Source organism: Vibrio sp. TRT 1302, assembly GCF_050113875.1.
Lineage (GTDB): Bacteria > Pseudomonadota > Gammaproteobacteria > Enterobacterales > Vibrionaceae > Vibrio.
In genome coordinates this window covers 344,362-440,040 of sequence record NZ_JBNJOF010000003.1, presented here as the reverse complement: position 1 = coordinate 440,040, position 95,679 = coordinate 344,362, and the positions used below count along the sequence as shown (strand labels likewise).

Genomic DNA, 95,679 nt, shown 5'->3' with positions numbered 1-95,679 from the left:
ATAACGACCATTTCACTCAGATTAAAAACAGCCACAACCTCACCGTTGAGGGCGAAAGCCGTACTCTAGTCAAACAAAACACCACCTCGATTGTGGAGGGGAGCTTCCACCAAAAAGTCGGAGACCGCGTTGCTTTTGAACTAGGTAATGAGATTCATATCAAGGTTGGCAATAAAGTGGTGATAGACGCTGGCTCTGAAACAACTCTCAAAGCCGGCGGCAGCTTTGTAAAACTAGACGCGTCTGGCGTTAGCCTAGCTGGGCCAAAAATCAATCTAAATTCGGGCGGTAGCCCAAGCAGTGGCAGTGGTTATGGTGGAGAGATAAGCAAGCTGCCAAATGGTTTAGAAACTCAAACGCCCCCAAAACCGATAACGTTACCAGCACAAGCCTCTGTGAACGCTAACACCTCATTGCTCAAACCCTGTGAGCAAGGAAAGATAAAATGAATCAGTTGAATATTGCCCAGTGGTTATATGAGCAAGACGAGCTAAACAGAGCAGTCTACGCAATTGTCGATCCCCACTCCCCCCAGCAACCTCACGTCGCTTTCTACCAGTGCGGTGGCGAAGATGGTGGGCCACTAATGAGCTTAGATACGCTGACCAATCCAGAAGATGGCCCTTGGTTACTGCCTGTTAACGCACAGTTTATAGAATGGTGGCAGCAAGATGACCATGCACAAAGCGGTATTATGGTAAGTACCGACTCAGTTCAAAAAGAGCTTCGCGCCCATTTTGCGAGCCTATTTCAATCAATCTTACTCGGTGAACGCGTCTTTTTTTCTTTCTATAACCCCGGTTATATTGGTGAAATGCTACCGCGTTTGCTGGTAGAAGAAGTCAGTCAGTTACTCAGGAATCACCGCGTATTAATCCGCTACAATCAGCAATGGCAAAGCTGGCAATCAGACACCATCACCCAGCAAACTTTGGCTAAAGATCAAAATACGCCTTGGTGGATAATTAAAGAGCATCACATTGATAACACACCTAATGTACCATTGCTGAGTCGTAATGTAGAAAGCTGGCTATGGCAGAATCAGCCTCAACTGATGGAAACAAGAATTGACCACAACATGCCGAACTTTGATACTGCCTTCCAAGCACATTTTACGGCAATGGAATTAGGACCAGATAGTCAAAAGCAGACCCTACAAGAGAAAACACTAACGGCAAGTTTTATCACTACGCATCAACAGACCTTATCGAATCCGTTTTCAATTCAAGAAACCATCACTGGGTTACGAGATGACGAACTGCTATTCGGCCTAAAAACCCTGTATCACCAATTGCAAGGAGAAGCGTAATGGCAATGGAAATGTACAATCACTGCGTATTGTGTAACCCCACAGTCAATTGGTTAGAAGTTGAATTTCGTAGCGAAAACGATGAGCCGATAAATGACTTAAAGGTGACCATTACCAATCCCAGCACGCTAGAAACTCATCAACAGACCAGTCGCCAAGGGAACTGTATGTTTGCCAATCTGGCCGCTGGTGAGTGGGTGATCAGCGTCGAAACAGAAAACCTGTTAGCCACGGTAGAACAATATAAGAGTCGCAAGGAACAGACCCCGTCGCCAGTTGAATCAAGAGCAGAGTCTGAGCTGGGTGCGGCTCATCAAAATCGTAAAAAATACGCCTTCGTGAGCGTGGGTGATTTGTGGTCAACCCCACCTCAAGATACGTTCTTGACTGAGCACCATAGCGCACTCAAAGCCAATGCACGTGAAGATATTAAAGGGGTTCGTGCCTCACACAACACCACCCATGTGCTAGAGATCAAAGCCCTACGCAGCTATATGCCAATGATTGTTGATACCGATAGGTTCAACTTGGTGAATAGTTACACTTTTGCTTTGTTGTCACAATTGGCTTATGCCAACAGCGACTATGGCGACCCAAGAAATGAAAAGGTGCCACAAGGTGGACATGATGAAATTTTAAAATCATTTCAAGCTAAGCTACGTCCGACTTATTCAGCAGACCGTGAAGTTAATTGGTTACTCGACGAAATACCCTACTCTCAAGCATTGAAAGGGACATTTTACCACGATGATACCATCGGCGCTGAAGGGTATATCTTGAGTAACGATACTATCGCGATCATTGGTGTCAGAGGAACAGAAACGTACTTCTATAATAAGGATGCGGTTTTAATGGCAGACGTAAGCTCTAGACTGCCGATATTAAAAGTGACTGAAGTAGCCGATGGGGTGATCGCAGCTATTGGTTCCCCTGGTTATCAAGATGTACTCACTGATATTGATGCATCTCAGATTTCACCTCCAGAGTTTGCAGGTGTTTATGTCCATCAAGGGTTTTATCAATATGCCATAGGCCTGTTGAGCGATATAGATAAAGATCTAGAACATCACAAAAATAAGAAAATTTACGTTTGTGGTCATAGTCTCGGTGGAGCAGGGGCATTGCTGCTGAGCAGCCTTATTCAAGATACCTACTCACCATCCACATTGCGTCTCTACACTTACGGTATGCCACGCACGGGGACACATAGCTTTGTTCGCCAATATAGCTCAATTGTTCACTATCGACATGTGAATAACCATGACGTTGTCCCTCAAGTCCCGATGCGTTGGATGAACACCAACCCTGACAACAAATGCGATTCATCGCTGTTATGGAAATATCTGTCGCCAACCTTACTCTACCTGTGGGACTCTCTTAAAGAACGCACCACCGATTGTGATGAGGATAACTATCAGCACCATGGCAACCTAATTCAATTGCTCACTTATAGCCAAGCAAAGCATCAGCCTGATGATGTTAAGCAAGTTATGCTAACGGAAAAGCAGACACACGTAACCAGCTTGACACTGGCATCCAACAAAACCGAAGACTCTTATCGGTTAGCCAAAACATTAAGCAATGACCATATCGACATCAATGGCTATGTTAATACCATCACGAACTCCGGATTGGATCATCGGCTTGGTGAATACATACCTAACCTTAAGCAACAGCTCACGTTGATGCTAAACAATACCGCGGTTGAGAACTATCAATCGGCTCATCAAATAATCCACCAGACAGAAGCAAAGTTACTGGAAACTTACCGTGCACTCAAACAGGATGAAATCAACGCCTTAGCCATGCACGCAATTTCAAGAAAGGACCCGGCAGCCTATGCACAGCGCGAGCATGAACGCACACAAACCTTATTTTCGGTCAGACAAGAGCTGAAGTTGACCGAGAAAATTACACTTAACGTGCAGAGAATCAGAAAAGAACTCGATGCCTTAGTCAAAACTCCAGAAATACTGCCTAATAAAGAGTTACTATTTGGTGACCAAACGATAGAGATAGAAACAGTGAAGGAGCAATTACAATGAGCAACAAACAGCGAATATTATCGATTGTGCTTATTGCCATCACTGCAATAACAGTGCTCCAATATTTGACTCCAACGGAGAAAATATGGGGCGAGGGCGAAGAGCCTTATATGGTGATTGCAGGCAAAAAACCATCGGATGCCAAGATCAGTGTTCGCGTAAACTACTTTGGCCGCGGAGAAAGCTGCTCCGGATGGTCATGGAATGCAGGCAGTGGAAAAGTAAATACAGGAATTTACAACGAGAGTTTTAAGTTTGAACACAACTTCTCATCAGATGATAATTTCTATGAACTGAGGATCCCTTACCAGCCAAGACAACCAGAGAGAGGCTGCATCACTTACCTATCTAATATGGAAGTGGAATTAACGAATGCCTTCGATACGGTAGGCTTTGCAAACTTACGTATCAAAAAAGCTGGCAAGGATTACTACAACAAACCCATAGCATTAACGTCTAAAATAGAGGCTAAAGATTGCAACAGTGAAGTGTATAAAAGTTTAAGAAAAGTTTGGGCTGGAGCAACCGGATGTGACTTTTATTTCAATCAAAAAAGGATATCAAAAGAATCAGAATTTAACGCAGAAAGCGTCTACTTTGATTTCTCTCAGTTTAATAGTGATACGGTAATTCACTACGATATTTTAGCCGGCGAAAAATATCGTAGTGCCCCGTTAGACCCTCAAACAGGTAAGTAACTGGGCATGAGCAACAAACGGCGAATATTATCGATTGTGCTTATTGCCATCACTGCTATAACAGTGGTCCCATATTTTTTGACTCCAACGGAGAAAATATGGGGCGCGGGCGAAGAGCCTTATATGGTGATTGCGGGCAAAAAACCATCGGATGCCAAGATCAGTATTCGCGTAAACTACTTTGGCCGCGGAGAAAGTTGCTCCGGATGGTCATGGAATGAAGGCAGTGGAAAAGTAAATACAGGAATTTACAACGAGAGTTTTAAGTTTGAACACAACTTCTCATCAGATGATAATTTCTATGAACTGAGGATCCCTTACCAGCCAAGACAACCAGAGAGAGGCTGCATCACTTACCTATCTAATATGGAAGTGGAATTAACGAATGCCTTCGATACGGTAGGCTTTGCAAACTTACGTATCAAAAAAGCGGGCAAGGATTACTACAACAAACCCTTAGCATTAACGTCTAAAATAGAGGCTAAAGATTGTAACAGCCGTTTATACCAATGGTCTAAGGATGTTTGGAAAGGTATTACCGGATGCTACTACTTTGTCAATAAAAAGAAAATATCTGAAACGTCAGAAACAAATGCAGAAAGTGTCTACTTTGATTTCTCTCAGTTTAATAGCGATACCGTGATTCACTACGATATTTTAGCCGGTGAAGAATATCGTAGTACCCCGTTAGACCCTCAAACAGGTAAGTAACTGGGTATGAGCAATAAACTGCGAATATTGTCGATGGTGGTTCACAGACAGCTCCATCACCAAGTGTAAGAGACCTTTAGCCGATTTAACTCGCGAGGACAAACCATGCTCGCCCATCCCTACGGCAATAAAATTATGCTGATCGTGGTAAGGGAAAGGTTAGAGGGATTCTTGCAACGCATGATTAAATGCCAGCTTCGATACATTGAAGTGCTTGGCATTTTATTGACTAAAAATCGCTGCTGAACAAGGCTACGCTGAAGCGGCTGGAGTCTTTTATTTGGTCTATTCACAAGGTGAAAAGGACAGTAATGGCAACATAATCATTCAGCGTGATGTAAAAAATCCAAAGGGTTTGGTCCGTATGACAAAGCCTACCGACTAAACCTCATACTTGGATTTATCACCAATGTCATAGTGCCTTGGCATACGCCATTTATAGAGACTCGTGATAAGGAAAAGAAGCGCTGATATTGCAGATAGCGCTTTTGCTGCAACACCGATATCGAACACTAAGCAGAACCACAGAGCGACCAATATAAGAGGCTGCAAACGCAACCCTGGCACTTTGAAGCAATAGTGCTCTTTAAAACACAGTCCACCCAAGGTAATAAACGCTCCTCCTATACCTAAATACGGGTACCCCAACACAAAACACAGTAAGCCGATCCAAGTAGCAAATTGCAGCAGTAACCGAAACGATTTCATGTAGATGTGCAGAGAGGAAGCACACATGGCAGCACAAAGCATCACGAAATTTTCAACCGGAAAGTGACTCAGCCAAGGTAGTAACGCAATCACGGGGCAAGCTAAGGTAAAACCTAAACGGTAGATGATCACTGTCATGTGGTCATAGATATCCATCGGAGATTGAATATGTGGGTCAGCCATTCTAATTCCTTATCTAAGCGGAACTCAGTTCTCTTCCGTGTTGTAAAAAAGATAACGCTTCAGACCTGTCACTATCCTAAAGACGATTAGCGGCCACCAGCGAGTTCAATAAAGGTACCTGTAACATAAGAGGCTTCCTCCGATAGCAACCAAGCAATCGCTTGTGCTACTTCCTGAGGCGTCCCACCACGCTTAAGAGGCAGGCTTGAAGCGAGACGGTCAACACGATCTGGCTCTCCACCATCTGCGTGCATTTCCGTGTAAATGCAGCCTGGCCTAACACCATTTACACGAATCCCTTCCTCTGCTAACTCAAGTGACAATCCTTTGGTTAATGAATCCATTGCACCTTTGGAGGCCGCATAATCAATATACTCAAATGGAGCGCCCAAACGTGAGGCAGCCGATGAAACGTTCACAATCGCCTTTTTATTCCCCGCTTGATTGATAAACGCCTTACAGCAAAGGAAGCAACTGATTACGTTGGTTTGCATAACCTTTTGAAAACGCTCTAATTCGATATCGCAAAGTTTAGACTGCGTAAACAAAATACCGGCATTGTTTACTAGGTGAGTCACCAATCCATAACGTTGACGGGTTGCCTCAAACATCGCGGATACTTGCTCTGAACTGGAAACATCGGCCTGATAAGAAAACGCTTCTCCCCCAGCCAGAAGGATTTGGTCGACGACCTGTTTAGCCCGCAAATCATTACTCAGATAATTGACGCATACCGCATAGCCTTGGCTTGCCAACAATATTGCCGTTTCAGCGCCTATTCCCCGTCCTGCTCCTGTAACGATGACTACCTTATCCATTGTCTCTCCAATTGTTCCTTAATTATGGAAGGCGACTTTACACTGTAAAGCCTAAGAATAGTGCCAAGATATCACATTCGATGAACAAGATGAGTTTCATCATTTTAAGCCATTAACTTGGAGTGCTGCACAACATAAAAAAAAAGACCTTAGGTGCAAACCTAAGGCCTTAAAGTGGCAGCGTATTACTACCTGAAAACCCCCTAGCTGGGTATGGAGTCTCTTGGCTGGAGACAAGTTAATAATGAGTTAGAAAGAGCCATTAGTTTGAGTCTGAGTGCTGGTATCGACACTATTGTTGCTGCCTGACTGCCATTCAATCAAAGCGCCAGTATCGCTTTCAGAGCGTTTAAGACATTTCCACTCTAATGACTGACCGTTAGGAACTTGAATCGTGCCTTGCCATGTTGGGTAAACCGATGGCGAAAGTTTCACAGCCTGAGCCGGTGCCCAGTTACCAAGTTCACTCACACCGCCTACCGCATAGACACTTTGTCCCCATTGGGTGTGGCCATTGTTGCAAGTAAAAGTCACGCTAGTGAGGTCACCACTCGCCACCCTTGTCTTTCCGTGCAGTACGATCGCTTCGTTCTGCTCAAGATTGAGAGTCGCAGCAGACTGAGAAATAGCAACAACGTCGTTACCAACTAGGCTGGTGTAGGCGTTGTCCGCCAATGACAGAGCAGAGACGTTAATCGTCGTTGCCGCGCCTCGGTTAAGTGCGACTAACACAACATCATCTTCAAACCTACGTTCATAAACTAGAATGTCATCGTTGACCCATTTCTGGGTGTAGCTACCTTTCTGAATTGCAGGACTGTTTTTTCGTAGCGCTGTAAGTGACTGAATAATCTTAAATGCATCACTATCCTGAGCAAAACTTGGCATCACTTCGCGGTTGTATGGGTCGCTACCCACTTGGCCAAACGCATTGGTGGTAAAGTTTGCGCTGTAGTGCTCTGTTCCGTAGTAGATAGCCGGAATACCACGTACTGTCATGGTCGCAACCAGACCTAGATCGACACGTTTTTGAGCAAATGCTTCAGACTGACCGCCCCCAGCTTCGTTGTTACCTGGGCCGAAAGTGGTCGCGGTTGAACGCAGTGCCGTTGAGATTCGGGCCATATCATGGTTATCCATAAATACGACTTGCCAGTCATCGCTGGTGAACACATTGCCGCGCGTTTCAAGATAGCTATTGAGAGTCTGCATGCTATTACCACTACGGCCAACCAGTACTCGCTCTAATGTGTCACGGAAACCAAAATCAAGTAACGCGGAGCCTGAGTTGTTGGCATAGTCAATGGCGTAGCCATCAATACCTGTCGTTGTTGTCGCACTGGCACCAAACCATTCACCGAAGAAGTAAAAACCGTCACGGCCGATAGTCGAAGCGTAATTGTAGATATCGCCAGTCCACTGTTGGATAAACTCTTTATCCATGTGTTTGATGGCATCGATACGAATTGCATCTACCCCTGCATCAATCCAGAACTTCGCACCGTCTAATAAATAGTTGTAGACCACAGGATTTGATTGATTGAAATCAGACAGGTTAAACAGATTGTGATTACGAACCTGATACCAGTCATTCCAATTGGTTACGCCACCATTGTGGTGATACCAGTTGCTTCCAGCAGCGACATCAGTATTGTAATTGGTGATGTAAGCACCATCGCGGTACAGAGCACCATACTCATTTTCATCATTACCATTGGAGTGGTTTGGTGCGTAATCCAGAACCAACTTCATGTTGTATTCAGGGCTGTGCATCAACTGGCTTAACTCTTTAAAGTCATCCATCGTGCCTAGATGTTCATCCACTCTGAAGAAGTCTTTACCCCAGTATCCGTGGTAGCCCGCACCACCATTCACATCGAGATTATCGGCATTATCCACTGGCGGAGTAATCCAAATCGCTGTGATGCCTAAGGATTTGAGATAAGGCAGTTTGTTGATTAAACCTCTAATGTCACCACCGACGTACTTCTTAAGGTTACTCGGATCATAAGTAAGTGGATTGTTGCCACTGTTGTTGCTCGCATCGCCATCACTAAATCGATCTAGGAAGACGAAGTAAATCGTCTCTTGTCTAAAATCGAAAGTGCTGCTTGCCGTGGTTGCGGCTTGCGCACCTATAGCGGGAGCCGAAAGGCCGCCGCCTATCGCCAATGTCGCAAGCAGTGCGCTGCAAATCAGTGTCCGTTTATTCATTAGAGGTTCCCCGTTGTTATTAACTAAGCCGAGTAGGGTCGGCTGTGAATTAGATTGTTTTCATTATAAAAATCAAAAATATGACAAAACGCGGTGTTGAGGTTGAAACGGAATGTGCGACCAATGTCCGCCGTGGTGATTGACTGATCTTGAACACGTGCAATCAGCTCTTTACCACCCACTGTGAAGTAGAGGTACTTTTCGTTGCCGAGGTTTTCAACCACAGATAGCTGGCCTTCAAAGGTGTTCAGTGTTTCTCCCTCTTGTGCCAGTGAGATATGTTCCGGACGAATGCCGAAGCAGACTGGGTTGTCTACGTATTGTTCCAGCGCCTCTTGCATTGCTTTAGGGATGAGGATGCGAGCAGATGGCGCAATCTCAACCATCAAGTTTTCGCCATTTCGTCTCAGTACGGTATCCACCAAATTCATTGCCGGTGAACCAATAAAGCTGGCGACAAAGCGGTTCGCTGGATAGTTGTATAAGTTTGCAGGAGTATCAACCTGCATAATTTTGCCCTGATTCAGGACACAGATTCTGTCACCAAGCGTGAGGGCTTCCGTTTGGTCATGAGTCACGTAAATCATGGTTGCAGGATTGCCTTCATCTTTGAGTGATTGATGAAGCTGAGCAATTTTCACTCGCATTGAAACACGAAGTTTGGCATCCAGATTCGATAGTGGCTCGTCGAATAAAAAGACATCAGGTTTGCGAACGATAGCTCGACCTACCGCAACACGCTGACGCTGACCACCAGACATCTCCTTAGGTTTTCGATAAAGAAGATCCGTGATCTCTAGCTTTTCCGCCGCTTCTTCAACTCTTTTCTTGATCTCTTCTTTCGACTTTTTAGCCATCTTGAGACCAAAGGCCATATTGTCGAAAACCGTTTTATGCGGATAAAGAGCGTAGTTTTGAAACACCATCGCGATACCACGATCTTTAGGTGGCAAATCGTTCACGACTCGATCCCCAATACGAATATCACCAGATGAAATCGATTCAAGCCCTGCGATCATTCTCAATGTGGTCGATTTGGCGCAACCTGATGGCCCGACAAACACCATAAATTCGCCTTCATTGATTTCAAGGTCGATTCCGTGTACCGCTTTAAAGCCGTTTTCGTACTGTTTTTCTACTTGTTTTAGGCTAACTGTTGCCATGGGTACTCCAAATAAAGCGCTATAAACTCATAACTTACGGCACATCACTATGTGCATTAAGCTATAAACTTAACGCCGTCAGAGAGTCTCTGACGGCTCAGTGTTACTGACAAGTGGCGATCATCGCGCGCACTGGATTCTTATTTTCATCAATTTGAATTGACCAAACATATTTACCATCAGCAGGGATCTCGACACGGGTATTTTTGGCAAAACCACCACGCTTCAACTCGATCTCCTGATTGATGCCCATTTTGCGCCCAGAGACGGTGTACTGTGGATTCCAGTTCATGGTCGCGAACTGAACGTTGACCACACCAGCCTTCTCTTGATGGACAACCTGATAAATACCATCACCTTTATGGCTCATTTCACGATCTTCAAGATGGATCCACTGACCTTCATCAAAAGTCCCCACAACAAACAAGGTCGGGCGAATTGGTCCACGATCTTCAACTGTCGGTAAGTCGCATTTCGCCAGTAGACTATCAGCATTGGTCGGTGCGACTTGGCTAGTCGTGTCACTGGTGCTGGAACAACCCGCAGCCAACGCACTAAGTAACAGAGGTAGAATGATTTTTTTCATCATAAGTCCTTAATTTTATTTAGGTTTAACGACCAGAAAATAAGCGTTTCAACCAGTGAGAAGGTGGATCAATTGGTTTGCTATTGTCGGATTGCTTAGCGAGGTCAAACTGACGGGTCAATTTATTGAGAACCGCCAAGTTCTTGTAGTAAGCACGCGCATCTTTGGCCGGATAGCCAAATAAATCACTGCGCGCAGGAAACGACTGACTGACACCAGATTTGGCTTTAATCACAGAGTGATCACCGATAGAAATATGACCAGCGGTTCCGACCTGACCGTGAACGATGACATGGTTTCCGAGCGTGGTGTGTCCCGCTAATCCAACTTGAGAAACAATTAAACAGTGCTGACCCACTTTGCAGTCGTGACCAATCTGGACAAGATTGTCTATCTTGGTGCCCTTGCCTATCACGGTGTCACCGAGCGTTCCACGATCGATCGCGTTGTTGCAGCCAATTTCGACATCGTCTTCGATAACAACACGGCCAACGCTTTCTACGCGCTCAAACTGGCCGTGACGGCCATTCATGTATTCGAAACTAAAGTTACCGATAGAGTTATTGGAATCGATAGTGACGTTATTGCCGATAACCGTGCCCTCTTTAATCACGGTGTTGGCATGAATGGCAACATTGTCACCGATGGTCACGCCATTCATGATTTTAACGCCAGGCATAAAGTGACAGTTGTTACCTATCTTGCAATGTTTACCAATATAAACATCGGCAATTTCAGATGTATTACCTTGTTCAAATAATTGATATTTATGTACTTTGTAAAAGCGTAACAGGGTATTGAGTGTTTCAGCTTTAAGCGATTCAATCACTATTTTGGCTTTCGCTTGGCTAGATAGGATGCACGAAGGTCCTATGATCACGTCGGCCATTGATTGCTCTATATGCTTGAGTTCAGCTTTAGAAAATACGATGGCCAGTCCCCCTTCTTCAGGGTGATTGAGCGGGACAATCGTACTCACAGACAAGCCTGGGTCGCCATCTATTTGGCCACCAATCAATTGAGCAATTTCCGAAACCGTGATCATAGGATTTCCTTAAGCAAATAAACGTGTTTTACAGACGATAAATAGCCTGAAGCAAGAAGGTGTTTTGCTCGACAACCTTTTCTTCTCCAGCGAGTTTGGTAAAGGTCTCAGTGTCTTTAGCCCACTCATACTCACCTTTAAGTAGCCAGTTATCGCCAACAGACTGCTCGTAGCCCATCGTCGCTTTACGAATATCTTTGAAGTACTGCTCTCCCGCAGCCCAACCTTCCGTATGCTTAGTCTCGTTTTCACCGTAGCGAGCGCGTACATATAAGGTGCCCGCATCTTCAAAGCTGTATTGAACAATAGGTTCAATGTATTTTTCAGTGAAATCGCTCACTTCATTGATCGAACCATCGCTGTTACGAGCCTCGTTGTCTTTAACCTGGTAGTAGAACTCAACGCCAAGCTCCCAGTTACCAAAACGTTTGTATGGCTTAACAAGGACTGAGTAACCCTCTTCAACACGACTCCCCCAAGCAGACTTGTCTTCATCGTTGTAGAGATACTCAAGGTTAGATTGGAAGCCCGCGTCATACTCATTACTGTAAAAGTTGAAGTAAGGGCGAACACTGTGCTCAGCGTTCTTTGTACGTAGATTGCTAACGCCTGCCGTCGTCGCGACCGTACCCAAGGTGTACTCTAGGTCATAGATAACCCCTGTTTCAAAGCCGTTCGGCAACGGGAATTTCTTGTCGATCGAAATGAGATGCTTATAGCCATCTTCAGTCTCAGTGTACGAGCGATTCTGATTGCGCTTAACACGATCAGTCAATTTAAAAGCGTATAAAGAAGAGAAGTTCCAGTGAGCGTTTTTATAAAACAGCCCAAGTACTTCATGGGTAGTCGTGCGTTCATTTTCAGTCTGTCCGCCCCACGTCTTGTAATTGGTGATGTCTTTATCTTCGATTTCAATCGATGTCCCAACATGTCCGCCAAAATCAAGAGCCTGAGTCAGTATATTACCGCCCATTTCGTGGGGAGCGGGTCCATTCTCAGCAGCAAAAACGGTAGGTGCAGTGCTCAGAGCGCAAGCGATACTGAGCGAAAGTACAGTCCTGTTCACAGTATGTCCTTAACCTCATAGAGGTGGATTCTATAAATATTAATCGGGTTTTATTTAGTAGTTCAGCCTGAACGCCTAACCATTGTTCTGCATCTGAATATTATTTGCTCGGTGAATGAGATTCAAATGAGACACTGGTCACTAGATGGCGAGTAATAATTTGACTCACATCACTAAAAATTAGCTTTCACGGCCTTTAATGACCATTAGTGACAAGAACAACAATAAGGTCAGGAGTGCTATACAACCTCTTGCAATCCTTTGCAATACAAGCACTTTAGTAGATTCAGATCACATTTAGACGTTATTTTGAGCAGTTTTCAATTGACTAAAATCTCTATCAAGCTCAATTTAGTAGTATATCGTGAACTACTAAAATTGGATGCCACAATGAAAACCAAGTTATTGACCAGTCAAATACTGCTCACCACTCTTGTTAGCGCCTCTGCCTTGGCACAGCCTATCGAACCAGAGCCAGGTGCAAATCTGTTGGTTTGGACGGACCACACTACCGTCGATTACATGAAATACGCCGCGAATCAGTTCAATCAAGATCTTGGCTACAAGGTGACGTTTGATTTTCGTGGTCTAGCTCCGATTGATGCTGCGTCTAGGCTCATTCAAGATGGAGGCTCAGCACGTGTCGCAGATGTGGCTGAAATTGAACATGATTTGCTTGGTCGCTTAGTTGTCGCTGGTGGAGCGATGGAAAATCTGGTCTCTGCGGAACATATCAACACCCACTTCCTGCAAAGCGCCGTCAGTGCAGCGCGTTCTGAGGGCAAAACCTACGGATTTCCGGTCAGCTTCGCCACAACCGCTCTGTTCTACAATAAAGATCTGCTACCTCAAGCCCCTGAATCTTTTGAGCAACTGATCGAGTTCTCCAAATCATTTAACGACAATAAAGAACACAAATATGCCTTGCTGTGGGATATACAAAATTACTACGAATCTCGTATGTTCTTGACTCTCTATGGCGCTTACGAATTTGGCGACAATGGCACCAATGCCAAGGATATCGGTATTGCCTCTGAACAGGCTCAGCAAGGTCTGCAAGCAATGAAGAAACTTCAGGTTGCCAACAGTGCTAACCCGATGGATATACGCAACCCTCAGGTTAGACGAGGCTTGTTCAGTGAAGGAAAGGTGGCAGCAATTATTGATGGTCCTTGGGCTATTCAAGGCTACCAAGCGTCTGGCGTAAACTTTGGCGTGGTCCCTATCCCGACGCTGGATGGTAAGCAACCAAGAACATTTTCGACAGTTCGTTTAGCCGTGGTGTCCTCTTTTACAAACTATCCGAAAGCGGCTCAGTTATTTGCCAATTACCTCAGCAGCGACAAGATGCTTAAAAAACGCTATGAGATGACAAAATCTATCCCTCCTGTTCAAGAGGTGATGGAAGAGATCATTGTCGATGCAGATGAAGCAACCTACGCGATCATCGGGCAGGGTTACTTTGCCGATGCGATGCCATCAATACCTGAGATGGGATACTTGTGGTCACCAATGGCCAGTGCGATGACCTCTCTATGGGTGAATGACAAATCACCAGAAAAAGTATTGAAGCGCGCAGAATCAGTCATCAAAGAACAGATCAGTTTACAGGAGTAAGGGATGTTGTTGTCTCAAACTCGAATACCTTCTGTATTCAACGCTTCCACTGTCATCATGGGCCTGACGCAAATGCGTCAGGGCCATTGGGTTAAAGGGCTGGTTTGGCTAATTATTCAAGTGCTTTTTGTCGTCAGTATTCCAGAGCTTAGCTTGGCGTTAAAACAGCTAGTGACTTTGGGAGATGTCGCCCAAACTCGTGAAGGCTTTACCATTATTCAAGGTGATCACTCGGTATTTTTGCTGGTGGAAGGTGTCATCGCACTGATCGCTGTGTTTATCTTCCTGTGCCTGTATGCACTGAATATCAATGACGCTAACTCATGCCAGCCGTGCCAGCTTTCTGCGACTGAACAGATCAAGGCCATTTACGATCGGCAGTTTGCCTTGCTGGTGCTTTCACCTGCGATGTTGACCAGTATCGCATTTATCATTATGCCCATTGTTATTACGGTATTGGTTTCGTTCACTAACTATTCGGCACCACACCATATCCCACCACGAAATCTCGTCGATTGGGTTGGACTAAAAAACTTTATCTCTCTGTTTGAACTGAAGATTTGGTCAAACACCTTTCTTGGCGTGGCTACTTGGACGGTGATGTGGGCGATTTTAGCGACCATCTGTACTTGCGGTTTTGGCTTTTTACTCGCCCTGGCGTTATCCAACAAAAACATAAGAGCGAAGAAGGCTTGGCGTTTTGTCTTTATTTTGCCTTATGCCATCCCTGCATTTGTTACTTTGCTGATGTTCCGCCTGCTCTTGAACGGAGTTGGGCCCGTAAACGCGACACTCAATAGCTGGGGTTTTGACTCGGTGGCATTCCTATCCGACCCATGGATGGCAAAAGTAACCGTGATTGCGGTCAGCGTCTGGGTGGGAGCTCCCTACTTCATGCTTCTTATTTCCGGTGCGCTAACCAATATCCCGCAAGATCTTTATGAAGCCAGTGAAGTGGATGGTGCGAATAAGTTCCAGCAGTTCAAGGAAATCACCTTGCCTATGGTTTTGCACCAAGTAGCGCCTTCCTTAGTGATGACTTTTGCCCATAACTTCAATAACTTTGGTGCAATCTTCCTCTTGACCGAAGGTGGCCCGATCAACCCAGAATATCGATTTGCAGGACACACCGACATTTTGATCACTTGGATTTACAAGTTAACTCTCGACTTCCAGCAATACCAAATCGCCTCTGTGATCTCGATAATTATTTTCTTGTTCTTGTCAGTCATCGCGATCTGGCAGTTCAGACGGATGTCATCGTTTAGCGATGATGTGGGGATGAAGTAATGAAGTTTCTTTTGCAAAAATTGGCCACTGGCGTGGTCTATCTGTTCCTACTTATCAACGCTTTATTGGTGTTGGGGCCGGTAATTTGGACGGTATTGGCGTCATTTAAACCTGGCAGCAATATGTTCAGTTCCTCATTTTCAGGTTGGAGCTTCTCACTAGAGCATTATGTGGCGCTGTTTCAGGACACCCCATATCTACAGTGGTATCTCAACACCTTTGCACTGGCTACTGCCAACATGCTGATATCGCTGGTCGTTGTGACTATGACCGCATACGTATTCTCACGCTATCGCTTCAAAGGTAAACGCAATGTGCTGATGGGGGTTTTGGTCTTACAGATGTTCCCTGCCTTTTTGTCAATGACAGCAATTTACATCTTGCTATCAAAACTCAACCTGATCGACACCTACGCAGGGTTGCTGTTTGTTTATGTCGCGGGCTCGTTGCCATTCATGACTTGGTTGGTCAAAGGCTACTTTGATGCGATTCCTACCTCACTCGACGAGGCAGCAAAGATTGACGGCGCAGGTCATATGACCATTTTCATCGAAATCATCTTGCCACTGGCGAGACCCATTCTGGTGTTTGTAGCACTGGTGTCCTTTACCGGGCCATGGATGGATTTCATTCTGCCGACACTCATTTTACGCAGTGAAGAGAAGATGACTTTGGCGATCGGTATCTTCAGTTGGATCACCTCTAATTCTGCGGAAAATTTCACTCTATTTGCGGCGGGTTCACTGCTTGTTGCGGTGCCAATCACTCTACTTTTTGTCGCAACTCAAAAACACATCACCACAGGCTTAGTGAGTGGTGCAGTAAAAGAATAATAACAGGACCAATAATTATGATTACTCGAAGCTCACTCACTCATACCGTCAAAAGTGCTGATAGCTATGCCTACGACGAGCAGACTTTGCATCTCAGGCTCAAATGCGCCAAAGGTGAAGTGGAGCGCGTTTGCTTATGGATAGGCGACCCGTATCGATGGGCAGAAGGCGGGTTAGATGGTGGCAACCTAGGAGGGAGCGATGCCCACGGCTGGGTTGGTGGTAACGAAGTGCCTATGCAGCTCGAAGGGGTGACAGAACACCATGACCACTGGTTTGCAGAATTCACGCCACCAAAACGTCGTAGCCGCTATGGATTCATACTCTATGGCAAAGATGGGGAAAAAATACTGTTTGGAGAGAAGCGTACTGTTGACCTAGACAGCAAATCGGCGGAGGAACGAGAGCTCAGTAATTTGAGCAATTTCTTCTGCTTTCCTTACATCAATCCTAAAGACGTTTTGGTCACGCCGGACTGGATTAAATCCACTGTCTGGTATCAAATTTTTCCTGAACGATTCGCCAATGGCAGACCTGAAATCAGCCCTAAAAATGCAGAGCCTTGGGGCAGCGTACCGACCTCCCGCAATTTTATGGGCGGCGATCTTTGGGGCGTGATAGAGCATCTCGACTATCTTCAAGAATTAGGGATTAACGGACTCTACTTGTGCCCAATTTTCACTGCCACCACTAGCCACAAATACGATACCGTGGATTATTTCAATGTCGACCCACATTTTGGCGGCAATGATGCCTTTAGAACTCTGGTTCAGGAAGCGCATAATCGAGGCATGAAAGTGATGCTCGATGCCGTTTTCAATCACATCGGTGATCAACATCCATTTTGGCTCGATGTGGTCAAAAATGGTGAGAACTCTCAGTATGCAGAGTGGTTCTGGATCAACAGGTTCCCAGTGTATCCCGACACCGATAAGTCACAATGGGATTGCTGGAACTTTAATTACGAAACGTTCGGCAATGTACTTGAGATGCCAAAACTCAACACAGAGCATCAACCCTGCCGCGAGTACTTACTCAATGTGGCTCGCTACTGGGTAGAAGAGTTTGATATTGATGGCTGGCGACTCGATGTCGCAAATGAGGTCGATCATCAGTTTTGGCGAGAGTTTCGCAATGTCGTCAAAGAAGTCAAACCCGATTGCTACATTCTCGGTGAGATTTGGCATGAAGGGATGCCTTGGCTGCGCGGTGATCAGTACGATTCACTGATGAACTACCCAATGACTCAGGCGGTTACCGACTATTTCGCGCTTGATGTTCATAGCAAGCAGCAATTTATGGAAACCGTAACGGGGGCTTATCTTGCCTACCCGCGGAATGTCAACGAAGCAATGTTCAACTTGCTTGAAAGCCATGACACCACTCGCCTCGTTAGCCTTTGTGGTAACGATCTGCGTCGAGCGAAACTGGCCTACCTGTTTATGTTCACGCAAGCCGGCGCACCATGCATTTACTATGGTGGTGAAGTGGCTATGGAAGGGCGCAAAGGCATGGGGCTTGAAGACAATCGTCGCTGTATGAACTGGTCTCCAGATCAAACTGAGCTCGATTTCCGATCGTTCATTCAGCACTTGATTGAACTGAGACAAAGTGATGACAACTTTAATCTGCCATATATTCACTGGCTCGACATAGACCATCCTTCCGTCGTCGGTTATCACCGAGGCTCAAGACGCTTCTTACTTAACAATAGCGATACTGAAGTAACCGTAGCACTTGATGGTACCAGCATCAATCTACCTGCTTACGGATATTGGCACGATTAAGCGAGGACTGAGCATGTATCTAGGGATCTCGATAGACAGAACTCAACTCAAAGCAACGGTGCTCGATGGGCAACTGAATACCTTGTATTCCAGTCAACAAAACCTCATTCAGACCGCGCAAGAATTGAAACAGCAGGTGTTTCAACTGATAGATAATTTTCAATGGGCATACAGTTCATTCACTTCTATTGGTCTTGCCGTCACAGATGAGATGCATTTTTGGCTTACGCAACATCATCTAGCATTAGAAACTCTGATCGAGCAAAGATATCGAATCCCTTGTACTGTCACCGACTTTGTTCAGGCAGGGCTGCAATGCTCACCTGAAGTATTAACGAAAATTAAACTGGGTGAAGTGCTGTGTGCCATCGTTGATAACGAGTGTGAACTGTATTGTGCAACCAGAACTCGCAGAGGCATTTCCAAACGCACGCTTCGCCCTATCCCATGGGCGCATATGCCGCTACCAGAATATGACTTTGTTTTAGATGGTCTTGTCACTGCCTGTCGATGCTCAAGTGAGGCCTGTATCGAACAGTTTTTATCGGTATCTGGCTTAGAGCGCCAATACGAACAAATTCTGCTCAAGCGTGCGGGAGTCAAAGATATCCTCGGTGCTTTAGAACAGGGCGATCCTATCGCGGCGCGAACATATCGACGCTACATTGATCAGTTAGCACGCGCTCTCAATCCCCATATTGAGAGCCATCTACCAAGAACCTTGCTATTGCTTGGTAGTGTCTCCCGTTACTCTTCAATCTCTAGTGACCTCAAAGTCGCTTTGAGTCGCTATTGTGGCATTTCGCCACTCCCTACAATTCTGGCGCTGCCCTATGAGGATTTTTTTATTGCTCGTGGAGCAGTTCAAACAAAACAGCAACTCATTGCACGTCAAGTTAGGCTCCGAGCTTAACCAATGATAATCTAGCCAAAATGGAACACAATATTGAATAATTTTAGAGGGCAAACCGTGTCAGACTTGGTTGATAAGTTGATGAATTTTGGTTTTACAAAAACGGACTCCTTGGTTTATATCAACCTACTCAAAAACGGTTGTGCCAGTGGTTACAAGATCGCAAAAGATATCTCTTTATCTCGCTCTTCCGTCTACTCATCCATCGATAACCTATACAAAAATGGGTACATTTTTATGTCGGATGGAGACACCAAAGAGTATGAAGCTAAATCGCCAGAACTGATCTTCAACCAAATCGAGAAAAACACGGTAGAAAATATCCATATTCTCAAAAAAGAGCTGTCTCGCATGATGCTCACTGAGGAAAAGGAGTTTGTTTACAACGTCACAGGTATCGACAATTTGGTTCAAAAAGCCAAAGAAGTGATAGAAATGGCACAGGTAGAAATATACCTAAATACGGATTTCCAGCTCGATCCTAGATTCTCAGCGGAATTAATCGAAGCCGCCGAACGTGGTGTGCGTATTATCGCTTTTTCGTTCAACCGCATTGCGATCCCCCACCCTAGCATTGAGCTCTACGCTCGCTCTAACAATGAAGAAACTGAGTATCCTTCACACCGCTTTATGATCGTGGCAGATATGAAGCAAGGTTTGATGTTCTCTCATCGCGAAGAAACAGTAGGTTTGTACACCAATAATCGCCTATTAGTAAAAATGATTGCTGAGCACATCCATAGTGATATTTACCTCACTGAATACGAAAAGCTCGCACCAGAGAAACGAGTTCGTATCGGAACGATTCATGAGCTGGATAACGCCATGGTTCACGACGATATGAAGCGTCAAACACAATAAACCGGAATAAACACTTCTCGATTGCGAGAGGTTTTCGACGATGTGGGGGTGAATGTTCACCCCCTACTTTTATCTTTCGGACGGCATCTTTCTGAATTGAATGCCGAATTTCCTATCTTCTGCATCGCACGCTTTACACTGTAAAACGTTCAGGGTGCTGCATTTTCTCCCCCCCACTCATTAACCGTTCGACCAACAGAGTCAATGCCTTGGGCTGATAGCGTCGCTGTTTATAGACTAAGTACGCTTGCCTAGCACTGCGCTGGTATTGAGGCAACACTCGCACCATATTCATCCCCTCGTGAACATGTCGAAACGGCAGCGAGGCAACACCTAACCCTTTTTCCACTGCACCGCATACCGCGAGTATGTCATTTACGATCAGCTTGGGCTTGATGTGTAGAACATCGACCAAACTCTGCTGCTGGTAGACTGATATATCCACGACATGATCAACACTGACCCAATTCAGTTGGTTTAGCTGACTGAGGCTTTCCACTCGTCCTACTTTCGCCAAATATTCTGGACTAGCGAAAAAGCCATGATGAGCCGTAAACAAAGGCCTAGCGATCATGTCATCCATATCCGCTAAATCGAAAGTGATGAGGAGATCGCGATCCGTTTGGGGGACGGCCTGCTCCTGACTGAGCACCAGATCTAACATCACCTTAGGGTAATCAACCAAAAACTGTTCGACGACTTCGCCAACAAAAGCACGATAGAAATTGTGCGGAATGGCCAGTTTAATCGTTCCAGAGACTTCTTGAGTTTCACTCAGCATCTGGCTAAAGCCACTTTCGATCGACTCCATACCGCTACGAAGCAACTCAAAGGCTTCTAAGCCACTTTGTGTCGCAACCAGCTCCCTGCCCTTCTTCTCTAGTAAACGCATCCCTAATCGCTGTTCAAGCGCTGATAAACGGCGTGACATGGTCGAGACGGGGATATGTAAAGTCTTGGAAGCACCGAGCAACGAGCCTTGCTCAACCACACTGCAAAACAGATAGAGATCATCAATATTTCCAAATATGGAATTCATACTTCTAAACCTGCTTATATTTTTCACTATTGGATAGTTATATCCTTATTTACAGCAAAACAACAAGCACAGGAGCATAAATTATGAATCGCAAACAATTTTGGGTTTCGGCGCTATTATCGTCGCTGACAATGGCGGTCATTATGTCAGGACTACTTTCTGGGTATAAACTCGGATTCAATCACCAATGGCCTGCGATATGGCTCGATAGTTTTATTATTGCGTGGCCAGTGGCGTTAACGCTCAACCTGACTGTCTTACCACAAATACGTAGACTTTCTAGTTGGCTCACGGGTCAAACATCCGCCTCTCAGGCATAAAAAAACCGAGCACTAAGGCTCGGTTTTTTCAACAGTAAAGATTACAGTTCAGCGTTGTGGTAAACCTGCTGAACATCATCACAATCGTCTAGAAGGTCAAGGAACTTCTGGAATTTCTCAGCATCTTCACCCGCTACTGGAGTGTGAGTTTGAGGAACGAAAGTGATCTCTTCGACATCAATTGTTAGATCAGGGAATGCACTGTTAAGCGCCGTCTTAGTCTTAAAGAACTCTGTATGAGGAGCGAATACCGTGATTACACCGTCTTCAAGCTCAACGTCAGTCACGTCTACGTCTTCCATCATTAGCGTTTCAAGAATAACTTCATCGTCATCGCCTTTGAACTGGAATACAGCTTGGTGATCAAACATGTGAGAAACAGAACCTTCAACGCCGATCTTAGCACCTGTTTTAACGAAACATTGGCGAACATCTTGGAAAGTACGGTTGCCGTTGTCTGTCAGACAGTCAACGATTACGCTAGTGCCGCCAGGGCCAAAGCCTTCGTAACGAGCTGGAGCGTAATCTTCACCGCCACCACCATTCGCTTTGTCGATCGCTTTATCGATAACGTGTGCAGGAACTTGGTCTTTCTTCGCTTTTGCGATTAGGTGTTTCAGAGACAAGTTCATGTCTGGATCTCCGCCACCGTTTTTCGCGCACATGTAAATTTCTTTACCGTATTTGGAATAAACTTTAATTTTTGCGCCTGCAGTTTTTGCCATTGAGGCTTTGCGCACTTCAAAACTTCTTCCCATCGGGATGTTCTCTCTAGTTCAATTTATTGCGAAGGATTTTAGCAAAACGTGTGAGCTTTTCAATTTCTGACACTTGCTGAGGGAATGAGTGGATTATGCCACACCCATTACTCGTTTATATTTGGCTACAGACTCTAAAAATGAGGCTTGTTCTTCGTCATCAGTGATCTTTGCTGCTGTCTGGTCGATTTCATCTGGACCAGCTTTAGCTTCACGGAGTTTCCAAACCAAAAACGATGCTTGCTTATCAAGCTCTATCTTGTTTTTTTCGCTAGCCGAGAGGTTAGACAGGTTGATCGACATACTAAAGCTCAAATCTGTAAAAATATGGAGTGGGAATATACCACACCAACAGCGAATGTAGAGAGGGAATCGCACTATCGCGAGAGGAATCGCTCAAAAATTAGTGAAAAAATAAAGGGTGGCTTTCCTACGCCCCCCTTAAGTATTCGTGATAGTGTTTCTGACTAGTGCAAGATGCCAAGCTCTTTAGCTTCTTCGATTGTTAAACCGCTTTCTCGAATCTCTCTTAATGCTTCAATACGACGACGAGCTTCTGCGGATTTAACGCCCTTCACAGGCTTCTGTGACTCAACTTCTTCCGTGAAGTCCCACTTGTCAGCAATTTTACTCATTTCATCATGGTCAATAGAATTAATGGACATAATAACCTCCGAACAAACCATGCAAGGGACAGCTAATCTGTAGCAAAACCTCTCACCCCTTGTTAAGAATTTTAGCTTCAGAATGTGATTATGCTAATAGTTCCTAAATTCTTACTGTTAATTCGATAAATAGTTTTTGCTCCACCAAAAGTCTCACAGTACATTTAAAGGATTACCCCTAAAGAAAGTTGGGCGATCTCGGTCTCATTTTTTACTGCCCATGCACCCAACCTTCGCCTCCGACTGCTTACAAAAACCGCACTCCAAATCTTTTGCACTCGACACCGCTCAATGACTGCTCTCCATCTATTGGTATTGGGACGTTGACGTCTGTTTTCGCATCGAGTGTACCTCGGTGGTGATTTGCCAAATAACCTCATCATGAACCAAACTAATCACACCAAGAGATTTCACGGCAAATGATTAGGTGAAAACGCGATGAACCCATTGGAGAACTGGCTGACGCAGATCGAATACTGGTATCAAAATCGAAAGCATGATCAAGGTAACCAGCTAGAATCCCTGATCCTATCTCCACCCGATCAAATCTGGGGACCGTTCATTTCCGTGCAGCAAAGTAAAGCCATCGCGTGCTGGCTCGACGGATGCTTACGCCTTTTCCAACAAGAACGAGATCGTTCACCCGATAAAGCCTATCAGTACCTACAATTTGCTTACAGTAAGTTTCAGCAAGTCGTCGTCCACTATCAAAGTGAACTTGAGCTTAAAGACTGGTGTATGAAAAGAATGCAAAATCTGGTCGTGGTCAGTCTTGAGTTCTGTGCACACCAGGTAAGTCCACGCTGGCAAATAGAATCACACCAGTTGATCGAAAACCATGTTCGCTTTATGGCACAGCAGCAATGGAATGAAGATCGGAACTATGATCAAGGTAAATCATCGTTTCATTAGGATTGAGGAAAAAAACTCGGATCAATGATCAAGGAGAATCATGATCATTGATCCGTAACTCAAGGTGCCGCAGTGGAAATTCAGGCAAAAAAAAAGCGAGTCCAGAGAACTCGCAAAATATTCAGAATGAATGTAACAATATGAGCCAATCTATCAGGGATAATCCTATCCCTCATTCATCAGAAAGGACAAAAGGTTGTCTATTCGGGATAAATATTATCCAACTCGAAGAGCGACATTGTCAGTGCTCTGTCAGAGGAATGTAGTAGCTTTGTCTTAATATTAGTAGAGTGTAACAAGGTGTTTTTGATGGTAAGAAAACACGAAAAAGCCAGCAGAAATCTGCTGGCTTGATCGTTTTCATTGATGGTCGTCGGTTCAAACGGCGACTTCATCCAAGGCTCTAAATACGGTTTCATCTAGATGACCTTCGAAGACTTGCTTACACACTTTTCTGCGCACAGCCAATCCAGCAATTAATCGCTCTATCGATAAATGCTTGTTCTCGCTCTGGCTGTTGTAGAGCTCGACCATCTTACTCAATGTTTCGTATGGAACGGCTTGTTCACCTACGCGTAAGAAATCAAGCTTGTCAATCAGCTCCAGACACTCTTCTTGGATTGAGCTATGGGAATGCCCTGTCATCGCCGCTAAAGCGGTTATAGAGCGTTCTAGGGCCTCTGATGAGGTGTATTTAGATAGAGTAATGGTAATTTCATCAGCATTGATCTCTACCAAGTGCTTGCGTTGCTTCACGCGACGACCAAGTTTTCCTCGTGGTGCACGCTCTTTACGCTGGATAGGCTCGAACTCACCATCAATAATCTGCGACATCTCTTCGAGCTGCTGTTTAGACACCATCTCATTGCGCAGAGGGTTCGGCAGCGTTGGCGCCATATTCCGTTTGCCAGCATTCGTCGTGCGAGCACGAGAGTAGCGGAGCACTTCTTCAGCATCACATTTAATATCGAACTGATAATCTTTGACTTTGTCGTTGTCGATCATCGCCGAGATCGTCAGATGATAACCCCAAAGGTTGACGACAAATAGCTCGTCACTGCCCTTCTCTTTTGACAGTTTTTTAAGTTCGCGGATCAGATCCATTGAGAAGCGACGCCACTCAATGTTACGCGCCAGTTTTTGATTTAACTCGCTCAATAGCATCACGTCAGAATGACGACGTGACATACGGCTTCGGAAATAGCTGTACAACTGGAAAACCAGCGTGTGCTGCTTAAGAATCTCAGGCGGGAACAAGAAAAAATAATCGCGAGTAAGTAGCTCTTCGTAGAACGACGGTTCCCAAACAAGAATGTATAGGTTCGGTTTAATGCGTATTTCGCCGTCAGCGCCCTCTGTAGGCGCTTCTTCCGATGCAGTGATGGTACGGGCCAAAAATCTGAAACGATCGCTCTTAAAGCCTTCTGGCATGTTCTCGCTTAGCCATCGACCTGTAAGCTCATGTAGCTGAAAGTCGGTAAACTCGATACGATCAATACTATCGCGAATTGAGTCGCGTGCCGGTCCGCTATCTTTCTTGCCACGTAATGAGAGAATATCGGTGATGTACAACGGCGTTTTATTCGGTACATGAGTGCCATCTAGCTGGTATTGATGTTGATGGTGCTCATGGTATTGCACGGTTAACGTGAAAAGTGCAAACAAAGTCATCAGATCATCAACTGTCATGATGCTCTTAGAAGATCGTGTTTCGATCACAGCACGTGTACCAGAGATCGACACCATGCTCTTTTGGTAACTTTTTCGCGTGCGTGGTGGCGCTAGCGCCTGGTCAATAATGCCAGCCCAGTTAGTAGGAGAAACAACGAACTGATCCGCTTCATCTTTCATTGCTGGTGGCGTATTCAAACCATGCTCATTGAGCAAGCGTTTGTTGACTTGCGTTTGAGCCAATGCTTTTGATCTTTTCTGCTTTTCGCTCAGCTTAACGGATTCAGTCACTAGACTTGTGGCGCCAAGTACGGAGATCAATTGGTTTGGATTAACAAAGCGGTGCAGCATCGTTTTACCAGCTAGTCCTTCTTCGAACCGAACTGGAACTTGTTGGAATAAGCCGATATTGACTGCTGCACGGAGGCGTTGCTGAATTGCGGCGCGCGTGACTTGTCCGTCTGTGGCATCGATAAGCTCAGTAGTCGAGACTAAACCATCTTTACTGCTAAAGCCTCGTAAAGAGATTAAGTTAAGAAGTTCAACGATACTTTTCGTAACGCCTTTAAAGTGTTGGTATTGTTCAATCCAGTTAACCGCGACTTCTGACACTTCAAATAGGTGCCCATCTTTGTGGCTTCTTGGCGCTTTGATCAGTAGTTTTTCTTCTGAGCTCATTATTAGATCCGTGTCACACTAGCCGTAATATCGCTATAGTTCCGAAAGAATAAAGAAAAAAAGATCATAAATAAAGAAAAACTTGTTGCTCTTAAATAACTGATCTTTTTGATTAATATGATCTTAATTGATTATATGATCTATTGATCTGGGCGAGAATTTGCTTGTAAGTGACTGTGTTATAAGAACTATTTTTTTTGTCGGCTGAAAGCATGATCATGTAAATAACGAAAGCATGATCATTAAGTATTTGAAAGCATGATCAAAAATGCTTAGAACGATGATCATCACAGCATCGAATAAATGATCAATGCATTGATGAAAGCATGATCATCATAATTGCACACCTTATCCACAAGCTGAAGTAAACAAAGACATTTGCCTTTACTCATCGAGTGCTAATAATTGTCCAATTTAGCGAAACGATGATCAAGGGAACAATCTTAAAATCGTTAAATTGAACACTTTAACGCCAATATTGAAAGTCGAGCTACATGTTTACTATCTTATCCACATTGGATTATGAGTAAATAGGGTTCCGAAAGCATGATCATGAAATGAAGGCGAGTTCGTCCAATTATCGAGTTGTCGGTCAATATTCCAATTTTCACCTCGTTATATAAGCCCAAGTCTTAGTCCATCTGCATTTGCCCGTAAATTGGTGACAAATTTACATGCTTCCGAAGGCTCCTACTACTTGATCATTGTTCCGATCTTAGATCAATCGTTTATCAAAAATGTCGATCATGCTTTTAGCAACTCTACGCCTTGATCATGGTTCCTAGATAGGGAAATTATCCTGAAAGCATGATCACCAGATACTCCTTGATCATTGTTCCGAAACGGAACTCGTCTAGCGAATTGTTTGCTCCTTATATCTGCCGCCCACTCCCTAATGAAAGTTTCTCGTTTGTTATCACTTTGAAAGTCAAAATTGCACCTACCGTAAATTAGACAGCGATCTTAATCGTTCCGAGTGAATTTCATCTGTGTTTTAGTGCCTACATTTTTACATTGTAAATAAGTGATGCTGTAACACTTTAAATCTGCATTGGTTTGTGATGTCGTATAGAGACAAAAATTGACAACAAATTGACCTATTTTTGCTGATTGGCATTAAATAGAATGTCATATTTCTATTTAATGTGATTAATATCCATAATTGCACGTTCACCTTTTTATTGTTTATTGCTCTAAATGCTGTACAATAATTTTCAGTCACTAATAACGGAATTTGGCAAATGAAACGAGAACATACGATTGAGAATCTCATACAGCTAGCTGAGAAAACCGCTCAGGTTCAAGCTGATCGTATAGAAATTGTGTTGGAAGAGCGTAGCGATGAGCATTTCCCACCAATGTCAAAAGCATTGATGGAAACTCGCTCGGGTTTAACTCGCCGCAAGCTTGATGATGCTATCAGCAAGTTGGAAGAGTCTGGTCACCAATTCACAAAGAACAACGCCAACCATTACTCTATTTCTTTGCAAGAAGCTCATATGTTGATGGATGCGGCTGGGATTCCGAAGTTTCATGAACGTAAGAAAAACAACGAAAATAAACCGTGGATCATTAATGTTCAGAACCAGAAGGGTGGTACCGGTAAGTCAATGACTGCGGTTCATCTAGCCGCTTGTTTGGCGCTTAACTTAGACAAGCGCTACCGTATTTGTCTTATCGATTTAGATCCACAGGGTTCACTGCGTCTGTTTTTAAATCCACAGATTAGCCTGACTGATCATGACAACATTTACTCAGCGGTCGATATCATGCTTGATAACGTGCCTGAGGGGGTAGAAGTCGACAATGAGTTCTTACACAAAAACGTGTTGTTACCGACTCAGTATCCTAACTTAAAAACGGTTTCGGCGTTCCCTGAAGATGCAATGTTTAACGCGGAAGCGTGGCAGCACCTATCACAAAATCAATCACTGGATATTGTTAAGCTTTTGAAAGAAAAGTTGATTGATAAAATTGCCGACGATTTTGATGTGATCATGATTGATACAGGGCCACATGTTGATCCATTAGTATGGAATGCGATGTACGCGTCGAATGCTCTATTGATCCCATGTGCTGCAAAACGACTAGACTGGGCATCAACCGTTAACTTTTTCCAGCATTTGCCGACCGTTTATGAAATGTTCCCAGAAGATTGGCAGGGGCTAGAATTTGTTCGTCTGATGCCGACCATGTTCGAAGATGACAACAAGAAGCAAGTCGCAGTTCTTACCGAGATGAACTATTTGCTTGGTGATCAGGTGATGATGGCAACGATTCCACGTAGCCGCGCATTTGAAACGTGTGCTGATACCTACAGCACAGTGTTCGATCTCACAACCAGTGATTTTGAAGGCGGTAAGAAGACACTAGCGACTGCGCAAGATGCGGTTCAGAAGAGTGCATTAGAACTGGAGCGTGTGCTTCATGGTCATTGGTCATCACTAAATCAGGGGTAAGTAGAAAATGGCAATTAAGACTTCAGATTTAAACGCGAGATTATTTGGTAAAGCGAATAAGCGCCATGTGACGACTCCACAAGAAGCGCAGCAAGCGGCGAAAGAGAAAGCTCAAATCATTGAGTTGTCGGTTGCGGGCGAAGAGAAGGTCGAGTTTGAGTTAGTTCGTATCCCCGCAGAGCAGGTGAGCGAGAAGACCGTTGTTTTCGCAGAAAACGCGCGTGAGCAAGCGTTCTTAAATGAACACGCGCTATCAGATGTATTAGTCACACTTAAAGAGCGTGGTCAGCAATATCCTGCTGTTGGACGTAAACGCGAAGACGGAAAAATCGAAGTGCTCGATGGTAGTCGTCGTCGTATGTCTTGTATCTTAGCTGGGCAAGAGTTCCTGATTTACGTTGGCGAAAACATCAGTACCGAACATGCTAAGTTCCTGTCTGACGTTGCGAACGCGCACAAGCCACTTTCCTTGTATGAAAAAGGCAAGGAGATGCTCGCTAAACTGGAAAAAGGGGAAGCAGACGATCAGAAAGCACTGGCAAAAATGTTCCAGTGCAGTGAAGCGTTAGTCAGTGGTGCTCTTAAGGCCGCCGATTTACCGTTAGAACTGCTGCAAGCATACCCGAATGTCGCGGAACTAGGTCGTCCAACTATCGTGAAACTGCACAAACAATTTAATGGTTTGGAGCAGAGTCAACAAAGTAAGCTGTTAGACAAGTGTCGTTCTAAGGACGGATTTGTATGGCAGAGAAGTCAGTCTCAAGGTGTGGCTCGTATTACCAAAGAGGTGACTGAAACCATTGAAGCTTGGATTGAAGAGCTTGCGCCAAGTAAGAAATCGACGGTAAGTAAAACCGATCTCGTAAAAGGTCGTGCAAGTTACAGTCGTAAAGGCAGCAACTTAACGCTCAACTTAAAGAAAGTTGATGACGCGTTGATGAAAGAGATCTTGGATCTTGTTGCAAGCAAACTGAATTGATGACAATGTTTGGTCAAATAAAGCCGCCTCTGGGCGGCTTTTTTTATGTCATAATGTCGGCAGATAAACACGATTGAATCAGTATCTATTTCATGAAAATCATACACGACTACTTTTCTCAGCTTCTCGCTATCGCCACTCAGCGTAATCACCGTTTTGGTGTCGTTGTTCGTGGAGGCGATGAGTGGCAACAGCAATGTCTCGTCGAGGTTGCTAGCCAAGTCGACCCATCGGCTATCTATCAATTGGGTGGCGATGCTTTAGTCGAAGTCAGTCGGTTAGCTAAGTTCAATAAGGGTCAGCAGTTGTTGGGGCAAGAGTGCCAACTGTTGATTTGTGATTTTCGTGCTGGCTTTGATGCCAACAGTTTTACCGCCGCAACAGGTTGTGTTCGAGGAGGCGGTCTAATTGTTATCGTCACCGATAAAGAAGACACAGAGTGTCTTGAGCAAATGTGGTTGGCGAATGCATTGGATGGACTGATTCAGCTGCATCAAGATCAATCGTTGCCCGAACTACCTAGCTCTAAGGTCAGTGATTTCGCGCCTTATCAAGACCAACAACAAGCGATAGAAAAAATTATCAAAGTGGTGGAAGGTCACCGAAAGAGACCATTAGTGATGACCGCTGATCGTGGGCGTGGAAAAAGTAGTGCCCTTGGCATTGCTGCCGCTCAACTGATGCAATCTCGCACTCTACGCATCGTTGTTACCGCGCCGAGTATTGCAACTGTTCAACCTGTTTTTGAGCATGCCAGTCGTTTATTGAATGGCGCCAAGATGGACAACAACCAGCTGTGCTTTCAGCAGTCGATTCTTGAGTTTGTCGCGCCGGATGAGTTACTACGCAACCAAACTGAGCTTGATTGTCTATTGGTTGATGAAGCCTCGGCGATTCCAATTCCTATGCTACAAAGTATGGTAGAACGATACCATCGAGCCGTCTTTTCAACGACGATTCATGGCTATGAAGGTTGTGGTCGTGGCTTTAGTTTAAAGTTTCAAACTTGGCTTAAACAGCAACGCCCAGGTACGTCCTTTTATCATCTGGAACAGCCTATAAGATGGGCGACTCATGATCCGTTAGAAAAGTGGTTGTTCGATAGTTTTCTTCTCAATAGTGAGTTGATGGATCTTTCCAGCCAAGCTCAAGACCCTATCTTGGAGCGGGTAGACAAGCGTCAACTGATCTCTTCTCCTGAGATTCTTAACAACTGTTTCGCTTTGTTGGTCAATGCTCACTACCAAACTTCACCTAATGACCTGATGTTGTTACTCGCTGACGATGCCATTCATCTTTATACCGCCTTCGATGGTGATATCTGCCTTGGATGTATTCTAGCGATTGAAGAGGGTAAGTTGACGAGTGATCTGCTTGAGCAGATTTGTATGGGTAAACGTCGACCTAAAGGGCATTTGGTTGCGACGACGTTGGCAAACCAGCTTGGCATCACTGAATCGGCGCAACAATCGAGCTTACGTATCATGCGGATTGCTGTTCATCCTCAAGGTCAAAGAAAAGGGATTGGACAGGAATTGATTCGTCAGTTGATACACAATAGCGACTATGATTTTTACTCCACCAGCTTTGGGGCGACGAGTGAATTGGTTCAATTTTGGCATCGCTGCGGTTTTGCGTCAGTTCGGTTGGGCAGCCAACGTGATCAAGCGAGTGGAACGCACTCTCTTGTGATGGTGAAAGGGAACGTCGACTGGCTTGATTGTGCGAGAACGCAGTTTTTCCACTCCTTTGACTATTCATTGAGTACTCTGTTTGCCCAACTTGAGATTGAACTCGTCCGTAGTTTAATCGCAAATAAAGATGCTTCCGTTGATAAACCTAGCTTCAACCCACTGATCGAGCGTTATTGCTTAGGCGGGGCAAGTTACGAAAGCGTCGCTCCCCATCTCTATTCTTGGTGGCAAGATACCCCCTCATTGGCAGGCAAAGTCAGCGACTTTTTCATACGCCTCGTGGTACAACGAAACACTTGGTCATCTTGTATAGCTGAATTTGGCTTTGCTGGCAGAAAGCAGGCAGAGCAAGTTTTTCGTCAGCAGTTAGGTGAGTTACTCACTTAACTCTCTCTACCCGCACTAAATCTACAAAATTTACACTGTAAAAGCGGTTTAGGATGGAGACATTTACAGTGTAAACCGCGTTGGTGTTTACACTGTAAATCGAAAACGTTTCAGAGTTTTGCATGTCGTTTTTCAAACGGCAGTGAATAAAATTGTGAAAATTTATCCAACTGTGCAAACTTATGTAATTGATTAATTCTTAAAGATAAAAGTTCTTATATCGTCTCTCTGCATCAAACTCTCACCCAAACTATCTAGTTTTACTTGCTTGCGCATTAATTATTCCTTCCTACACTCATCTTAAGCAACATGGTTAATATCGGCTAGGAATAATAATAAAGTGAAGGTTGAAAACATGGACTGTTTATTACCTGCGTCATTGGACATCTCGACAGTGCTCGATAGCGCCAATGACTATAAGGCTTGGCTTGCTCAAGATACCAATCAACTTCATATCGATGCTTCACACGTCAATCGCGTTGATGCTGCGGGGTTACAGGCATTGACCGCGTTATTCTTATCCGCTAAATCCCATCAGATCGATATTCGACTAGTAAAACCTACTCCATTACTAATCGAGGGTATTAATACATTAGGACTGCACGATCAGTTTGATATCAATAGTGAAGTTGGAGAACCGCAACATGACTAAAATACTAGCTGTGGATGATTCTGTGTCTATTCGCCAAATGGTCAGTCACACATTACGTGATGCTGGTTATGACGTAGAGACTGCAAACGATGGGCGAGACGCTCTAAGCAAAGTGACTTCAGCGAAATTTGATGTGGTCATTTCGGATGTCAATATGCCAAATATGGGTGGATTTGAGCTGGTTAAAGCGTTACGCGAAAAACCGCAATACAAGTTTATTCCGATTTTAATGCTGACCACGGAAACCAGTGCCGACAAGAAACAAGAAGGTAAGTCGGCTGGAGCGACAGGTTGGTTAGTAAAACCGTTTAATCCAGACACACTCCTAAAAACATTAAAACGTGTGATTTAAACGACGCTTCTCTCACATAGCAACGTCAATTGGTGAGGTTATTATGGCTTTAGACATGGAACAGTTACGCAAGATGTTTTACGAGGAATGTCGTGAAAATCTTGAAGTGCTTGAAGATGTGTTGCTCAATTTGGATCCTACCCATGTAGAAGATGAGTCTATCAATACGATTTTTCGTGCTGCTCACTCAATCAAAGGGGGAGCAGGAACGTTTAATCTGCTCGACATTAGCGAGTTTACGCATAGCGTCGAAGCTTATCTCGATCTCGTCCGCAATCATCAACGTAGTCTCAGTGCCGAAACGATCGACCTATTGCTGAAGAGCGGTGATTGTATCCACAGCATGCTTGAAGGTCATGAACAGGGGAGTGAAGTGAATGATGAGCTCAAGCAAGAAGTAAGTCTAAAGTTAGTTGCCTTATTGGATGAGAACTCAATAGAACCTCAGTCATCAAATGCTGAGCTAACCGAAACGGAAAGCTCACCTGCTAACGAAAGTAACCAGCCTTGGCGAATCGTGTTCACCCCGCATCAGGAGATGTTCTTTAGTGGTAACGATCCATTAAGGATTCTCCGTGAGTTGACTGAACTGGACTCGTCTTGTGTGATAGATGTCGACACATCAAAACTTCCTGATATTGAAGCCTTGGAGTCTGAACTTTGCTATCTCTCTTGGCATGCCACTATCAGCGGATTGGTTGAAGAGGATTTAATTCGAGAGATTTTCGAGTGGGTCGAGGATGAGTGTGACTTAACCGTTGAACGCATGGGTAGCAATGAATCGAGTGATGCTAGTGACGCGTTGTCTGACGTTGTCCAAACTGCACCTCAAGTTGAGGCTGCCGAAAAGAAAACAGAAACTGAAGCGAAATCGACAAAGGCGGCAAAATCAGATTCCAGCGTGAGTTCTATCCGTGTAGACATAGACAAAGTTGACAGCCTGATTAACTTGGTTGGTGAGTTGGTGATTACCCAGTCCATGCTCACTGAAATTGGCAATGACTTTACGATTGAGAAATTAGAGAAGCTCAAAACAGGCCTAGATCAACTGCTGCAAAACAGCAAAGACTTGCAAGAAAACGTACTCAATATTCGTATGTTACCCATGAGTTTTGCATTCAGCCGTTTCCCGCGTTTGGTGCGGGATCTGTCGAGTCGTCTTGAGAAGCAGGTGGATCTACAAATAAAAGGTGAACAAACCGAACTCGATAAAACCGTACTTGAGCGCATTGTCGATCCATTAGTCCACCTTGTTCGAAATGGTATTGATCATGGAATCGAACAACCATCCACTCGACTTGCCAGCGGAAAGCCTGAGGTCGGTGTCATTGAGCTGAATGCCTACCATCAGGGTGGCTCAATAGTGATTGAAATTAAAGATGATGGTGCAGGGCTGAACTGTGACAAGTTATGGGATAAAGCACTAGAAAAGGGTGTATTGGCCGCGGATTCTCGCCGCGACGAATATTCCGATAAACAGCTAATGAATCTGATTTTTGCGCCGGGTTTTTCAACCGCAGAACAAGTTTCCGATATTTCTGGCCGAGGAGTCGGAATGGATGTTGTTCGCCGCAACATTGAGGAGCTTGGCGGACATATCGAGGTTGAATCTAAGCTTGGTGAAGGAAGTTGTTTCACCATTAGTTTACCTCTCACATTAGCCATTCTTGATGGCCAGTTAGTCAAAGTGGCGGGAGAGGTGTATGTCATACCCTTGTTGACGATTGTCGAATCTATTCAAATCGATCCCGCCTGCATCAAGATTGCTTCTGGTGGTATTGAACTCTATCGATTACGCGAAGAAAACATTCCTATTTTACGTCTCCAAGATGAGTTGGAGATGGGGGAGAGTGGAGCTCTAGAACAACGCATTCTCTGCTTTGTCGAGGCTGCTGGAAATCGAGTGGGTTTGTTGCTTGACGAATTGCATGACCAACAGCAAGTGGTGATCAAGAGCCTCGAATCTAACTACAGCAAGGTAGCAGGGATTTCAGGTGCAACGATTTTAGGAGATGGCTCGGTCTCTTTGATTCTCGATATCCAAGGGTTAATCACGAACTTCCTCAATCGTTCTTCCGAAGTCACTCACAACGGTATTGCGGCGTAAGGAGAGGATATGGATCCAGTAATTACAGACATGGACAGTTCCGTCGGAATGAATGATGTCGCGAAAAAAAATATTGCTGAACAAGCAGAAGCGCTACTCGACAGCATGGGTGATGAAGTGAGTGAAAGCGCGGATTTTTTGAGTTTCGAACTGGCGCATGAATTGTATGGCGTTGAAATCAAAGATGTTGAAGAGATCCGTGTTTGGGAAAGACCAACGCCTATCCCCAGAGCGCCCAAGTTTGTTCTTGGTGTGATCAACCTACGTGGAATGATTGTTCCTGTTATCGATTTACGCTCTCGCTTCTCGGTTGGCAAATGTGAATATCTACCAACCACAGTCGTGATTGTACTTCGTTACAGTGACAGTGAAAGAGATCGTTTGATGGGGTTGGTTGTTGATGCCGTGAGCGATGTCGTCAGTCGCGGACACAATGAACTCTATCCGGCAGTCGGTGAGTCAATGGTCACGCCCTACCTACAAGGTTTAATCAATGTTGGCGAGCAGGTGATGTCACTGCTCAACACGGAAGAGTTACTCAATATTGAACGCATACTGAGGGCCGAATCATGATCGCGACGCAAGAGTTTCTTAGTTTTGTACTTGAAGGTGAGGAGTACGGCGTACCGATTTTGGATGTGCGAGAAGTTCGCGGTTGGAGCACCGTCAGAGAGGTGCCAAATTCTCCGGCGTACATGAAAGGTGTTCTTGAGATCCGAGGAGAGTACGTGCCGATTGTTGATTTACGAATGCGCTTTGGTTTAACGCCCGCAACAATAGGTGTGACAACCGTAGTGATTGTTCTGAATGATACCCACAAACACCCACTTGGCATTATTGTCGACGGTGTTTCAGAAGTGTACCCGTTGACTGAAGAACAGATAAAACCATCACCACACGTATCCTCGGATGTTGATCATAGCTATGTCCGTGGCATCGCCTCGGTGAGCAATGGTCATTTAGTCCTTATTAATTTAGACGCTTTGTTCGATGCGGCAGAGCTAGCAGTACCCAACCAAGCGGAAGAGAGTTGGGCTTAATGCCAATCTGAATGCGGTTTATTCGTTTTGGTAATACACGTCAGAAGAAGCAACCAGTGAGAGGTAACTCATGGCATTTTGGAATAAACAACCAGGGCCTGCTGCTCAATTCGTAGCACCAACGCAGGACACGCTAACCGACGAGTTCCAGCCTGAAGAAGAGCAAGGAATATCGAAGGAGCAACTACTCTCGGCACTCAACACAGCTCAAACCGCTCTGATGATGATTGACCGTGATTTCAATATCACATATCTCAATCAGAAGTCCGTTGATCTGCTCAAGATGCATGAGGCTCTGTTTCAATCGATTTGGCCAAACTTTAAAGCAACTGAAGAGTTCTTACTGGGTTATTGCATAGACTTGTTTCACACCAATCCGAGTCATCAACGGCAGATGCTATCCAATCCATCTAACTTACCTTACACCACAACCATCACGGTTAAAGACGTTAAGATTGAACTGAATGTAGGGGCGATCATAGATGCAAGCGGTACGTATGTAGGTAACACATTAGAATGGTCTGACGTAACGGAAGCGCTTAAGCAGAAGAATGATATTGCCCGCTTACAAGCCGCAGTTAATCAGGCACAAACCGCGATGGTCATGATCGACAGAGACCTGTTAATCACTTACGCCAACCAAGAAACCATTAATCTGTTTAGAAAGCATGAAGCAACCATGCGTTCAGTATGGGCTGGATTTACCGCCAGTGAAGAGTGGTTAATGGGGCGATGTATTGACGAATTCCATCGCAATCCTGCTCACCAAAGACAACTGCTGGCTGATCCGAATAACTTGCCGTACAGCACTGACATTAGCATCAAAGATCTAAAGATTGAGTTAAATGTTGCTGCGATTAATGACGCTCAGGGCAACTATATTGGGAATACGCTTGAGTGGCGTGATGTGACTGAAGAGCGAGCAAAAGAGGAAGAGATTGGTCGATTGGCCTCTGCGGTTGCTGGCATGACAACCAATATCATGATGGCCAACAAAGAGGGCATCATTACGTATCTCAATCCTGCATTACATAATTTACTGCGCAGTCGAGAAAGTGATCTTCAGAAAGTTCTACCGGGATTTGATGCCAGTAATCTGGTTGGAAAGAACATCGACATCTTCCACAAGAATCCAGGCCACCAGCGCAATATCATTACCAATCCTGATCGCCTCCCTTTCTCCTCCAATATTGCGGTCGGCGGATTGGAATTTAACCTCACCTGTATTGCGATGCGAGATGGGCAGGGCAACTACATAGGGCCAGCTTTGCAATGGGTTGATATTACCGAGCAGCAAGATGGTCAGCGTCAGGTCGAATCCTTGATTCAAAAAGCGATCGCTGGTGACTTGAGTGAACGTATTGATACCAGCGTTTATAACGGCTTTATGAAAGAGTTGGGTGATGGCATCAACAACTTACTCGATACCATGGTTGTTCCGTTAGGCCAGTGTATCGATGTCATGAGTCAGGTGGCCGAAGGTAATCTCAACACCACTATGCCCGAAGACAACACGGGTGAGTTTGCTCGTCTGTCCAATGCCGTGAACACCTCCATTCTTAACCTACGCAATATGGTTGACAAAATTACTCAGTCATCGGCTCGCGTTGCGACTGCCTCTACGGAGATTGCAGAAGGCAACAATGACTTGAGTCAGCGCGTCGAAGCTCAAGCCTCTAACTTAGAAGAGACTGCGGCGAGTATGGAGCAAATGACAGCAACAGTGCGCCAAAATGCGGATAACGCAAAAGGAGCCAACGAGCTATCGGATGATGCGGCTAAAAAAGCCAGTAAAGGTGGTGAAGTGGTTGGTCAGGCGGTGTCTGCAATGGCCGAGATCAATACCGCGAGTAAGAAAATTGCCGACATCATTGGCGTGATAGATGAGATTGCTTTCCAAACGAACTTATTGGCACTCAATGCCGCCGTGGAAGCCGCTCGTGCTGGTGAACAGGGTCGTGGTTTTGCTGTTGTTGCTGGTGAAGTCCGTAATCTCGCACAGCGCAGTGCGGCGGCGGCGAAAGAGATCAAAGGCCTAATCAAAGACAGTGTTGAAAAAGTCGACGAAGGTTCACGTCTGGTTGATGAGTCCGGAGAAACGCTCAATGAGATTGTAGAAGCCGTAGAGAAGGTGACAGAGCTGATTGCACAGATTGCCTCTTCAAGTCAGGAGCAGTCTACGGGCATTGATGAAATCAATCGAGCGATAGCAACAATGGATGAGATGACACAGCAGAATGCGTCATTGGTTGAAGAAACCTCCGCGGCGAGTCAATCACTCAAAGATGAAGGCAAGCAACTGCTACATCTGATGAACTTCTTTGCGACGGACAACAATGTGACCACCTTTGAATCTAAGTCGTTGGACAAAGTGAGAGACAACAATGTTCGCGAAATTAGAACACCAAAGGTTGCCAATTCTAGCTTCAAGCTTGAAGAGGATGGAGACGAATGGGAAGAGTTCTAGTTCAGGCTGAAAACTCGGTGGCTGATAAGAGTGAGTTTGAACTGACTGATAAAGACTTCAAGTTTATTCAGTGGTTCATGCATAAAAACGTCGGCATCTTCTTTTCAGATCGAAAAAGAACCATGGTTTATGGCCGAATTAGTCGCCAGCTACGGCGACTAGGCCTACGTCGTTTTCGCGACTACCGACCCATGATTGAGCAGGACCCGTCGGAGCAAGCCAACTTTATTAATTGCCTGACAACCAATAAAACTCAGTTCTTTCGCGAGTATCACCACTTTGAGTTTCTTGAAAAGGTACTCATTAAAGAGTGGCGAGAACAAGGACTGAGTAAACTCAGAATTTGGTCCGCTGGTTGTTCAACCGGAGAGGAACCGTACAGCTTTGTGGCTTCTCTCCATTGGGCACAGGCGTTCGACCAGTTTGAAGATATCAGACTGACTGCGACGGATTTGGATACCAAAGTATTGCAACATGCGCAGCGTGGAATCTATAGCGATGACGCGATTAAAACGATACCGAGTAAGTATCTTAAACCGAGTTTTGTCCGTGGTACTGGGGCACAGCAGGGCAACATTAAGTGTCGCATTGGATTGCAAAAATACATTCAGTTTCGTCAGTTGAACTTACTGGAGAATTGGGATTTTTCAGAGCCCTTTGATCTGATCTCATGTCGGAATGTGATGATCTATTTCGACAGACAGACCCAAGCAAAATTGATCAAACGTTTTTATCAACAACTCAAACCAAATGGCGTGCTCTTTATTGGTCATTCAGAGAGTGTCCCAGCGAACCTTGATCTGTTTCACCATATTGGGCACACCATTTACGTAAAAAAATAGGCAATAACAATGATCAGTTCGAGGCTAGTAACACCAAAATATGAAAACAGTCACTTCAACCGCTTTTACCATCCAACCCAAGAAAAGCACATAGTGAAGCTGTTACCAGGAGGGATATATAGCACAAAAGCGGAAGACGAGTTGATCGCGACAGGGCTAGGGTCGTGTGTCGCGGCTTGTATGTGGGATGCCAAGGAAGGCATTGGTGGAATGAATCACTTTTTGTTGCCATTTGACAGCAAGTCTCAGCTCAAATCATGGAATCCAGAGGAGGTCGTCTCTACTGCTTCTCGTTATGGGAGCTATGCGATGGAAATGTTGCTTAATGCCATGCTCGCTAGAGGCGCTAAGCGATCTTCGTTGCAAGTGAAGGTCTTCGGAGGGGCGCAAATGCTAGGGCGCAACTCGATGATCGGGGAAAAGAATGTCGCATTTATTCTTAATTACATTCAACAAGAAGGAATGAATGTGACAGCACAAGATCTAGGAGGTCTTGAACCTCGGAAAGTCATTTTTGACCCGATAAGCGGTAGGGCGTGGTTAAAGAGAATTCCGTTTACAGAAGTACACCTCCTACAGCACCAAGAAGAAAAATATGCCAGTCAGTTGGATAGGGAAAGTCATCGCCCACATGACGATGACGTGGAGCTGTTTTAATGAGAAAAATTAAAGTACTTATTGTTGATGATTCGCCAGTATTCAGGGCTTTGCTACAACAACTTATCAACTCAGATCCTGACTTAGAAGTGGTCGCCATGGCAGAAGATCCCTTTCAAGCCCGAGAGTTGATCAAGCAACATAATCCCGATGTGCTGACACTTGACATCGAAATGCCAAAAATGAACGGTGTCCAGTTCTTAAAAAACTTAATGCGTCTAAGGCCGATGCCTGTGGTGATGATTTCCACTCTCACTCAACATGGAGCAGGACCGACACTGGCGGCTTTAGAGCTTGGCGCGGTAGATTACTTCCCTAAACCAGCGGTAGAAAGTACGGCTGATATGGTGAACTATAAAGCGCTGGTTAACGAAAAAATCAAGATGGCGGCGGGAGCGAATGTTGCAACGTCGTCAGCACCCAATTCGGTCGTTAAGCTCGCGGCCCCTAAGCATAATCACAAAGTAGAAGTGATCGCTATCGGCGCATCAACCGGTGGAACTGAAGCGGTAAAACAAGTGTTATCTACTCTGCCGTCTGGGCTACCCCCCATCATCATTACCCAACATATTAGTGCTATGTTCTCCTCTTCTTTTGCTGAACGTCTCAATGAACATAGTGATATCGAGGTTAAGGAGCTCACCGCTAATCGAGCCCCATTGACCAATGGCTGCGCCTATCTTGCTCCGGGTGACAAACATATCGTTGTTGTTCGACGTGGCACTCACCTCTACTGTCAGCTCGATGATCGTCCCGCCGTCAACCGACATAAGCCTTCCGTTGATGTCATGTTTGATGCGGTGGCAGAAACGGTAGGCAAAAAAGCCATTGGTGTGATCCTAACAGGGATGGGACAAGATGGAGCCAGAGGCATGCTTCGGATGAAAGAGCAGGGAGCGAAAACCATCGCTCAGGACCAAGCCTCTTCCGTCGTTTGGGGAATGCCTCGCGTAGCGGTAGAAATGGATGCAGCAATGTCAGTGGTTGACCTCAACAGCGTTGCTGAGCAGATATGCCACTACTTATCTAGCGATTCATAGTTTGGGCTTACAACATCAAGGAAGAACGATGAAAACAAAAATAAGCAAAATTAAAACCCGCTACTTCATCGCTGTTGGCTTACAAGTATTGCTCTTGTCGATTGCTGTGAGTATGTCCTCCTCTATCGCCCATGTTGCTTTGATGGTGTTGGCTGCGGCAATCCCATGGCTGGTGATGCCAAAACAAATGAATAACAGTGAATCGAGCGCTCAAACGGTGGCAACGCCAAGCCAAGTGAATACCACGCCTAAGGAAGTCTATCCGTTACTTACGGTGCTTTCTCAGCAACTAAGAGAGCCTTTAGACCATCAGAGAAGTGTGGTGGATGAGTCAGTGGAGACGCTCAACGAAAGCTACTTTGAACTACAAAAACTAGCGGAGGGGCAAAATCAGATCACCGCTGAATTGGTCGACAATCTGCTTGGCAGCCGTGATAGCGATAGCGACATTAGTCAGGTACTGCCTAAAACAGAGGCCATCATTCGTCAGTTTGTCGATACTCTTGTGGATGTCTCCGAGAAAAGTATCTCTGCGGTACATAGCATTCATGATATGTCGGATAAATTGGACGCCGTGTTCCGCTTGCTGGAGCAAGTGAGAGGTCTGTCTGAGCAGACAAATTTATTGGCGTTAAACGCAGCAATAGAAGCAGCGCGGGCTGGTGACGCTGGACGCGGATTCGCTGTTGTGGCTCAGGAGGTACGTAACTTATCGGTGAAAGCTGAGGAATTAAATACCCAGATTGAAGCTGAGATCAGTGTGGCTCAACAAACGGTTAAAGAGGCGAACAAAACCGTTGGTGAAATGGCCTCTATTGATATGACCGAGGCCATTGAGTCGAAGGAAAAAGTCGATGACATGTTGCGAGGCGTACAGCAGGTAAATATCTCTGTAGAGCAGGAGGTACAGAAAATCCGTTCCAGTGGCGAGTTGTTGCACGCCCAAGTTGATAACGGAATTCGTGCTTTGCAGTTTGCCGATATCATTGTCCAGCAAGGTGATTACGCCAAACAAACCGTGGGCTATCTACAGCAGTTTGCCGAGCTCTGCCAACTATGGACAACAAATGGTATCGATCTCAATGATTTCACATTGGCGTTGGTAGAATTACAGGAGCAAGTTGACAATCGTGGTGCTCCAGCGGCTTCTCAAGAAAGCATTGACGAAGGAGAGGTTGAACTGTTCTGAACTCTTGAGTCGTCTAACTATTTCACAAGGAGATAAACATGTCAGTTGAAGCACAGGTAGACGCTGCGGCGAAACATATAACAATACTGATTGAGGGCGCTTTTGGGTTCAATTTGGTGCAGGACTTTAGGCGCTGTTATAACGACCGACAAGAGTTTCGTTTTACGATAGATCTAAGAAAAGTTGATTACATCGATAGTGCAGGATTAGGCATGTTGCTCAATATGCATAATTACTTAGGCCAAGACGATGGCATGATCAAAATAACCAACACGTTGCCACAAGTTAGAAAGATTTTGACTATTTCTCGATTCGACAAGAAGTTTGTCATTGAATGAAAAGCTGAGGAGGTCGTATGCATGTAATGATTGTCGATGATCATGCTACGAACAGAGAGCTATGCCGCTTTATGCTTAGCGATCTCTCTGACGTTGTGAGCACATTTGAAAATGGCGAAGGCGTGGTTCAGGCGATGTCGGAAATGGATGACTTGCCTGATGTCATCTTGCTTGATGTGATGATGCCTGTCAAAGATGGCATCACGACTGCACGCGAGATCAGGCAGGCTTTTCCTGATGTCCATATACCGATCATTTTCCTCACAGTATTAGACGATCATGCATCTTTTGAACGTTGCCTGAAATATGGCGATGATTTTATTCTCAAGCCAGTCGAACGGAGTGTTTTGCTGGCAAAAGTTCAAGCGCACTATCGCATTGTTAAGATGCATAATGAAGTAATGGAACAGCGCGATGAGCTCAGCCAGTTTCATGAACAGGTTCGATATGATTACGCCATCGCTGAGTCCATTTTCTCTAATCTTATGATAGAGATGAGCTCTCAGGTAAAAAGTATCTTTGGCATAAATTACCTCTCAACCCCATCTACTGTTTTTAACGGCGACTTAATCGTTGTGGCAAATCGTCCTCATGGTGGTGTTTATGTCATGATCGCTGATGCGACCGGTCATGGCTTGCCTGCCGCAATCTCCGCCATACCAGCTACGCGTGCGTTCTTTTCCATGGCATCGAAGGGGCTTTCTTTAGGAGAGATTGCTCGGGAGATAAATGAAGTTTTAGTCCGTTTCTTACCTATGGGCATGATGTTGGCGGCAAGTATCTTTGAGGTCCGTGCGAATGGGTTTGAAGTCTCTTGGTGGGGCGGAGGGCTTCCTGATGGTTACTTGATTGAGCGAGATGGCTCAATAGTTCGTCGATTGACTTCCACTCACATGCCATTGGGGGTTTTACAACCTCATGAGTTTGAATCGGACTTGGTTCATTTCAAATTGGAACCAGACCAACAGATCATCTGCTATACCGACGGTGTTATCGAGGCGATGAATGAGGAAGGTGAACAATTTGGTCAGCAGCGTTTAGAGAAGGCATTTTTGTCAAATCGAGCCATTATCCCAACCTTGTATGATTCCGTTCGTCAGTTTGCGAACAAGCCTGTTGGGGATGACTTATCCATTCTTGCCATGCGGTTTCCTATCTCTAACGGCAATGTTCAGGAACCGCCACCAAATAGCACGATGATCAATCTGATTCCCAGCCAATCTAAGCTACGCTTAGATGGAGAAGTATTGCGCAATGTATCCGTGATGATTGAAGTGCGTAAGTTCGTGGCTGGCATACTGCATGGTGGAGTGCATTTGGACTTGGTATGTTCTGTGCTCTCAGAGCTGTTTGCCAACGCGATTGAGCACGGGCTGTTAAGACTCGATTCTGCGATAAAAGAAGAGCCGGATGGTTTTTTCTTGTTCTATCAACTGCGAGAGGAAAAGCTAAAAGAGTTGGAAGACAGTGCTTGGACAGAACTCAGTATCAACTTTTTACCTAAAGAAGAAAAGTTGATCATGGAGCTCGAGCATAATGGAGAAGGGTTTGATTATCAGAAAAATTATGGTTCAAGTCAGGAAAAACAGCAGCTCACTCACGGACGCGGTATTGTTCTTGCTTCGGAATTGTGTGATTCACTAGAGTATTCAAAACAGGGGCGCAGTGTCACCGCAGTATATTCGTTAAAAGCGGCTCATCACTTTCCGAGCTCTAGCTAACGTTATTTACAGTGTAAAAGCATCATGTAGTGATATATGCCTGAAATTGTCACTATTTTGATACAGTGATGAGGATTAATTTTATACACTCGGCCTAGAAGGAACTTAAAGGCAGAATGGCATGTGGGATAAGTTTGTTGCTTTTTCTGATGATAACAAACAAGTTATCGCGAAGTTGTCACCCGATATCACGGTTGATAAGAATTTTGACAATCGCGGTTTGAGTGAAGCGTTGTCAGCAATTGGCGCTGGAGACTTGTTTGTACTTGAAGACGAAGTCACTCGTTTTATTCATTGTGCAAAAGAGATGAAAAGCGAAGCCTATGTTGGCATCACGGTTGCTGAGGTACGCAATGCTTCTGTCGAAGTCGTTCTTTCTGATCATGACATGCTTGCTAGTATGGTTGTCACGGGTGCATACCGTGGGCTACCACTAAGAGGCCCACAAATCGTTCACGCTTTGGCTCAAATGCATGTGACTAAAGGGATCAACAAGCTCGCCTTGAAAAAAGTACTGGTCGTGAGCCATCAGTTGAAACCTGGAGAGACGTTCACTCAAGCAGTCGCACAAGGCAAGCAACCTAAACAGGGTGTAGACGCCAAATTTGTTCCTTTAGTTAAAGATCCCACCAAACAAGTTCTCGCGCCTAAAGAGTCGTCCGCTGATGGTAAAGTCGACATGCTTAACTTAGGCGAGACAATCAATGTTTCACAAAATGACCCTTTAATGAAACGGGTTCCTGCTACTAAGGGTTTGCCTGGGATGACGGTACTTGGCAAAGTCATTCCACCCAAGCCGGGTAAAGATGCGGTGTTTAAGGTCGGCAAGGGCACTATGATCTCCCCCGATAATCCCAATCTGTTAATTGCCGCTGTCTCGGGTATGCCAATTCTCAAAGAGCGTGGTGTTGAGGTTGAAGATGCACTATGTCTCCCTACAATTGGTGTGGCGACGGGGCATGTTAAGTTTAAGGGCAATGTTGTCGTCCTCGGCAATATCGAGTCAGATATGGTCGTGAGGGCGACGGGGAATCTCACGGTTGGCGGCTTTATTGAATCAGCCGATATCCAAGTTCAAGGTGATATCGAAGTGGCTAAAGGGATCATTGGCCATAACGTTTCTGAAGGTGAGAAGAAAAGCTGTATCGTAAAATCGGGTGGTTCTATTACCGCTAACTATGCACAGTTCGCCGAACTACAGGCTGCAAATGATATTCACCTTAGCGTCCACTGTATGGGTAATGAAGTTCGTTGTGGACACAATCTCGTGGTTTGTGACGCCAACGAAAAGCAGGGCACTTTAAGTGGTGGCTCCGCTAAAGTGGGTGGCAAGGTGACGTGCGTAAATCTCGGTGTCGAAGGCGATACCGCTACCCACGTGCATGTGTTTGCTCGCTTTCAAATGTATAAAGAGCGTCAGGCTAAGCTCAAAGAACAATATACTCAAGCCCAAGAAGGCACTATGGGTATTATCCGCAAAGAGCTGGAATTCAAAAAAACACCCAAGTCAGAGCGTACTCCCGAGCAGGAACAGAAGCTAGAGGCAGACAAGCAGGGAGCCAATGCTTATCTCGAGAAGGTGAAACATGCTCGAGACACTAATGAACAAGAGTTAGAAGTTGCGTTGGCTGAGTGTATCTTAGAGGCTAAGAACAAAGTGTTTACTCACGTAACGGTTCAGTTTGGTGATGAAAAGGTGATCACTAAACGCGTACGAGGCGCGAGTATTTTTAGTTTCAATCAATATGAAATCAAACGTTCGTCGATGTTTGAGGAAGGAGACCTAGATCAAGACGATTAATTCTTCATTCTAGCGTTAGCCGCTGTTTAGCGGCGCTGGCAAGAGGTGCAACCGCGACAGGCAGAGCGGCTGTGCTTGTCGAGCAGATTACGTTGAACTTTACAGTAGGCGTTCTTCAACGCACGTCTACCGGCAAACCAATCCTCAGGCTTTTCCAAAATCAAGTATCCGTTAAATCGTTTAACGAGCTCAATGCGGTTCTGTTCGATAAATTTACTGTCGTAGCTAATCTCAAAATAATCAAGAGCTTGCTCTATGCAGGTAAAGCTTTCTAGTGTTTGCTGAAACGTCAATTGATTCATGAACCTTAGCCGCGTTGTTGCTCGAGCAGCTTGGCAATCGCACCTTTTTGGGTTTTGCTAATTCGCTGCATCAGGCTAAATGAAGGGTTTGAAATCCCGCGTTGTTGTATATCTTCAAGCATGAGTAACCACAATTTAGCAGTCATCTGTGAGTCGGCTAATGCTCGGTGAAACACGCCATCATTGTCTATCTGTTTGTAACGCACCAAATCTCCTAATTTATGGCTTGGTGCATCTTGATTGAGACGACGGGATACCAGCAGTGAGCAAGCGAAGTCTCCGGTATAGTCACGGCCAATTCGTTCAAATTCAGCATCCAGAAAGCGCTTATCAAATGAGGCGTTGTGTGCGACCAAATTATCATCTGCGATAAATGCATGGAACTCTGTCATCACTTCTGCGCAGCTTGGAGCGTCTGCTAACATCCTGTTGGTGATGCCCGTGTAACCCTCTATAAATGAGCTGACTTTAAAGCCCGGATTCATGAGTTGTTGGAAAGTCTCGACGACTTCGCCATCTACCAGTTTCACGGCACCGATTTCGATCGCTCTATCGCCCATATTGGGTGATAAACCTGTGGTTTCGAAGTCGAGAACAATAACAGTATTCGCGGTTGGCATGGGAAGTCCTAATTTGGTAAGTCGAGCTATTGGCGTGAATTAAACACCTGTTGGTTCAGATCATCAAGATTTACTGTCTATCGAGGGTGAAGTGGATAGATGCTTGTCGGTTCTGTGATGGTACCAATACCTGAAGCAGTGCCGTTGGTCTGATTCAGTATTTATTGCCTCTGATCTTGATAGACAACTTGGTTGCGGCCACTATTTTTTGCTCGATAGAGTTGCTCATCTGCTTGTGCCAGCGCTTTGGAAAAATTATCGTCCTGCCAAGTGCTCACCCCGATACTGACGGTAATTGCGGTTGGCGCGCCATATTGAAGAAGTACATCTCCAAGATTCAGTTCAACCGACAGCCTAATACGTTCGGCGATACGGAGCCCAGTCTCTAGACTGGTTTCAGGTAGAACCACGGTGAACTCCTCGCCACCCATACGCCCAAAAATATCGCTGTTACGGATTTCATTTTTGACCAAATCAGTGATTTTTCTAAGAACGTCATCGCCACAGGCGTGGCCATATTGGTCATTAATAGCTTTGAAGTTGTCTAGGTCGAGCATAAGAATTGTTGATGACTGGCTCTGGCGTGTTGCTACGATATCAACGGCTTCTAACAAAGCCCGTCGATTATAGATGTTGGTGAGCGGATCGTATTGCGCCAATTTAATCAACTGTCGCTCTTTGGCTCGCAGAGTAATGGTCATATCTTCAAAGGCATTCAGCAACTGGCCAATTTCATCGTTGCGTTTTGTTCGCTGTGAATCAGGATAAAAGCCAGCCCCGAGAGCCTTGACTTGTTTCTGCAAATTGACGATGGGTCTAGTGACTATTCGGGTCAGAAAAATCAGCAGTACAATATATAAAATAATCGTGATAGCGATGTAAGTCCCCACTTCTCTTATGATCCCTTGTATCCTTTGATCGATTTCTTTTGATTCGATAAATAGCGCCACACTGATCCCCGCTCTTTTGTGGTCAGCATTTGAGTGATAAAACTGAAAGGATGGGTCATGTTCAGCGCTGTACACCACGTTTTGGTTGGTAAGCATTCCACCCAAGTCGTCACGTAATGTGGGGTCTTCACTGTCATTCAGTTTGTACTTTTTGAGGCGGTCACTATCTAAGTAGAGTGAAGAGGAGATGATCTGCTGATCTCGGTTGCGGACGATGGCGATATCAACAGACTCGATCTCTTGTTCGAGAAAGCTTTGCTTCAGTTTTAGCAACTGTTGTTCGAGCAGGGTTCTGTCTAAGACCACGGTGTAAAACCCGGCTAAGTTTTGCTGGCAATCAACCAGTGGCCTTGAGAAAAAATAGGTTGAGTTGTGATAAATCAGCCCTAATTTAGCGATACTTGACTCATCCGCGAGCGTTGCAACGGTTTTGGGTAGATGTTTACTTCGGCGGATTCTGACTAGATTTTGAGTCAGTTCACGGCTCGAGTAGGAGTTCTCTTCCCCCCGATTGGTCAGTACCGCAAGGTTGTCCAGTAACTTTTGTTGTTGGATTTCACGTTCGGGTCCTTCGATTTGCCAGCGAGTGAATGATTGCCTCAACTGCTGTTGGGTTTGGTTGCTGAGAATGTTCTTTCCTTTGATATCCCTGCGTAGAACATAGCGATTACTTGGGTTGGCTGAAAGAACAAATTGAGAAGCTCGACCGTCAAGATCAGAGAGAAACAGGGCCGAGAACGCAGAAGAATAACTCAACGCGTTAGCGAGTCTTTTGCCCAGATCGCTGTCGCGATTTTGCACACACTGTTGCAGGTGACTACTGATTTCATCAAATTCCGTCAAGCTTCGCTCTGAAGAAAACCTTATATAATCAGCACTTTGTGCAGTCGCGATTTTGCTTGCCTGGGCAATGTGCTCAAGCATCAGGTTTTTTCTTGCCAGATAATAGCCGTACCCAAAGAGAAAGATGCAGATGATCAATGGCAGAAACAACAAGAAAACTCTGTAGCTTAACCGTTTCATTGCTCTCCTGATCTTTGGTCATGTGGACTAATCACCCCAAACTCTTTGACAACGGTGAGTGTTCCCTGAGTAAACTGACCTAAGTACATCGGCAGATCAAAATGATGATCTTCACGTAGATAAATACGTTCGTCACCTGAGTACATTGATAAGCCGTGCAGATTGTTCATGATCTGTTGAGGTGTGATTGGATTTGCCTTTTCTATCGCCGCCTTGAGTAAATAGATCAGATCGTAATGTGATTTCGATGAATAGGTGACGATCGCGTCCTCTCCGTGCAGTTGGCGATAGTCATTGAGGAACTGTTTTACAGATTCAGATTGGCGCTGACTGACAAAATGCAGAGCAGAGTAGATGCCTTCTAGCTGCTCTGGCTCCAGTGCGGCTAGATAGGTTTCATCGGCAGCAAACGCAACAATATCGATATGACGACTGAAGTTAAACTGGCGGAACTGACGAATAAACTGAAATCCATCTTGCCCTGGTAAGATTAACATCAGTACATCACTGCCAGATGCCTCAATACGCTCCAGTGTTTTGCGATAATCTTGGACACCAAAAGCAGTAAATTCGATCCCATTCATTGTTCCTTGGTTTTTTTCTACCGATTCCTGTATCCGTTTGGCCATTCTGTGCGGCCAAATGTAGTCGTAGCCGAAAACATAGAAGCTCTTTTTACCTGCATCAGCAAAGAAGGGAATAACCGGGTCCACATAGTGTTCAGGGATGGTGCTATAGCAGATCAAAAACTCGCTGTGATGACGTCCTTCGTAATCAATTCCGTACATCATCGGAATTCTAAACTGGGTTGCAATTTCACTCATTGCGTAGCGTGAAGAAGAGCTGACTGGCCCCATTAACGCCAGCACATGATTTCGTTCAATCAGTTCACGTGAATATAAAACCGTCTTAGCAGGGTCTGTATTGTTATCACGGACGATAAGCTCTATTTGGCGATTCTCAATACCACCTTGCTGGTTAATCTGTTCTACAGCTAGCTGTGCTCCCTTGAGAGCTTGCTCCCCGTAAACGCTAAATGTTCCGGTTAGAGGCAGTACAGCACCGATCCGAATGGGTTCTTTGTGCTCAGAACAACTGAGCAAAAACAGCGCAAATAACACGCTTAACCATTTTGGTTTAAACATGGTTGCCTTTCCTTAGGGTGATTGATTGCTAAAAGTTATGCGTCCCCCACTAATAAGAGTAATACAGTTAATAGTGGAGAAAAGGTAAAAGCAGAGAGAATCGCTAAACTGTGCGTTGTGCATTAAAGTTTTGATTGGAATGTCATTAATAAGTACAGAGACGGATGACGGTGATTCATTCTTTAGACTTAGACGCTATCAATCATAATCAATGGTGCTATCGCCCCTATGGTTTGCCGATATACTTTAGTTGGACTTAAATGGGATGACACATGTCTAATTCAATCAATCTGATTTTGGCTTTGATCGCTTTTGCTGCGAACTCGTTTTTTTGTCGTTTTGCTCTGGCTGAAGAGACGATAGATCCGGGGTCTTTTACCTTCATCCGATTGCTCTCTGGTGCGATTACTTTAGCGGTGATTCTGGTGATACGCCGCGAACTCAAGAGCCGGTTTTTGACCAGTAAGGCCAGTTGGGCGGGGGGAATTGCACTGTTCGGCTACGCGGTCAGTTTTTCATTTGCCTATACGCAGCTTAGTACCGGAACTGGGGCATTGATTCTGTTCGGTATGGTTCAGCTCGCGTTAGTGGTGTTTCATGTGCTTTCCGGATATCGCTTGAACCGAATCGAAATTTTAGGCATTGCCGTGGCGATTGGGGGCTTTGTTACTTTGATGCTGCCCTCTGCCCAAACGCCTAGTTTGTCGGCCGCGATCTTGATGATGTTGTCCGGTATTTGTTGGGCTGCTTTTACGTTATTGGGACGTACGGCGGCGGCACCTTCACTCTCAATTACGCATGGTTTTGTATTGGCGAGCGTCATTGCTTTAGTCCTGAGTCCATGGCTTGTTCATATCGAAAACCTCACGCTAAGCGGAGTGGGGTGGGCACTGCTGTCGGGAATTTTCGCGTCTGGATTTGGTTATATTCTTTGGTATCGAGTAGTGAAACAGATATCGATGTTGCAGGCCTCTGTCGCTCAACTTAGTGTGCCCGTTATTGCGTTTGCAGCGGGTAGTATTGGACTTGGCGAGACAATTACAACGAGTTCCGTAATGGCAGCGTTACTTGTGTTAAGTGGTATTGCGGTGATTTTTGTTGCAAAAGAGAAACTCTGACCCAGATTGAGATGATCTGGGTCAGCAGCCTTTGTTTAAACGCGATAATGTTCGATTTCATGGTGAAGCAGTTCGGTGAGCTCGGCTAACTCTAGTGTCGCCGCACTGCTTTGTTCCGCTCCCACCGCTGTTTGATTGGAAATTTCGCTGATACTCGATATGTTACTGTTTATCTCTTCAGTCACTAGACTTTGCTGTTCCGCGGCAGTCGCAATTTGGACATTCATCGCCGTGATCTGATCGACGCTCGACTTAATCAACTGGAGTGCATCGCCTGCTTCACGAGCTTTTTCAACCGTAGACAACGCATTTTGTGCGCCGATTTCTAAGCGTTGAGTCGATTCACGGCTGCCATTTTGCAAGCGCTGAATGGTCTGGAGTATCTCTTGCGTTGACTGTTGAGTTCGACTGGCTAGTGTTCGTACTTCGTCAGCCACCACCGCAAAACCTCGTCCCTGTTCACCTGCCCGCGCCGCTTCGATAGCGGCGTTGAGTGCCAGCAAGTTAGTCTGTTCTGAAATACCCTGAATCACATCGACCACACTGCCGATCTCTTCTGAGTGCTTCGCCAACTGGTGCATCGCGTTGACAGAGTCTTGCATTTCTCTCGATAGTTTTTCAATCAAATCGATACTTTCCGTCACCACTTTCTGACCGCTTTCAGCGGCTTGATCCGCCTGTTCAGAAGCCTGTGCCGCTAATGAGGCGCTTTGCGCGACTTCATGAACCGTAGCCGTAAACTCATTGATGGCTGTTGCGATTTGCTCGGTTTGCGCTTGCTGCGTCAGGATATTTTGTTTGGTCTGTACTGCGACGGCTGAGCTCTCTTCGGCAGAGCGTGCCAATTGACTGATGGAATCACGGTTGGTCTGCACAACATGCTGAAAACTGGTCACGATATTGTTGACGGAGTCAGCAATATGAGCAAATTCATCGTTTCCACTCAGAGATAAACGCTGGGTCAGATCCCCTTGGGCAATTCGTCCTGAAGAGGTCTCTAGCTGGGTCACGGCAGCGTTAATGCGTTTTACTACTACGGTGGAAAGGCCGATGATCACGACAAGAGAAATCAGTGTGATACCGCTTACCACAACGATAAAGTGACGGGTGTTTTCATTGGCCTGATTAAAACTGTTTTTACCTTCGTCTACCTGCATTGTGAAAAAGGTTTCTGCGAATTTGTAAGCCTCTTTAAATAACGGATTTATCTTACTCAGAAGGATGAGGTTGGAGCCGTTAAAATCACCAGAATTCAATTTGGCAATGGCTGGTTCAAAGCCTTGGTTGGTAATATCGTCAATGACTTTTGCCAGATTAGTGACAACGGTTTTTTCTTCTGCGCCAAGCTCTGACTTTAAAAGTTCGTTATCAATAATATGATGCAAGGTTTTCAGTGAGGTCTGAATCTGATCAATATGGAACTGCAAAGGATGGTCATGCATTGCTGCTGTGTTCGATGAAGGATCATGTTGAAATGAGAGCAGCAATGAGCTTCGGGCATTACTTAGTTCATCAATGACTCGACTGGTTCTTATAGTATGTTGCATCCCTTGGCTATACAGTTCTTCAATAAAACTGGCGGATGTCTGCATACCGGATATGCCTTTATAGCCTAAGACCAAGAAGGCAATGAAGGTCAGTAAGATCGCCAATTTTAGTTTGGTACTTACTTTAGCGAACAGCGTGGAGAAACCTTCGCGGTTGAGTTGTGTGTTCTCCGGACTCTGCTCTAGCGAAACTGATGTCATGACGTATCCTCAATTAGTATATTTATTTTTCCTAATATTAGATAAGTTGCATGAATTAATCCTCTCTTCAAATTGACCCAGATCATCAAATTAATTTGCTTATTATGAACTAGCCCTAAAGTGTTAGGTTGCGCATATTTTTAGAGTCCAAGATGAAACAGTCTCAGCGTGATGAGTGGAAACAAAAAGGCTTCCTTAAAGGAAGCCTTGTGATTTTGTGTGGCTCACTGGATGTGAGTCATGCGGTTTAGTGTGAAGCTCTCGACAGCACCTTCTACCGCCGCAGAGTAGTGCTTGATATGCTCACTGGCTAAATGGTTGTCCAATGCTTGCGCTGACTCCCAGTTCTCGTAGAACACAAAGTGAGCGGGATTATCGTTATCTTGATGAAGATCGTAGTTGATACAACCTTCTTCAATGCGTGTTTTGTCGATTAGCTTAACCAGCTCAGCCTTTACCTGTTCAATACACTGCGGTTTAGCAATGATATTGGCAACGATCGTGAGTTTCGCCATAGTATCCGCTCCGTTGCTTTAAAGTGTGGTGATAACGTCTTCAATAGGCAAACGAGCTTTTGGCAGACCGTGGTTATAGTCTTCACCTTCTTTGTGGTAGCCCATTGCAAGTGCAAAATCACATACGTATCCGTCTAGCTCTTCTTTGAATACGTCACCGATTAGCTCGGCATCAACCCCTTCCATTGGTGTCGAAGCAATGCCCAAGCGTGCCAGTGTGTGTAAGGTATTACCTAGGGCAATGTAAGTTTGAGCTTTCGTCCAATTTCCGTTGTAGCCAGCCTCATCGGTGTTCAGTTCAGCAAAACCGAACGCACCGTTTAGCATGTCGTTGTATCGCTCTGCTGGTAAATGACCTGATGTCACCTCTGCATCGACAACTTTTTTGTACTGCTCTTTGGTATAACGTGGGTTATGGGCAAACAAAATCGTATGTGATGCTTCTTTCGCGTGTGGTTGATTAAACGCAAACTTATTGGCAAACGTGTCGTGAAATCTTTGTTTTGCTTCATCACTCTCTAGCACGATAAATTTCCATGGTTGCGAGTTGATTGATGAAGCAGATAGGTGGATCGCTTGCTTGATGGTTTCAATATCCTGCGCTGAAATGCGCTTGGTCGCGTCATATTTTTTAGCGGTGTAGCGAGTTTCTAAATCTTTGATAATTGGATGAGTCATATGGGCTCCTAACTTTCTCTATAATTGGCGCCAATTGCCGTCAGCGTCTCTTGATGAGGGTAATTTACGTCATGATAAATAACGGAAAAATAGCGATATTTGCCAATCACTATGGAACTTTTTGTCCATAATGCAGCGTGGTCAGGCGTCGGTTAGAAGCGCATAAAAATGAAAAACGGGTCTCGCTATGAGACCCGTTATCAACGTTGAGCGGAGCAACAATGGGCTAGATAGGTACCACAAGGATATCAACGGGAGATGCATCGACTAAATGTTTGGAGTAAGAGACAATTTTGCTCCAAAAATCGTGGTGGTGACCACAGAGCAAGAGATCGACGTTATTATTTTCAATCGTATTCGCTAACTTATCGGCTAGGTCCCCTGTGCCAAGCAAGATGTGCTTAATAGGGAATGAGCTGTACGATTCAAATGAGCGGATTTGTTCAATGGTGTGCTCACCAAACGGCGGATGATTCGTCTCGGTTTGAAGGTCGACAACTTCTGGGTAAATCTCCCCGTGAGAGCCGTCAATATGGATAAATGAAACCTCGGCATTAGTAAGTTTTGCCAAGTAGACCGCTTTATCGACTAACACTTTACTTTCTTCAGTAAGCTCAAGAGCAACAAGAATATGTTTGTAGTTCATAAACATGACCTTCTAGTGAATATCCTAATCTAAGCATAAACCTTGAGGTTGGATAAAGGTGCCGTCAAGATCTCGAAAATGCCAAAAGCTTACATAAAAAGGCCAACAAAATAGGAAATATAAAGCAATTATCCCGACCTCATTTGTTTGGCTAGGCTAGGTCTACAATGGTGGGCAGATAAACGACTGACTAGGAACTGAACATGACCACATTCCCGACCAATTTTCTTTGGGGCGGCGCGATCGCTGCCAATCAGGTAGAAGGCGCTTTTGACTTGGATAACAAGGGGTTATCAACTTCTGATATGTTGCCAAATGGCATATTAAGCCCGCATCAAAGTCGTGAACAACGTGGTGAAGGAATCAAGGATGTTGCGATCGATTTCTACCATCGTTATCCGCAGGATATTGAGCTATTCGATGAGATGGGATTCAACTGCTTACGACTTTCTATTGCGTGGACACGAATCTATCCAAATGGCGATGAACTAGAGCCAAATGAGCAGGGGTTGGCTTACTACGACAAGATTTTTGATGAACTGGCTAAGCATAATATTCAGCCGTTTGTGACCCTATCTCATTATGAGATGCCCTATGCGTTAGTCGAAAATTATGGCGGTTGGGCTAGCCGCGAATTGATTACCTTTTTTGAGCGTTATGCGCACACGGTATTTGAACGTTACAAAGACAAAGTCAAACTTTGGTTGACGTTCAACGAGATTAACATGTCGCTTCACGCGCCATTTACTGGCGTTGGCTTGGCCGAAGAGGCCAGTGAACAGCAGATTTACCAAGCCATACACCACCAACTACTGGCTAACGCGAAAGCCGTTAATCTGTGCCACAAGGTGATTCCAGATGGCAAGATAGGCAATATGCTGCTTGGCGCGATTAACTACCCATACACCTGTCATCCTGATGATGTGATTGCAGCGATGCATGAGAACAACAAGTGGTTATTCTTTGGTGATGTCCAGACGCGGGGTAAGTACCCAGGTTATATGTTGAGATATTTCCGTGAACAAGGCATCGAGATTGAGATGCAACCTGGAGATCTTGAGTTGTTAGCCAGTGCGAGTGTCGATTTTATCTCATTTAGTTATTACGCCAGCGGCTGCGCGAGTGCGGATCCTAAGCAAAAAGAGGTGGGTAATATCGTTGACAGCGTTCCGAATCCTTACCTTGAGAAAAGTCAGTGGGGGTGGCTCATTGACCCTAAAGGGCTACGTATACTGCTTAACTTTTTGTACGACCGCTACCAAAAGCCATTATTTGTGGTGGAGAATGGTCTTGGAGCTCGTGATGAAATCGATGACAACGGCCAAATCAATGACGATTATCGAATCGCTTATCTCAATGATCATTTGGTTCAGGCTCATGAAGCGATGTTAGATGGCGTTGAGCTGATGGGATTCACCAGTTGGGGACCCATTGATTTGGTGGCCAACTCAACCGCCGAGATGAGCAAGCGATACGGATTTATCTATGTTGATAGGCATGATGATGGACGCGGTACTTTAGAACGAAAACGCAAAAAGAGTTTTTTCTGGTACCAACAGGTGATTGCCACTCATGGTGCTAGCCTTACGCAGAAATAGCCAAATATTATTCCGTACAAGTAAAAGGAGCCGTTATGAGGCTCCTTTTTATTCACACCTAAGTTAGACAAATGCACTGAGAAAATGATCGCCTTTAGTTTGTTTCATTCTCACATAGTAAGAAATGTAGCATTATTTTGTTTATAAATTCCTACCAAGTAAGAATACAATTTGATCACTATCAATCGAAAACGCTACAACAATAGCGTGAACTCTATGAAACAGAATAGCGGACAGGTTAACGAAAAAGTTCTTCAACTATTAATGCAGGTGGCGGTCAATGATGAGCCGATCACAGCCAAACAGTTGAGTGAACAATTAGGCACACCGATCAGTAGTCTTTACCGTCATTTGAAGTTGCTAAAAGAGTGGAACCTGATCGAGGAAAGTCCAAATGACAAAACCTTGATCATCGGTCCAGCAGCACTGCTATTGATGCGCAGTTATGAAACGAGTCAACACGACTTAGATGTCGTTGACGCAGTGTTGAACCGCTTACAGAAACAGACGGGTGAGATGGCGGCTTATATGGTGCCTGTTGGTTACAGAGCATTGTGTGTGAGTCGCAAAGAGAGCATGCAGGCGCTTCGTTGCAGCTACGTCCAGGGTCAAAGTCAACCCCTGTTACGAGGCGCCTCATCCAAAGTTATGTTGGCTTACATGCCAGCAACGCGATGTGAAAAAATCTTGCGTTATTTTGGGGAACAAGAACGCCACGAACAGTGGAAGTTGGAACTGGAGCAAATCCGCAATCAGGGTTATGCCGTCAGTACCTCAGAAATTGACTCTGGTGTTTCTGGTATCAGCGCGCCAGTAATGAAAGGCTCCAAACTGATCGGTGCGATTTCAGTAATGGCTCCTGCTCATCGAGTTCAATTAAATCAACAGAGGATCATTCTTCACGTACTTCAAGCAGCGAGGGCATTGCCCCCAGAAAGGTAATTCATATGTTTGGCCTATTTCGACGCAACAAAGATCAAAATCTCACAGGGATGTTGTCTCATCGCTTAGCTCTTCTCACCGTTAGTGAAAAGCTCAAGCCGATGAAGCTGGTGGATTTCGAAATGGCCGATCAAAGCTTGGAGGAGATTTATCAGTGGATTGAAGAGCTGGATGGTTTTAGCTGGTTAAATGGTGGGCACTACAACCTTACTGCTCAGCCAGTGACTAAATACCAGCATCAGTTGAGCCGTTACCTTGGTACTGAGACGTTGCCAGTTGTGTTTACGAATAACAGTGAAACCATACTCCACTCGCTGCCTCTATTGCATTCCTCCAGACAAGAGCTTGGCATTGTACATATTGGTCGAGACTTTGAACTCAAGGCGTCACTAGAGCCAGTTCAAGGTAGTGCATACCATTTTGCGCTTGCTCGCTACAATGAGTGTCGTCTGTTCTGCCTAGGGGTGGATATTAACCAGCATCCAGAGCGCTTGTTAGAATACGCTGAAGACTTAGGTTGTGATTGGATGACGGGTGAAGAATGCAGCTTCAGTCATCGTTTTCAGGTTAAGAATCAGTTGGCGAGCTTTTTAGCACACTGTCATGATGTGGTGGTTAACATCGACTTATCTTGCCTCTACCCAGTCTCGAGATTGGAGCAAGGAACGGCATTGGATGTGCAGATGGTCAATCGTATGATTCGTCAGTTACTGATTTCTGGAAAGGTGCGTCAGGTACAATTGGTGGGTTATAAAGATAAACATCTTTACTCAAAACAGACGCAAAGCATCATGCATGAGTTAGCTCAACTGTTTCCCTTAAGCCACAGAGCTGCCTAATTTTCACAGCGATAAAAACACAAAAGCTGGCGGTTAAGCCAGCTTAGTACGGTGGGTTAGCACATTAAGATGATTTGTTCGCGTCTTTGTTCGACTCTTTCCAGTATTGAATGCGTACGCGATGCAATTGTGCTTTTCTCATTTTCTTCATGATAATCCCTCACTTAAAAAACAAACATGCTCCTCAATGAGCTTATGTGAATGTAGTTCCTCATGAACAATCAACAATGTAGCCACCAAATCTGAAAAGATCTAGGTTTTTGATCACATTTTTTTGTACGTATTACACTATTTATCAGTCAAAAGTGAACCATAGCGCACTTTAATGAAGTTGAAATGTAAATTCACTCTTTCTGTCTATTTTTATTAATCAATACGAAACAATAGCTTAACTTGTTTGTCATGCTTGCTGTCTACCATCTGCGCCAAAGAGATAAAAACTACTCAAGCAAGGAGTCAGCAATGTGGGATCGTGACAGTCAGGATTCTCAATTCAGCCAAATGATCGAAGCGCGTTTATCACGTCGTCGTTTTTTAGCTGGTACCGCAGCCGTTAGTGCAAGTGCATTTCTTTCACTAAACCCAATTACTAAGGCTTTTGCCGCTAACAACGACAGTCCACTGCTCAACTTCGAAGCAGTTCCTGCTTCGACGGCCGATGCGTTTATTGTACCTAAAGGCTACAAAGCAACGCCGCTGCTGTCGTGGGGAGACCCGATTTTCCCAGATGCCCCTGAGTTTGACCCGAGTGGTAAGCAAGATTCTATGGCTCAATTGCGTCAGTTTGGGGATAACACGGATGGGATGAGCCTATTTCCTATCAGCGAAGACCGAGCGGTCATCGCGGTAAATAATGAATACACCAATTACGACCTACTGTTTGATCATGGCGGTAAAGCCATGACTGCCGACGATGTGTTAAAAGCTCAGGCTGCTCACGGTGTTACGGTATTTGAAATCATTCGAAAAGGCGGTGAGTGGAAGCTGGATAAAAATGGCATGCGAAACCGTAGAATTTCAGCCAACACTGAAATGAAGCTAACCGGGCCTGCGGCTGGTCATGATTTAATGAAAACTGAGCTGGATCCTTCGGGAATGAAGCCTCTGGGTACGTTTAACAACTGCGCGAACGGTCAAACGCCTTGGGGAACATACCTAACTTGTGAAGAGAACTTCAATGGCTACTTTGGTACTAGAGCGAGTGCCGATCTTACCGCTGACCATAAACGCTACGGCGTAAAAGCCGCACCAAGCAAGTATCAATGGCACGATAGTGATGAGCGTTTTGATGTTTCCAAGCACCCAAATGAACCTCACCGTTTTGGTTGGGTAGTAGAAATTGACCCGAATGACCCCACATCAACCCCACTTAAGCGCACGGCTTTAGGCCGATTTAAACATGAAAATGCCGCATTATTAGTGGATGACAGCGGTCATGTTGTGGTGTACCTAGGCGATGATGAGCGTGGTGAGCACCTGTACAAATTTGTCTCTAAGAACACATACCAGCCGGGTAATGACCAAGCGAATCGCAACCTACTTGAAGAAGGCACATTGTATGTGGCGAAATTCGAGATGGATGATAAAGAGCTGCGCGGTAAAGGTCAGTGGATCGAGCTTACGCATGGTAAAAATGGGCTAACAAAGCAGAATGGCTTTATGGATCAGGCTGAAGTGTTGATCTTTGCTCGTCGTGCGGCAACTCAAGTGGGCGCAACAACCATGGATCGTCCTGAGTGGGTCGCGGTTCACCCAGATAACAAGCATGTATTCTGCACCTTAACCAACAACAAAAACCGTGGTGTTAAAGAGGGACAGCCTGTAGGTGGTCCTAACCCGCGTAAAGAAAACCACTATGGTCAGATTGTGCGTTGGATGCCAAAGAACGGTTCTCACATCAGTGACAATTTTGAATGGGATCTCTACCTGATTGCGGGTAATCCACAAGTGCATCAGGGTAGCCTGTATGCAGGCAGTGACAACATTAATGCGGATAACATGTTCAACAGTCCTGATGGTATTGGTTTTGATAGCGCGGGTCGTTTGTGGATCCAAACTGACGGTAATTACTCGAACAAAGGAAACTTTGCTGGCCAAGGTAACAACCAAATGTTGTGTGGTGATCCTATGACGGGCGAAGTGCGTCGTTTCCTTACCGGCCCTGTCGCTTGTGAGATTACCGGCCTTACTTTTTCAGCAGACTATAAAACCATGTTTGTTGGTGTTCAGCACCCAGGTGAAGACGGAGCACCTTCGCACTTCCCTGGCGGGGGTAGCACTAAACCGCGTTCAACCATCATGGCGATTACCCGAGAAGATGGTGGCGTGATTGGCGCATAAACACTCATAAACTGGGTTTTGAAACGGGGCTTTGTGCCCCGTTTTTGTGTTGCTACAGGCGAGTTTGCGATAATTATGCGTGTGTAGGCATAAAATTTGTGATCTTCTATTCATTCACCACTAAATATAGTTGCTTCACGTGTACGGTATCACTATATTGAAAAGGTATCTCAGTAACTTAAAGGTGTAGAGAATCGAGTAAACTCCCAAAGTAAATACGAATAAACTGAACCCAAATCGACACACAGGGCTTAACGAACCCGTCGTTAAGAGTGAATCGACAAACGTAATAGAACTAAGTATTTCCGTAGGCCTTTTGCTTTATCTTTCTCAAAAAGTCACATCTTCAAGTTATCGATACTTTCTTGATAACCACGGAGGAGGTTTGGCTATGCTATCACTTGGTCTTGTCGCTTTAGGCGTATTCGTATTCTTCTGCAGTTGGATAGTTCAACATGGTGTCCCTGTGTTGGGAATGAAACTCGATGAAGACGATTTGTTGCTGATCTCCGAGATGTCTGGTGAAGATGTTCTCGAAGCATAAATGATGAAAAGTACAAAACACGTGAAAAAGGAGCCTGTGGCTCCTTTTTGCGTTTTATCTCTCCCAACTAATTCAACTGATTTTTCATGACTTGCCTAATGGTGTCAAAGCGTGCCGGAATTTGTCGGTGTCGTTTAGTCAGCAGATAGAGAGTTTCAATCACTTCACTTTTAGGCTGATAGACAGCGATTTGGTCTTTGAGTGGGAAAGCCTCTAGAGCGCTTTTAGGCAAGATAGTAAACCCATGCCCATGCGCGACAGGCAATAAAATCTGACTCAGCTGATTGATGTATCCCGTCGTTGGGATGTGATTGATATTGATCGCGGCAAGCTGACTTTCCCCGCAGCGTGAAAAATAGAGCGACAAGTAGTGTTCGGCATCAGGGTGTCTGATCAGTCCGAGCTCTTTAAGCGTTTTTTCATCGAGTTTTTTGGCGCTCTTTTTTTTAGGTAGCATCAGGCATAGCGGCTCAGAACCAAACTTGTGTGAATCAATACGTGGATCAGTCGGTTCGTTTGCCACAATCCCCATGTCGACCTCACCCTTGATGACGTCAGCAAGGATTTTGTGGTGAGGAGCCGCTTCCAGCAGGGGAATAAGCTCAGGGTGTTTACATTGTAAATTGAGCAGATGAGGGTAGAGCAGTAACGCCAGTGAACCCGAACAAGAGACAGACACCATACCACTGTACGGATCGTCTTGGCTGAGTGAGCTCAACATCTTTTTTTGTTCAGATTCTAGTTGGTTGGCGTAGTCATAGACCGTCCTTCCCGCTTCGGTGATGACGAATGTTTTGTTGTGTCTTTCGATTAACGCGTGTCCGCAGACGTGCTCTAGTTTTTTGATATGCTGACTGACACCGGGTTGCGTCATAAACAGCTTTTCTGCGGTTTTGGTGAAGTGTCCAGTATCAACCAAAGTGACAAATGTCTTTAGCCAAGAAGGGTTTAGCATTAATACGGCCCATAACAAAAAATTATCTAACCTAGTGTAGGTGATAACACATTGTTTTGGTAGGGGAAGGCGAGCCTAGGCTCGCTGTACGATTTACGCTGCGTTGAGCTCTATCGCTAACGCTTTTCCATTGCCGCGAAATTGATCTATGGTCGAGGCAAATGATGTGGAGATATTCAGCAAGCGCGAGTCGGGATGCTCGGCCAGATATCGGCTCTTTCCCTCATCACTTTCTAACTTGTCCCAATCGCGATGAATCGAACGGGCAAAGTGTAAGGTGGTGGCCATTTTAGGTGAAATTTCTGCGTCGCGTGGTTGGTCAAAATTGGCGATGGCGTCAATCATGACATCTGGGAAGTGCCAGCTCTTGGCTAACTTAGCTCCTAATGTTGGCGCAGTGATATCAAGAATTTCTTCCTGAACGGCGATGGCATTTTCTCCGGCTTCTGCCCGAGCAGTGATGATTTTGGCCTGTTCTGGAACCAGTGCATGGATCATCAACTCACCGATATTGTGTAAGATACCTGTGGTAAAAGCTTCGTCTCCATCCATATCGGTCACGCTGGCGATCTTGCTGGCAATAATGGATACCTCAAACGTCTCTTCCCAGTATTTACTGATATCTAAGGTTGGTAGCTTAGGAAATACCCCTGACAGCACTGAAACCACAACTAACGTCCTCACCGGTGCAGTACCAACGCGAACCAGAGCCTCGTTAACTGAGGAGATCGTTTTGTTACCGCCAAAATGTGCAGAGTTGGCTAATCTGAGTAAGCGCGCGCTCAAGACCTGATCGGTGGCAATTTTATTGGCAAGAAGTCTGAAGTCGACGTCGTCTTTGGTCACCATGTCTAGCAGTTCTTGAAGAACTTTTTGAATCCTTGGCAGCTCGTTCAAACGAGATAGTAGTGCCTCCTGGCTCATAATTCTCTCCTTATTCCCGTGAGCTAAATTACTATAGTTCACAATGGAAGCCCCCTCCATCTGACGGATAAATAATTGATGTAATCGGTGAAAGTTTATTGTTATGATTTGTGACCAATAGTCGGGGAGCCTGCCCAATAGGATTAAGGCTGAGATCGCGAAGCGAGACCCGTTGAACCTGATTCAGTTAGCACTGGCGTAGGGAACTATATGTATATCGACCGTTCGGTCGTCATACTGGCATTCGATGGAGAAATCGGCTCATAGAGCTCTCTCTGCTCATCGCCATAGGTTCTTGTACGTCTTGTTGTAGGAGCCAAAATGCCACACTCTCAAGACACACCACCTATTGTACTCACTATTGCCGGCTCAGATAGCGGTGGTGGTGCTGGTATCCAAGCCGACATTAAGGCGATATCCGCGACAGGCAGTTACGCCTGTTCAGTCATTACGGCAGTCACTTCGCAAAATACACTCGGTGTTAGTGCCATTCATCCTATCCCTGTCGAACATATTGAGAGTCAACTCGACGCTGTTTTCTCCGATCTTAATGTGGTTGCTGTCAAAGTCGGAATGCTTGCGGACGCTGATATTATCGCTATGGTCGCGAGTAAAATTCGTCAGTATCAACCCAAGTATTTAGTGGTGGATCCGGTCATGGTTGCAACCAGTGGTGACCCGTTATTAGCCCAATCGGCGGTCGAAACATTGAAACAGCAGCTTCTTCCTTTAGCGGACTTGATTACCCCGAATCTGCCTGAATGTGCCGCTTTGATTGGGAGGGATGTTCCTCACAATGAAAGCCAGATGACAGAGACGATCGATGCACTCAAAGCGCTAGGCGCTAAAGCGGTATTACTTAAAGGTGGTCACTTGGATAAAACGGATAAGAGTAGCGATCTGTTGATTGAGCAAAACAGCAGCGAATTGTTGAGCGCCAAGCGAATAGAAACCAAAAATACCCATGGCACGGGGTGTACTCTCTCATCGGCGATTGCCTCTTATTTGGCTCAGGGTCATCGCCTACATAAAGCGGTGTATCTCGGCAAACAATATATCTCTCAAGCCATCTCTCACGCAGATCAGCTCAAAGTGGGGCAAGGACATGGCCCTGTAAACCATTTCTTCTGTGGTCATGTCAATGTTCGGTAGCGGCATGAGTGATAAAGTCCCAAAGCGTGATCGGATTGGTGGAGGTGAGTTAACTTTCACCAATTTGACATTGAACTGATAATTTCTGCCAGTGAAGTAAACTACTATTCCTTCTCCTCTTGTGCTGCTGTGAATCTATATCGTGAAAAATCTGTTGAAAAATAAGCGTGATGGTCTGGTGCTGCTTGTGGCATTTTTGCTGGTTATCGCGCCGATGTCGTTAATTGTGAGTCATATTGATCTACTCAGTGAAGTGAATGACTTTACTGGGATAGTTTTCACTGTATTGACTGATTCTGCGGGTTCTTCAGGTTTTTTGTTTTCACTATCGCTTTTGGTGTTCATCACTTGGCGAATAATAGGCAACCATCCAGAATTCATTAATAAAATGGTGCAACTAGCGATTATTTTGGTGATTGGTTTTGCTGCTAAAACGGGCTTAAAGCATATGACCGAAAGCCCACGCCCATACACCGAGTTGCTCGCGCATCAGTTGCTGATCCCCAAACCAGAACACTTCTACAAACTAGACTCCTTGCAAAAATCTCAAGTGATAGATGAAATTTCGCAACAAGTCACCGAGTGGAGAACCCGTCACTGGCAGGGCGAAAAAGACTACTCATTTCCATCAGGACACACGATTTTTGCGTCGATTTGCTTAGCGTTTTTTGGTGGTATCTTTGTTAGCAATAAACGCTACACACTTGCGGCTTTACTAGGTTGTTGGGCTGTGGCTGTTGCCTATAGTCGATTGTGGTTAGGTATGCATAGGCCTATCGATTTAGTCGGCTCTATTGTATTCGTTGCGGCGGTTTACGCTGTTGTTCCCCGATTTGACTGGGCAGTCAATAAGCTGCTTTCTAGGCGGATGAGTACGACTCATTAGCCAAGTTGTAGAGAATTGAATATAAATTTTCGTTATTATTTTTATAATTAATGATAATTTCAAATAATTCTCTGCGCTCCATATACTCTCCTCATCGAAACAAACAAATGAAATGTATTTGGAGCAGATTATGAAAATGAATCACGTGGGCATCATGGTTGGCGATATGGATCAAGCGGTTGAGTTCTACACTCAAGCTCTAGGTCTTAACATTGTGATGAACAATACTAAAGTTGTTGAAGAACGCGAGACGGCGATTGGTCGCATGTGTATCGCAGTATTCGGTGAAGGCTTTAAAGGTTTTAACATCGCCCACTTAGTGACAACTGATGGCATCGGCGTGGAACTATTTGAAATGAAAGAGCGTCAGGAACGTCATGAGGTTGATTTCTCGCGCTTGGGTATCTTCCACTTCTGTCTACAAACAGATGACTTCGAAGGTGTGATGGAAAAAGTTGAGAAATTTGGTGGTAAGGTACGTATGGATGTGATGCGCTACCATCCAGAAGACGACAGCAAGCCAGCAAAAATGGTCTACCTAGAAGACCCGTTTGGTAACTTGTTCGAACTTTACTCACATACTTATGAAGAGACATACGCTTCAGATTACGAGTAATCGTCGACGAATTTAGAGAGGATTGGTGCTGCACCAATCCTTTTTTCTTGCCATAAGCTCTTGACCTTTACCTAGGGGTAAGGATTAACATCCAAAGTTCATAGATAAAGGTACGCCATGACTCATCCACTTAAATCATTAATGATTGTGATTTTCAGCATTGTTGCAATGTTGATGTCGAGTTATGCCGCCAGTTCTCCGTCGATGGTTTCGATGATGTCTGCTATGGACTCCAGTACGCAGATGTCGCATCAGCAACATGCCACTGACCAGCCTGAATCTTTACAGACAAACAATACGGATTGTCACTCTTTGGTTGAGGAACTTCGAAGTTCACACTCAATCGATAAGCAACCATCAACAAATACGGTAAGTTGTTCTAGCTCAGATGATGGCCCGCATCGCTGTTGTGTTTCTGCTTGTTCGACGACCTTCTACCCTATCCAGCATACTCAGTCTCTGAGTGATATTACCTATTCGCTAGCTTTGCATTATCCGCTTACCATTGGTGACAAGATCATGCGTCCACAAAGCTTCCTGCGTCCACCTTCCGCTTAGTTCTTAAATTACAACTCTTTTCTCTTGGTACTGACTGTATTTTCAGCCTGTTCAGGAGTTTCAATTGTGTCTTCAAACAATGAGTAATTATTGTGAATTTAGAACCAAGATTCGTCGCGCTGGTAGTCAGTGCGAGTTTGGCGACTTTGCCTGCGTTTGCTTTCGCTCATCAAAATGGAAATGAAGCGGGTCAAAGAGAGGTCGCAACTAAACAACTGACGTCTCTGATTGAGGCGGCGTTATCCCAAGATGGAAACCGCACCGAGTTTTCCGCCAAGGCACAAGCAATGCGTGCAAATGGCATAGCCAGTGCCACTTTGATGGATCCCAAGTTGAAAGTCGGCGTGGGTGGCTTACCCGTTGATAGCTTTCAGTTCGATAAAGATCCTATGACCAACATCTCTGTTGGTTTGATGCAGCAGTTTGAGCGCGGGTCAACGCTAGAGCTCAAGCAAAAGCAAGCCAACCAGCAAGCGGATGGTCTGACGGCGCAAATAGAAGTCAGAGAACGTGAAGTCGCCAATCAGATGACTCAGCTATGGCTAGAATTGGGCTATTTGCAACACGCACAGCGACTACTGGATGAAAATCGTCGTCTGATGGTCGAGATGGAGCAATATCTTCAGACCAATTATTCAATTGGCAAAAGTGAAGCTCAAGACTTGCTCAATGCGCAACTTCAAGTCAATAAGCTCGATGAGAAACTACAGGCCAACCGCCAGCAACAGAGTCGAATTGTGGCTCAGCTTTCGGAGTGGCTCGGGTCTCAGTGGCTCGATAGCGCCTCTTCCCTCAAGGCAAGTAATCAACTCAACTGGGCGATGTTAGATAGCAAACTCGATCAGGCTGGTCAGTCAAACCATCTGTATCCGCTGCTCAATCAGCATCCGATGATCAAGATGGCCGAACTGAATGTGTCAGTTAATCAGACTCAGGTAGAGATGGCAGAGCAGGCTTATACGCCACAGTTTGGCGTTGAAGTGATGTACGCCTATCGACAGGCCAACGGTATGAACGGACAGCCAGCTTCGGATCTTGTCAGTGCTTACCTGACGATGGATATTCCTCTGTTTACTGGCAACCGTCAGGACAACAACCTCGCCGCGGCTCAGTATCAGGTTGGGGCGGCGTTATCTCAGAAAGATACCCTGTTAGCGCAAATGAATGCACAAGCGAATGCCTTGCTCAATGACCGTTCTAACTTAAACGAACGGATCGAACGATACCAATCCAGCTTAATTCCTCAAGCTTCTTCTCGTACTGAGGCGGTTGAACGTGGCTATCAAAATAATACCGCACAGTTCAGTGATGTTATCTCTGCGACGACCGATGAGTTGGCATTGCAGCTTGAACTAGAACGGTTAATGACAGATTGGAATAGGGTGAGCAGCCAGTTGGCCGCCTTATTGGGAGGGTTTGAATATCAGATTACGCCTCCGGCTCAGCGCATTCAAAATTAAAGGAACAGAAGATGACGACATTTAAAGTAGCCAGCGTGGCTTTAGTAGTGGGTGGCGTATTGGGCTTTGCGGCCAGCATGTATTTGCCGAGTGCAAACCATGATATGAGTGTGGCGCAAGCTTCAGAATCTGTCTCGAACAGTGAGCCTCTGTACTGGGTTGCGCCGATGGACCCAAACTACAAGCGTGATAAACCGGGTAAGTCACCGATGGGGATGGATCTTATCCCTGTTTATGCAGAAGACCAGAATGGCGGAGCAAGCCAGCCTGGTACCGTTACTATCGATCCCTCGGTGGAGAACAATCTAGGCGTGAAAACCGCACAAGTAGAACTTGCAGAACTTGCGCCTCGTATTGAAACGGTTGGTTATATCGCCTTTGATGAAAGTAACCTATGGCAGACCAACGTACGCGTGTCTGGCTGGGTTGAAAAACTCTATATCAACGCGGTCGGTGAAAAAGTTGAAAAAGGCAGTGTGCTGTTTTCTCTTTACTCTCCTGAACTGATCAAAGCACAAGAAGAGTTACTCAGTGCCCATCAGACTCAACGTAAGGGCATGATTAAAGGGGCGACCGAGCGATTAGTCACCCTTGGGGTCGATAGGGCGCAAATCAGTGACATCGTGCGTCGTGGTCAGGCTCAGCAGACCATCGAAATTAAAGCGCCAGCGGATGGTGTCATTGCTAGCCTGAATATTCGTGAAGGTGGCTACCTATCTCCGGCTCAAGCAGTCATTAGTGCTGGACCGCTGAAAGAGGTTTGGGTCGATGCTGAAGTGTTTGAGAGACAGGCTCACTGGATAAAGCAGGGCAGCAGTGCGTCGATGACGCTTGATGCCATCCCTGGTGGTGAGTGGCAGGGTGAGGTCGACTATGTCTATCCGATCCTTGACCCTAATACGCGAACGCTGCGCGTGCGTCTGAAGTTCCCAAATCCTCACGGGGAACTGAAACCGAATATGTTTGCCAATGTTGCTCTTAAACCCGTAAGTAGCGAAAAAGTGCTGACCATTCCTCGCTCATCGGTAATCCGCTCTGGAGGCATGGCTCGTGTGGTGCTGGCTGAAGGTGAAGGAAAATATCGCTCTGCACGTATCGAAGTCGGTCGTGAAGCTGGCGATAAAGTCGAAGTGCTTAAAGGGCTTGAACAAGGGCAAGCGATCGTCACCTCGGCTCACTTCCTGCTTGATTCTGAATCAAGTCAAAGTGCGGATCTGTCAAGAATCAATGGTGTAGAAGCGCCCGCTGAAACGGTTTGGGCGCAAGGTGAAATAACGGATGTTATGGCACAGCACCGAATGTTAACGATCAGCCATCAACCTGTTCCTGAATGGAATTGGCCGGGCATGGTGATGAACTTTGATCTTGCGGAAGGCGTTGACATGGATGCGCTGGCGCAAGGGCAGGCGTTGGAGTTTGCAATGCAAAAGACGCCCGAAGGCAAATATCAGATCGTCGACTACAAGATTGGCGATGGCCTTGTTGCGGCTGAAGTTTGGATGAGTGGTGATATATCGATGCTGATGGCCGATTTTAATATGATCACTCTAAAACATCTTCCTGTCGCCGAGTGGAGCTGGCAAGCGGGTGAAATGAATTTTTCTGTTGGAGATGAAGTGGACCTTTCTGGTTTTGAGGAAGGTGAGAAAGTTCGATTTCTAGTGGCTAAACAAGGCACCGATTATCAATTGAAGCAACTGGTTCGTGCTAAGGAGGCATTATGATTGGTGCCATTATCCGTTGGTCGATCAGTAATCGTTTACTGGTATTACTGGCGACTGCCGCACTGATCTTTGCGGGTCTTTACAGTGTAAAAAATACGCCAGTGGATGCGATTCCAGATCTCTCTGATGTGCAGGTGATCATTAAGACCAGCTATCCGGGACAGGCTCCACAAGTGGTTGAAGATCAAGTTACCTATCCCTTAACGACAGCTATGCTGGCTGTGCCGGGCGCGGAAACGGTACGCGGTTACTCATTTTTCGGTGACTCGTATGTTTACATCATCTTTAACGATGATACCGACATGTACTGGGCACGTTCGCGAGTTTTAGAGTACTTGAGTCAAGTTGCTCCTAATTTGCCTGCCAGTGCCAAGCCGACGTTAGGTCCAGATGCGACAGGGGTTGGCTGGGTCTACAGCTACGTTTTACAGGATAAAACAGGCCAGCACGATTTAGCGCAACTTCGTAGTTTGCAGGACTGGTTCCTCAAATATGAGCTGCAAACCGTAGCGGGTGTATCTGAAGTCGCTACCGTTGGCGGTATGGTCAAGCAGTATCAGGTGCAAATTGACCCTGCCAAGCTGCGTGCCTACGACCTCACCCTGCAACAAGTCAATATGGCGATTCAAAATGGTAACCAAGAGACGGGCGCATCAGTGGTTGAAGTGGCCGAAGCTGAGCATATGGTTCGCACCACAGGTTATCTATCGAGCATAGAAGATATTCAGGCACTGCCACTAAAAGTGACCAAAAAAGGTACCCCGTTGCTGCTTGGTGATATTGCCGACATCAACATCGGGCCGCAAATGCGTCGTGGTATATCTGAACTGAACGGTGAAGGTGAAGCGGTTGGTGGCGTGATCGTGATGCGCTTTGGTGAGAACGCCAGTCAGGTGATTGCGAACGTCAAAGACAAGCTTAATGAACTACAGCGAAGCTTACCGGAAGGGGTTGAGATTGTTGCGACTTATGACCGTTCAACACTGATCGATTCGGCGGTCGAAAACTTGTGGAAGAAACTGGCGGAAGAGTTCATCGTCGTGGCGATAGTTTGCGCTCTGTTTTTATTCCATATTCGTTCGTCGCTCGTCATCGCCTTGAGCTTACCGGTTGGTATCTTATCTGCATTTATCATCATGCATTGGCAAGGCATCAACGCTAACATTATGTCACTGGGGGGGATTGCGATTGCCATCGGCGCCATGGTTGATGGGGCGATCGTCATGATCGAGAACGTGCACAAACATATAGAACGCACACCGCTAACGGACAAGAATCGTTGGCAGGTGATTGGTGATGCTGCTCAGGAAGTGGGTGCGCCATTGTTCTTCTCATTGTTGATTATCACATTGAGCTTTGTGCCTGTGTTTGCACTGGAAGGTCAGGAAGGCAAGATGTTTTCGCCACTCGCCTTCACCAAAACTTACGCCATGGCTGCGGCAGCAGGTCTGGCAATTACGTTAGTGCCAGTACTGATGGGCTATTTTATTCGAGGCAAAGTGCTGCCTGAAGATAAAAACCCAATCAATAGGGGACTCATCGCGCTCTACAAACCTATGCTTAACTTCAGCCTAAAGTACCCTAAAAGTGTTTTGCTGCTGGCAATGGCATTGATGGCATCGGCTTACTATCCGACAACTAAGCTAGGCAGTGAGTTTATCCCTCCTTTGGATGAGGGAGATTTGATGTACATGCCGACCACTTACCCAGGGATCTCGATAGGTAAAGCACGTGAGCTACTGCAACAAACCAACAAGCTGATCATGACCGTTCCTGAAGTGGAAACTGCATGGGGCAAGATTGGTCGAGCGGACACTGCGACTGACCCAGCACCTCTCACCATGATTGAAACCGTGATTCAGTTGAAACCGCGCGATCAATGGCGTGAAGGGGTCACAACGGAATCGCTACGTCGGGAGTTTGATCAACTGGTTCAATTCCCTGGTTTGACTAACGCATGGGTTATGCCGATCAAAACACGTATCGACATGCTGGCGACCGGGATTAAGACTCCGATTGGTATCAAGATCTCAGGTCCACAATTGAGTGAAATTGAGAAAATTGGTGCTCAGTTAGAGCCTATCTTAAATCAGGTGACGGGGACGGCCTCTGTCTATGCTGAGCGTGTTGCTGGTGGTCGCTATGTCACCATTGATATCAAGCGCAGAGCGGCTGCCCGTTATGGCCTAAGTATCAAAGATGTACAGCAGGTGGTTTCCACAGCAGTCGGTGGCATGAATGTAGGAGAAACCATTGAAGGGTTAGAGCGCTATCCAATCAACGTTCGTTATCCTCAAGACTACCGTGATTCAGTGGTCAAATTGCAGAACCTGCCTCTGGTGACGCCGAATGGCGCTCGTATCGCACTGGCGGATGTTGCTGATATTCGTTACGAAGACGGCCCTCCGATGATCAAGACCGAAAACGCACGTCCAAATGGTTGGGTATTTGTTGATATTGATGGCCGAGATCTGGGCTCTTATGTTGCCGATGCACAACAGGCGGTGGCTGAGCAGCTTGTGCTCCCTGCGGGTTACTCGCTGGTTTGGTCGGGACAGTACGAATACATGGAACGCGCTAAAGAACGTTTGGGCGTTGTGGTTCCAATCACCATCGCCATCATCATGCTGCTGCTCTACTTCAGCTTCCGTCGTATTGGCGAAGTGCTGATCATCATGATGACTTTGCCACTTGCGATGGTCGGTGGCTTATGGCTGATGCACTACCTTGGCTACAACTTCTCGATAGCAGTAGGGGTTGGATTTATTGCCTTGGCCGGTGTCGCGGTCGAGATTGGGGTCATCATGTTGGTTTACCTCAATCAGGCATGGCATTACACCAAACTAGCCGCCTCGGATAAGCAACAGCCACTGCAAATGGAAGATCTCACTAACGCCATTCGCCAAGGTGCGGGACTCCGCGTCCGTCCTGTAATGATGACCGTACTGACCGTCATTATTGGCTTGATACCGATTATGTACGGCCAAGGAACGGGGTCAGAAGTGATGCAACGTATTGCCGCACCGATGATCGGTGGTATGGCGTCAGCACTACTGCTTACTCTGTTGGTGTTACCAGCGATTTTTAAATTGTGGAAGCAGCGAGAAGTGGCTGCTCAACCCAATAAACAATAACCCTACGACGTGATCAGCCTCTGGATGTTCTGAGGCTGAACTAAACTAGAAATTAAGGAAAGAACAATGAAAAAGACACTACTATCAATCATGTTAAGCGTTACTGCGATGGGCGCACAGGCAAATGTTGATCACGCTCATATGAATCATGGTGAGATGGGCGCTTCGAAAATGGACCACTCTATGATGATGAATATGGAAGGAATGTCGGATGTCGGCATGCCAGCAGAAGGCGCAAAACCTGACAAAGTGGTTCACGTGCTTTTAAGTGATGATATGAAAATTCGCTTTAAACAAGACGTGAAAATTGAGCCAAACGACGTGGTACAGTTTGTTGTGCTAAACACCGGCAAAATTAATCATGAGTTCACTATTGGCTCGGAACAGGAGCAACTGAAGCACCGTGAAATGATGAAAACCATGAGTGCAGGTCATATGCACGACTCAGGAAACTCAGTGACCGTTGAGCCGGGTAAAGCCAAGCAACTGCTATGGCATTTCCATGGCGATAGCAATGTAGAGCTAGCCTGTAATATCGCCGGTCACGCTGAAGCGGGCATGGTTAAAAAGATGGCGCTTTAGTTTCCATCGTTATCCTCAAAAAGGCAGCCAAGGCTGCCTTTTTTGCAAGTGATAGCTAGCCAAAGATGAAGCTATACAAGAAGCCTGCGCCAATTGCCATACCCAGAATCACAGTCAGGAAAGCGGCAATCATTTGATTTTTGAAGATAGATTTTAGCAAGATAACTTCTGTCAAACTCGCCCCAGCACTACCGATAATTAACGCCATCCCCTTTTGAACCAACGCTGCACTTAGAGGGATCACAGCCTCTGCACGAATATAGAGTGGAATGCCAATGATGGCAGCAACAGGGATCGCATACCATTGACCTGCGCCAGCGTAGTGCGCGATCAGCTCAGTAGGGATGAATCCATAGATCAATGAACCAATCGCGACCTTGGTTATACAAATGAGGGGCAATGAACGATCAATGATTGCTATTCATCAATAGTTCGATTATTTTGGAAATGTCTGTTTTTTTATTGGAGTCTTCCATGGATCTTGAAATGGCTGCGAAGGCGCTTAAAGAACTCGGTCATCCGGTGCGTCTATCCATCTATAAATGTGTTGTAAAAGCTGGCTACCAAGGCATTGCCGTGGGTGCATTGCAAGAGAAATTGGCGATACCAGGGTCGACTCTGTCTCACCATATTTCGAGTTTGGCGTCAGTAGGATTAATTAGTCAACGCCGTGAAGGACGAACACTTTACTGTGTGACAGACTACAAATGTCTCGAAGATGTCATTGGATTCCTCCAAGATGAATGCTGTGCAGACGAGCAATGCGCAACTCAATTTCAAGCTCAAGGAGAGAACTTATGATTACAGCGTTGTACGCAGCGATTCTCGCATCATTGATGATTTGGCTATCGATTCAGGTCATCAAGCAACGGCGCAAAGCACAGGTAAAGTACTCTGATGGTGGTGTTGATGCGCTCACCATTGCGCGCAGTGCCCATAGCAATGCCGTCGATTATATCCCCATTACGCTGATCATGATGGCGACGCTAGAATACAATGGTGCAAGTGTATGGCTGATTCACTTATGTGGCGTGGTATTTGTAGTAGGTCGAGTGATGCATGCCAAAGGGATATTAGCGGATAGGCTAAAAGGACGTATTGGCGGAATGAAATTGACGTTTCTGGCGATGGCAGCACTGATTGTGTTCAATATCATTCACTTACCTTTCGACAAAATGTGGTAGTGCTTTAGCCGCCGGTGCAGCAAACGAAAAGCGATGGTCATCACCATCGCTTTTTTGTTGGGGAGTTATCTGAATAAAAAACGGTAGAGAGGTGTTCTCTCCAACCCTTTTACCAATAAGAATGTCAGGACTGTTGCGCCAAATAGCAACAGCATATCTTTTGCAAACCCTGTTAATGACAGCATACCCGCGATATTCATCATCACGATGATCATCGGCAGGTGCGCAACATAGAGTGGTAACACGGAGTTTGACTGAGCAGTTAGCCAGCGTCCCGCCCCAAAGTTTGGCTTCGCTAATAGCCACATAAAGCAGCCTGTTCCCCAAACGAAGGTACCGAACAGGTAGTCATTCGCGTTAAAGGGCTGGTCAACACGAGTGAGCTGCCAAGCCTCGAAAAAATGTAACGCCATACCGGTAAATGCAAGCAGCAAAGCCTGCTTGGCTGTCATCGACAGACCGCGCTGACGTATCTCAAAGCCGATCGCAAACAACAAGGTGCTAAAAAACGGCCCATTACGAGTGAAAAAGGGAGTCGGTAGTTCAGTCACCGTTTGGTAACTGCCCGCCAGCACTCCGTAAAGGTATAAAGCGGCACCGATAGGGATAAACAGTGCCAGCTTGTTGAACTTAGCCAGTAATGCCGCAATGGCCGCAGCACAGATTAATGCTGGAATAAACCACAGGTGAACGAGGCCGCCTTCAAGCAGGGAGTTAAGAGGTGATTGTGCCAGATAGCCCCAGTACCCTTGACGCTCGGCCAGATACCCAGATTCTGCCACTGTACCTAGATTAAAAGGCATCACTAAAGTGATAACACTCCAGACAATGAATACACGCAAAAGCGGGGAGGCATAACGTTGTAATGTTTCTAGCGGTGTTGCCACTAGCTTGGGTTGGATCAAGTAACCAGATATAAGGAAAAACAGTGGCACAGCGAAACGAGTAGACTGATTAAACACATATCCTACCCAAGGGGTTTCATCGAACTGCCAATAGGTTAAAAACATCTGACAATGCATGGCGGCAATCGCCAAAATAGCGATCACCCGACCGAGTTCAATACTTTGAATTTTCTTACTTACCATAACGACAAAAAATTAGCTGAAAGTAGCGAACGTATACCAGCAAACCAGTGTTAATGACGCAACCTAAATCAAGTTGTTGTACTGTAACGGCGATATTCAGCGATGATTTGCGAGGTGGCTCAATAAGTGAAACACGGGTTCTCAATGAAAGTGAGACTTCGTGACCACCGTAAAGTAATGAGGTGGGCTAATCTTACGGTTTGATATCCTCAGCGTTTTTAGCAAAGGAGTTCTTTCATGAGCAATGGTCCAGTGATCGTATCCCCCGAAAGCAGCGTTCAGAGGCTTCAAAGAGTCGAGTTGCAGGCAACGGGTATTTATGATGAGAAGTGGTTACAGCAACTTATTTTTGCTAACGCTGACCTATTACCCTTTTATGAGATTGATGCTGACTATACCGGTGCGGTACCAGTTTGCATGGAGCTTGCCACTAAATCAGGTCGAGTCGACTGTATCTATGTAACGCCATCAGGCCGATTGGTCATCGCGGAAACCAAACTCTACCGAAATCCTCAATCTCGTAGAGAAGTGATTGGGCAGATACTCGATTATGCTAAAGACTTGATGAGTTGGAGCTACGACGAACTTGATACTAAGGTTTGTGCAGTTAATGGTGGTCTGTCGCTTTTTGAATTAGTGAAGGCGGGTGGCAATGAAGTACTAGAAGCCTCATTCATTGATACGGTTCAGAGAAACCTCTCAAAAGGCCGTTTCTTGTTATTGGTAGTGGGTGATGGTATTCGAGAGGGGGCTTTTGAGATAAAGGACTTTCTTAATACCTATGCATCAATGGAGTTTTCCTTTGCAATGGTTGAGGTGCAGATCTTCCACATGCCGGGTGAACAACTACTCGTGAATCCTCAAGTGATGCACAAAACTGAAATTACTGAGCGCCGAGTGATTTCGATTAATCAAGTCAGTAGTGAAATTACTGAGAAACTGGAATTGACCAACGAACAAAATGAGTCAGCCATCAATAGGGGCTCGGGTCAATCCTATGAGTATTGGTGTGCATTGCTTGATTATCTTGAGCTTGAAGATACGAGTGTTAGGTTACCAACTCCCTCGACTCAGGGGCACTTATGGTTCGAGTTACCACCAAGGGTACACAATAGTTGGATAACAGCTTACCGCTCTAAACCCAATGAGGTGGGTGTCTTTGTGAGATTCAGAAATGACGCACTTGGGCAATACTTGTTTGAGTACCTGTTGGATAGGCGGGAATCACTAATGCCACTCTTGCCTGAGGGCGCTGAATTTGTTCCAGATAAGTTCAAAATCTCACTACCTACAATCACTCTTAATTGGCAGAACGAAGAGTCTTGGAAAGAAGCGTTTGATTTCTACCAGTTGCGTTTAAATCAAATCTACCCAGTCGTTAAACCTTTGCTGTTGAAAGCGCTCAATGCGTATGAAAATTGACGACGTTTACAACCTTAGAAGGCTTACTTCCGTATGCAGTGGGACAAAAGTCACTCACTACGTTTATACATGCCAGTATTGAGCCTTAGTTTGCGTGCTCAACGCTAGCACGTTTACGCCCCGAAACGTGTTGTGAACCAAAAATACTTTTAGTTAACTTTGACATGCAAAAAATAGTGAGCGGCAAACGGCAGGATCTGGGCCCAGCCATTTGATTGCTTTGAGAAAAATAAACTATTTATAGCTTTTATATAACTAGATGTTACAGCTTTAAGTATGCCTACCATCCTACAATAGTATTGGAGTCTCGTTCTAGGGAATCTTACTTGCCTCTGGTGAAATCTCTCCGTTTATAACAACCTAAATCACACAAATAGATATTATTTAAAATAACCTATTTATGTATTTTTTATAGGCACTTTATTTTCTTGTGAGAACTTGAAGTAATTTGTTTATTATGTAAAAGTCTATATAAAACAACACGTTACAATGGTGTGAATTATGACAAACAAAGAGCAGTTAAAGAATAAAACCAATGCAGTTGAAAAGAAGATAGGTGGTATTGACAAAAATGTTTCAAAAATCAATAAATTAGCTCTTAAACAAGCGCTTAACCAAACGCTGAATACCTATGGATTAGAGCGTATGTTGTTTCCTCTAATGTTGCAGGATTGCAGACATCCCTTCACACAGGAGGTGATGTTACTTGCAGATGAACACGGGTTTAAACAGTCTCAGATAGCTGAACTATGTGGGGTTTCCCAACCAACTGTCTCGGGTTGGGAAAACGGGGAAGGAAGAGCATCTCATGCTCAAATTGAGAAGCTAACTCGAAAACTCTCTGCCAGAGCACCTGGTAATGAGTTTTATATTTTCGACATTGCGACTTCCGCTGAGCACGTTCTTAGTGAAGATTGGGAGGTTAAGATGCTGGCTAAACATTTGAGGGTAGACACCAGTCAATTAAAGCAACACCTATGGGAAAACATTCAACAAAAGGTTAGAGAAGAGTTTGAGCAAAGAGAGCAAGAGATAAAAGGGCAGCTCGAACGGATCAATGACTTTATATCAGAGCTAGAGACTCTAATCCCACAGGCAGAGCAAGAAGCAGAAGAAAACCAGCGCGAAGAAGAGCGATATGCGTCTGATGTTGAAACACTACTCACCAGTAAGCCTGGGTACGCTGCGCTAGATGAAGATAGTAGGCAGATTCTATTTGAACGCCAACTGGAGTCGGTGCAGCTGACGAATAGATACAACAAGCAGCTCGAGCGGTTGAGTGAACAGGTTTCATCTTTCTTTGGTCAAGAGGAAATCGAGATACCAATAGCCGACTTGAGGCTGAAAAGGGACGAAAAAACTAAAGAGCTAGAGTTATTTCAACAAGAAGCCGAACAAAAAGAAGCCGATACCCTTAAGGAAAAAAGCCCGCTAAATAAGTACCAGCATGTTGAAGATGCCCTGCTTATATCTAAAGGCGTTCTCGATTTAACTGTTGGCTCAGACGAAGTGGAAAGGCTATGTTCACTATTATTCGAACAAGAGCAGCGTTATCAGTTCTCAATACCTGTTAAAAGCTCTAATTACTGGGGCAGCGAACCTGAGACAAGAAGTGTCGATGCCAGTTTTACTGAGCTGTTTTGCCAATACGCGAAAGACCTCAAATTTAGCTACGTTGAAGAAAAGGTCCAGCTTTGCGGGAAGTTCTTATTAAATCATCAGCAAGCCCCTGATGATGAAGATTTCTACGATCTTTCTCAGGGAAAGCATCAGCCGATTTGTGCCTCTGGTGAGTATAAAGATTTTGGTTCAACGTTTGATCTCTTTCGTTTGCACTCAAACAAACTTGCTTTGGTTGAAGGGAGATTCGACCAACATAATGGAAGATGTTTCTATCAGCTAACTCAGTTTACTCACCTAGATGATCTTATTACGCATTTAGAGCCAAAAATTAACAAATCGACAGTGGATGAGTGGACCGAAGAGTTAATGAACATGGGCTACACCTTAAACACTGTGCGCATGATTTACTAAAGGATTTAGAGCATGGACAAAAATCTGAATTTCGCGATTCTCGTTGACGGAGAAAACGCACACCCTAAAAAGTACTATGAGGTGCTCAATGAAGTGAGCAGTAAAGGTAGCATTGCAATCAAATGGGTTTATGCCGATTGGACATTGCCGAATCATAAAGGCTGGAAAGAAATCATGTTGGAAACGGGTTCTGCTCCGAAGCAGCAGTTTCACATTGCCAAAGATGCGGCTGATCATGCACTGATTATGGATGCTATAGAGCTTATTTGCACCAACGACCGGATTAACGCCCTCTGTATAGTGAGTAGCGATGGGGGGTTCGGTGGGCTTGCTCAGCGAATTCGCGAGAAAGGTTTGCATGTTATGGCTATCGGTCGCTCAAATACCCCTGTTCACTTCAGAAATGCCTGCCATGATTTTATTTATGTGGAAAACCTCGCTCAGGATAACAGTGAGGAGAGTTTCAACGACGAATGTGAAGACTCGGCATTAGATGAACTGCTGCTCAAAGCTTTTTGGCAATTGTGCGGAGATGAAAGCAGTGTTTACCTTGGTGACTTGGGTACAAAGCTAAAGCAACTGGATAGCGCATTTGACACCCGAAGCTATGGCTATAGTTCGCTGAAGAAGCTCATACAAAACAAGTCTAATCATCTGGTGACACACAATGAGCAGGAAGATCGTTGTTATATTCGGCTTGTAGATTTCACAGGGGTGATCAAGCAAACACCGAAGAAAGGGAGTAATTTCGCCTTTCTGATTCAAAAAGGGCAAGAATTTTACTTCACTAAAAGTGACCTCACCAACGCAAATTGGTGGGACAAAATTACAGAAGGGACTGAAGTAACTTTTAACAGAGCCTCGCGCCAGCAAGGGAAGTCGCCGACTGTTACGAATGTTAAGGTACAATAGACATAGAGCTAGGATCGCCATTAAATTAAGAGGCTCTAAAAGCCATTAGCTCAAGCTTTAAGGCCTCATGTTGTGACCGAATCTCATCAGAGTTTCAACTTGGTGGACATAGTTCTAATGAAACTTTTCCCTACAACATTAATTTTCACTCAATCCTTTTCGATCCTTGCAAAAAAGTACGAGTGTGCTAAAAATAGTGCTAACAGCAATGAGAGAGCGGTATGAGTAAAGGCAGAATTACCCGAGAGAATATCTTAAGTAAGGCATTTGAACTGGCGAGTGAGAATGGTCTTGAGAGTCTCACTATCGGGGAGCTAGCAAAGCAATGCGGGATGTCGAAAAGTGGCTTGTTTGCCCATTTTAACTCCAAAGATAATCTGCAAATAGCGGTGTTGGAGCATGCCAATTTGATTTTTACTCAGCGTGTTATTGCACCTGCTCGGGAGAGGACGTCAATCAGCATCGAGGATAAACTGACTCAGTTACTCGATAACTGGCTAGGCTGGAATCACTCTTTTCAGGGTAGCTGTATGTTTCTTGATGCATGGAAAGAAACGGGCAGCGAAGCGTCACCCACTCAACAGGTGCTAAAAAAGACCATTGCAACTTGGATTGAATACTTAACGATTCAGGTAGCAAAAGGGGTAGAAAATGGTGAGTTTCGTCACGATTTAGACCCAAAGCAAGCAATCTATGAGCTGTATGGTTTGTATTTAAGTGCGCATCTTTTTTACTCCATACGCGGTGAGCAGGCAAGTCAACAACACTTCTGGCTGGGCGTTAAGCGTCTGATGGCGGACTGGAAGTAAAACTAAGCTAAGTGGATAACTGCTTAGCTTATTATTTAATTTAAAATAGCACGGTCGTTCGCTTTTGGAATGTAAGAGACTGGCATAACAAGGACTACAAGATGAGTGAGAAGATTTACTTTAATACTGCTAAAAAGTTTAGTGTTAAGAAAAGCTTAGTGAACTTAACCACACGCCTTCATCATACTCTGGCACCTACACACGCAAAGAGAACTGCGCGTAACCTTTTACTCACCCCTGCGCGAGCTAAGCCTAAAAATGAGTTACCAAGTGGATTGGTTACTGGGGAAGTTGCATCGAAGGAAGGGTTACTGAAAACTTACCAACTGGGTAGTGGCCCAGTTTGGGTGATGACGCACGGTTGGTCAGGTAGTGCCAATCAGTTTTTCCCGCTGATGGAGCACATCGCAAGTCAGGGATACACCGCTTTGGCTTATGATCATCCAGGGCATGGCCGCAGTGAAGGTGCTTATGGTCATATCCCAGCCTTTGTTCTTGGCTTAGAGTCGATTCTGGATAGCGTTGATGATGTCGCAGGGCTAGTGGCGCATAGTATGGGGACGGTTTCTGCTCTTGAATGCCATCATCAAAAGTTAGTGGATAAACCACTGCTGCTTATCGCTCCTTTGCTCGATTATCTGGACAATTTGTTTGGCAGTATTGCACGTTCTGGCTACTCGATGCGCCTGTTTGATGCGGTGGTCAACGAGGTGGAAGAGCAATATCGCTATCCTCTCAAGTCGATTGATCCATACAGTAAACTTAAATCTCGCTCAGCACAGACTATTATTGTTCATGATGAACAGGACAAGTTTGCCAAGTATTCTGAGTCGGCTAAAGCCGCGCAAGAAATGGCGAATGTCAGCTTGGTCACAACACAAGATCAAGGACATGGACGAGTGATGAAGTGCCAACAAGTGATGGATAGTTTCGATAAATTGGTGTCAAAATAGACGTTTTTCTGATGGGAAAATGTCCAATCTATTCATATTGTTAACAAATATTTCCATGTTGTTGATATGGTTAACAGATTTGCAATGAAAAATATTTCCGAAGCAGGTTGTGTGGGATCATTTGCTATGCCACATGGCCCTCATAAGGAAATATAATAATGAATAGAAATGATAGTGTCCCTTTGCCCACCAATACCAGAGAATGGTTGTTTAACCGCAACAGTATGATTGTCTTAGCCGATATCGCACTGTTTGCGGCTCTATACTTTACCCTACCATTTGATCCCAAAGTGGTATTGGGTATCTGTATGTTAATTTTTGTCGCCATTCTTTGGCTGACAGAAGCCCTACATGTCACTGTAACGGCCATACTCGTCCCGATCATGGCCGTGTTATTTGGTGTTTTTGATACCCAAACTGCTCTTAATAACTTTGCTAACTCCATCATTTTTCTGTTTCTTGGTGGCTTTGCTCTTGCTGCCGCTATGCACCGACAGGGGTTAGATAAGGTTATCGCTGATAAGGTTCTTGTTTTAGCCAAAGGCAAAATGAGCGTTGCAGTGTTTATGCTATTTGGTGTGACGGCGGCGCTTTCAATGTGGATCAGTAACACAGCAACGACTGCGATGATGCTGCCTCTTGTTCTTGGTGTTTTGAGCAAGGTGAACTCAGAAAGCGGCCATAAGACTTACGTATTTGTGTTGCTTGGCATCGCGTACAGCGCAAGTATTGGCGGTATCGCGACCATCGTTGGTAGCCCACCGAATGCGATTGCTGCGGCTGAAGTCGGTCTAACATTCACAGATTGGATGCGCTTTGGTATTCCAACGAGCTTGATCTTACTGCCTATCTCTATCGCGGTACTGTTTGCGGTTCTAAAACCAAATTTGAGTGGTCAGTTTGAACTGAACAATGAGCCAGTTAACTGGGATAAAGGCAAAATCGTTACTCTAAGCATCTTTGCCGCGACCGTCTGCTTGTGGATTTTCAGTAAGCCTATCAATGCAATGCTGGGCGGTTACGCGAAGTTTGATACTGTCGTTGCACTCGCTGCGATTGTTGCCGTTAACTTTGCACGTGTGGTGCACTGGAAAGACATTGAAAAAACCGCGGACTGGGGCGTATTACTGCTGTTTGGTGGTGGTATCTGTCTAAGTAATGTTCTTAAAGCGACGGGGACGAGTGTTTTCCTTGCTAATGGTTTGAGTGAGCTGATTGCTCATCTAGGCGTGTTCTTTATTATTGCTGTGATTGCCGTGTTTGTGGTGTTCTTGACGGAGTTCGCGAGTAACACAGCCAGCGCAGCATTGCTGATCCCTGTCTTTGCCAGCGTGGCGGAAGCGTTCGGTATGTCACCAGTGGTTCTGTCGGTATTGATTGCCGTAGCGGCTTCTTGTGCCTTTATGTTGCCTGTGGCAACGCCACCTAACGCGATCGTGTTTGGTTCAGGTCATATCAAGCAGAGCGAGATGATGCGTGTTGGACTCATCCTCAACTTCGCCTGTATCGCTGCGTTAACCTTTATCGCGATGACTTTCTGGGCTTAACCAGTCCTTAAGAGAAAAAAACCTGCTGTACGGCAGGTTTTTTTATATCCCAATCCTACGGAATCGTGAGCAACAGTCGGTAGGGGCGGTAGGCAGTTACTTTTTAAGTGCTACGCATTTAAGCGGTTGGTCGTTTTTGTTGGGCGATTTACGAGGCTTATTGAGGTACATATCTTTATCTGCTCGAGCCAAAGTATCCTGACAGGAGAGGTAATTTTTTGGACCAGACTGTGCCACACCAACGCTAAGCGATATATCTTCCCGCAGAGAGGCAAGGCTTTCCATCATGCGTGGAATATAGTTTTCGACGGCGGACTCTTTAGTGCAACTCGGCATCACAACAACGAATTCATCGCCTCCGACTCTAAAGCAGAGGTCAACATTGCGAGAAGCGCCTCTGAGGCAATCAGAGACAATAATCAACACGCTGTCGCCTTCTTCATGACCAAACTGGTCGTTGAAGTGTTTAAAGTTGTCGACATCGATGTAGACGATGGCGACGGGATCGTTTTGTTGTTGTGCTTCTGAAAACAACTTACTGGTAAACTCTTCAAAAGCGCGCTTGTTATAGAGATTGGTCAGTGGATCTAAACGCGCCATCTTTTCAAGGCTTCGCGTTCTTTCTTGAACAATAGACTCGAGTTCATTGACGTACTGAAAGGACTTGTTCTTCTCAATCTCGATTTCGTTCATCATGCTTTTTATATAAGTATCAAATACATAAGAAACATCAAAATCAATCAATCGATCGAGAATGTCACTCAGCATCTGAGCATAATTAGGATCATCCAAATGGTTATGAATCGTAGAGATCAGCTTCGCTTTGAGGTAGTTCACCGAAGATAGGTACATTTTGGGGTCTACACCGATGCGTTTGTGGACTAGACCGATACGAAGTCGATGTTCAACATAATCCAAATTGATATCTTTACTGAACAGATCGGTAATGTATTGCCTGAGTGCAGACATTAAGCGCTGTAATGTACCGGCATCACCAATTAACGTTTCGACATCGGGGCTGCGAGTTTGATGGGTATAGAAGTCATCAACAATGACATCTAAATGACGAGAGATGACCCCTTTCATCGTCCTTAATTCGTTGATGTCACTCGTCGTAAGCCTAAAAAGATGCAGTCTTTGTGTTAACTCGGTTTCTGATATTTTTTGTTGTTCAACGAGGGATTTGTCTGTGATTCTCATCTTAACTACCCGTAATACACCTAGCCATGAACTTATATTATAAAACAGCATGCATATTTTGCCTGAATTTGTTTGTTGCGAGATGTTATGGGGTATTTATGATGCGCTTAACGTAAAAAGCCCCGCTATCGTTAGCGGGGCTGATGGCATCGGTAAAACGAGCGGTTAGCCGATGAATAGGAAGAACAGGAATGTCGCGACAATACCAATCAGTGCATACGGGAACTGCGTGGTAGCATGTTGCATCGAAGTACAGCCAGAACCTTGAGCAGAGAGTACGGTTGAATCACTGAAGAAACACGAGTGGCTGCCTGCCGCTGATGCAGAAAGTAGTGCTGCAACAGTTAGGTGTAGAGGCACGCCAAGTTGTTCACCTAGTGGAAGAACAATCGGCATTGCTACCGCAAACGTACCCCAAGATGATGCAGTCGCAAACACAAGGCCACCAGTGATCATAAAGATGATGGCAGGGAAGTAGGACGCAGATAAGTAAGGGCTAACCGTCTCGATAACATACTGAGTCACACCCAGTGAATCGTTGACGTTTTTGAGCATGAAGCCACCAATAACGGTTGCTAGAGGCAACAGCATGACCTTGATACCGTCGTAAATCGCCTCAAACATGTCGTTCATCGAGATCAGTCGCTGTACCCCATAGAAACAAACCGTAAAGATGATTGCGACAAAGACGCCTGCTAATAGATCGATACCGTAGTACCAGCTTGCCGCGACAAGCACGACCATTGGAAGTAGGAAGTTGATGAGACCCATTGTTGGACTGGTGTGTGCTGAAATGTCTGAACCAAAATCGATGTCAGCAGCGCCGTCTGGGCGAACTTGTCCGTTTTTAGCACGTTGCTCGGCTTTTTTCATCGCACCAAGATCTGGGATCTTTTCGAGTGCAACCAGCAGAACAATCGCTAGCGTCACCCAACCGTATGCCATGTATGGGATGGCTTCAATGTAGGTCTTGATGCCTTCGCCAGTTTCGGCCACATTGTTTGCTTCCAGAAGTGAGCTAAAGAATATTGCCCACGTAGAAATCGGTACCAAAATACAAATTGGTGCTGCGGTTGAGTCAACCAGATAAGAGAGCTTTTCACGTGAAATCTGGTAGCCATCCGTCACCTTCTTCATTGAGGATGAGATAGCAATCGCGTTCAAGTAGTCGTCAATGAAGATCACGATACCCAGTACGAATGTCATCAGCATCGACTGGCGACGGCTCTTCACTTTGGTCACCAGCATATCTGAGAAACTGAGTATGCTGCCGCCTTTTTCAAGGATAGCGATCAGACCACCCATCAAGCCGCAGACCAGAATGATCCAAGCGATGGTTTCATCCATCATAACCGTCATTGAGATATCAACTATCTGCTCAACTGCTTCTGCCGGATTTAGAAGTAAAACCCCAGCAATCGCACCGCTAAATAGCGCTTCTACTGTACGGTGAGTCGTTAGGGCAAAGACGAGCACTAACGCAGTTGGGAGCAGGCTCATCCAGCCATAAGCTTGACCTTCTTCATGGTTGAGGCCAATAGAAGTAAAAAAGATAAAGGTCGCTATCACCAATAAGGTGACCACAATATGTTGGGTATTGATCTTAAATGGTGCATCCAGCACCTTTGCTTGAGTTGTCATAGCTTGTCAGTCCTTTGTTAAGCAGAGTGCAACATCCAATCGATTTCTAGGGGAGTAACGGCTCGCTCAAATTCCGCGAGTTCACTCCGTTTGCAGGCTAGGAATAAATCGATGAATTCTCTCGAGATGTATTGAGCCAACTCGCTGTGTTCCAATTGATCCAGAGCTTCAGACATTCGCACAGGTAAGTCAACAGCATTATCACTAAGAGAAGGAGGGCATTGTTCTTTGGTATAGTTTTCGCTCGCCAGCACCGCGGAGAGCACGACAGCTGCGAGAATGTAGGGATTTACATCTGCGCCAGCAATACGGTGCTCAATACGACGGTTCTTGCTGTCGCTAATTGGTACACGTAGTGCGACACCACGGTGATTTACTCCCCAGTCAGCTTGGGTAGGTACATAAGCACCAGGTACAAAGCGACGGAAAGAGTTGATATTAGGGCAAATTAACGCCATTGAATCGGAAGTTTGCGCTAGCATTGCAGCGATAGTCTGATAAAACAGCGGGCTCTCACTTCCATCAGCTAGGCTAAAGTGGTTGTTACTTTCTTCATCGACAAGGCTGATGTGGATATGCATGCCATTACCAGCTTGCTCTGCAAAAGGTTTGGCCATAAAAGTGGCATCAAAACCATGTTGGTTGGCAACCTGACGGATGACGCGTTTTGCGATGATGATTTCATCACACACTCGCAACACATCTTTTGAATGGTTGAAGTTGATTTCAAACTGCCCTGGTGCAGATTCAGATAAGGCACCCGATGTGTTCAACCCTTGCTCTTGAGCCACTTTACTTAGATCGGACAGGAAGTCTGCATAATCATCAAGACCACCAAGGTCATAAACTTCAGTATCTTTTTCACGGACGTGTTTGGTCGGGTTAATGGCGGTTTGCAATTCTCCATTCTCACCGCGTTTCTTATCAATTAGGTAGAACTCAAGTTCTAGAGCAATGCAGGGATAAAGGTTTTTTCGGTGCAGTTTTTCGACCATGCCGCCAAGAATATTGCGAATAAATAGAGAGTTTGGGTTTACTCCCGTTTCATCCATCATGCTCAACAGCAGTTGACCCACTTGAGGTTTTGCCGTTGGCATGAGTGTATCGGCGATAGGGAAGCACATATTGTCTGGTTCGCCCAAATCTTCGCCAAGCCCAGCAGACTCCACTACATTTCCTTTGGTATCCAAGGTAATGGTAGATAAAGGGAGAGCGACCCCTTTATGCAGTTTGTCGAGTCCACTCACTGGGATGCGTTTACCACGTGGAGTGGCGTTTATGTCAGTGAAGATCAGGTCGACAAACTCTATTTCTGGCCATTGCTGTCTAAAATTTTTAACTTCCTGTAAATACGATTCCATTTTTAGTTCTCCAAGTAGCCTGACGAGCGGCGAGCTAAAAATAATTGATTTAACAATTAAGTTACATCATTTAGACCAAAGTCTAAGTAATGACAATTATTTTCTTTATATACAATGATTTAACTTCGTTTGCATGAAAGCGGAGAGTTCATTGTGGGTTTGTTTTGTTAACTATTTTGTAACAGGTGATGGTCTTTTGCTCAATATATTGAGCAAAAAATGGTTTTTTTTTGACCAAAAAGGAGGGGTTGGTCACGATTTGGTCAGAATATCGAACATTGCTGTTGATAATTTTGTACATGGTTTGTAGTGTGAATGTTAAATAAATTGAACACGGAAGCATCATGGCTAAAACAAGCAAACCCGTCATTGGTGTCGTCAGCTGCGCGAAAGAGCTAGGTGGCTACAAGATTCAGTCAGTTAATGACTTTTATCTTCGTGCAGTAAAGGATTTTGGCGGTCTACCTCTGATTCTGGCTCCGGACTTACCAGAAGAAGACATGCAAACCCTTCTCGAATTGTGTGATGGATTTTTGTTTCCGGGAAGTCATTCGAACGTTGCTCCACATCGCTATAACGCAACGCATGAAGAAGCAAAGAAAGATGAGAAGCGCGATGAGCTGGCATTCTCTCTAATTCGACACGCAGTTGATAAAGACATTCCTTGTTTGGGGATCTGCCGAGGATTCCAAGAGATGAATGTGGCGCTAGGTGGTTCGTTGAATCCAGCCGTTCACGATTCTGGTTTTAGTGACCACAGAGAGAAACCGGTTGAAGATTTTGAGCAGAAATATGCACCAGCCCATGCTGTGCTCGTTCAGAAAGAGAGTTTGTTTGAGCAGTGGTTAACAGAAAACCAATGGCAGAACACCAGCTTGTTCGAAGTAAACACCCTACATAATCAAGGGGTCGACCAACTCGCACCACAGTTGCAAATAGAGGCTAAGGCCCCTGATGGTCTGATAGAAGCCTTTAGCCTGCCAGGACAAAAATTTTTCGTTGGCGTGCAGTGGCACCCAGAATGGCAAGCAAAAACCAATCATTTCTCTCAAATTTTATTCAAAGAATTTATGATGGCTGCCTCTGTATAAATCAGGAGCAGAATGAATGGACAATCAAGAGATTGGTAAAAATATTGTTCAGTTAAGAAAACAAAATGGATTGTCACAACGCGAACTCGCTGAGCGAGCGGGCATTACACACAGTGCGATTTCTTCAATTGAGAATGGCAAAGTCAGCCCGTCAGTGAGTTCGTTACAGAAAATAGTTAATGTTTTTTCTTTATCACTTTCTGAGTTTTTCATTGTTGAAAATGATCAAAGTGATGAAACGAAGGTTGTCGTGACACAGGATGAGCTGGTTGAAATGGGCAGCGAATCGGTTTCGATGAAACTTGTCACCAACGGCAGCAAAGATCAGGTAATCGGATTCCTGATTGAAGAATATGCTCCGCACGGTACCACGGGTGCGCGAGAAATCAGACACGAAGGTGAAGAGATAGGTACGGTCCTTGAGGGGGAAATTACTCTTGAGTACCGAGGAAAGTCTTATCTTATCAAGCAGGGCGAATCGTACGTTATTGATACGATGAAACCGCATAAGTTTACTAATCACACAGACAAGGCTTGTCGAATGATAAGCGCGCATACGCCGACCACATTCTAAGTGGGCCTTGCCTTGTTGTGATAAACAAGGAGGGCGTATGAAAACCCAAGAGCAATGGATTGAACTCAAAAACAATCTCGTCATTGAGAGCCGAGCTTACCTGAATGGCGAGTATTGTGAAGCACAAAGTGGTCAAACGTTAGGCGTATTCAATCCAGCAACGGATGAAAAACTGACTGATATCGCTCGTTGTCAAAGTGAAGATGTCGATCTTGCGGTTAAGTATGCCCGAGATGCTTTTAAAGCTGGCGATTGGAGCAACAGTGCTCCTGCCAAGCGTAAGGCAGTTCTGTATAAATTTGCCGATCTCATCGAGCAGCATTGTGAGCAATTAGCCCTGCTTGAAACCTTAGACACCGGCAAACCTATTTCTCATAGTGTATCAACGGACGTACCTGGTGCAGCCAATTCATTGCGCTGGTATGCAGAAGCAATTGATAAAGTTTATGGGGAAGTCGCACCAACAGAAAAAAATGTTCATGCCTTTATTTCTCATCAACCTATAGGCGTTGTTGCCGCAGTCGTTCCTTGGAACTTCCCTTTATGGATTGCTTGCTGGAAACTTGGACCCGCGCTTGCAGCAGGTAACAGTGTCATCCTTAAACCCTCTGAAAAATCATCTCTAACCGCTATCTACTTAGGTCAACTTGCCGAGCAGGCAGGTCTACCAAAAGGTGTTTTCCAAGTCGTCACCGGTTTTGGACATGAAGCTGGTGACGCTTTGGCTAAACATCATGATGTTGATTGCATTGCGTTTACTGGTTCAACCCGAATTGCGGGTCAGCTAATGATCAGTTCAGGTGAAACGAACCTGAAGCGAGTATTTGCTGAAGCTGGTGGTAAGAACGCCAACATCGTCTTTGAAGATTGTGACGACTTAGACCGCGCAGCAGCGGAAACTGCGGCGGGATGTTTCTATAACCAAGGTGAAGTATGTGTCGCTGCGACGCGTCTGTTGGTGCATGAAAGCATTAAGGATCGCTTTGTCGATAAAGTGATTTCAGCGGCACAGGCATTTATGCCTAAAGATCCTCTAGACACCTCCTCATCAATGGGGGCACTGATTGACAAGGAGCACAAAGCCAAGGTGCTTGAGTACATCCTTCTTGGTCAGTCTGAAGGCGCAACGCTTCGCTGTGGTGGCGACGTTCAGGGTCAAGGCGCTTTCGTCGAACCAACCATTCTTGACAACGTCGACAACAAAATGAAAGTGGCTCAGGAAGAGATCTTTGGTCCGGTATTGTGCGTGATTCCATTTAAGGATGAAGCGCAAGCTATCGAGATTGCCAATGACTCACAATATGGCCTTGGTGCAGCACTTTGGAGTAGCAACATCAACCGTGTTCACCGTGTAGCGAAACAGCTACAGGCGGGCTCGGTCTGGGTCAATAACTACAACGAAGGGGACATGACTGTCCCGTTTGGTGGATTCAAGATGAGTGGTAATGGCCGCGACAAATCGCTGCATGCCATCGAGAAATTCACTGAAACTAAGACGACTTGGATTCGTCTACACCCTTAAGCCTGCTGAAGATTAATAAAGGAATATCTCTATGAACAAGCATACGGATTCGTTCTACGCCCATTCTGTACCCAATATGCCTGACTACCCGCAACTGCAAGACCACATTGAGTGTGATGTTTGTGTCGTAGGTGCAGGATTCTCAGGACTCTCTTCTGCCCTGCACTTGGCCGAAAAAGGTTTCAAAGTGGTGGTGCTGGAGAGCGCAAAAGTCGGTTTTGGAGCAACGGGTCGTAACGGTGGACAAATCGTCAATAGCTACAGCCGAGATGTTGATGTACTAGAAAGCCGTTACGACCACACTCAGGCAAAAGCGCTTTGTGAAATGATTTTTGAAGGTGGCGATATCATTCGTGGCCTGATTGATAAATACAATATTGATTGTGACCATAAACAGGGTGGCCTGTTTACCTCGCTAAATAAAAAGCAGCTTAAAGGGCTGGAAGAGCATAAGAAAAACTGGGAACGCTACGGCAATGATCAGCTTACTTTGCTTGATGCTAACGAAATTGAGCAAGCGGTCGGTACCAAAGTCTACTCTGGTGGTCTGCTTGATATGCGTGGCGGACATATTCATCCACTTAAACTTGCGTTGGGTGAAGCGGCAGCATTCGTTTCTCTTGGTGGGCAAATCTTTGAACAGTCGGCAGTAACAGCGATTGAAAAAGGCGCTAATCCAGTTGCTAAAACAGCGCATGGTAGCGTGAAAGCCAAATACTTAGTGCTCGCTGGCAATGCTTACTTAGGTGGTCTAGCGCCGAACATCAGTAATAAAGCGATTCCATGTGGTACTCAGGTTGTGGCAACAGAGCCATTGTCTGAAGAGTTACTTAAACAGATCTTGCCAACCGATTATTGCGTGGAAGATTGTAACTACCTACTGGACTACTTCCGTCTCAGTGCGGATAAACGCCTGCTGTTTGGTGGTGGTGTGGTATACGGTGCGCGCGATCCAGAAAATATCGAAGCCATCATTAGACCTAAGATGGAAACCGTCTTTCCTCAGCTTAAGGGCATCAAAATTGACTACAGATGGACAGGGAACTTCTTGTTGACCTATTCACGTATGCCTCAGTTTGGCGCGTTTGCTGACAACATCTACTACCTGCAAGGCTACAGCGGCCATGGGGTTACTTGTACCCATTTGGCTGGCAAGTTACTAGCAGAAGCATTAACAGGACATGCAGAGCGTTTTGACGCATTTGCTGCCCTTAGACACTACGCTTTCCCAGGTGGTCGTCACTTCCAGATCCCGTTTACGGCTATGGGGGCGGCGTACTACAACCTGAGAGATAAATTGGCGATTTAGGAACAAAAAGATAAGGAATATCCAATGAGTAAAGTCGTGAAGTTTGCCGCTCTACAGCTAACCATCAGCTGGGATCTGGAAGATAACCTCAACAAAGCTAAAGCCGCGATCCGTGAAGCTGCGGCGAATGGCGCAAATGTGATTTTGCCTCAAGAGCTTTTTGCAGCGCCTTATTTCTGCAAAAAGCAGGAAGCAAAGTACTTTGAGTTGGCACAAGAGACCGCTCACTGTCATCTGATTAAAGAGATGAGCGAATTGGCCAAAGAACTTGGTGTGGTGATTCCAGTTAGCTACTTTGAGAAAGCAGGCAACACTTTCTTTAACTCGCTGGTAATGATCGATGCAGATGGAACCGTACTGGACAATTACCGTAAGTCTCATATTCCTGATGGCCCAGGTTACAGCGAGAAGTACTACTTCAGCCCTGGCGATACCGGATTTAAGGTTTGGCAGACTAAGTTTGGTAAGTTTGGTGCGGGTATTTGCTGGGATCAATGGTTTCCAGAGCTTGCGCGCAGTTTGGCTCTTCATGGCGCGGAAGCTATTTTTTATCCAACGGCGATTGGCTCTGAGCCTCAGGATCCGACACTGGATTCACGAGATCATTGGCAACGCACAATGCAGGGACATTCTGCCGCGAATCTCGTCCCAGTGATTGCTTCCAACCGAGTAGGAACGGAAGTCGATGATGGCATTGAGACGACCTTCTACGGCTCTTCGTTCATAACTGACCACACTGGAGGCAAGATTGCGGAAGCACCGCGTGAAGGTGAGACAATCATTTACGCTGAGATCGATTTGGAGCAGACCGCTAAAGCGCGTCACTCTTGGGGCTTGTTCCGTGACCGTCGCCCAGATCTCTACGGCAGTGTAGGCAAACTGGCGATTTAGTGGAGGCTTCGAATGCAGTTATTTTCAACACCTGCGCAAGATGGCTTCTATTTTCCAGCTGAGTTTCAGCCGGTTAGCCAAGTTTGGCTAGCATGGCCGGAAAGACGTGACAACTGGCGTGATGACGCCTTACCCGCTCAGCTAACTTTTGCTCGTATCGCCAATGCGATTTCTGAAGTGACGAAAGTTTGTGTTGCGGTAAGTAGCAAACAGTTTGATCACGCTCGTGACTTACTTCAGCCTGAGATTCGGTTAGTTGAAATCCCGTTCAACGATGCTTGGATGCGTGATATTGGTCCGACAGTCTTGGTAAACGAAAGTGGTGAGCGTCGTGGCATTAGCTGGCAGTTTAATGCTTGGGGCGGTGAGTACAACGGTTTGTATGACAACTGGCAACAAGATGATCTCGTCGCCAGCTCGGTGTGTGACATTATTGGCATCGATCACTACCGCGCGCCATTTGTCCTTGAAGGCGGTTCGATTCATACCGACGGTGAGGGCACCTTGTATACCACTGAGGAGTGTCTACTGAGTCCTGGTCGCAACCCTTTGCTGACCAAGCAGCAGATCGAGCAGCAACTCAAGGAGTACCTCAGCATAGAGAAAGTGATTTGGCTTCCTAACGGCTTATTTAATGATGAGACGGATGGTCATGTCGATAATCTTATGCACGTTATTGCTCCCGCTAAAGTGGTACTGAGTTGGACGGATGAGCCAAGTGATCCTCAATATCACCTATCGCGCGAAGCGGAACGGGTGCTCAAATCACAGACTGATGCGAAAGGTCGTGAGATTGAAATTGTGCGTTTACCTTTGCCTGGCCCACTGCATTACAGTGAGAATGAAGCGCAAGGTATTGAGGTAAGCGAAGGAATGAGCCGAGAAGCAGGGGAGCGCTTAAGTGCGTCTTATGCAAACTTTCTTATCGTAAATGGCTATGTATTTTTGCCTCTACTTGATGATAGAACCGATGCTGAGGCGATCTCTGTGCTACAGAGCGCAATGCCGGATCATCAAATTATTGGGATACCGACAAGAGAAGTGCTGTTAGGAGGTGGGAACATCCACTGTATAACGCAGCAGATCCCAGCATAAATAAATCGTAAGCCACGTTAGAACTGATTGCGTGGCGAACACTAGCTTTCAAAAGGAATCACCATGCAACAAATAATTAATCAAAGTCTTCTTTCGTTTATGGTGCCGAGTGAAGAGCAAGGCATTGCCGTGACCAACCCTGCAACTGGAGAAGTACTTGGTTTTGCGCCTGTTTCGTCCCAGCAATCCATTTTAGATGGCATCGAACGTTCAAGTGTTGCGCAGAAAGAGTGGGCGGCGATGCCTGCGAAAGCACGTGGTGCTTTGTTACTGCGTTGGCATCAATTGCTCTTGGAAAATAAACAAGATCTCGGCCGTTTAATGACGTTAGAGCAAGGCAAACCACTTGCCGAGGCAGAAGGTGAAGTGGCTTATGGCGCGAGCTTTATTGAGTGGTTTGCTGAGGAAGCAAAACGCACATACGGTGAAACGATTCCTGCGCCAAGTGGCGACAAGCGTTTACTGACCATCAAACAACCGATTGGTGTGGCTTGTGCGATTACCCCGTGGAACTTCCCGATTGCGATGATTACACGTAAAGCTGGCCCAGCATTGGCTGCGGGCTGTAGCTTTGTGGTTAAGCCATCTGAGTCTACGCCGCTATCGGCGTTTGCGGTGGTAGAGCTAGCGTATCAGGCAGGTATCCCACGTGACGTACTTCAGGTAGTACTCGGTGAAGACTCACGTCAGGTTGGCGCTATTTTTACCTCTCATCCTCTGATTCGTAAGCTGTCGTTCACGGGCTCTACTAAAGTGGGCAGCATTCTAATGCAGCAGAGTGCACACGATATTAAACGCACGTCGATGGAACTGGGTGGCAACGCGCCGTTTATTGTTTTTGATGACGCGGATATCGATGCGGCGGTCGCAGGCGCAATGGCGTCTAAGTTCCGTAACGCAGGCCAGACTTGTGTTTGTGCTAACCGCTTCTATGTTCACAGCAAGGTTTATGACGAGTTTGTTGCCAAGTTTGACGCTGCTGTTCAAAACCTCAAAGTCGGTAATGGTCTTGAACAGGGCGTCACCATTGGTCCCGTGATTAGCGAATCTGCTAAGCAGGGAATTCAAAGCTTGATTGATGGCGCGATTGAACAAGGTGCGCAGCCTGTCAGTGAGTTGAAGCAACTTGATGGACTCTTTATTCAGCCAGTGATTTTGAAAAATGTTACTCATGACATGAAGATCGTTTCGGAAGAAATCTTTGGCCCAGTCGCTCCCGTGATCGCTTTTGACAATGATGAGCAACTGATTGAGATGGCAAACGACACCATCTATGGATTGGCTTCTTATTTTTACAGCCAGAATATTCACCGCGTGTGGAAAATTGCTGAAGCGTTGCAGTACGGCATGGTTGGAATTAACGAAGGTATTATCTCTACGGAAGTGGCACCGTTTGGCGGTGTCAAACAGTCAGGCATTGGCCGTGAAGGGGCTAAGCAGGGCATCGATGAATACATGGACGTGAAATATCTCTGCTTTGGCGGCAACTAATTTAAGGATAAATTTATGAACAACCAACAACTACATCAAAGAAGAAGTCAGGTCATTGCTCAGGGCATGGGCGCTATGTACCCACTCTATGTTGAGAAAGCCGATAATGCCCACGTGTGGGATATTGAAGGCAACAAATACATCGACTTCGCGGCGGGAATCGCTGTAACCAACACCGGTCACGCTAACAAGCGTATCAGTGAAGCGGTAAAAGCTCAGATTGATAAGTTCTCCCATACTTGTGCCATGGTCACCCCGTATGCCTCGTTTGTTGAATTGGCAGAGAAGCTGACCGAACTTGCTCCGGGTCCATCGGCTAAAAAAGCGATTTTCCTCACCACGGGTGCGGAAGCGGTCGAGAACGCAGTAAAAATCGCTCGAGCTCATACCGGCCGTAGTGGTGTGATTGCATTTAAAGGTGGTTTCCACGGTCGTACTAACATGACCATGGGGCTGACGGGTAAAGTGGCGCCATACAAGGCGGGCTTTGGTCCGTTCCCAAATGAGATTTTCCATGCGCCATATCCGAATGCTTTCCACGGTATTAGCGTCCAGCAGAGTCTACAAGCGATAGAAGATCTGTTTGCTTGTGATATCGAACCATCACGCGTTGCTGCGATCATTTTCGAACCAGTGCAAGGTGAAGGTGGCTTCTATAAGGCACCGAAAGAGTTCGCTCAAGGGCTGCGTCAAGTGTGTGATAAGCATGGCATCATGTTGATTGCCGATGAAATTCAAACGGGCTTTGCGCGTACCGGCAAGATGTTTGCTACTGAGTATCTCGACATTGAGCCTGACATGATGACGATGGCGAAAGGCATCGCGGGTGGTTACCCAATCTCAGCCGTTGTCGGTAAGGGTGATGTTATGGACTCGGCACTGCCGGGTGGTTTAGGTGGCACCTACGCGGGTTCGCCTCTTGGCTGTGCCGCTGGTCTGGA

The 95,679-nt window shown here is 45.5% G+C and carries 84 protein-coding genes, 2 pseudogenes and 1 riboswitch (1 of these 87 only partly in view); of the genes and pseudogenes, 59 read left to right on the top strand and 27 right to left on the bottom strand.

The features are described from left to right. The 5 genes and pseudogenes from ACQEXP_RS07110 to ACQEXP_RS07090 all read left to right on the top strand — a co-directional run. Positions 1 to 449 (top strand): annotated as a pseudogene (locus ACQEXP_RS07110) (hypothetical protein); the annotation flags it as partial. Next, positions 446 to 1,309 (top strand): DUF4123 domain-containing protein, encoded by an 864-nt coding sequence (locus ACQEXP_RS07105; RefSeq protein WP_426969044.1) that lies wholly within the window; start codon positions 446 to 448, stop codon positions 1,307 to 1,309. The pseudogene ACQEXP_RS07110 and the gene ACQEXP_RS07105, both read left to right, overlap by 4 nt. Then, complete coding sequence (locus ACQEXP_RS07100; RefSeq protein WP_426969042.1) at positions 1,309 to 3,354, top strand: lipase family protein; 2,046 nt, start codon at positions 1,309 to 1,311, stop codon at positions 3,352 to 3,354. The genes ACQEXP_RS07105 and ACQEXP_RS07100 overlap by 1 nt, the downstream gene beginning before the upstream one ends. Further along, positions 3,351 to 4,052 carry a hypothetical protein gene (locus ACQEXP_RS07095; RefSeq protein ID WP_426969040.1) on the top strand — a complete coding sequence of 234 codons (702 nt, stop codon included), beginning with the start codon at positions 3,351 to 3,353 and terminating at the stop codon, positions 4,050 to 4,052. The genes ACQEXP_RS07100 and ACQEXP_RS07095 overlap by 4 nt, the downstream gene beginning before the upstream one ends. 6 nt (positions 4,053 to 4,058) lie before the next feature. Next, the gene (locus ACQEXP_RS07090) at positions 4,059 to 4,763 is read left to right on the top strand and encodes a hypothetical protein (protein WP_426969038.1); all 705 of its coding nucleotides are present in this window, start codon (positions 4,059 to 4,061) and stop codon (positions 4,761 to 4,763) included. Positions 4,764 to 5,144: 381 nt separating this feature from the next. Here the strand turns inward: ACQEXP_RS07090 and ACQEXP_RS07085 are convergent, their stop codons facing one another. The 7 genes from ACQEXP_RS07085 to ACQEXP_RS07055 all read right to left on the bottom strand — a co-directional run bounded on the left by ACQEXP_RS07085 (position 5,145) and on the right by ACQEXP_RS07055 (position 12,546). After that, positions 5,145 to 5,654 (bottom strand): DUF2301 domain-containing membrane protein, encoded by a 510-nt coding sequence (locus ACQEXP_RS07085; protein WP_426969036.1) that lies wholly within the window; start codon positions 5,652 to 5,654, stop codon positions 5,145 to 5,147. An 86-nt stretch (positions 5,655 to 5,740) separates the two neighbouring features. Then, complete coding sequence (locus ACQEXP_RS07080) at positions 5,741 to 6,472, bottom strand: SDR family oxidoreductase (RefSeq protein ID WP_426969034.1); 732 nt, start codon at positions 6,470 to 6,472, stop codon at positions 5,741 to 5,743. Between the two features lie 249 nt (positions 6,473 to 6,721). Continuing rightward, on the bottom strand, positions 6,722 to 8,686 hold the full coding sequence (locus tag ACQEXP_RS07075; protein ID WP_426969032.1) for an alpha-amylase family glycosyl hydrolase: 1,965 nt from the start codon (positions 8,684 to 8,686) through the stop codon (positions 6,722 to 6,724). 23 nt (positions 8,687 to 8,709) lie between these two features. Next, the gene (locus ACQEXP_RS07070; protein ID WP_426969030.1) at positions 8,710 to 9,849 is read right to left on the bottom strand and encodes an ABC transporter ATP-binding protein; all 1,140 of its coding nucleotides are present in this window, start codon (positions 9,847 to 9,849) and stop codon (positions 8,710 to 8,712) included. A 103-nt stretch (positions 9,850 to 9,952) separates the two neighbouring features. Beyond that, on the bottom strand, positions 9,953 to 10,438 hold the full coding sequence (locus tag ACQEXP_RS07065; protein WP_426969028.1) for a glycosidase: 486 nt from the start codon (positions 10,436 to 10,438) through the stop codon (positions 9,953 to 9,955). Positions 10,439 to 10,460: 22 nt separating this feature from the next. After that, on the bottom strand, positions 10,461 to 11,480 hold the full coding sequence (gene lpxD, locus ACQEXP_RS07060; RefSeq protein ID WP_269375315.1) for a UDP-3-O-(3-hydroxymyristoyl)glucosamine N-acyltransferase: 1,020 nt from the start codon (positions 11,478 to 11,480) through the stop codon (positions 10,461 to 10,463). Positions 11,481 to 11,508: 28 nt separating this feature from the next. Beyond that, positions 11,509 to 12,546, bottom strand: coding sequence for a porin (locus ACQEXP_RS07055; protein WP_426969027.1), 1,038 nt, complete (start codon positions 12,544 to 12,546; stop codon positions 11,509 to 11,511). Positions 12,547 to 12,936: 390 nt separating this feature from the next. Between ACQEXP_RS07055 and ACQEXP_RS07050 the strand changes: the two genes are divergently transcribed. Genes ACQEXP_RS07050 through ACQEXP_RS07025 form a run of 6 tightly spaced genes read left to right on the top strand, consistent with a single transcriptional unit; the run spans position 12,937 to position 19,847 of the window. Continuing rightward, positions 12,937 to 14,163 carry a maltose ABC transporter substrate-binding protein gene (locus ACQEXP_RS07050; RefSeq protein WP_269375313.1) on the top strand — a complete coding sequence of 409 codons (1,227 nt, stop codon included), beginning with the start codon at positions 12,937 to 12,939 and terminating at the stop codon, positions 14,161 to 14,163. A 3-nt stretch (positions 14,164 to 14,166) separates the two neighbouring features. Next, positions 14,167 to 15,453, top strand: coding sequence for a carbohydrate ABC transporter permease (locus ACQEXP_RS07045; protein ID WP_426969025.1), 1,287 nt, complete (start codon positions 14,167 to 14,169; stop codon positions 15,451 to 15,453). Beyond that, the gene (locus ACQEXP_RS07040; RefSeq protein WP_269375311.1) at positions 15,453 to 16,286 is read left to right on the top strand and encodes a sugar ABC transporter permease; all 834 of its coding nucleotides are present in this window, start codon (positions 15,453 to 15,455) and stop codon (positions 16,284 to 16,286) included. The genes ACQEXP_RS07045 and ACQEXP_RS07040 overlap by 1 nt, the downstream gene beginning before the upstream one ends. A 17-nt stretch (positions 16,287 to 16,303) precedes the next feature. After that, on the top strand, positions 16,304 to 18,073 hold the full coding sequence (locus ACQEXP_RS07035; RefSeq protein WP_426969023.1) for a glycoside hydrolase family 13 protein: 1,770 nt from the start codon (positions 16,304 to 16,306) through the stop codon (positions 18,071 to 18,073). After that, positions 18,027 to 18,986 carry an ROK family protein gene (locus tag ACQEXP_RS07030; protein ID WP_426969021.1) on the top strand — a complete coding sequence of 320 codons (960 nt, stop codon included), beginning with the start codon at positions 18,027 to 18,029 and terminating at the stop codon, positions 18,984 to 18,986. Before ACQEXP_RS07035 ends, ACQEXP_RS07030 begins: the two co-directional genes overlap by 47 nt. Positions 18,987 to 19,043: 57 nt before the next feature. Continuing rightward, positions 19,044 to 19,847 (top strand): TrmB family transcriptional regulator, encoded by an 804-nt coding sequence (locus tag ACQEXP_RS07025; RefSeq protein WP_426969065.1) that lies wholly within the window; start codon positions 19,044 to 19,046, stop codon positions 19,845 to 19,847. A gap of 133 nt (positions 19,848 to 19,980) precedes the next feature. On the opposite strand, the gene ACQEXP_RS07020 is transcribed toward ACQEXP_RS07025, so the two are convergent. Continuing rightward, positions 19,981 to 20,886, bottom strand: coding sequence for a LysR family transcriptional regulator (locus ACQEXP_RS07020; protein WP_426969020.1), 906 nt, complete (start codon positions 20,884 to 20,886; stop codon positions 19,981 to 19,983). Between the two features lie 83 nt (positions 20,887 to 20,969). Here ACQEXP_RS07020 and ACQEXP_RS07015 point away from each other — a divergent pair, with 83 nt between their 5' ends. Further along, positions 20,970 to 21,206, top strand: coding sequence for a DUF2798 domain-containing protein (locus ACQEXP_RS07015; protein ID WP_269375307.1), 237 nt, complete (start codon positions 20,970 to 20,972; stop codon positions 21,204 to 21,206). A gap of 41 nt (positions 21,207 to 21,247) precedes the next feature. Here ACQEXP_RS07015 and ACQEXP_RS07010 read toward each other — a convergent pair whose 3' ends face one another. The 3 genes from ACQEXP_RS07010 to ACQEXP_RS07000 all read right to left on the bottom strand — a co-directional run bounded on the left by ACQEXP_RS07010 (position 21,248) and on the right by ACQEXP_RS07000 (position 22,629). Then, positions 21,248 to 21,964: a YebC/PmpR family DNA-binding transcriptional regulator gene (locus tag ACQEXP_RS07010; protein ID WP_269375306.1), complete on the bottom strand. Its 717-nt coding sequence runs from the start codon at positions 21,962 to 21,964 to the stop codon at positions 21,248 to 21,250. 93 nt (positions 21,965 to 22,057) lie between these two features. Beyond that, positions 22,058 to 22,267 (bottom strand): DUF3283 family protein, encoded by a 210-nt coding sequence (locus ACQEXP_RS07005; protein ID WP_138973066.1) that lies wholly within the window; start codon positions 22,265 to 22,267, stop codon positions 22,058 to 22,060. Between the two features lie 164 nt (positions 22,268 to 22,431). Further along, complete coding sequence (locus ACQEXP_RS07000) at positions 22,432 to 22,629, bottom strand: PA3496 family putative envelope integrity protein (RefSeq protein ID WP_138973065.1); 198 nt, start codon at positions 22,627 to 22,629, stop codon at positions 22,432 to 22,434. A gap of 438 nt (positions 22,630 to 23,067) precedes the next feature. On the opposite strand from ACQEXP_RS07000, the gene ACQEXP_RS06995 reads away from it, so the two are divergent. Continuing rightward, positions 23,068 to 23,541: a transcriptional regulator gene (locus tag ACQEXP_RS06995; RefSeq protein ID WP_426969019.1), complete on the top strand. Its 474-nt coding sequence runs from the start codon at positions 23,068 to 23,070 to the stop codon at positions 23,539 to 23,541. 378 nt (positions 23,542 to 23,919) lie between these two features. Here ACQEXP_RS06995 and ACQEXP_RS06990 read toward each other — a convergent pair whose 3' ends face one another. Continuing rightward, positions 23,920 to 25,890, bottom strand: a complete 1,971-nt coding sequence (locus ACQEXP_RS06990; RefSeq protein WP_138973063.1) for a replication initiator protein RctB domain-containing protein — start codon at positions 25,888 to 25,890, stop codon at positions 23,920 to 23,922. 1,241 nt (positions 25,891 to 27,131) lie between these two features. Here ACQEXP_RS06990 and ACQEXP_RS06985 point away from each other — a divergent pair. The 16 genes from ACQEXP_RS06985 to ACQEXP_RS06910 all read left to right on the top strand — a co-directional run bounded on the left by ACQEXP_RS06985 (position 27,132) and on the right by ACQEXP_RS06910 (position 45,615). Further along, entirely contained in the window at positions 27,132 to 28,349 is a 1,218-nt protein-coding gene (locus tag ACQEXP_RS06985) for a ParA family protein (protein ID WP_269375304.1), read from the top strand. A 7-nt stretch (positions 28,350 to 28,356) separates the two neighbouring features. Then, positions 28,357 to 29,328, top strand: a complete 972-nt coding sequence (locus ACQEXP_RS06980; protein ID WP_269375303.1) for a ParB/RepB/Spo0J family partition protein — start codon at positions 28,357 to 28,359, stop codon at positions 29,326 to 29,328. A gap of 92 nt (positions 29,329 to 29,420) precedes the next feature. After that, positions 29,421 to 31,409, top strand: coding sequence for a tRNA(Met) cytidine acetyltransferase TmcA (locus ACQEXP_RS06975; RefSeq protein ID WP_426969016.1), 1,989 nt, complete (start codon positions 29,421 to 29,423; stop codon positions 31,407 to 31,409). A 355-nt stretch (positions 31,410 to 31,764) separates the two neighbouring features. After that, the gene (locus ACQEXP_RS06970) at positions 31,765 to 32,061 is read left to right on the top strand and encodes an STAS domain-containing protein (RefSeq protein WP_426969015.1); all 297 of its coding nucleotides are present in this window, start codon (positions 31,765 to 31,767) and stop codon (positions 32,059 to 32,061) included. Continuing rightward, a complete protein-coding gene (locus tag ACQEXP_RS06965; RefSeq protein WP_138973058.1) occupies positions 32,054 to 32,413 on the top strand; it encodes a response regulator in 360 nt (119 codons plus the stop codon). Before ACQEXP_RS06970 ends, ACQEXP_RS06965 begins: the two co-directional genes overlap by 8 nt. A 43-nt stretch (positions 32,414 to 32,456) precedes the next feature. Beyond that, positions 32,457 to 34,520 (top strand): chemotaxis protein CheA, encoded by a 2,064-nt coding sequence (locus tag ACQEXP_RS06960; protein ID WP_426969013.1) that lies wholly within the window; start codon positions 32,457 to 32,459, stop codon positions 34,518 to 34,520. A 105-nt stretch (positions 34,521 to 34,625) separates the two neighbouring features. Further along, entirely contained in the window at positions 34,626 to 35,093 is a 468-nt protein-coding gene (locus ACQEXP_RS06955; RefSeq protein WP_419723633.1) for a chemotaxis protein CheW, read from the top strand. Continuing rightward, the gene (locus tag ACQEXP_RS06950) at positions 35,090 to 35,560 is read left to right on the top strand and encodes a chemotaxis protein CheW (RefSeq protein WP_269375298.1); all 471 of its coding nucleotides are present in this window, start codon (positions 35,090 to 35,092) and stop codon (positions 35,558 to 35,560) included. The genes ACQEXP_RS06955 and ACQEXP_RS06950 overlap by 4 nt, the downstream gene beginning before the upstream one ends. 70 nt (positions 35,561 to 35,630) lie before the next feature. Further along, positions 35,631 to 38,027, top strand: coding sequence for an aerotaxis transducer Aer2 (gene aer2, locus ACQEXP_RS06945; RefSeq protein ID WP_426969011.1), 2,397 nt, complete (start codon positions 35,631 to 35,633; stop codon positions 38,025 to 38,027). After that, a complete protein-coding gene (locus ACQEXP_RS06940) occupies positions 38,012 to 38,869 on the top strand; it encodes a CheR family methyltransferase (RefSeq protein WP_426969009.1) in 858 nt (285 codons plus the stop codon). The genes aer2 and ACQEXP_RS06940 overlap by 16 nt, the downstream gene beginning before the upstream one ends. Positions 38,870 to 38,878: 9 nt before the next feature. After that, positions 38,879 to 39,526: a chemotaxis protein CheD gene (locus ACQEXP_RS06935; RefSeq protein ID WP_269375295.1), complete on the top strand. Its 648-nt coding sequence runs from the start codon at positions 38,879 to 38,881 to the stop codon at positions 39,524 to 39,526. After that, the gene (locus ACQEXP_RS06930) at positions 39,526 to 40,566 is read left to right on the top strand and encodes a protein-glutamate methylesterase/protein-glutamine glutaminase (RefSeq protein ID WP_426969007.1); all 1,041 of its coding nucleotides are present in this window, start codon (positions 39,526 to 39,528) and stop codon (positions 40,564 to 40,566) included. Before ACQEXP_RS06935 ends, ACQEXP_RS06930 begins: the two co-directional genes overlap by 1 nt. A gap of 28 nt (positions 40,567 to 40,594) precedes the next feature. Further along, positions 40,595 to 41,755, top strand: a complete 1,161-nt coding sequence (locus ACQEXP_RS06925) for a methyl-accepting chemotaxis protein (RefSeq protein ID WP_426969005.1) — start codon at positions 40,595 to 40,597, stop codon at positions 41,753 to 41,755. A 38-nt stretch (positions 41,756 to 41,793) separates the two neighbouring features. Further along, positions 41,794 to 42,093: an STAS domain-containing protein gene (locus ACQEXP_RS06920; protein WP_138973049.1), complete on the top strand. Its 300-nt coding sequence runs from the start codon at positions 41,794 to 41,796 to the stop codon at positions 42,091 to 42,093. A 17-nt stretch (positions 42,094 to 42,110) separates the two neighbouring features. After that, entirely contained in the window at positions 42,111 to 43,814 is a 1,704-nt protein-coding gene (locus ACQEXP_RS06915) for an ATP-binding SpoIIE family protein phosphatase (RefSeq protein WP_426969003.1), read from the top strand. A 121-nt stretch (positions 43,815 to 43,935) separates the two neighbouring features. Beyond that, complete coding sequence (locus ACQEXP_RS06910; RefSeq protein ID WP_426969002.1) at positions 43,936 to 45,615, top strand: DUF342 domain-containing protein; 1,680 nt, start codon at positions 43,936 to 43,938, stop codon at positions 45,613 to 45,615. 26 nt (positions 45,616 to 45,641) lie between these two features. On the opposite strand, the gene ACQEXP_RS06905 is transcribed toward ACQEXP_RS06910, so the two are convergent. The 4 genes from ACQEXP_RS06905 to ACQEXP_RS06890 all read right to left on the bottom strand — a co-directional run bounded on the left by ACQEXP_RS06905 (position 45,642) and on the right by ACQEXP_RS06890 (position 49,655). Beyond that, positions 45,642 to 45,917 carry a nitrogenase-stabilizing/protective protein NifW gene (locus ACQEXP_RS06905; RefSeq protein ID WP_269375290.1) on the bottom strand — a complete coding sequence of 92 codons (276 nt, stop codon included), beginning with the start codon at positions 45,915 to 45,917 and terminating at the stop codon, positions 45,642 to 45,644. 5 nt (positions 45,918 to 45,922) lie between these two features. Next, entirely contained in the window at positions 45,923 to 46,537 is a 615-nt protein-coding gene (locus ACQEXP_RS06900; protein WP_426969000.1) for a 3'-5' exonuclease, read from the bottom strand. Positions 46,538 to 46,698: 161 nt separating this feature from the next. Continuing rightward, positions 46,699 to 48,510 carry a sensor domain-containing diguanylate cyclase gene (locus ACQEXP_RS06895; protein WP_426968998.1) on the bottom strand — a complete coding sequence of 604 codons (1,812 nt, stop codon included), beginning with the start codon at positions 48,508 to 48,510 and terminating at the stop codon, positions 46,699 to 46,701. Further along, complete coding sequence (locus ACQEXP_RS06890; RefSeq protein WP_426968996.1) at positions 48,507 to 49,655, bottom strand: substrate-binding protein; 1,149 nt, start codon at positions 49,653 to 49,655, stop codon at positions 48,507 to 48,509. Before ACQEXP_RS06890 ends, ACQEXP_RS06895 begins: the two co-directional genes overlap by 4 nt. 272 nt (positions 49,656 to 49,927) lie before the next feature. Here ACQEXP_RS06890 and ACQEXP_RS06885 point away from each other — a divergent pair, with 272 nt between their 5' ends. Beyond that, positions 49,928 to 50,773, top strand: coding sequence for a DMT family transporter (locus tag ACQEXP_RS06885; RefSeq protein WP_426968994.1), 846 nt, complete (start codon positions 49,928 to 49,930; stop codon positions 50,771 to 50,773). A 35-nt stretch (positions 50,774 to 50,808) separates the two neighbouring features. Here the strand turns inward: ACQEXP_RS06885 and ACQEXP_RS06880 are convergent, their stop codons facing one another. The 4 genes from ACQEXP_RS06880 to ACQEXP_RS06865 all read right to left on the bottom strand — a co-directional run bounded on the left by ACQEXP_RS06880 (position 50,809) and on the right by ACQEXP_RS06865 (position 54,360). After that, positions 50,809 to 52,521 (bottom strand): methyl-accepting chemotaxis protein, encoded by a 1,713-nt coding sequence (locus ACQEXP_RS06880; protein ID WP_426968992.1) that lies wholly within the window; start codon positions 52,519 to 52,521, stop codon positions 50,809 to 50,811. Between the two features lie 224 nt (positions 52,522 to 52,745). Beyond that, complete coding sequence (locus ACQEXP_RS06875) at positions 52,746 to 53,036, bottom strand: putative quinol monooxygenase (RefSeq protein WP_269375284.1); 291 nt, start codon at positions 53,034 to 53,036, stop codon at positions 52,746 to 52,748. A gap of 18 nt (positions 53,037 to 53,054) precedes the next feature. After that, the gene (locus tag ACQEXP_RS06870; RefSeq protein WP_269375283.1) at positions 53,055 to 53,714 is read right to left on the bottom strand and encodes a nitroreductase family protein; all 660 of its coding nucleotides are present in this window, start codon (positions 53,712 to 53,714) and stop codon (positions 53,055 to 53,057) included. A 226-nt stretch (positions 53,715 to 53,940) separates the two neighbouring features. Then, positions 53,941 to 54,360: a universal stress protein gene (locus ACQEXP_RS06865; protein ID WP_269375282.1), complete on the bottom strand. Its 420-nt coding sequence runs from the start codon at positions 54,358 to 54,360 to the stop codon at positions 53,941 to 53,943. A gap of 203 nt (positions 54,361 to 54,563) precedes the next feature. Between ACQEXP_RS06865 and ACQEXP_RS06860 the strand changes: the two genes are divergently transcribed. The 5 genes from ACQEXP_RS06860 (at position 54,564) to ACQEXP_RS06840 (ending at position 60,623) form a co-directional block, all read left to right on the top strand. Beyond that, positions 54,564 to 55,958 carry a glycoside hydrolase family 1 protein gene (locus ACQEXP_RS06860; RefSeq protein ID WP_426968990.1) on the top strand — a complete coding sequence of 465 codons (1,395 nt, stop codon included), beginning with the start codon at positions 54,564 to 54,566 and terminating at the stop codon, positions 55,956 to 55,958. Positions 55,959 to 56,174: 216 nt separating this feature from the next. Beyond that, positions 56,175 to 56,900 (top strand): IclR family transcriptional regulator, encoded by a 726-nt coding sequence (locus ACQEXP_RS06855; protein ID WP_419723629.1) that lies wholly within the window; start codon positions 56,175 to 56,177, stop codon positions 56,898 to 56,900. Between the two features lie 5 nt (positions 56,901 to 56,905). Continuing rightward, positions 56,906 to 57,739 carry an arginase gene (locus tag ACQEXP_RS06850; RefSeq protein ID WP_426968988.1) on the top strand — a complete coding sequence of 278 codons (834 nt, stop codon included), beginning with the start codon at positions 56,906 to 56,908 and terminating at the stop codon, positions 57,737 to 57,739. A gap of 462 nt (positions 57,740 to 58,201) precedes the next feature. After that, on the top strand, positions 58,202 to 60,079 hold the full coding sequence (locus ACQEXP_RS06845; protein ID WP_426968987.1) for a PhoX family protein: 1,878 nt from the start codon (positions 58,202 to 58,204) through the stop codon (positions 60,077 to 60,079). A gap of 391 nt (positions 60,080 to 60,470) precedes the next feature. Then, positions 60,471 to 60,623: a hypothetical protein gene (locus ACQEXP_RS06840; RefSeq protein ID WP_171052237.1), complete on the top strand. Its 153-nt coding sequence runs from the start codon at positions 60,471 to 60,473 to the stop codon at positions 60,621 to 60,623. 67 nt (positions 60,624 to 60,690) lie between these two features. On the opposite strand, the gene ACQEXP_RS06835 is transcribed toward ACQEXP_RS06840, so the two are convergent. Both ACQEXP_RS06835 and ACQEXP_RS06830 read right to left on the bottom strand, forming a co-directional pair. Next, on the bottom strand, positions 60,691 to 61,578 hold the full coding sequence (locus tag ACQEXP_RS06835) for a LysR family transcriptional regulator (protein ID WP_426968986.1): 888 nt from the start codon (positions 61,576 to 61,578) through the stop codon (positions 60,691 to 60,693). A gap of 93 nt (positions 61,579 to 61,671) precedes the next feature. After that, on the bottom strand, positions 61,672 to 62,502 hold the full coding sequence (locus ACQEXP_RS06830; protein ID WP_269375277.1) for an HDOD domain-containing protein: 831 nt from the start codon (positions 62,500 to 62,502) through the stop codon (positions 61,672 to 61,674). A 112-nt stretch (positions 62,503 to 62,614) separates the two neighbouring features. Next, positions 62,615 to 62,724: riboswitch (TPP riboswitch) on the top strand. A gap of 99 nt (positions 62,725 to 62,823) precedes the next feature. Between ACQEXP_RS06830 and thiD the strand changes: the two genes are divergently transcribed. The 8 genes from thiD (at position 62,824) to copI (ending at position 72,614) form a co-directional block, all read left to right on the top strand. Beyond that, entirely contained in the window at positions 62,824 to 63,654 is an 831-nt protein-coding gene (gene thiD / locus ACQEXP_RS06825; RefSeq protein WP_426968984.1) for a bifunctional hydroxymethylpyrimidine kinase/phosphomethylpyrimidine kinase, read from the top strand. Between the two features lie 142 nt (positions 63,655 to 63,796). Further along, positions 63,797 to 64,540: a phosphatase PAP2 family protein gene (locus tag ACQEXP_RS06820; protein ID WP_426968983.1), complete on the top strand. Its 744-nt coding sequence runs from the start codon at positions 63,797 to 63,799 to the stop codon at positions 64,538 to 64,540. A 130-nt stretch (positions 64,541 to 64,670) separates the two neighbouring features. After that, positions 64,671 to 65,156, top strand: coding sequence for a VOC family protein (locus ACQEXP_RS06815; protein WP_269375274.1), 486 nt, complete (start codon positions 64,671 to 64,673; stop codon positions 65,154 to 65,156). 117 nt (positions 65,157 to 65,273) lie between these two features. Next, positions 65,274 to 65,714 carry a hypothetical protein gene (locus tag ACQEXP_RS06810; RefSeq protein ID WP_426968982.1) on the top strand — a complete coding sequence of 147 codons (441 nt, stop codon included), beginning with the start codon at positions 65,274 to 65,276 and terminating at the stop codon, positions 65,712 to 65,714. 92 nt (positions 65,715 to 65,806) lie between these two features. After that, positions 65,807 to 67,174 carry a TolC family protein gene (locus ACQEXP_RS06805; RefSeq protein ID WP_426968980.1) on the top strand — a complete coding sequence of 456 codons (1,368 nt, stop codon included), beginning with the start codon at positions 65,807 to 65,809 and terminating at the stop codon, positions 67,172 to 67,174. An 11-nt stretch (positions 67,175 to 67,185) separates the two neighbouring features. After that, a complete protein-coding gene (locus ACQEXP_RS06800; RefSeq protein ID WP_426968979.1) occupies positions 67,186 to 68,898 on the top strand; it encodes an efflux RND transporter periplasmic adaptor subunit in 1,713 nt (570 codons plus the stop codon). Continuing rightward, a complete protein-coding gene (locus ACQEXP_RS06795) occupies positions 68,895 to 72,032 on the top strand; it encodes an efflux RND transporter permease subunit (RefSeq protein WP_269375271.1) in 3,138 nt (1,045 codons plus the stop codon). Before ACQEXP_RS06800 ends, ACQEXP_RS06795 begins: the two co-directional genes overlap by 4 nt. A 66-nt stretch (positions 72,033 to 72,098) precedes the next feature. Next, positions 72,099 to 72,614, top strand: coding sequence for a copper-resistant cuproprotein CopI (gene copI / locus ACQEXP_RS06790; RefSeq protein WP_426968977.1), 516 nt, complete (start codon positions 72,099 to 72,101; stop codon positions 72,612 to 72,614). Positions 72,615 to 72,669: 55 nt separating this feature from the next. On the opposite strand, the pseudogene ACQEXP_RS06785 reads toward copI, so the two are convergent. Beyond that, a pseudogene (locus ACQEXP_RS06785) lies at positions 72,670 to 72,990 on the bottom strand (permease); the annotation flags it as partial. A gap of 98 nt (positions 72,991 to 73,088) precedes the next feature. On the opposite strand from ACQEXP_RS06785, the gene ACQEXP_RS06780 reads away from it, so the two are divergent. Then, positions 73,089 to 73,415, top strand: coding sequence for an ArsR/SmtB family transcription factor (locus ACQEXP_RS06780; RefSeq protein ID WP_426968976.1), 327 nt, complete (start codon positions 73,089 to 73,091; stop codon positions 73,413 to 73,415). Further along, positions 73,412 to 73,798: an MAPEG family protein gene (locus ACQEXP_RS06775; RefSeq protein WP_426968974.1), complete on the top strand. Its 387-nt coding sequence runs from the start codon at positions 73,412 to 73,414 to the stop codon at positions 73,796 to 73,798. The genes ACQEXP_RS06780 and ACQEXP_RS06775 overlap by 4 nt, the downstream gene beginning before the upstream one ends. Positions 73,799 to 73,863: 65 nt before the next feature. Here the strand turns inward: ACQEXP_RS06775 and ACQEXP_RS06770 are convergent, their stop codons facing one another. Beyond that, positions 73,864 to 74,886 (bottom strand): acyltransferase, encoded by a 1,023-nt coding sequence (locus ACQEXP_RS06770; RefSeq protein ID WP_426968972.1) that lies wholly within the window; start codon positions 74,884 to 74,886, stop codon positions 73,864 to 73,866. Positions 74,887 to 75,123: 237 nt separating this feature from the next. On the opposite strand from ACQEXP_RS06770, the gene ACQEXP_RS06765 reads away from it, so the two are divergent. The 6 genes from ACQEXP_RS06765 (at position 75,124) to ACQEXP_RS06740 (ending at position 82,563) form a co-directional block, all read left to right on the top strand. Continuing rightward, the gene (locus ACQEXP_RS06765; protein ID WP_426968971.1) at positions 75,124 to 76,308 is read left to right on the top strand and encodes a hypothetical protein; all 1,185 of its coding nucleotides are present in this window, start codon (positions 75,124 to 75,126) and stop codon (positions 76,306 to 76,308) included. 501 nt (positions 76,309 to 76,809) lie between these two features. After that, positions 76,810 to 78,342: a helix-turn-helix domain-containing protein gene (locus tag ACQEXP_RS06760; RefSeq protein ID WP_426968969.1), complete on the top strand. Its 1,533-nt coding sequence runs from the start codon at positions 76,810 to 76,812 to the stop codon at positions 78,340 to 78,342. Positions 78,343 to 78,354: 12 nt separating this feature from the next. Next, positions 78,355 to 79,254 (top strand): NYN domain-containing protein, encoded by a 900-nt coding sequence (locus ACQEXP_RS06755; protein WP_426968968.1) that lies wholly within the window; start codon positions 78,355 to 78,357, stop codon positions 79,252 to 79,254. Between the two features lie 221 nt (positions 79,255 to 79,475). After that, complete coding sequence (locus ACQEXP_RS06750) at positions 79,476 to 80,063, top strand: TetR/AcrR family transcriptional regulator (RefSeq protein ID WP_426968967.1); 588 nt, start codon at positions 79,476 to 79,478, stop codon at positions 80,061 to 80,063. A 101-nt stretch (positions 80,064 to 80,164) separates the two neighbouring features. Then, positions 80,165 to 81,016, top strand: coding sequence for an alpha/beta hydrolase (locus tag ACQEXP_RS06745; protein ID WP_426968965.1), 852 nt, complete (start codon positions 80,165 to 80,167; stop codon positions 81,014 to 81,016). A 158-nt stretch (positions 81,017 to 81,174) separates the two neighbouring features. Beyond that, positions 81,175 to 82,563 carry an SLC13 family permease gene (locus ACQEXP_RS06740; protein ID WP_269375251.1) on the top strand — a complete coding sequence of 463 codons (1,389 nt, stop codon included), beginning with the start codon at positions 81,175 to 81,177 and terminating at the stop codon, positions 82,561 to 82,563. A 96-nt stretch (positions 82,564 to 82,659) separates the two neighbouring features. On the opposite strand, the gene ACQEXP_RS06735 is transcribed toward ACQEXP_RS06740, so the two are convergent. The 3 genes from ACQEXP_RS06735 to ACQEXP_RS06725 all read right to left on the bottom strand — a co-directional run bounded on the left by ACQEXP_RS06735 (position 82,660) and on the right by ACQEXP_RS06725 (position 86,765). Continuing rightward, positions 82,660 to 83,763 carry a GGDEF domain-containing protein gene (locus tag ACQEXP_RS06735; protein WP_269375250.1) on the bottom strand — a complete coding sequence of 368 codons (1,104 nt, stop codon included), beginning with the start codon at positions 83,761 to 83,763 and terminating at the stop codon, positions 82,660 to 82,662. 165 nt (positions 83,764 to 83,928) lie between these two features. Continuing rightward, on the bottom strand, positions 83,929 to 85,404 hold the full coding sequence (locus ACQEXP_RS06730) for a Na+/H+ antiporter NhaC family protein (protein ID WP_269375249.1): 1,476 nt from the start codon (positions 85,402 to 85,404) through the stop codon (positions 83,929 to 83,931). 17 nt (positions 85,405 to 85,421) lie between these two features. Next, a complete protein-coding gene (locus ACQEXP_RS06725) occupies positions 85,422 to 86,765 on the bottom strand; it encodes a glutamine synthetase family protein (protein WP_426968962.1) in 1,344 nt (447 codons plus the stop codon). A 344-nt stretch (positions 86,766 to 87,109) separates the two neighbouring features. Between ACQEXP_RS06725 and ACQEXP_RS06720 the strand changes: the two genes are divergently transcribed. From ACQEXP_RS06720 to gabT, 8 genes are all read left to right on the top strand, one after another. Continuing rightward, positions 87,110 to 87,856 (top strand): gamma-glutamyl-gamma-aminobutyrate hydrolase family protein, encoded by a 747-nt coding sequence (locus ACQEXP_RS06720; protein ID WP_331428349.1) that lies wholly within the window; start codon positions 87,110 to 87,112, stop codon positions 87,854 to 87,856. A 16-nt stretch (positions 87,857 to 87,872) separates the two neighbouring features. Next, on the top strand, positions 87,873 to 88,430 hold the full coding sequence (puuR, locus tag ACQEXP_RS06715) for an HTH-type transcriptional regulator PuuR (protein WP_138971139.1): 558 nt from the start codon (positions 87,873 to 87,875) through the stop codon (positions 88,428 to 88,430). Between the two features lie 37 nt (positions 88,431 to 88,467). After that, a complete protein-coding gene (locus ACQEXP_RS06710) occupies positions 88,468 to 89,952 on the top strand; it encodes an aldehyde dehydrogenase (RefSeq protein ID WP_269375246.1) in 1,485 nt (494 codons plus the stop codon). 31 nt (positions 89,953 to 89,983) lie between these two features. Next, positions 89,984 to 91,261, top strand: a complete 1,278-nt coding sequence (locus tag ACQEXP_RS06705; protein WP_269375245.1) for an NAD(P)/FAD-dependent oxidoreductase — start codon at positions 89,984 to 89,986, stop codon at positions 91,259 to 91,261. A 24-nt stretch (positions 91,262 to 91,285) separates the two neighbouring features. Continuing rightward, positions 91,286 to 92,152 (top strand): N-carbamoylputrescine amidase, encoded by an 867-nt coding sequence (aguB, locus tag ACQEXP_RS06700; protein ID WP_269375244.1) that lies wholly within the window; start codon positions 91,286 to 91,288, stop codon positions 92,150 to 92,152. Between the two features lie 12 nt (positions 92,153 to 92,164). After that, a complete protein-coding gene (gene aguA / locus ACQEXP_RS06695) occupies positions 92,165 to 93,247 on the top strand; it encodes an agmatine deiminase (RefSeq protein WP_269375243.1) in 1,083 nt (360 codons plus the stop codon). 63 nt (positions 93,248 to 93,310) lie between these two features. Continuing rightward, entirely contained in the window at positions 93,311 to 94,738 is a 1,428-nt protein-coding gene (locus tag ACQEXP_RS06690) for an NAD-dependent succinate-semialdehyde dehydrogenase (RefSeq protein WP_426968960.1), read from the top strand. A gap of 15 nt (positions 94,739 to 94,753) precedes the next feature. Beyond that, positions 94,754 to 95,679, top strand: the 5' portion of a protein-coding gene (gabT, locus tag ACQEXP_RS06685) for a 4-aminobutyrate--2-oxoglutarate transaminase (RefSeq protein WP_426968958.1). Its footprint extends 346 nt past the window's final position; the window shows 926 of its 1,272 coding nt (coding positions 1-926); its start codon is at positions 94,754 to 94,756; the stop codon falls past the right edge of the window.

What these genes read in the sequence shown, in the direction of transcription:
- ACQEXP_RS07105 (WP_426969044.1), top strand. Translation starts at nt 446, where the DNA reads ATGAATCAGTTGAATATTGCCCAGTGGTTATATGAGCAAGACGAGCTA.
- ACQEXP_RS07100 (WP_426969042.1), top strand. Translation starts at nt 1,309, where the DNA reads ATGGCAATGGAAATGTACAATCACTGCGTATTGTGTAACCCCACAGTC.
- ACQEXP_RS07095 (WP_426969040.1), top strand. Translation starts at nt 3,351, where the DNA reads ATGAGCAACAAACAGCGAATATTATCGATTGTGCTTATTGCCATCACT.
- ACQEXP_RS07090 (WP_426969038.1), top strand. Translation starts at nt 4,059, where the DNA reads ATGAGCAACAAACGGCGAATATTATCGATTGTGCTTATTGCCATCACT.
- ACQEXP_RS07085 (WP_426969036.1), bottom strand. Translation starts at nt 5,654, where the DNA reads ATGGCTGACCCACATATTCAATCTCCGATGGATATCTATGACCACATG.
- ACQEXP_RS07080 (WP_426969034.1), bottom strand. Translation starts at nt 6,472, where the DNA reads ATGGATAAGGTAGTCATCGTTACAGGAGCAGGACGGGGAATAGGCGCT.
- ACQEXP_RS07075 (WP_426969032.1), bottom strand. Translation starts at nt 8,686, where the DNA reads ATGAATAAACGGACACTGATTTGCAGCGCACTGCTTGCGACATTGGCG.
- ACQEXP_RS07070 (WP_426969030.1), bottom strand. Translation starts at nt 9,849, where the DNA reads ATGGCAACAGTTAGCCTAAAACAAGTAGAAAAACAGTACGAAAACGGC.
- ACQEXP_RS07065 (WP_426969028.1), bottom strand. Translation starts at nt 10,438, where the DNA reads ATGATGAAAAAAATCATTCTACCTCTGTTACTTAGTGCGTTGGCTGCG.
- lpxD (WP_269375315.1), bottom strand. Translation starts at nt 11,480, where the DNA reads ATGATCACGGTTTCGGAAATTGCTCAATTGATTGGTGGCCAAATAGAT.
- ACQEXP_RS07050 (WP_269375313.1), top strand. Translation starts at nt 12,937, where the DNA reads ATGAAAACCAAGTTATTGACCAGTCAAATACTGCTCACCACTCTTGTT.
- ACQEXP_RS07045 (WP_426969025.1), top strand. Translation starts at nt 14,167, where the DNA reads ATGTTGTTGTCTCAAACTCGAATACCTTCTGTATTCAACGCTTCCACT.
- ACQEXP_RS07040 (WP_269375311.1), top strand. Translation starts at nt 15,453, where the DNA reads ATGAAGTTTCTTTTGCAAAAATTGGCCACTGGCGTGGTCTATCTGTTC.
- ACQEXP_RS07035 (WP_426969023.1), top strand. Translation starts at nt 16,304, where the DNA reads ATGATTACTCGAAGCTCACTCACTCATACCGTCAAAAGTGCTGATAGC.
- ACQEXP_RS07030 (WP_426969021.1), top strand. Translation starts at nt 18,027, where the DNA reads ATGGTACCAGCATCAATCTACCTGCTTACGGATATTGGCACGATTAAG.
- ACQEXP_RS07020 (WP_426969020.1), bottom strand. Translation starts at nt 20,886, where the DNA reads ATGAATTCCATATTTGGAAATATTGATGATCTCTATCTGTTTTGCAGT.
- ACQEXP_RS07015 (WP_269375307.1), top strand. Translation starts at nt 20,970, where the DNA reads ATGAATCGCAAACAATTTTGGGTTTCGGCGCTATTATCGTCGCTGACA.
- ACQEXP_RS07010 (WP_269375306.1), bottom strand. Translation starts at nt 21,964, where the DNA reads ATGGGAAGAAGTTTTGAAGTGCGCAAAGCCTCAATGGCAAAAACTGCA.
- ACQEXP_RS07005 (WP_138973066.1), bottom strand. Translation starts at nt 22,267, where the DNA reads ATGTCGATCAACCTGTCTAACCTCTCGGCTAGCGAAAAAAACAAGATA.
- ACQEXP_RS07000 (WP_138973065.1), bottom strand. Translation starts at nt 22,629, where the DNA reads ATGTCCATTAATTCTATTGACCATGATGAAATGAGTAAAATTGCTGAC.
- ACQEXP_RS06995 (WP_426969019.1), top strand. Translation starts at nt 23,068, where the DNA reads ATGAACCCATTGGAGAACTGGCTGACGCAGATCGAATACTGGTATCAA.
- ACQEXP_RS06990 (WP_138973063.1), bottom strand. Translation starts at nt 25,890, where the DNA reads ATGAGCTCAGAAGAAAAACTACTGATCAAAGCGCCAAGAAGCCACAAA.
- ACQEXP_RS06985 (WP_269375304.1), top strand. Translation starts at nt 27,132, where the DNA reads ATGAAACGAGAACATACGATTGAGAATCTCATACAGCTAGCTGAGAAA.
- ACQEXP_RS06980 (WP_269375303.1), top strand. Translation starts at nt 28,357, where the DNA reads ATGGCAATTAAGACTTCAGATTTAAACGCGAGATTATTTGGTAAAGCG.
- ACQEXP_RS06975 (WP_426969016.1), top strand. Translation starts at nt 29,421, where the DNA reads ATGAAAATCATACACGACTACTTTTCTCAGCTTCTCGCTATCGCCACT.
- ACQEXP_RS06970 (WP_426969015.1), top strand. Translation starts at nt 31,765, where the DNA reads ATGGACTGTTTATTACCTGCGTCATTGGACATCTCGACAGTGCTCGAT.
- ACQEXP_RS06965 (WP_138973058.1), top strand. Translation starts at nt 32,054, where the DNA reads ATGACTAAAATACTAGCTGTGGATGATTCTGTGTCTATTCGCCAAATG.
- ACQEXP_RS06960 (WP_426969013.1), top strand. Translation starts at nt 32,457, where the DNA reads ATGGCTTTAGACATGGAACAGTTACGCAAGATGTTTTACGAGGAATGT.
- ACQEXP_RS06955 (WP_419723633.1), top strand. Translation starts at nt 34,626, where the DNA reads ATGGGTGATGAAGTGAGTGAAAGCGCGGATTTTTTGAGTTTCGAACTG.
- ACQEXP_RS06950 (WP_269375298.1), top strand. Translation starts at nt 35,090, where the DNA reads ATGATCGCGACGCAAGAGTTTCTTAGTTTTGTACTTGAAGGTGAGGAG.
- aer2 (WP_426969011.1), top strand. Translation starts at nt 35,631, where the DNA reads ATGGCATTTTGGAATAAACAACCAGGGCCTGCTGCTCAATTCGTAGCA.
- ACQEXP_RS06940 (WP_426969009.1), top strand. Translation starts at nt 38,012, where the DNA reads ATGGGAAGAGTTCTAGTTCAGGCTGAAAACTCGGTGGCTGATAAGAGT.
- ACQEXP_RS06935 (WP_269375295.1), top strand. Translation starts at nt 38,879, where the DNA reads ATGATCAGTTCGAGGCTAGTAACACCAAAATATGAAAACAGTCACTTC.
- ACQEXP_RS06930 (WP_426969007.1), top strand. Translation starts at nt 39,526, where the DNA reads ATGAGAAAAATTAAAGTACTTATTGTTGATGATTCGCCAGTATTCAGG.
- ACQEXP_RS06925 (WP_426969005.1), top strand. Translation starts at nt 40,595, where the DNA reads ATGAAAACAAAAATAAGCAAAATTAAAACCCGCTACTTCATCGCTGTT.
- ACQEXP_RS06920 (WP_138973049.1), top strand. Translation starts at nt 41,794, where the DNA reads ATGTCAGTTGAAGCACAGGTAGACGCTGCGGCGAAACATATAACAATA.
- ACQEXP_RS06915 (WP_426969003.1), top strand. Translation starts at nt 42,111, where the DNA reads ATGCATGTAATGATTGTCGATGATCATGCTACGAACAGAGAGCTATGC.
- ACQEXP_RS06910 (WP_426969002.1), top strand. Translation starts at nt 43,936, where the DNA reads ATGTGGGATAAGTTTGTTGCTTTTTCTGATGATAACAAACAAGTTATC.
- ACQEXP_RS06905 (WP_269375290.1), bottom strand. Translation starts at nt 45,917, where the DNA reads ATGAATCAATTGACGTTTCAGCAAACACTAGAAAGCTTTACCTGCATA.
- ACQEXP_RS06900 (WP_426969000.1), bottom strand. Translation starts at nt 46,537, where the DNA reads ATGCCAACCGCGAATACTGTTATTGTTCTCGACTTCGAAACCACAGGT.
- ACQEXP_RS06895 (WP_426968998.1), bottom strand. Translation starts at nt 48,510, where the DNA reads ATGAAACGGTTAAGCTACAGAGTTTTCTTGTTGTTTCTGCCATTGATC.
- ACQEXP_RS06890 (WP_426968996.1), bottom strand. Translation starts at nt 49,655, where the DNA reads ATGTTTAAACCAAAATGGTTAAGCGTGTTATTTGCGCTGTTTTTGCTC.
- ACQEXP_RS06885 (WP_426968994.1), top strand. Translation starts at nt 49,928, where the DNA reads ATGTCTAATTCAATCAATCTGATTTTGGCTTTGATCGCTTTTGCTGCG.
- ACQEXP_RS06880 (WP_426968992.1), bottom strand. Translation starts at nt 52,521, where the DNA reads ATGACATCAGTTTCGCTAGAGCAGAGTCCGGAGAACACACAACTCAAC.
- ACQEXP_RS06875 (WP_269375284.1), bottom strand. Translation starts at nt 53,036, where the DNA reads ATGGCGAAACTCACGATCGTTGCCAATATCATTGCTAAACCGCAGTGT.
- ACQEXP_RS06870 (WP_269375283.1), bottom strand. Translation starts at nt 53,714, where the DNA reads ATGACTCATCCAATTATCAAAGATTTAGAAACTCGCTACACCGCTAAA.
- ACQEXP_RS06865 (WP_269375282.1), bottom strand. Translation starts at nt 54,360, where the DNA reads ATGAACTACAAACATATTCTTGTTGCTCTTGAGCTTACTGAAGAAAGT.
- ACQEXP_RS06860 (WP_426968990.1), top strand. Translation starts at nt 54,564, where the DNA reads ATGACCACATTCCCGACCAATTTTCTTTGGGGCGGCGCGATCGCTGCC.
- ACQEXP_RS06855 (WP_419723629.1), top strand. Translation starts at nt 56,175, where the DNA reads ATGAAACAGAATAGCGGACAGGTTAACGAAAAAGTTCTTCAACTATTA.
- ACQEXP_RS06850 (WP_426968988.1), top strand. Translation starts at nt 56,906, where the DNA reads ATGTTTGGCCTATTTCGACGCAACAAAGATCAAAATCTCACAGGGATG.
- ACQEXP_RS06845 (WP_426968987.1), top strand. Translation starts at nt 58,202, where the DNA reads ATGTGGGATCGTGACAGTCAGGATTCTCAATTCAGCCAAATGATCGAA.
- ACQEXP_RS06840 (WP_171052237.1), top strand. Translation starts at nt 60,471, where the DNA reads ATGCTATCACTTGGTCTTGTCGCTTTAGGCGTATTCGTATTCTTCTGC.
- ACQEXP_RS06835 (WP_426968986.1), bottom strand. Translation starts at nt 61,578, where the DNA reads ATGCTAAACCCTTCTTGGCTAAAGACATTTGTCACTTTGGTTGATACT.
- ACQEXP_RS06830 (WP_269375277.1), bottom strand. Translation starts at nt 62,502, where the DNA reads ATGAGCCAGGAGGCACTACTATCTCGTTTGAACGAGCTGCCAAGGATT.
- thiD (WP_426968984.1), top strand. Translation starts at nt 62,824, where the DNA reads ATGCCACACTCTCAAGACACACCACCTATTGTACTCACTATTGCCGGC.
- ACQEXP_RS06815 (WP_269375274.1), top strand. Translation starts at nt 64,671, where the DNA reads ATGAAAATGAATCACGTGGGCATCATGGTTGGCGATATGGATCAAGCG.
- ACQEXP_RS06810 (WP_426968982.1), top strand. Translation starts at nt 65,274, where the DNA reads ATGACTCATCCACTTAAATCATTAATGATTGTGATTTTCAGCATTGTT.
- ACQEXP_RS06800 (WP_426968979.1), top strand. Translation starts at nt 67,186, where the DNA reads ATGACGACATTTAAAGTAGCCAGCGTGGCTTTAGTAGTGGGTGGCGTA.
- ACQEXP_RS06795 (WP_269375271.1), top strand. Translation starts at nt 68,895, where the DNA reads ATGATTGGTGCCATTATCCGTTGGTCGATCAGTAATCGTTTACTGGTA.
- copI (WP_426968977.1), top strand. Translation starts at nt 72,099, where the DNA reads ATGAAAAAGACACTACTATCAATCATGTTAAGCGTTACTGCGATGGGC.
- ACQEXP_RS06780 (WP_426968976.1), top strand. Translation starts at nt 73,089, where the DNA reads ATGGATCTTGAAATGGCTGCGAAGGCGCTTAAAGAACTCGGTCATCCG.
- ACQEXP_RS06775 (WP_426968974.1), top strand. Translation starts at nt 73,412, where the DNA reads ATGATTACAGCGTTGTACGCAGCGATTCTCGCATCATTGATGATTTGG.
- ACQEXP_RS06770 (WP_426968972.1), bottom strand. Translation starts at nt 74,886, where the DNA reads ATGGTAAGTAAGAAAATTCAAAGTATTGAACTCGGTCGGGTGATCGCT.
- ACQEXP_RS06765 (WP_426968971.1), top strand. Translation starts at nt 75,124, where the DNA reads ATGAGCAATGGTCCAGTGATCGTATCCCCCGAAAGCAGCGTTCAGAGG.
- ACQEXP_RS06760 (WP_426968969.1), top strand. Translation starts at nt 76,810, where the DNA reads ATGACAAACAAAGAGCAGTTAAAGAATAAAACCAATGCAGTTGAAAAG.
- ACQEXP_RS06755 (WP_426968968.1), top strand. Translation starts at nt 78,355, where the DNA reads ATGGACAAAAATCTGAATTTCGCGATTCTCGTTGACGGAGAAAACGCA.
- ACQEXP_RS06750 (WP_426968967.1), top strand. Translation starts at nt 79,476, where the DNA reads ATGAGTAAAGGCAGAATTACCCGAGAGAATATCTTAAGTAAGGCATTT.
- ACQEXP_RS06745 (WP_426968965.1), top strand. Translation starts at nt 80,165, where the DNA reads ATGAGTGAGAAGATTTACTTTAATACTGCTAAAAAGTTTAGTGTTAAG.
- ACQEXP_RS06740 (WP_269375251.1), top strand. Translation starts at nt 81,175, where the DNA reads ATGAATAGAAATGATAGTGTCCCTTTGCCCACCAATACCAGAGAATGG.
- ACQEXP_RS06735 (WP_269375250.1), bottom strand. Translation starts at nt 83,763, where the DNA reads ATGAGAATCACAGACAAATCCCTCGTTGAACAACAAAAAATATCAGAA.
- ACQEXP_RS06730 (WP_269375249.1), bottom strand. Translation starts at nt 85,404, where the DNA reads ATGACAACTCAAGCAAAGGTGCTGGATGCACCATTTAAGATCAATACC.
- ACQEXP_RS06725 (WP_426968962.1), bottom strand. Translation starts at nt 86,765, where the DNA reads ATGGAATCGTATTTACAGGAAGTTAAAAATTTTAGACAGCAATGGCCA.
- ACQEXP_RS06720 (WP_331428349.1), top strand. Translation starts at nt 87,110, where the DNA reads ATGGCTAAAACAAGCAAACCCGTCATTGGTGTCGTCAGCTGCGCGAAA.
- puuR (WP_138971139.1), top strand. Translation starts at nt 87,873, where the DNA reads ATGGACAATCAAGAGATTGGTAAAAATATTGTTCAGTTAAGAAAACAA.
- ACQEXP_RS06710 (WP_269375246.1), top strand. Translation starts at nt 88,468, where the DNA reads ATGAAAACCCAAGAGCAATGGATTGAACTCAAAAACAATCTCGTCATT.
- ACQEXP_RS06705 (WP_269375245.1), top strand. Translation starts at nt 89,984, where the DNA reads ATGAACAAGCATACGGATTCGTTCTACGCCCATTCTGTACCCAATATG.
- aguB (WP_269375244.1), top strand. Translation starts at nt 91,286, where the DNA reads ATGAGTAAAGTCGTGAAGTTTGCCGCTCTACAGCTAACCATCAGCTGG.
- aguA (WP_269375243.1), top strand. Translation starts at nt 92,165, where the DNA reads ATGCAGTTATTTTCAACACCTGCGCAAGATGGCTTCTATTTTCCAGCT.
- ACQEXP_RS06690 (WP_426968960.1), top strand. Translation starts at nt 93,311, where the DNA reads ATGCAACAAATAATTAATCAAAGTCTTCTTTCGTTTATGGTGCCGAGT.